The organism is Arthrobacter humicola, assembly GCF_022803015.1.
Classification (GTDB): domain Bacteria; phylum Actinomycetota; class Actinomycetes; order Actinomycetales; family Micrococcaceae; genus Arthrobacter; species Arthrobacter humicola_A.
On sequence record NZ_JAFKON010000005.1, the window covers coordinates 1 to 115343 of the forward strand.

Here is a 115343-nt window from a genome sequence, read left to right on the forward strand (position 1 = left end):
CGGAAGCTAAGACCCACAGCGCCGATGGTACTGCACCCGGGAGGGTGTGGGAGAGTAGGTCACCGCCGGAACACCATTAACGGTCGAGGACCCCCACCACCAGGTGGGGGTCCTCCCGCATTTAACCGGCCTTTCAGGACCAGGCCCGTGCCTTCGGCGGCCCGGCCCCGGGGGAACGGCCGCCCGCCGGCCCCGGCTACGTGCCCAGCCGAACCCGGGTCACGGCCTGCCAGAACACAGGTCCCAGGGCCCCCACGAGCGCCCCACGTCCCCCGGGCAGCCGGCAGGGCATCCAAGACGGGTGCCGGCGTCGCCCCCGCCAAGGCCCCCCTCACGGCCCGCCAGGACCATGGGACCGGTGCCCAGCGGGCAGCGCCCGGGCTGGCTTCCTGGCTGCGGAAAGTCCGCCGGCGGGGACGGCGGCGGAACTGGGTGAAACGGCGCCGACGAGGGGGCTTCCGCTCTCGGCGCAATTTGACGGCGATCGGCGCCCGATTCCAGTGATTTTCCCCAAAAAAGGCCGAAAACACGCGGAATTTGCCACCTCTGAGGCGCCAAGCTGGTAAGTTTTCGAACAGTGGTTTGTACGCATGCCGTGTGCAGGCTCCAAAAATCGTGACCGTCCAGGAGGACATAAATGGCTAAGAACCGTAGTGAACTTGTTGCAGAGGTAGCAGGCAAGGCCGGCACCAGCCAGGCAGCAGTCAACTCCGTGCTCGACGCACTGTTCGAGGTCTTCGAGACCTCTGTCGCCGCGGGCGAGAAGATCACCATCCCGGGCTGGCTCGCCGTAGAGCGCACCGACCGTGCAGCTCGCACCGGCCGCAACCCGCAGACCGGCGAGACCATCCAGATTGCCGCTGGCCACAGCGTCAAGCTGACCGCCGGCTCCAAGCTGAAGGCTGCAGTCGCCAAGAAGAAGTAGTCTTCTTCGCAGGCTTGAAAGGAGCGGCAACCCTCGGGTTGCCGCTCCTTTTGCGTCCCCGGCCAGTCCCCGGCCAGCGGCCGGCCGGTCCCTAACCGGTCCCTAACCGGTCTTAGGCCGGCCGGGCTGCCTTCCCGACCAATCCGCAGCCCTTTGAAGGCCGCGCAGGCTGGACGGATCCCCGGAGGCCCAGCCGGGGCCGATTCGCTGAGCAAGGCGGCGTAGCGGACAATGGAGGTGTGCCTTCCGCAGTAAATCCCACGCCCACAACCGCAGCGCCCGTTCCCCCCGGGGACGCACGCGGCCCTGGCTCCGGTCCCGCCGGGATTGCCCGGCCTTGGCTGATCGCAGGCCTTGGCGCGTTGTTTATTGGCCTGGTAGCGGCACTGATCTTCTCCGGCGCAGCAGCCGCCCGCGAGGTCTCAGATCCAGGTGCGCTGGTGCGCTGGGGGCTTCCGGTGAGCAAAGCGATCCACAACGTCGCTGTCGCCACCGTGATCGGCGGCCTTATCTTCGCCGTCGGCATCCTGCCGCGAAACAGGAACAGCTCCCGGTCCAAGGAGCAGGACGCCCCGGAACATCCGGCCTTCACCCGGGCGCTGGCCGTGGCAGCGGCCGCCGGCGCCGTCTGGACGCTGTCCGCGATCACCGTACTGGTCCTGGGCTACGCGGACATTGCGGGGCAGGGCATCTCCGGGGACCCGGAATTCACCCGCTCCCTCGTGTACTTCATGACGGACATCGAAACCGGACGCGCGTGGCTGGCTGTCGTCATCATCGCCGCCGTCGTTACCACCGCCCTGTTCGGAGTGCGGTCCCGCGGCGGCCTGGCACTGACGCTGGTCCTCTCGCTGATCGGTCTGGTTCCCGCTGCCCTGATCGGACACTCCTCCAGCTCCAGCGACCACGAGGGTGCCATCAACTCGCTCGGCCTGCACCTGATCGGCGTATCGGCATGGGTGGGCGGCATCATCATGCTCGCAGTCCTCTCCGGCGTCCTGGAAGGCACGGGCGCCGGCGGCCGCGCCTCCGGGGCAGGCTCGGGGACAGCAGACATCACCGAGCCAACCCTGCGCCGGTTCTCATCCCTGGCCGGCTTTGCCTTCGCCCTGGTCTTCGCCTCAGGCGTGATCAACGCCAGTATCCGCCTCACCACATGGGCAGACCTCTTCGGCTCGGCCTACGGGCAACTGATCCTGGCCAAGACGGCAGCGGTCCTGGTGTTGGGCGGCATCGGGCTCATGCACCGCCGCTGGGTCATCCCGCAGCTGGGCAACCGCGCCATGGGCAGGTCCGCGCGCCGGGTGTTGTGGCAGTTGGTGATCGTGGAGCTGATCATCATGGGGGCGACGTCCGGGATCGCCGTCGCGCTGGGGCGTTCCGCCCCGCCGCAGCCCACCACTTTCGCCCCCGACGCTTCGCCGGCCTTCATCCTCTCGGGCTACGAGTTGCCGCCGGAACTGACCCCGGACCGATGGCTCACGGAGTGGCGGCTCGACTGGCTCTGGATCGCCGTCGTCGTGTTTGGCTTGGTGTCCTACCTCCTTGGCGTACGAAGGGTGCTGAAACGGGGCGACTCGTGGCCCTGGTTCAGGACGGTCAACTGGGTGCTCGGACTCATGGTCCTCACCTACGTGACCTCGGGGCCGCCGTCGGTCTATGGCAGGGTGCTGTTTTCGGCGCACATGGTGGACCACATGGCCCTGACCATGGTGGCTCCCATCTTCCTGGTCCTCGGCGCCCCCGTCACGCTGGCACTGCGGGCGCTCACCCCCCGGCGCGACAGCTCCCGCGGCCCGCGCGAGTGGCTCATGATCTTCATCCACTCCAAGTTCTCGCAACTGGTGACCCACCCGCTGTTCGCGGCCGCCAACTTCGCCGGCTCGATCGTGCTTTTCTACTACTCGGACGCCTTCGGTTACGCGATGCGGGACCACGTGGGCCACGAACTCATGAACCTGCACTTCGCCCTCACCGGCTACATCTTCGTGCTCACCATGATCGGCACCGATCCGTTGCCGCGCCGCGCACCGTACCCCATGCGGCTGCTGCTCCTGTTGGCCACTATGGGCTTCCACGCGTTCTTCGGCGTCGCCATCATGGGCGGCACCGGACTGCTGGCCGCCGACTACTTCGGCAACCTCGGGCGGACCTGGGGCCCCGCTGCCCTGCTGGACCAACAGATGGGCGGTGCCGTGGCGTGGGGGATCGGCGAAGTTCCAACCCTGCTGGTAGCGATCGGTGTCGCCGTGATGTGGTCCCGCTCCGACGCGCGCGAGTCCAAACGCACCGACCGGGCGGCGGACAGGAATAACGACGCCGATCTCACCGCTTACAACGATATGTTTGCCAAGCTGGCCGAGCGCGACGCCAGGCTTGCCGAACGCAATTCAAAGCTGGAAGGACGCTCATGACCGAAACCGTACGCACCCACCTCCGGGTCCGGGCCTCCGAACTGGTGGGCCGCAACTGGCTTAACACCGGTGGCAAGTCCCTGGACCTTGAATCCCTGCGCGGCAAGATCGTGCTGCTGGACTTCTGGACGTTCTGCTGCATCAACTGCCTGCACGTCCTGGACGAACTCCGCCCGCTCGAGCAGCAGTACTCGGATGTCCTCGTGACGGTCGGCGTGCATTCGCCCAAGTTCGAGCACGAGGCCGATCCCGTGGCGCTGGCGGCCGCCGTCGAACGCTACGAGATCCGCCACCCTGTCCTCGACGACCCCGAGCTGGACACCTGGAAGGCCTATACGGCCCGGGCCTGGCCGACCCTGGTGGTCATCGATCCCGAGGGCTACATCGTCGCGCACCTCTCCGGCGAGGGCCACGCGGACGGCCTCGCCGTCCTGATCCCCGAGCTGATCGCCGAACACGAAGCCAGGGGCACCCTGCACCGGGGCGACGGCCCCTACGTGGCGCCGGAACCGACGTCGGGAACGCTGCGCTTCCCGGGCAAGGCCCTGTTCCTGCCCGCCGGCCGCGGCGTCGGAAGTGCCGGCGACGGTTCGTGGCTGGTGACCGACACCGGCCATCACCGGCTCGTGGAACTCTCTACCGACTTTCAGACCGTGCTGGCCACTTACGGCTCGGGCGAAAAGGGCCACGCCGACGGCAACGCCGCCACCGCCCGGTTCAACGAACCGCAGGGCCTGGTGCTGCTGCCCGAGGATGTCGCCGCGGCCGCCGGTTACGACGTCGTCATTGCCGACTCCGTGAATCACCGGCTCCGCGGGCTGTCCCTCGCGGACGGCACCGTCCGGACGCTGGCCGGCAACGGCGTACAGCGGCTGCTGGAAACCGGCCCGGCCCGCGTGGACGAGGAAGGCGCCGCCTACGGTACCCGGCTCGAGGCGGACCCGCTCGCGGTGTCCCTGAGCTCGCCGTGGGACGTCGTCTGGTCCACCAAGCTCAACGCCGTGGTGGTGGCGATGGCGGGAGTGCACCAGATCTTCAGCTTCGACCCGACCTCCGGCGCCGTAAAGATCATCGCCGGCAACGGCCTCGAAGGGCTCCTGGACGGCCCGGCCGCTGAAGCCTGGTTCGCCCAGTCCTCCGGCCTTGCCGAAGACGCGGACGGCAACATCTGGGTGGCTGACTCCGAAACCTCCGCCCTGCGCAAACTCGTGATTGATGACGCCGGCAGCATCACCGTCGAATCGGCGGTGGGCAAGGGCCTGTTCGACTTCGGCTTCCGCGACGGCCCCGCCGCGGAGGCGCGGCTGCAGCACCCGCTCGGCGTCACGGTGCTCCCTGACGGTTCGGTGGCCATCGCGGACACGTACAACGGCGCAGTCCGCCGCTACGACCCCGCAACGGGCACGGTCTCCACACTGGCCCGCGGACTGTCCGAGCCCTCGGACGTGATTGTGGACCACACCCAGGTCGCCGGATCCGAGCCGTTGCTGGTGGTGGTCGAGGCCAACAAGCACCAGCTCGTGTACGTGCCCATCCCGAAGGAAGCCCAGCAGGTGGACGAGGGCGCGGCACAGACCCACCGGCCCAAGAGCCCTGTGGCGCCTGGCCCGCTCGAACTGGCGGTCCGCTTCACGGCGCCCACCGGTCAGAAGCTGGACGACCGCTGGGGCGATCCCACCCAGTTGAAGATCTCGTCCACACCCCCCGAACTGCTGGTCTCCGGCGGCGGGACGTCCGTGGGGCTCCTGCGCACCCTGGAGCTTTCCTCCGACGTCCCCGAGGGCGTCCTGCACATCACCGCCCGCGCGGCGGCCTGTGACGGGTCCGAAGACGCCGACGGCGAGATCCCGGACCATGCGGCCTGCCACCTCTACCAGCAGGACTGGGGAATCCCCGTGCTCCTGCAGGCCGACGGAGACACCGAGCTGGTCCTGGACCTGCGCGGAATGGACTGAGCCGCTGCGCCAAGGCTGACCAAAAGGCTGCTGTCCGTGACCCTGCGTCACGGACAGCAGCCTTTAGGCTTTCTTCGGGCCTCCGGCCGGGGAGTCCCGGCGGGTACTAGTAGTCCAGCTGCGGCGTGAGTTTGACGGTGTCGCCGTCGATGTCCAGACGGGTCGTGAAGCTGAAATCGTGGACGGAGTCGATCTCAGACACGGCGCCCGAGAACAGATCCTGTTGGCGGGCCTTGATCCGGGCCTTGCCGTCGAGGGGCGCCACCACCCAGCGGCCGCCGAACGGCTCGATGCTGACGCTCGGGTAGTCCGTGATGCTCCAGTCGATGGTTCCGTCCATCACGCGGTTGTTGGTGGCGTGGTAGAACGGGCAGTTGGGCTGCAGCTTCTGCTGCTTGTCGGCCTCGTCCGCGCAGGAGTCCAGGAACTCCTTGACCTTGCCGCTCACGGCCTCCTTCAGGGCGCCCGTGGCCTCGGTCAGCAGGTTCAGCGATGCCGGAGGCGCGTCCGCGGCCGACACTGTGGCGCGGGTGGCCGGGGCGGAGAAGTACTGGCCGTTCAGGGTCGCCTCGTACTCGCCCGGGTAGAAGACTGCGAAGGAGTTGCGGCCGTTGGGCATGTTCACCGGCACCCCGTTGAGGGTGGCCTCGCTGGAGTTGACCACGGTGACGTCCAGGACGGGCAGTTCAGAGGGGACGAAAGACCATTTGTGGAAGAACAGCCACTCGGTGCCGGAGCGCTCCAACAGGAATTCGGTCCGCAGCTTGTTGCCGTCGACGGTGTACTCCATGGGTACCATGACCTGATTGGCACCACGCTCTTCCGCGGCGCCAAGCTTGACGTCGGAGATGCGTGCCGCGGCGGTTTGCAGGGCCGTGCCGTCGAGCATCGCCGGGTTGCTTTGTGGCACGGAGGCGCGCAACAGGCCCAGCGCCTTTTCGCCATCGCCCTTTTGCAGGGCACTCAAATATTCGCGGACTGGCTGCTGGGGCCCTGCAATGGAGTCGTTCACCAGATTGATCGACACGATGGCGCCGGCGACGGCAAGCATCAGTCCCAGCAGCCACACTGCTGCGATTTTGACCAACGCCTGACTCATCTGCACCATTCTTACGTTACCTGTACCCCACAGGAATCCCGGTGTCACGGTCCGCATCTGTGACGCGGAGCATGGCTGAAGGCCGCCCGGCCCGCGGGCCGGGGACGTTCGGTTGGATGCCGCCGCCGTGATCCCTAGCGGCGGCGGCGTTTGGAGGAAGTGCCGAAGACGCCGCGGAGCAGTTCCCTGCCAAGCTGGGTCCCCAGCGAGCGGGCCATGCTCTGGAGGCCACCGCCCAGGGCCCCGGCGAGTTCGCCGCCGATGCCCCCGCCACCCCCGGCCGGCGGCTGCGCCGGCCGGGGGGCGCGCCGCTCGGCCACGTTGTCATCGTCGGGCGTCCTGGGCGCCGGCGCGGGGCGGCTGCTGGGGCGGCCAAGGATTTCCTCCTCGATCCGCCGGGCTTCGGCGTCGATGGCGCCGGGGTCCAAACCGCCGTCCTGGGCGGATTGCTGGCTGCCGCCGTCCCGGGCGCCGCCGTGGTGTGCGGTCCCGGCCGCCGGCCCGGTGGGGGCGGCGCCTGTGCGGTCGCCGCCTGCGGCGGCGATCTTCTCGTACGCCGAGATGTTGTCGACGGCGGTGCCGTACTTGGGCAGCAGGGCGGAGGCGGCGACGGTCCTGGAGATCAGCTCGTCGGTGCTGGGACCCATCACGGACTCCGGGGCGCGGAGCAGGGTCAGCGCCACCGGGGTCGGCGCGCCCTTCTCATTCAGGACTGTGATGACGGCCTCGCCGATGCCGGCGGTAGTGAGGGTCTCCTCGAGGTCGTAGTCGCTGGTCGGGAAGGTGGAGACGGTGGCCCTGAGGGCCTTGGCGTCCTCCGGGGTATAGGCGCGGAGGGCGTGCTGCACGCGGTTTGCCAGCTGGCCGAGGACGTCGGCGGGGACGTCCTTGGGGGTCTGCGTCACGAAGAAAATTCCGACGCCTTTGGACCTGATGAGCCGGACGGTGGTGGTGATCGCGTCAAGGAAGGCTTTCGAGGCGCCGTTGAACAGCAAGTGGGCCTCATCGAGGAAGAACACGAGCTTGGGCTTGTCGAGGTCCCCGGCCTCGGGCAGGTCCTCGAAGAGGTCGGCCAGCAGCCACATGAGGAACGTCGAGAAGAGCATGGGCTTGGTCTGCAGCGTCGGAAGCTCCAGACAGCTCACCACACCGCGGCCGTCCGGCGCGGTACGCAGCAGTTCCGCGGTGTCGAACTCGGGTTCGCCGAAGAACTTCTCCATACCCTGCGCCTCGAGCGTGATCAGTTCGCGCAGGATCACGCCGGCGGTTGCCTTGGAGAGGCCGCCTAGTTCCTCAAGCTCGTCCTTGCCCTCGGCCGACGTCAGGAATTGGATCACGGCCCGCAGGTCCTTGAGGTCGATCAGCTCCAGGTCTTTCTTGTCCGCGAAATGGAAGACGAGCTGCAGGCTGGATTCCTGGGTCTCGTTCAGGTCCATGATGCGGGAGAGCAGGATGGGGCCGAAGGAGGTGATGGTGGCGCGGACCGGTATGCCCTTGCCGTCGCCGCCGAGGGCCAGGAACTCCACCGGAAAAGTCTTGCCGGACCAGGCCTGGCCGATGCTCTCCGTGCGGGCCAGGAGTTTTTCTGTGCCCGTGGCGGCGGTGGCCAGACCCGAGAGGTCGCCCTTGATGTCGGCCAGGAACACCGGCACACCCGCGGTGGAAAGCTGTTCGGCCATCATGTGCAGCGTGACGGTCTTGCCCGTGCCTGTCGCACCGGCCACGAGGCCGTGCCGGTTCATCATCGCGAGCGGCAGCCGGACGGAGGCTTCCTTGTGGAGTTCGCCGTCGACGATCGCCGCGCCGAGCTCGATCGTCGGGCTGTCCAGGGTGTAGCCCTGGACGATCGTGGCGACTTTGTCTGCAGTGGATTTGATGGCCATGCGGTTAGCTTAGCCGGGTCCGGGGTTCCCGGACCCGGCTAAGCGTGGCTTATTCGGCGAGGGCCTTGAGGACCTCCTTGGCCACGTCCTCGCTGGACTGCGGGTTCTGCCCGGTGATGAGGTTTCCGTCCCGCACAACATGAGACGTCCAGGCCGCGCCGTTCTCCACTACCGCGCCCTTCTCCTCCAGGACGTCCTCCACGAACCACGGTGTATTGGGTCCCGTGCCGCCACCCAGCTCCTCCTCATTGGTGAAAACGGTGAGGCGGCGTCCGGCGAAGGTGAACGCGCCGTCGTCGTCCGTGGCGCTCAACAGCCCGGCCGGGCCGTGGCAGAACGGCGCGATGATCTTGCCGGCCGTGTTGACGGCCGTCAGCAGACGGCCAAGATCTGCATCCTGGTAGAGGTCGGCCATGGGCCCGTGTCCGCCCGGCATCACGACGGCGTCGTAGGCGGAGGCGTCGACGTCGGCCAGCACCAGCGGGTTGGACAGTTCGGCGTCGAGGGAATCGATGTAGCGGCGGAAGCTATCCGCACGGTCCTGCCCGCCGGCGGACTCAGCCGCGAGGCTCACCTCATCCACCGTCGGCTTCTTGCCGCCCGGAGTGGCGATGTGCACGGTGTGGCCCGCGTCGAGAAGGGTCCGGTGGGAGACGACGAGCTCCTCGGCCCAGTACCCGGTGGGGTGGTCGCTGCCGTCGCGCATTGTCAGGGAATCTGCTGCCGAGACAACCATCAGAATATTTTTAGCCATGGTGTTGCTCCTGTTCTGCCGGCAGGGCCGGCGGACGGTGGATGAGGTGAATATGGGAAGCGGCGCGGTTCAGCGGGTCGCTTTGAGTTCCGCATAGGTGGCGTCGTCGAGGACGACGCCGGCGGCGGCCAGGTTCTCTTCAAGGTGCTTGACGGAGCCGGTGCCGGGGATCGGCATCATGACGGGGGACCGGCGCAGAAGCCAGGCCAGGGCCACCTGGGAAGTCGTGGCGCCCAGCCGCTTCGCAGCCTCGTCGAGCGGTCCGCCCGGCCGGGCCAGCTCGCCGGCGGAGATCGGCGCCCACGGAATGAAGCCGATGCCGTTCTCCTCGGCGTACTCGAGGACGTCCTCGGAGCTGCGGTCGGTGAGGTTGTAGCGGTTCTGCACCGTAGAGACCGTGAAGTACCTCCCGGCTTCCTCCAGTTCCTCCACGCTGACCTGGGAGAGGCCGAGGGCCTTGACCTTGCCTTCCTTTTGCAGATCGCGCAGCACGGCGAACTGCTCCTCGCGGTCCACCTTGGGGTCGATCCGGTGCAGCTGCAGGAGGTCGAGGGCGTCGACCTTGAGCTTGCGCAGGCTCAGTTCCGTCTGCTGGCGCAGGTATTCGGGCCGGCCGACCGGAACCCAGGCGTTGGGTCCGGTGCGGGTGAACCCCACCTTCGTCGCAATCTTGACGCCGTCCCGGTAGGGGTGCAACGCCTCGGCGAGGATTTCCTCGCTGATGTTGGGGCCGTACGAGTCGGCGGTGTCAATGAAGTCGACGCCAAGCTCCACGGCGCGGCGTACCACGGCGACCGCCGCGGCGCGGTCTGCCGGCTCGCCCCAGACGCCGTCGCCGACGATCCGCATGGCGCCAAAGCCCAGCCGGCGGACGGTTGCCAGGTCCTTCAGGGCGATCGTGGCGGATTTTTCCGGATGCTGTGCTTTGTCATGGCTCATAGGGAAGAGAACATCCTCAGCCTGCTGACTATTCCAAGGTTTCCTAACGGGGCGTCCCCGCGCCGGCGATGCGGGGCCGTGAGCAGCGGCCGTCCGGTCCGAGGATATGCGCCCTTCGGATTTACGCTAACGATTGGAAATTATGCCTTAGACTGTGGCATGCCCAACTCGCTCCCGCGCATCGTGCTGGCCTTTGTCGTGACCCTCGGCCTTGTCCTGCTGGGCGGAAGCCCCGCATCGGCCGCTACGGCCAGTACCTCGGGACCCGGAATCGATGTGTCCTGGCCGCAATGCGGGAAGACCCTCCCAAAGCAGCCGGCCTTCGCGATCGTCGGCGTCAACCATGGCCTGGCCAACAACACGAACCCGTGCCTGGCAAGCCAGCTGGCCTGGGCCAAGACCGCAAAGTCCCCGGCAGCCACGGCGCAGCCGAGGGTGGCGTTGTACGTCAACACGGCCAACCCCGCCCGGCAGGGGTCCTGGTGGCCGATGTTGAACACCTACAACGGGGTGAAGGTCACAAACCCCTACGGCAACTGCGCCTTGGGGTCGCTCAAAGCCTGCTCCTATATGTATGGGTGGGCCAAGGCGTCCGACGACGCCAAGCGCCGCGGGGTCAGCAACCCGCAGTCCTACCTCTGGTGGCTGGATGTGGAAACGGAAAACACTTGGCAGGAAGACAAAGCCGCCAACGTCGCCGTCCTGGAAGGCATGGCCGCCTACTTCAAGAAGATCGGCGCCCGCGTGGGCCTCTACTCCACCGCCTACCAGTGGGGGGAGATCGCCGGAAGCGTGAAGTTCACCAGCCCGCTGGCAGGACTGCCGAGCTGGCTCGCTGGAGCGGGATCGGCGGCCGGGGCCAAGGCGAACTGCGCCCGCCCCGGACTCACCTCGAACAGCCGCGTCTCGATGACGCAGTACATCTCGGGGGGCCTTGACTACAACTACTCGTGCCCCTGAGCCGCCCGCAGAAATATCCCGGGGGCCGCCGTCGTTGACCCCAGTGTGCCCGCGCCGGAAACCCGGTGCCACCCAGGACCGCAGTCCAAACTCCGGCCCGCACACTGCTCCGCTACGAAAGGCCGGCTTTTCCGTGACTGTTCCGCTTTCCATTCTTGATCTCGCTACCATCGGCCCGGGCCAGACGGCGGCGGATAGCTTCGCCGGCAGCGTGGCCATGGCGCAGCTCGCCGAGGACCGGGGTTACCGGCGGATCTGGTACGCCGAGCACCACAACATGTCCGCGATCGCCTCGTCCGCCACGAGTGTGCTGATCGCCCACGTCGCGGCCCACACTTCCAGCATCCGGCTCGGCGCCGGCGGCGTGATGCTGCCCAACCACTCCCCTTTGACCATCGCGGAACAGTTCGGCACGCTTGAGACCCTGCACCCGGGCAGGATCGACCTCGGCCTGGGCCGGGCGCCGGGCAGCGACCAGAACACCATGCGCGCCCTGCGCCGCGATCCGATGTCGGCGGACAGCTTCCCGCAGGACGTCCTGGAGCTCCAGGGCTACCTGAGCGGCCCCACCCGCATCCAGGGCGTCGAGGCCACCCCGGGCAAGGGCACCAACGTGCCGCTGTACATCCTGGGTTCCTCCCTGTTCGGCGCCAGGCTGGCCGCCCAGCTGGGCCTGCCCTATGCGTTCGCCTCGCACTTCGCGCCCAACGCGCTGCAGGATGCGGTGGCGGTCTACCGCCGCGAATTCCGGCCCTCCGCGCAGCTCGAGGCGCCGCACGTGATCGCCGGAGTCAATGTCATTGCCGCCGATTCCGCCGCTGAGGCGCAGGCGATGTTCCAGGCCACCAAGCGGGCCAGGGTTTCCTTGTTCTTCGGCAATGGCCGCGTGTTTAGCGACGACGAGGCGGACATGATCCTGGACTCGCCCCAGGGCCAGCAGATGGCGCAGATGATGAAGTACTCCGCGGTGGGCACCCCCGAGGCCGTTCTTGCGTACCTCGAGGAGTTCACGGCGCACGCCGACGCCGACGAACTGATCGTGGCGCACCAGAGCACCGGGACCGAACCCCGGCTCCGTTCCGTGGAACTTCTGGCCGACGCCGCCCGCCTCGTGCGGGCATAACGACCTGGGGGCCTTCCGGGCTACAGTTCCCGGCGGGCGCCCTCGGAGGCGGTGACGGTGAAGATGTGCGGGGCCGCGTACCCGGCCCGGGCGAAGTCGCGGGTAACTCCCGCGGCCACCGTTGCGGCGCCGTCGTTGCGGACCAGAGCGATGGCTGCGCCACCGAAACCGCCGCCGGTCATCCGCGCGCCGATGGCGCCCAATCCCTGCGCGCTGGCCACGGCGAGGTCGAGCTCAGGGGTGGAGATCTCGAAGTCGTCGCGCATGGACTCGTGCGATTCGTTGAGGAACGGCCCGATCGCGGCGGGGCCGGAGGTCCGCAGTGCCGTCACGGTGTCGAGCACCCGCTGGTTTTCCGTGATGATGTGGCGGACCCGGCGGTAGGTCTGTCCGTCGAGCTGTGCTGCGGCGCGGGGTAGATCGGCCGGGCCCAGCGCCCGCAGGCTGCCGACGCCCAGGCGTCGGGCGCCGTCCTCGCAGGAACGGCGGCGGCTGGCGTAGCCGCCGTCGGCATGGGAATGGCTGGTGCGGGTGTCGATCACGAGCAGACCCACCCCGGCACCGGCGAAGCCGAGGGCAACCGCCTCGGTCGACAGGTTCTGGCAATCGAGCAGGATGCCATGATCGGGCTCACCCAGGAGCGAGGCCGACTGGTCCATGATGCCGGTGGGCGCGCCGACCACCCGGTTCTCGGCCAGCTGGCCGATCCGTGCCAGTTCGGGCCTGCCCAGCCCCAAGCCCCAGAGATCGTTCAGGGCCAGGGCCACCGCGCATTCGATGGCGGCGGAGGAGGACAGCCCGGCGCCGGCCGGGACATCCGAGGTCAGCGCCAGGTCCAGGCCGGACATCCCGGACGGGACGCCGGAACCGGCTGCGGAACCGGACGCGACGTCGGAACCGGCGCCGCCGGCTGCCGCCCGGGACATCGCCCAGGCCACGCCGAGGGGGTACGCGGCCCAGCCGGTGAGGCTATCCGGCTCCAGGCGGTCGAGGCTTACCTCTATGACGCCGGGGAAAGAGCTGCTGGTGACCCGGAGCAGACGGTCTGCGCGGACGCGGGCCGCCACCGTGGTGCGCTTGTCGATCGCGATCGGAAACGCGAAGCCCTCGTTGTAATCCGTGTGCTCACCGATCAGGTTGACCCGCCCGGGCGCCGACCACAAGCCGTCCGGCGCGCCCCCAAACTCACTGGAAAAGTACCCACTTTCCCGTTCAAGGACCTCGTTCATGGCTGGGCTGCTTCCTGTTCTGTTGCCGGGAGTTCTGTACGGAATGGCTCGAGCCCTGCTGTACGCGGTGGCCGCGATGCTGCCTCCATGGCGTCGCGGAGCCGGGCGGCGGCCGTTTCCGGCGGGATGTCCGCGATGAATGCCCCCATCGCGGCTTCCGACCCTGCCAGGTACTTGAGCTTGTCCTCCTCCCGGCGGGGCGAGGTCAGTTGCAGCATGAGCCGGATGTCGTCCCGGTGGGCGTGGACGGGAGCCTGGTGCCACGCCGAAATGTACGGCGTGGGGCTGTCGTAGAGGGCATCGACGCCACGCAGGAGCTGGCGGTACAGCAGGGAGAACTCATCGCGTTCCTCGTCGGTCGTGGCGGCGAGGTCCGGGACGTGCCGGTGCGGGAGGATATGCACTTCCAGCGGCCAGCGCGCCGCAAACGGGACAAACGCCGTCCAGTGCTCGCCCTGGATCAGCACCCGCTCGGATTTCTGCTCGAAGCTGAGGATGTCCTCGAACAGCGAGCCGCCGTAACTTTCGATCGTGCGGACCAACTGGGCCGTGCGCGGCGTGATGTACGGGTAGGCGTAGATCTGTCCGTGCGGGTGGTGCAGCGTCACGCCGATCGCTTCGCCGCGGTTCTCGAACGGAAAGACCTGTTCGACGCCGGGCAGCGCGGACAGCGCGGCCGTCCGGTCCGCCCAGGCTTCCACCACTGTGCGCATCCGGGACAGGGGCAGGCCCGCCAGGGAGCCGGTGTGTTCCGGGGAGAAGCACACCACTTCGCACCGGCCCACGGACTGCCGGCTGCGCCCCAGCCCTACCCGGGCGAGGTCATCCAGGCCTTCCGGCGCGGCGGCCCCCGCCAGGTCCGGCCCGAAGGAGGGAGACTTGTTTTCGAAGACGGCGACGTCGTAGAGGCTCGGAATCTCCGAGGGATTCTCCGGCGACGCCGGGGCCAGTGGGTCCAGGTGCGAGGGCGGCAGGACCACCCGGTTCTGCCGGGCGGCCGCGATCGAGATCCACTCCCCGGTCAGGACGTCCTGGCGCATGGTGGCCGTGGGCGGCCGGACCGCCGGCGCGCGGAGATCCTCGCCCCGGTGCGGGGGCAGGACGGTATCGGCATCATCGAAGTAGATGATGTCCCGGCCGTCGGAGAGCTTGTGGGAGCGTTTCGTAATCTGGCCCATGCTAGGGGTTCCTCACGGGGTGTGCGCTGTTTGCGGCTGGATCGGCGGCCGGAGCGCCGGCGGTGGTACGGCGGACTGCCAGGAGCAGCCCGTGTTCCGGGTTCAGGACCGGCATTGGGAGCCCGGATTCGGCCAGGAAGCGTCCCGACGCCTCGACGCCGCCCGCAAGCCACGCCGGTGGCGCCGCCTGCAGGAACGCCCGCCGGTCCTCGGCCGCCGGGTAGACCGCTTCCACCCGGTACGCGGTGTCCGGGAGCAGCCCGGGCAGGCAGACCTTCCCCGGGACTTCGGCGAACGGGGTGGCCACCGAGACCAGGGCGTAGAGGGCCTCCCCACCGTCGTGGGACACGACGCCGTGCAGCCGGAGGGCCGGATCGGGCTCGTCGGCCCGCACCATGCGCCCGCTGTGGAGGAGCGGCCGGTACTGCTTGAACAGCGCGATGGCTCGGGCAAGCTCGGTACGTTCGGCATCGTCGAGGCGCCGGACATCCCATTCGAGGCCGAAGTGGCCGAACATCGCGGTGATCGCCCGGAACGAGAGATCGTGCGTTCGCGCCGTGGTGTGGCTCGTGGTGGGGCCAACGTGCGATCCGACGAGCTCCGGCGGCACCACCACGCCGGTCCAGCGCTGGATGGTCTGCCGTTCCAGGGCATCGTTGCAGTCCGAGGCCCAGATCCGGTCGGTGCGCTCCAGGATGCCGAGATCCACGCGGGCCCCGCCGGAGGAGCAGCTTTCAATCTCGACGCCGGGGTGGGCCTTGCGGAGCTCGTCCAGGAGCCGGTAGACGGCCTGAGTCTGGGCGTGCACGGACGGGCGGCCAGCGTGGCCCATCTCGGCCAGGTCCCGGTTCTGGTCCCATTTGAGGTAACTGATCCGGTATTCGCTCAACAGGGCATCGAGCCTGTCGAAGATGTATTGCCAGGCCGCCGGATTGACCAGGTCAAGGACCTGCTGGTGCCGCCATTGCATGGGCAGCCGGCCAGTCAGCCGGCCGGCCGGGCCGCCGTCGTCGGGCGGGTTGCCCCCGGCGGACTGGTTCCCCCCGGGGCTCCGGGGTGCGGGGCCGGCGATCCAGTCCGGATGGGCGCGGGCCAGGTCCGAGTCCAGGTTGACCATTTCGGGTTCGACCCAGAGCCCGAATTCCATGCCGTGGCCTGTGACCGCGTCGATCAGCGGCGTGAGGCCCTCGGGCCACAGGTCCTCGTCGACGTACCAGTCGCCAAGGCCGGCGTGATCGTCGCGGCGGCCGCGGAACCAGCCGTCGTCGAGGACGAAGCGTTCCACGCCGAGCCCGGCGGCCGCTTCGGCGAGTTCGAGCAGGGGCTCGAGGCGGTGGTCGAAGTACACCGCTTCCCAGACGTTGAGCACCACGGGACGGGCCTTGCCGGACCGCACGCCGGGATGGTGCGGGCGCCCGCGGAACCAGCTGTAGAAGGCATCGCTGATGCCGTCCAGGCCCGCGGCGGAGTAGGCAGCGTACAGCCACGGGGTCTCGTAGCTGGCGTTCGCTGCCACGCTGATCTCGCCGGTGCCGAGCAGTTCCGAGGCGCCCAGGACGGTCCGGCCGTCCGCGGCGGCGTCAACGAAGCTCTCGTGGTTGCCGCTCCAGCCCAGATGCACGGCCCAGACCTGCCCGTGGCGGTTCCCGAATCCGGGGGTGCCGGCCGCCAGCAGGAGCGAGGCGTCGTGGCCGGTCCGGCCGTGCCGGCCCGAGCGGACCCATGTGCCTTGGCGCAGCGGCAGGCGCTGGGGGTGGGACTCCCGGCACCAGCGGCCGGTCAGGTCCAGGATTTCTGTGGCGGCGCGGCCCACGGGCAGCACGGCTGCGAGTTCGTCGAGGCTGTACGGGCCGGCGCCGTCGTTGTCGAGCCGGTGCCGGAGCTGGAGCAGGCCGCCGTCGTTGATCCTGATCTCCGTGCGGACGCTGACACCGGCCTCGGGGTCGGCCTGGGTGATGACGGCCGAGCAGTCCGCCCCGCGGGACCGCCCGGCGCTGGACAGCTCAGCACTGGATCGTTCAACACTGACAACACGCAGACGGGCCGAGAACGCCTGGCCGTTCCGGTGGCCGCGAAGGCCGGGGCGCCCGCGCCAGCCGGAGGACGCCTGCGGGATCACGCCCAGCGTCACCGGGACGTCGAGGGCCGAGTGCGGCACGGCCTGGCCCAGCAGCGAAAGATCCGGCAGGGCCGGGCCGAGGTCGGCGCCGAAGTGCAGCATGGCGGCCTCGCCCGTGCTGAAGTCGATCAGCAGGGACGTTCCGGAGCGGCGCAGGTACAACGGCTCCAGATTCTGCGGCGACAGGTCCGGGACGCCCACGGGGGAGCGGGTCTCGGCGGCAAGGGTGAGGTCCGGGTTGTTCACGGCAGCTCCAGGCGTAGTGGTTTGGGTGGGCGGGGGCCGGGCGGTCAGCCTGTGGCTGCTGCGGGGCTGGCTGCGCTGATGCTCCGGGCGTCGCCGGTATGGGCCAGGCGGAGCCGGCCGACGCGCTCGCCGAGGATGCGCCGGGCCTCGCTGCCCAGAAGGTCATCGCTGATGAGTTCGTCAGCGTCCTCCAGGCCGGCGATCGTGCTGATGCCGAGGGTGCCCCACTTGGTGTGGTCCGCCAGCACCACCACCCGCCGGGCCGCGGTGACGAAGGCCCTGTCGGTTTCGGCCTCGAGCACGTTGGGGGTGGTGAACCCGGCATCGGCGTCGACACCGTGGACGCCGAGGAACAATACGTCCAGATGCAGCTGTTTGAGCGAGGAAGTGGCCAAAGGCCCGACGAGGGCGTCCGAGGGTGTGCGCTCGCCGCCGGTCAGGATCACGGTGGACGGGGAGGCGCTCTGGTGGAAGACATCCGCGATCCGCACGGAGTTGGTGACCACCGTGATCCGCGGGCCGGCGGACAGCAGCTGGGCCAGCGCCCACGTGGTGGTGCCGGCGCTGAGCCCCACCGCCATGCCCTCGCGCACCTGTGCGGCCGCCTCCTGCGCAATCGCCATCTTCTCGTCCTTGAGCTGGGTCACCTTCAGCTCGAAGCCTGGCTCGTGGGTGCCGGCGCCGCCGGGCAACTTGGCCCCGCCGTGGATCTTCTCCACGGCGCCCGCCGCGTCGAGGGCCTCGATGTCCCGCCGCACGGTCATCAGCGAGACGCCGAGCATCTTGGCGAGGTCCGCGACACGGACGATCCGCTCACGCTGGACCTCCGCGAGGATGGCGGAATGGCGGGCTGCGGCTAGCATGTGGAGTCCTTACAGGTTTGAGTGGCTTGAGTGGTTTGAGTGGCTGGCGGAGGTGCCGACCAATCGGGCGGCAGCCGAACGGACGACGGCGACACTGCCGGCCGCGAGGCCGAGTCCGCCGTCGAGTTCGGCGCCGGTGAGCAGGTCCACGCCTTCCAGCGGCAGCCGGACGTCGTGGGCGCCGTGGTTGATGCAGAACGTCCAGTCCGTCCCGTCCTTGCTGCGCCGGACCACTTCGACGTCGGCCGGCAGGTCCGGGACGAGCGGCTGCACCCTGGCATCGGCGCAGACGACGGCGAGCAGTTCGCCCAGGCCTTCCGGCGCGAGTGACGTGGCGACATAGTAGGAGCGGCCGCTTCCGGCACGGTTACGGGTCACGGCGGGAGAACCGGCGGCCGGTCCCTCTTCCACGGCCGCGAGGACCTCGGCGGTGGTGGCATGCCCCAATTCGTTCCAGCAGGTACCCGCCCCGAAGCTGCTGAGCCGGATACTTTCGCCGCCGCGCAGCGGGAAAAACTCTTCCATCTTCACGCCCAGCAGTCCGCTGAACGCGCCGGGATAGCTGCCAAGCCTGATGTGGTCATTTTCGTCCACGATACCGGAGAAATAGGTCACCACGAGGTGGCCGCCGGAGCGCACGTACGCGTCAAGTTTCGTGGCCCCGGCGTCGCTCACGAGGTATTGCATCGGCGCGACGACGAGCCGGTAGCCGGACAGGTCATCGGTACTTTGGCGGAAGTCGGTGGGGATGCCGGAGCGGTAGAAGGCATCGTGCCAGCGCCTGGTTTCGGCGATGTTGGAGGCGTCCACGCTCGGGTGCGAGTCCAGTTCCGAGGCCCAGCGGGCGTCAGTGTCGTGGAGGATCGCGACGTCCACCCGGCCGGACGCGCCCGTAACTACCGAGCCGCTGACTTCGGCCAGGCTGCGCAGCGCCTGGCCCAGCTGCACCACTTCGCGCCAAACCTTGGTGTCCGTGCCGGCGTGCGGCAGCAGCCCGGAATGGAACTTTTCGGCGCCGGCCCGCGAGGCCCGCCACTGGAAGAAGAGCGCGCCGTCGGCGCCGCGGGCTACATGCTGCAGGGAATTGCGCAGCATCTCGCCGGGCGCTTTGGCGATGTTGCGCGGCTGCCAGTTCACGGCCGAGGTCGAATGCTCCATGAGCAGCCACGGCTTGCCCTTGGCCCAGCCGCGGGTGAGGTCCGCGGTTGCCGCCAGTTCCTGGAAGTTCCGCGGATCCTCGGCAATCAGGTAGTGGTCGTTGGAGACCACATCCATCTCTTCGGACCAGCGCCAGTAGTCCACGGGCTGGTGCAGGCCCATGTTGAAACCCATGAAGTTGGTGGTCACGGGATGTCCCGAGTGCGTGCGGATGATCGCGGCCTCGGCCTTGTAGCATTCGAGCAGCTCATCGGAGGAGTAGCGGGCGAAGTCCAGCTGCTGGGTCGGGTTCACCCAGGTCCCGGAGGTGCGCGGCGGCAGGATCTGCTCCCAGGCCGAGTAGCGCTGGGACCAGAAGGCGGTGCCCCACGCGGCATTGAGGGCCTCCAGGCTGCCGTACCGGCGTTCGAGCCAGCGCCGGAAACCTGCGGCGGCACCGTCCGAGAAATCAGGCTGGTTGTGGCAGCCGTACTCGTTGTGGACATGCCACATCACGACGGCGGGGTGGTCCTTGTACCGGGTGGCGATCTGCTCGGTCAGGGCCGCGGCGGCCCGGCGGTATTCGGCACTCGAGGCCGCGAAGGCCTGCCGGGAACCGTAGCTGTGCCGCACGCCGTCGGCCGTCACGGGCAGGGACTCGGGGTACTTGTGGCTGAACCAGGGCGGCGGCGACGCCGTGGCGTTCGCCAGGTCCACCCGGATGCCGTTGGCGTGCAGCAGGTCCAGGACCCGGTCCAGCCAGCCGAACTCGTAGACGCCCTCGGACGGCTCAAGCAGGGACCAGCTGAAGATGCCCACGCTGACCAGGTTGACGCCGGCCTCGCGCATCAGCCGGACGTCCTCGTCCCAGGTCTCCTCGGGCCACTGCTCCGGGTTGTAGTCTCCGCCGAATGCCAGCATCGGGGAGCCTTCGGAGCCGAGGCGGGCGGTGATGTAGTCCATGGCGTTGTTCTGGTTGGAGCTGTTGTCCACGTTTATCCTTTGCTGGAGCCGAGGGTCAGGCCCGCCACGAAGTGGCGCTGCAGGAGCAGGTAGATGATCAGGGCCGGAACAGCCGTGATCATGGCGCCGGCGGCGATCAGGTTGTAGTTGGAGAGGAACTGGCCCTGGAGGTTGTTGATCGCGGTGGTGACCGGAAGCCGGTCTCCGCTTTGGATGAAGAGCAGGGGCCAGAAGAAGTCGTTGTAAATGAAGATCACCTCGAGCGTGCCCATGGCGGCCAGGGCCGGGCGGCACAGCGGCAGGATGATGTCCCAGTACTGGCGCCAGACGCCGGCACCGTCAACCAGGGCCGCCTCGGTCAGCTCGGGGGACAGGGCCTTCATGTAGTTCGAGAGGACGAACGTCACGAAGCCGATCTGGAAGGCGGTGTCCACGGCGATCACGCTGATGTAGGTGTTGAGCAGGTTCCCTGAATCGCTGACGGCGTAGGGAAGCTCGAAGTGCTTGAACATTTCAAAGAGCGGCGCCGCGAGCACCTGCGGCGGCAACAGGTTTCCGGCGGTGAACATGATCAGCAAGGTGATGTTGAACTTCCAGCTCACCCGGCTCACGGCGAACGCCATCATGGAGGCGAAGAAGAGGATCAGGAACACCGAGGGGACCGTGATGAGCACGGAGTTCCAGAACAGCTGGGAAAAGCCGCCCTGTGTCCAGGCCTGGGCGAAGTTGTCGAAGTTGAAGGCGCCGCCGGTGCTGAAGTAGCCGTATTTGTCGGTGTCAGCTTTGGGCCGCAGGGCAGTGAAAATGGCCCAGGCCAGGGGTACGAGCCAGATCGCCGCCATGACGATGAGGAAGACGTGGGTGCCGTAGTGCTTCTTGCCCTGCTTGTTGTTGGCCGGGCGGCCGGGGCGGGGGCCGGTCCTTCCTGGGCCGGAGCTGCGCTGCCGGGCGTCTGCCGGGCTGCCGGCCGCGGCGGCATCGGTTGGATGGGCGATGCTCATGCCTCTTTGTCCTTTCCGAATGCGCGGGAGAGATAAAACGTGATGGGGATCAGCGAGATGACGAGCAGGATGACGGCCAGCGCCGAGCCGATGCCGATCACCTGCCCTTCGCCCACCAGGTTCTGGATGACCAGGGCGCTGATCAGTTCCAGCCCGTTGGTGCCGCGGTTGATCACGTAGACGATGTCGAACGCCCGGAGGGATTCGATGACGGTGATGACGATGATGATGACGTTCACCGGGCGCATGGCCGGGAAGACCACCTGGAAGAAGGTCTGGACCGCGTTGGCGCCGTCGATCTGGGCCGCCTCGCGCAGGGTCGGATCCACGCCCTTGAGCCCGGCCAGGTACAGGATCATGACGTAGCCGGCGTGCCGCCAGGTGGCGGCGAAGAGGGCTGCCCAGATGTTGACGCTGGAATCCCCGAACCAGTCGACGGCCTGGGGCGTGCCGGCGGTGCCAAGCAGGAAGTTCAGGAGGCCGCTGTCCCGGTTGTAGAACAGCTGCCAGATGATCCCGATCAGGGCAAGGGAGAGCATTACCGGGGCGAAGAAGATGCTCTGGTAGATCCGCGTGCCGCGGATGTTCTGGTCCAGGAGCACGGCCAGGAGCAGCCCCAGCGGGGTGGCGACGAGTGCCAGGAACGCCAGCCACAGCACGTTGTGCTGCATGGCCGGCCAAAACGGCGGGTAATCCTGGGCGATGAACTGGTAGTTCTCGACGCCGGCGGGCTTGATGTCGGTCAGCTCCAGCCCGTTCCAGCGGGTGAAGGACAGTCCGACCGACATGAGGGTGGGGATCCAGACCAGTACGAGCTGGATCAGCGTGGGGATGCCCACCATCAAGCCGAGCACCACTTTGTCGCGGCCGGACAGCCGCCGAACCCGCCGCGCGGGGGCTGCGGCTGCTTTGCGCCCCCGCGCCGACGGGTTGGTAGAGACACTCATGGAGATTCCTTGCCTTGTGAAATGCAGAGTGAAATGCAGAGGAAAAGAGCCGTGCTGACCGCGCGGTCACCCGCGCGGTCAGCACGCCGCTACTGGGCGGCGTACAGGGACTTGGCCTGGGCTTCCAGGTTCTTCACATCGACGTTGCCGTCCTTGATGAACGACTGAAGCGCCGGGATCATCACGTTGTTGGCCATGGCGGGAAGGGCATCGCGGTCGAAGAACTGGCTGATGTTCTTGGCGCCGCTGATGGCTTCGGCCAGCTTCTTGTTCAGCGGAGTGAACTTGGAGGTATCGGCGCCCTTGGCGGTGGCGATGTTGGACGAGTCGACCGAGGCGTACACATCCTGTCCTTCCGGGGTGCCGACGTAGGCCAGGAAGTCCCGGGCGGCCTGGTTCTGGCCGCCCTTCTTGGAGAGCAGCAGGCCGTCGATGGGTGCCTCGATGGCGTCCTGGCCTTCCACCGCGACCTCGGGGAACGGGAAGAAGTCGATGTCGTCGGCGATTGCCTTGTCCGTGTACTGCTGGGTGAGGAAGGAGCCGAGCAGGTACATGCCGGATTTCTTGTCCGCGAGGGACTTCGCCGAGTCCTGCCACGTCATGCCCAGGGCGTTCGGGTTCTGGAACGGGAGCAGGGCCTTCCAGGTGTCGAAGACGTCGCTGACCTTCTTCTGGTCCCAGCTTTCCCGGTGCGCGGTGAGGTCCATGTGGAACTGGTAGCCGTTCAGGCGCATGTTCAGGTAGTCGAATGTGCCCATGGCGGGCCAGCCGTCCTTGTCCGCGAATTCAATCGGAATCAGGCCGTCGGCCTTCATCTTGGTGGCGAGGGCCTTCAGCTCATCGAACGTCGTGGGGACGGTGTACCCCTTTTCCGTCCAGAGGCTCTTGCGGTAGAAGAAGCCCCAGGGGTAGTTGTAGTTCGGGATCAGGTACATCTTGCCGTCGGCTCCGGTCGAGGCCTTTTTCAGGGCATCGGAGTAGTTCCCGCCGACCTTTTCCCAGACGTCATCGATCGGGGCGAGCAGCCCCTTGCCGGCGTAGTACTGCATGCGGTACCCGGCGAACCAGGTGAACGAATCGTCGGGGCTGCCCTGGAGGTAGGTGTTGATCTTGTTCTGGAAGTCGTTGTGCGCCACCACGTTGGTGGTGACCGCGATGCCGGACTTCTTCTGGAAAGCGTCGGTCACGGCCTTGTAGGCAGCCTTGGGGACCTCGTCGGAGGACCCGGAACCGAACGTGGCCGTCTTGGCGCCGCCGCTGGCAGGTGCGCTGCCGCCCGTGCAGGCCGAGAGCAGGGGGATGCCGGCCATCGCGACTGCTCCGGCGCCGAAGGTCTTCAGCAGCGTCCTCCGGTCCCACCCGCCTCGGCTGGAGGCCCGTAGCAGTGCGTCTTCATGCATGGTCATAATTTCTCCTTTGAAATAACGCGGGTGGAGTGAAGCAGCTCACATCATTAGCTATCATAATCGCACAATAAGGAACGTCAAGTAGCAAAAAAGAACATTTTGATGCGCGTGGCCGGACTTGTCCGTTGACTTAGGGCGGGGCCGCTCTTAGCGTTAAGCCCCTCAGGGTGCCGATGTGGTCCGCCGGCTGGCGGTGGCGCCCGGAACCGCGGATACATGGCGAAAACCCAGGTGCACCCATGAAGATCAAGTCCACAGCCGCCGCCACGCTGCTCGTCCTGCTGTTCCTGGGAGGATTGCTCGGCGGCCCGTCCGCGTCCGCGCCGGCGTCGTCCGAGGGCGCCACGTATTACGTGAGCGCCGACGGCAGTGACGCCAACGACGGGACGTCGCCGCAATCGGCCTGGGCGACGCTCGACAAGGTCAATGCCACTGCGCTGCGGCCCGGGGACTCGGTCAGCTTTCGCCGCGGAGACATCTTCTCCGGCGGCCTCGTGGTCGGCCAGAGCGGCACCAGCCGGCTCAAGGTCACGCTGAATGCCTACGGAAGCGGCGATCCGCCCGCCGTTACGGGCGGACTGGCAGGTACGTGCGTCAGGCTCGACGGCGACTACATCGCCGTTGACGGCCTGCGGGCGGAGTCGTGCGGCTATGCGGGCTTCAGCATCAACGGCGACCACGGCTCCGTGCGGAACTCCGCCGCCAGGAACAATGCTGCGGGCATCAAAGTGAGCGAGGGCTCCGACTTCGGCACCTACACCAACAACACGCTTGCCGACAACAACATCATGAACGTCAATACGCCGGGGGAGCTGTGCGGCACCGCCACGTCCCTGAAGTGCGATGACGACTCGGGCGCCTTTGGCTTCCTGATCAACGGCAGCGACAACGAGTTCGCCGGCAACACCGTCACCGGCTCCACCGCGGTGTCCTACGATTTTGGCCACGACGGCAGCGCGTTCGAAATATTCAACGGCAACCGGAACAGGATCCACCACAACGTGGCCGTGGATAACAACGTCTTCTCCGAACTGGGGCGCGGGAAGGGCGGAACTGCCGACGGCAACACGTACAGCTACAACCTGGTCCGGTCCACCTGCGGCCCCAACTGCTCCCAGGCCATGGGGCTGATCGCGCGCGGCAGGACGTCCTCCTTCGGCCCGACCAACGGCACCACGTTCGAATACAACACCGTGTGGCTGGACGGCGCGGACTCCCAGGCTCTGGTCTGCCACGCGTCGTGCCCGGCCTCCACCGTCGTCAGGGGAAACATCCTGGTGGCCGCCCGCAATGCGCTGTGGATGGACGGCGCCGGCTGGACCGAGCGGGAAAACGTCCTCAACGGCCCCACGAACATCATTCCCGATGCCACCTCCACTACTGAACCGGCCGACTTTGTCAACGCACCCGCCGATCTCCACCTCTCCGGCGCGAGCCCGGCCATTGACCGGGCCGGGGTCAGCCCCTTCCCCTTGGATCTGGACGGGCGGCCGGCCAACCAGAAGGGCGACTGCCAGGGCGGCGGCGCGGCCGATGCCGGGACCTACGAATACAGGCCAGCCGGCTGCTGAAACGCAACGGCATGGCGGCGCAGCAAGGAACCAGCACCTGGTGCCATCGCTGGTCCCAAGGTGTCCGGGCGGCCCGGCGGATGTTACATAGTTGCAACTGCAGGGACACCCATGCGAAATCGTCCCGGGATGATACTTGAAGTGCGTCCTCCCGGGGACGCTTCGCATGCAGGCATTGGGGACTACTCGAAGGACCGCGCCGATGCCCACACCGCTCAACCAGGCCCTGGCCGACTCTGCGCTTCTCACCAAATCCCTCCCGCTGGGCCTGCTCCGCGCTTTCGTGCAGACCAACGCGGCGGACGACGGGCTCACGCCGCAACTGCTGGCTGAGCTCAAGATCCTGGCCCGCACTCCCGGGCTGCTCGTGGCCTGCAACTACGGCGGCACGCTGTGCGCGGCAGAAGGCATTTCCACCGAGACCCTGCCGCTGGGCAGCGCGGCGATCGCGCTGAGGGCGCTGGCAGCCCTCCCGAACACCCACGCGGCCGTCATCTCCGGGCGGTCACTGCGGGATCTGGCCGCCGTCTCACGGCTCCCGGCGGAGGTGCACCTGGTCGGCTCGCACGGCGCGGAGTTCGACATGGGCTACGCCCACGGGCTGTCCCTCGCCACCGAATCAGTGCTGCAGCAGGCCAGCCAGGCACTCGCCGAAACCGTGGGCGCCTACCGGGGCATCAGCATTGAGCGCAAGCCGGTCGCCGTGTCGGTGCACACCCGCCCGGCCGCCCCCGACGTCGTCGCACTGGCCACCACGAAGGCGGAGGAGATCGCCCGGGAGCACGGGTTGCACTTCATTGTGGACGGCTCGGTGCTGGATCTCTCCGTGGTGGAACCGTCCAAGGCCTCCGCGTTGGAGCACCTGCGCTCCATGCTCGGCGTGAGCGCCGCCCTTTACGCCGGCGACGCCTTCAGCGATGAGCTGGCCATGGCGACGCTGCGCGGGCCGGACATGGCGCTGCGCGTGGGGGAGGGGCCCAGCGTGGCGGCCCACACGCTCCGGGACCCGGAGTCGTTCGCCCGCGTCCTGGCGATCCTGTTCGAACTGCGGCGGGCGTGGCTGTTCGGCGAGGACGCCGTGGGGCTTGAGCGGCACTCCATGATCGGCAACGGCTCGTCCACCGCCCTGATCACCCCGGACGCGAAGATCTGCTGGATGAGCCACCCGCTGCCGGACAGCGGGTCGCTGTTTGCCCATCTGCTCGGCGGCGATGCGGCGGGGCACTTCTCCGTGGAACCGGCGAAGTCCTCGCAGGTCCTGGGCCAGCGCTACGTGGACAGCACCATGATCGTTGAAACCCGCTGGGCCGACGTCACCGTGACGGACTACCTGGAGCCGGCCCCGGACGGCATCACCAGCCTGGTCCGGGTGCTGTCCGGCACCGGCACGGCGAGAATCGTCTTCGCTCCGCGGCCGGACTACGCGAATGCGCCGTTCAGCATGGAGGCGCGCGGAACGGAACTGCACGTCGTGGGAACCGCGGACCCCATCATACTTCGGGCGCCCGGAGTGGCCTTTTCCATCACCTCGGACGGCCGGCACGGCACCGCCACCGGCGAGGTCGACTTGCGGGACGGGCCGGTGGTCCTCAACCTGCGCTGCGGCGACACGGAACCGCAGCCCGCGGTGCCCGGGGACGAGACTGATGATGAGGCCCGGCGCCGCGCCGCCGTCGCCCATCACTCCCGGCGCTGGGTCCACGAACTGCAGCTGCCCGGCGTGAAGCCGTCGCTGGTCCGCCGGTCCGCGCTGGTGCTCCGGGCGCTGGTCCATGAACCCACCGGCGCTGTGCTGGCCGCACCCACCACCTCACTGCCGGAGGGAATCGGCGGCACCCGCAACTGGGACTACCGGTACTGCTGGCTGCGGGACGGGTCCATGACCGTCAACGCGCTCGTGGACCTGGGCTCCACGGCCGAGGCCGAGGGCTTCCTGGCCTGGCTGGGCCGGATCCTGGCCCACGCCCCGGGTCCGGAGTGGCTCCATCCGCTCTACTCCGTGACCGGGGCGCCGCTGTCCACCGAGGCCATCATCGAGAGCCTGCCCGGCTACGCGGGATCCCGCCCGGTGCGGATCGGGAACGCCGCCGACCACCAGGTGCAGCTGGACGTGTTCGGCCCGATCGCCGAGCTGATCCACGCCCTCAGCGCCCGCCAGGGCATGCTCTCCGACGGGCACTGGGACCTGCTGGTCCAGATGGCCGCAGCCGTGCTGGCCCGCTGGCAGGAGGCCGACCATGGAATCTGGGAGGCCAGGCGGGCGCCGCGGCACCATGTCTACACGAAGGTGATGTGCTGGGTGGCGCTCGACCGGGCGCTGCGCACGGCCGTCCGGCATGGCCGGGAACCGCTGCCGGCCTGGGAGCCCACGGCGGCGAAGATCCGGGAGGAAGTCCTGCGCGAGGGCTGGGACGAGTCGGCGTCCTCCTACACCGTGGCGTACGACAGTCCGGACCTGGACGCAGCCGTGCTGCACATCGGTCTGTCCGGCCTGCTGGACGTCAACGACCCCCGGTTCCTGGCCACCGTCACGGCGGTGGAGCGGGAACTGCGGGTGGGGCCCACGGTTTTCCGCTACAGGTACGACGACGGCCTGCCGGGCCTGGAGGGCGGGTTCCACATCTGCACCACCTGGCTGATCGAGGCCTATATCGCCGTCGGCCGGATCGAGGAGGCCTGGGACCTCTTTGACCAGCTGGTGAACCTGTTCGGTCCCACGGGGCTGCTGCCCGAGGAATACGACCCCGGCACGGAAACCCACCTGGGCAACCATCCCCAGGCGTATTCGCACCTGGGCTTCATCCGCTGCGCCCGGCTCCTGCATGAGCACCAGAAGAACTGACCACCCGGCCCGCGGACAGGCCGGCCGCCGTTACTCGCAGCCGACGCCGTCCCCGTCCCGGTCCAGCCTGCGGCTGTACCCGGGCTGGCCGACGCGGATGGGCGCCGCGCCGGCCGCACGGACCGCGGCGCAGTTCGCGTACGCCACCGCCGCCGCCGGTGCTGGCACGGGGGCCGGTGCTGGCGCAGGAGCGGGTGCAGGCGCAGGAGCGCGCGCGGGTGCCGGCGCGGCTTGGGCTGGAGCGGCGGCCGGCTGGGTGGCGGGGGCCAGGGCGTCGGGGCAGTTCGACAGGACCCGGGCCATGGCGTCGTGCTCGGCCTGGGTCACCCAGAGCCCATAGCTGGATTTCGCCGAAATCTGCCGGGCGACGTAGTTGCAGCGGTAGGACTTGTTCGGCGGCAGCCAGGTGGCGGCGTCGCCGTCGCTCTTGCTTTGGTTGGCCGGGCCGTCCACCGCCAGCAGGTTCAGGGGATCGTTGGCGAAGGCCAGCCGCCGTGCCGGGCTCAGCTGCTGCGCGCCCTTCTGCCAGGCATCGCTGAGGGCCACGACGTGGTCGATCTGGACGGCGGTGCTGGTGGCATTGCCGCGCAGGAAGTGGATGGCGGCGGCCGTGTAGGGGTCGGCCAGGACGCCGGAGAGCACCACGCAGTCCCGCGTCCCGGGCCGGAGCGCGACGGAGGTGAGGTCGCGGCGGAGCACGTCGTTGCGGGTATCGCAGCCGTTGTGGTCGACGTCGGACCAGGCCGGGCCGAACTGGTCGCGGGAATAGCCCGTCTTGGGGGCGCGGCCCTTGACGGGCAGCGTGGCCAGTACCGCGAGGGCTTTGCCCGCCAGGGCCGGCTGCCGGGGCGCGGCGGCCGCACCATCGGCGCCGGCAACTTCGATGCCTGAAACTTCGGCGCCGGGAACTTCGACGCCGGGGGTGGCGTCCGGATCCAGCGGAGCGCTGTCCGTGCCGGCTGACGCAGTGGCGGGGGCAGCCGTGACGGGGCGGACGCCGGTTCCGGCGGCCGGGGGAACAGTACCCGGGCCGGCGCACGCTGTCGTGGCCACCAGCAGCAGGCCCGCCGCCCCGCGCACGATCCAGTCGACCGCACCGATCCTCGGGCTACGGGCACCCATTGCTTGGGCGCTGCTGGACTGGATGTCGCTGGACTGGATGCTGCCTGACCGCATGCTGAGCAATTTTCCCCCACCTCATGCTGGCGCGCCAGGTATCCGCGGGCGCTTAAGACCGGCCCCAGCCTACCGGCCCACACAGCGTTGCTCCGACGGAGTCAGCGGACCCCGGGGCGGGAGGCCGAGAAGATGGCCGGCGCTCGGCGCTCGCCCGTCGCGAGGTCGGCCAGGATCCTGCCCACGACCGGTGTGAACTTGAAGCCGTGCCCGGAGAAGCCGGCGCCGATGACAACCGGCCCGATCCGGTCCAGGACAAAGTCTTCATCCACGGTGGTCGTGTAGGTGCAGCTGATGTCGGTGAGGGAGTCGGCGTCCACCCCGGGCAGCCAGTCCCGGGCGTAGCGCTGCAGGGCCGCCCGCTGCTCGGGCTCCGGCGCGAAGCTCCGCCGGTCCGGGTCCACCACCGGGCCCACCCCGTGCCATCCGGCCTTGATCCCCTCGCCCGGTGTTTGCATGCCGTACACCGGCGAACGCCAGTACGCGTACGCGTCGCCGCGGCCGGGCATGTGGTTGAACCCCGGCCACTGGGCGCCCTCATCGGTGATGGCGAAGTGTGCGGGCTGTTCCTGGGTGACCGTCAGCCGGGGCAGGGGCGCCACCCCGGCGAGCAGTTTCGTGGTCCAGCCGCCGGCGGTGACCACTGCCTGCCTGGCGTCGAGGACCTCGGTGCGGCCGCCGGCCTCGAGAGTGAGCCGGACGCCGTCGTCGAGGACTTTCAACTCGAGGACCTTCACATGATGGCGGATCTCGGCGCCGAGTCCGGCGGCGAGCCGCTGCAGCGCCGGCAGTGCGGCGTCGGGGTTCAACTGGCCGCCATCCGCCATGTGCAGCACGCGCGTATCGAAACGGATGCCCCGCCAACGCTCGGCGGCTTCCCCGGCGGAGAGGAACTCCGCCCGGAGCCCGGCCGCAAGCAGCGCGTTCCGGACCTCGGGCAACCGCGGATCGGGGCCGTGGTTTACGACGCCGGTGCGCGCCAGCAGGCGCTCGCCGGCGTCCGTTTCGAGCTCGCTCCACAGCCTGGCCGCCTCTGCCAGCATGGCGACGTAGTCCGGATCCGCGTAGCCGGGGTTGAAGTTCCGGGTTGTGCCGTGGGAGGCGCCGTTGCGGTGGCCGGGACCGAACTGCTCGAGCAGGGTCACCTCCCGGCCGCGCCGGGCCAGCGCCCACGCGGCGGCCGAGCCCATCGCGCCGCCGCCGATGACCACAGTGTCCTGGGTTGTTTTCAAGGGTCCTCCTCCGGGTTTGGTGCCGGTCCGCCGATCCCGTTCAGCCGGGCCCGGCTGCCCGGCGAGGTCAGGCCAGCAGCAGGGCCACGCCGATCATGGCGGGCACAGCTACCACCGTAGTGATCAGCACGGTGTCCCGGGCTACCGTTACGCCGGTGCGGTAACGGCTGGCCGCAACAAACACGTTCTGGGCGGTGGGCAGGGCGGCCGTGACGACGGCGGCAAAGAGCGCCTGTTCCTGCATGCCGAGGACAAAATGGGCAAACAGGTAGGCCACCAGCGGGTGGACAACGAGCTTGAAGAAGCTCGCCAGCAGGGCGTCCAGCCGGCGTCCGGCGGCCGCCTGCAGCGGCTTGGAACCGTTCAGGCTCATGCCGAAGGCGATCAGCATGGCCGGGATGGCGGCCCCGCCGATCAAATGGATGGGCTCCAGGATCAGCGGCGGCACCGTCCAGCCGGTGGCGGCCACCAGGAGCCCGAGTCCGGTGCCCACGATCATCGGGTTGCGCAGGATCATGAGCACGAAACTAAGGGGCGTGGTGCGGTGCGAGCTGGTGGTGGCGTCCAGCGCCATGAGGAACAAGGGGGTGAAGAAAGCCAGCTGGAAGATGAGCAGGGGTGCCACATAGCTGGCATCGCCGAGCACGAAGACGGCGATGGGAATGCCGAGGTTGGCCGAGTTGGCCAGCGACGAGCTCATGGAGGAGATGAGGGCTTCCGGCAGGGACCGCTTGAGCGCGAAGCGCACGATGCCAAAGAACAGGACCGCTGTGGTAACCGCCCCGACTGCCGTCACGAGCAGCGGTGCGGCAAAGACGTCGTGGAGTTTCGCCTTGCTGAGGGTCTCGAACAGCAGGGCGGGACTGGCCACAAAAAACGTCAGGGCGCTCAGGACGGGGCGGGCGTTCTCGCCCAGGATATTGCGCCGGCCCACGAACATGCCGACCAGGATGATGGCCCAGACGACGAAGAATCCCGCCAGTACCCCTAGCACGCGGCTCTCCGCAGCGGGGCGGGTCGGCGGAGGCTGAGGGTCACCAGTCCAGAGTAATCAGCTTTATTCCGCGGGCTGTCCTATTACGCCCGACGGCGCGCTGCCGCTAGTTGAGCGTGGCGTTGTTCAGCGAGTGCGGCGGACGCATGAGCCCGGGCGTCATGCCCTCCGCGGGGTCGTTGCCGATCTGGACAATCTTGTTGTCCAGGTCAACGTGGACCACCTTGGGGTTGTACGCCTTGGCCTCTTCCGTGGTCATCTGGGCGTAGGTGATGAGGATGACGATGTCGTTCTCGTGCATCAGGTGGGCGGCGGCGCCGTTGATGCCGATCACGCCGGAACCGCGTTCGCCGGCAATCGTGTAGGTCTCGAGCCGGGCGCCGTTCGTGACGTCGACAATCGCCACGAGCTCCCCGGGCAGGATGTCGGCCGCCTCCAGCAGATCCAGGTCCACGGTGACGGATCCGACATAGTGAAGGTCCGCGTGCGTGACCGTCGCGCGGTGGATCTTGGATTTGAATATTGTGCGATTCATAACGACATCAGTCTAACGCGGGGCCACCGCCCGCGCTGTGGCCCACTGCACATGCCGGGAGCCGTTACGCGCCGTTCCACACCACACATGCCGGAAGTCACGCGGGCCGGTCCACGGGGGCCGGACCGAGGACGCCCGCGGCCGCCGCCGGCACGATGGATGCCGCCGTCACCACCAGGATTTCCCGGGCCGCCAGCAGCGCGGGCCGCCCGGCGCTCGAGCGCCGCACCGAGGTGAACACCGTACGGTGCGGATCCCCGGGCAGGTCCAGGAGTTGCGCGCTGGTGCCGCGGCCGGTCCACACGAGGTCGGGCATCAGGGCCACTGCATTTCCGGATTCGATCAGCCGGATCTGGGCCTGCAGGTCGGCGGTCTCAAAGCGGACGTCGGGCTCAAACCCGGCGCTCCGGCAGGCCTGCTCGGCCCAGTGCCGGGAGGCCGCTCCGCGGGGTTCCATCACCCAGGCCAGCCCCGCGGTATCGGCCAGCGTCCTAATGGGGTCGCGGTCGGGCGAGGGCGGCGGAACGGCGAGTCGGATGGCGTCGCGGGTCAGGGCCACGCGGTCCAGTTCGGCGTAGTGCGGGGCGGCGTGGCCCGGGTACTGCTCGGCGATCACGAGGTCGAAGTCGCGTGCCCACGTCTCGTGAAGGGCCGTCTCCGGTTCCCGCTGGGTCATTTCGACCCTGACTTCCGGGTAGCTGGCGGTCATTCTGGTCAGGGTGTCCGGCATGAGCGCCAGCGCGGCAGACTGGAACACCGCAATCCGCACGGTGCCGGTGACCGTGGTCAGCGACGCGGCCAGGTCCGCCTCCGCCTGCTCGAGGGTCTCCAGTAGCTGGGAGGTGTGGGCCACCAGGACTTCGGCCTGCGGGGTCAGCTGCACCCGGCGCCCGGTCTTGCGGAGGAGCTCCACCCCGGCCTCCTTCTCAAGGAGGGCCAGTTGCTGCGAAACTGACGACGGGCTGTACTGAAGCGCTTCGGCCACTTCGGCCAAAGTGCCCCGGATCTTCAGTTCGCGCAACAGTCGCAAACGCCGGACGTCGAGCATCGCTATTCCTTTGTGAATCCTGACGGTTATTCATTAAGAGAATTCACTTTATCTAATGCAACCGGGCTTGCATACTGTTCTCACTCGATATGCCCCATCACAGGGTGGAGTGATGGGCACCGCACCTAAGCAGGAGGCCCTCATGGCTACACGGGATTTGTCACAGTCGATCATGCGGCGCAAGCCCATCGACGACATCGAGGAAGAAAACAAACACAGCGGTCTGCACAGGAGCCTGGGGCTCTGGCAGTTGACGGCCATCGGCGTCGGCGGCATTATCGGCGTCGGCATCTTCTCCCTGGCGGGCCTTGTGGCCCACGGCAGCGAGTCCGAGCCCGGAGTCGGGCCGGCCGTGCTCGTCTCCTTCCTGATCGCCGGCCTGGCATCCGCCGCCGCGGCGCTGTCCTACGCGGAGTTCGCAGGAATGATCCCGCGGGCAGGCTCGGCCTACACCTACGGCTACGTCGCCCTCGGCGAGATCATCGGCTGGTTCATCGGGTGGGACCTGCTGCTGGAGTACATCGCCATCGTCGCCGTGGTGGCCATCGGCATCTCGGGCTACTTCGACGCGTTCCTCTCCGGTATCGGCATCCATATGCCCGCCTGGATGACCGCGACGCCGGATGAAGGCACCGGCGGCATCATCAACCTTCCCGCGATCCTCGTCTGCCTGCTCGTGACCTGGATCCTCTCCCGCGGCACCAAGACCTTCGGCCGCTTCGAACTGATCGCCGTCGGCATCAAGGTGCTGCTGATCCTGTTCATCATCGGCTTGGGCATTTTCTACGTGAACACCAACAACTACAACCCGTTCTTCCCCAGCGGTTTCGGGCCCGTGGTGGCCGGCTCCGCTACGGTGTTCTTCGCGGTGTTCGGCTACGACGCCATGAGTACCGCGGCGGAGGAAGCCACCGACGGCAAGAAGCACATGCCCAAGGCGATCATCCTCTCGCTGGTCATCGCCATGCTGCTCTATGTCGCCGCCACCCTGGTGCTCACCGGCATGCAGAACTTCACGGAGATCGACCCCAAGGCCGGCTTCGCCTCCGCCTTCAACAGCGTTGGCCTTCCGGTGATCGCGACGATCATCTCCGTGTTCGCCGTCCTGTCCATCCTTACCGTGATGCTGACCTTCCTCCTCGGCGTCACCCGCGTCTGGTTCTCGATGAGCCGCGACGGCCTGCTGCCCGGCTGGTTCTCAAAGACGGACCGGCACGGCACGCCCCAGCGCGTGACCTGGATCGCCGGCGTCGGGGCCGCAATCCTGGCCGGCGTCCTCCCGATCAAGGCCGTCGCGGACCTGACCAACATCGGCATCCTGGCCGCGTTCGTCGTCGTCTGTGTGTCGGTGATCGTGTTCCGCTACAAGAAGCCGGACGCCCCGCGGACGTTCCGCCTGCCGCTGATGCCCCTGGTTCCGGCGTTCGGCGTGTTTGCCTCGCTCTTCCTGATGTTCCAGCTGCACTGGGAGACCTGGCTGCGGTTCGTCGTCTGGCTCATCGTCGGCCTGATCATCTACTTCACGTACGGCCGCAGGCACTCGCTGATGAACCCGGACAGCCCGCGGCACGAGGAGATCGTGGAGATGCACCGCCCCCTGACCTAGCCGCCCCACCCACCCAACGCTCCCTCACTTCCCGCAAAAAATATTCGGACGCTCACTCAGGTCCGGTGCAATATCGGCGAACCCTCTCTCACCTCTTGGGAGAGGGTTCGCCGGTTCGGTGCGGGAAGTGCGGGAGCGTCGCTTGAATAAGTGCCAGAAGTGCGGGAGGGTCGGGGCGGTTGCCGAACGTTCGGACGGGGACCGGAAGCATCGGTTTTTCTAACCGGTATTGCTCAGAAAACTTCGCTTTATCTTATGAAAATCCGGTCGCATACTGTTTCGTAAGAGGTCCACATTTTGAGAAAGAACGTGTTTCAGCCATGACCAACATCTCCACGGAGCCCGGCGCCACCACCGGAAACGCCGCAGGCAACGACGACTCGCACGCCGCCGTTTCGGAAGGCTCCACGGTCCTTGAGGCCGCAGCCCTCGCCGAGGACACCATCGCGCTGGTGCGCCACTGGCTCACCGAGGCCGCAAAGGTGCCCGTCGACGCCTCGGCCGAGCAGCTCGCCGGGGTCCTGAAGGACCCCAACGGCCTGGACTTCACGGTCGGGTTCGTCGACGGCGTCGTCCGTCCCGAAGACCTGCAGGTCGCCGCCCGCAACCTCGCCGCGCTGGCCCCCAAGGTCCCGGCCTTCCTGCCCTGGTACATGCGCAGCGCGGTCCGCCTCGGCGGCACCATGGCCCCGGTCCTGCCCCAGGTGGTCATCCCGGTCGCCCGCCGGGTGCTGCGTGAAATGGTCGGCCACCTCATTGTCGACGCCACCGACGCCAAGCTCGGCCCGGCCATCGCCAAGATCCGCAAAGACGGCATCAAGCTCAACGTCAACCTCCTCGGCGAGGCCGTGCTCGGCGAACACGAGGCCACCCGCCGGCTCGAGGGCACGCACACCCTGCTGTCCCGGCCCGACGTCGACTACGTCTCGATCAAAGTCTCCTCCACGGTGGCCCCGCACTCCGCCTGGGCCTTCGACGAGGCCGTGGAGCATGTCGTGGAGAAGCTCACCCCGCTCTTCGCCCGTGCCGCCTCCTATGCGTCCACTGGCCAGAAGGCCAAGTTCATCAACCTGGACATGGAGGAATACAAGGACCTGGACATGACCATCGCGGTCTTCACCCGGATCCTGGACAAGCCCGAGTTCAAGAACCTGGAGGCCGGCATCGTGCTCCAGGCCTACCTCCCGGATGCCCTGTCCGCCATGATCCGCCTGCAGGACTGGGCCGCCGCCCGCCGCGCCGAAGGCGGCGCCGCCATCAAGGTCCGCGTCGTCAAGGGCGCCAACCTGCCGATGGAGCAGGTCGAGGCTTCCCTGCATGACTGGCCGCTCGCCACCTGGGGCACCAAGCAGGACTCGGACACCAACTACAAGCGGGTCATCAACTACTCGCTGCACCCGGACCGAATCCGCAACATCCGGATCGGCGTCGCCGGCCACAACCTCTTCGACATCGCCTTCGCCTGGCTCCTGGCCAAGCAGCGCGGCATCGCGGATAGCGCACAGCAGAGTATCGAATTCGAGATGCTGCTCGGCATGGCACAGGGCCAGGCCGAAGCCGTCAGACAAGATGTCGGCTCCCTCCTGCTCTACACGCCCGTGGTCCACCCTGCCGAGTTCGACGTCGCGATCGCCTACCTGATCCGCCGCCTCGAAGAGGGCGCCAGCCAGGACAACTTCATGTCCGCCGTGTTCGAACTCAGTGAAAACGAAACGTTGTTTGAGCGCGAGAAGCAGCGCTTCCTCGCCTCGCTCGCCAAGCTCGACGACGAGGTCCCGGGCCCGAACCGGCTGCAGAACCGTGCCCTTCCGGCCACGCCGCTGCCGCACGATTCGTTCGAGAACACTGCCGACACGGATCCGTCGCTGCCCGCGAACCGCGACTGGGGCCGCGCCATCCTGGGCCGCGTGACGACGTCGACACTGGGCAACGCCTCCGTCGAGGCCGCCACGATCAACGATGCCGCGACCCTGAATGCCGTGATCGATACCGCCGTCGAGAAGGGCAAGGCCTGGGGTGCACTCTCCGGCGCCGAGCGCGCCGAAATCCTGCACCGCGCCGGCGACGTCCTCGAGGCCCGCCGCGCGGACCTTCTTGAGGTTATGGCCTCCGAGACCGGCAAGACGATCGACCAGGGCGATCCGGAGATCAGCGAGGCGGTCGACTTCGCGCACTACTACGCAGAGTCCGCCCGCAAGCTCGACGACGTCGACGGCGCCACCTTCGTCCCGGCCAGGCTCACCGTCGTGACGCCGCCGTGGAACTTCCCGGTCGCCATCCCGGCCGGCTCCACCCTTGCGGCCCTCGCCGCCGGCTCCGCCGTCGTGGTCAAGCCCGCCAAGCAGGCCCGCCGCAGCGGCGCCGTCATGATCGAGGCCCTCTGGGAGGCCGGCGTTCCGCGCGACGTGCTCACCATGGTCCAGTTGGGCGAGCGGGAACTCGGCCAGCAGCTCATTTCCCACCCGGCCGTGGACCGCGTCATCCTGACCGGCGGCTACGAGACCGCCGAGCTGTTCCGCTCGTTCCGCAAGGACCTGCCCCTGCTGGCCGAGACGAGCGGCAAGAACGCCATCATCGTCACCCCGAGCGCGGACCTGGACCTCGCGGCCAAGGACGTCGCGTACTCCGCGTTCGGCCACGCCGGCCAGAAGTGCTCCGCCGCCTCGCTGGTGATCCTCGTCGGTTCCGTGGCGAAGTCGAAGCGCTTCCACAACCAGCTGATCGACGCCGTCACCTCGCTCAAAGTCGGCTACCCCCAGGACCCGGCGAGCCAGATGGGCCCGATCATCGAGCCCGCCAACGGCAAGCTCCTGAACGCCCTCACCACCCTCGGCGAGGGCGAGACCTGGGCCGTCGAGCCGCGGAAGCTCGATGATTCGGGCAAGCTCTGGAGCCCCGGCGTGCGCTCCGGTGTCCGCCGCGGATCCTACTTCCACCTCACCGAGTTCTTCGGCCCGGTCCTGGGCGTTATGACTGCAGAGACCCTCGAGGAGGCTATCGCGATCCAGAACCAGATCGAATACGGCCTCACCGCGGGCCTGCACTCGCTGAACAGCGAGGAGCTGGGGATCTGGCTGGACACCATCCAGGCCGGCAACCTCTACGTCAACCGCGGCATCACCGGCGCGATTGTCCAGCGCCAGCCCTTCGGCGGCTGGAAGAAATCCGCCGTCGGCGCCGGCACCAAGGCCGGCGGCCCGAACTACCTCGTCGGCCTCGGCGAATGGGTCAGCAAGCCCAGCACCGCCGCCGGCACCCCGGGCGCTGCTCCCGCCCACGCCGGCGTCCGCCGGATCGAGGATGCCGCAAAGGGCTTCCTGACCGCCGACGAACTCGCGCCGCTGCAGCGCGCGCTCGCCTCCGACGCCCGCGCCTGGGCCGAAGAGTTCGGCACCGCGAGGGACGTCTCCGGCCTGAGTGCGGAACGCAACGTCTTCCGCTACCGTGCTCTGCCCGTCACTGTCCGCCTCGCGGAAGGCGAGCCGCTTGCCGGCCTCGTCCGGACCGTCGCCGCCGGCGTCCTGGCCGGGTCGGCCCTGACGGTCTCCACCGCCGTCGAACTGCCCGCCCAGCTGCGCGCCGTCCTGTCCGGGATTGGCATCGCCGCGACTGTTGAGAACGACGCCGAATGGCTCGCTTCCGCCGGCACCCTCGCGGCGGCGGGCAAGCTTTCCGGCGCCCGGATCCGGCTGATTGGCGGGGACGCCAAGGCGCTGGCCGAGGCCACGGGCGGACGCCCGGACCTGGCGGTGTATGTCCACCCCGTCACGGAGGCCGGACGCGTGGAACTGCTGCCGTTCCTGCACGAGCAGGCCATCAGCATCACGGCGCACCGCTTTGGCACGCCCAACCACATCTCGGACGCCCTGATCTAGCCCGGGGCTGCTAAAACCCCGGCTCGGGCGTGCTGGAACCCTGAAACCCAAAAAACGCCGCCGCCGTGCAGGCACCATATGGTGCGGCACGGCGGCGGCGTTTAACGGCGAAGGCGCTAAGCGGAGTCGGGGCTAGCCGAAGTACCAGCCCGGCGGGACCCAGGAAGCGGGGACCGCGTGGGCGGAGAAATCGTCGCAGCCCGAGCAGAAGTAGGTGACCTCGCCGAGCTTGCTGACCGAGCCGTCCCTGCGGTGCGTGGCCGGGACGAAGGTCTCAAGGTAAATGAACTCGTCCGTGCCGCAGCGTTCGCAGTACGGGCTGGCCACATAATCGGACTCTGCGAGGGTAGTCGGGCGGATTCCCCGTTGGCCCGGGGTGGCCGCGTGCTGGACCGCGGCCGAGTGCTGCATTCCGGCGGTCGAGTGGTGCATGGCCGCTGCGGGGTGGGCCGGCGCGGTTACCTGACGGGAGGATTTTGTCGCGTGGGCGGCGGGGGCGGGCAATCGGGGGTGATTAATGGCTGGCATCAATGGCGGCCTATCCCGAACGCTCCGACGCCAGCCACAGGGCGTCAGCGACGGACAGCGTTCGTTATTCGAATCGTTGTCGTGGGCCACTGCTTGACCTCGAACGGTGAATCTTAAGTAGTGTCAGGATAGATGAAGTACGTGCACCGTTCAATGGTCAAGTAAGTACTGCCCGGGTCCGGGTAGTCCGCCCCGTAGGTACCGTGGCAGGATCAGCGCTGGCTGCGGGACCGCCCGCGCGTCAGGACGGTCGCTTCAGGGTCCGGCCCACGATCGCCTGCGTGAGGGCATCGATCACCTCGGTATTGGCCAGCGGATTGCGGATGAGCGTGAAATCGACGTCGCCCACCTGCGGCAGATCGAAGCGGCGGGTGATGATTTTCAGGTCCTCCGGCACCAGGGAGGAAGGCATCACCGCCACACCGATGCCGGCCCGGACGGCGGCCAGTACGCCGCTGATTTGGCGTGTGGTGCAGGTGATCCGCCAGGTGCGCCCGGTGGCCTCCAGGGCGTCGATCGCAAGCTTCCGGCTCAGGCTGGGGGAGGGGTAGGCGATCAGCGGGACAGGATCAGCCGGTTCCAGCACGGTCTGCTCCAGACCGACCCAGGCGAAGGCGTCCTGCTGGACCACGGTCCCGTCCTTGGCGCCGGCCACCCATTTCACAAAGACCAGATCCAGCTGCCCGGCATTCAGGCGCTTGTAGAGCTGGTCGCTCTGCCCCACCGTCAGCTCGAGGTTGATCTGGGGATAGATCTGCCGGAACTCCCGGAGGATGCGTGGCAGCCCGGTGATGGCGAGATCATCGGCCGTGCCGAAGCGCAGGCGGCCGCGCATGGCGGAGCCGGAGAAATAGCGGGCGGCGGAGTCGTGCGCGGCGAGGATGCTGCGGGCGAACCCGGCCATGGCATCGCCGTTGTCGGTCAGGCGTACATCCCGGGTATCCCGGGCAATCAGCACCCGCTTGGCGGCGGTCTCCAGCTTGCGGACGTGCTGGCTGACGGTGGGTTGGGCCAGGCCGAGGCGCTCGGCGGCCTTGGTGAAACTCAAGGTTTCGGCCACGGCCAGGAACGAGCGGAGCTGGGCGGGTTCGAACATGGCGGTCTCCGGATCGGTGCCGCATACCCTGCATTGCGTTTTGTAATGCGAGTTATGCGTGGAATAGGCTTCCATAATCTCTTGGGGCCAGCCTAGCGTTAAGTCCATCCCACTCACCCGCTCTTTTGAGGACTTTTCCGTGGCACCCCCTCCGCCGCTAGAGGCGAACTCAGCTTCCCTGCCGGACACCATCACCCAACCACTCGCCGTCGTCAACGAGCCTCTGCCTTGGCGCCACACTTTCATTTCGCTCAAGGTCCGCAACTTCCGCGTCTTCGCGATCGGGCACTTCGTCGCCGTCATCGCGCTCTGGATGCAGCGGATCGCCCAGGACTGGCTGGTGCTCCAGCTCTCCGGTTCCGTCACCGCCGTCGGCATCACCGTGGCCCTGCAGTTCCTGCCGTCCCTGTTCCTCGGCCCGTGGGCCGGCATGATGGCGGACCGCTTCGCGAAGCGGAAGATCCTCATGCTGTGCCAGTCGGTGGCCGCCGCGTTGGCCGCGGTCCTTGCCGTCCTGGCGCTCAGCCACCGGATTGAGGTGGGGCACGTCTACGCGATCGCGCTGGTTCTGGGCCTCGTGACCGTGCTGGACCAGCCGGCCCGCCAGGTGTTCGTCAACGAGCTCGTGGGCCCCGGCTATCTGCGAAACGCGATCAGCGTGAACTCCACGATTTTCCAGCTGGGCGGGCTGATCGGTCCTGCGATCGCCGGGATCCTGCTGACCGCCGTGGGGGCCGGCTGGGCCTTTGCCGCCAATGCGGTGGCGTGCTGCTTCACGGTGGCCATGCTCCTGAGCCTGCGCAAGGACCAGCTGCATGTCAGCACCCCGGCCGCCAAGCGCCCGGGCATGCTGCGGGAAGGGCTGGACTATGCGCTCAGCAAGCCCACCATCTACTGGCCCTGGCTGATGGCCGGGTTCATCGCGGTGTTCGCGATGAGTCTGCCGGTGCTGCTGGCCGCGTTCGCGGACCACGTGTACGACGCCGGTGCCGGCGGCTATGGGCTGCTCAACACGCTCGTGGCCCTCGGCGCCCTGGCCGGCGCGATCACCTCGGCCCGGCGGCGCGCCCTGCGGTTGCGCTCCGTGGTGCTGGGCGCCGGGATGTACGGGCTCATGCTGTGCCTGGCTTCCCTGGCGCCGTCCATGGCCTGGTTCGGCGTCGCCATGGTGCTGGCCGGATTCTGGTGCCTCATGTTCCTGACCGCCGCGAACCAGCTGGTCCAGGTCAGCGCGAACCTGGCCATCCGCGGGCGGGTCATGAGCCTGTACATCATGGTGCTGATCGGCGGCCAGGCGATCGGCGGCCCGATGATGGGCTGGCTGGCCGAGCACGCGGACCCGCACACCGCCGTCCTCGTCTCCGGCGGCGTCCCGGTGCTGGCTGCCGCGACCGTCGCCGTCGTCCTCGCCCGGCGCGGGCAGCTCATGCTCAAAGTGGACCTGAAGGACCGGCGCCGGCTGCTGCGGATCGTCCGGACCGATTTTCGCACCGAAAAAGGACAGCCGCTACGTGGATCCACGCAGCGGCTGTCCTAATTCGTCGCGGAAACCCCTAGAGCTCCAAGGGGCGGTGCGGGAACTCTGCCTCCCGCTGCTGGAACTGCAGCACATCCGGGTTCAGGACTACGCCGTCGCGGATTTCGATCGCGCGGCGGATGGTCTCGTTTCCCGCCCAGGCGTCGGGGCCGGACACCACGGTCTCGAGGAACGGCAGCAGCGCCTCGCTGATTTCCCAGCTGGCGGAATTCCACAGATAGGACGGGCTGTGGTCCACGGCGTAGTAGTCGATGTGGTCACCCACTTTGAACATCGGCTCGGCGAAGGTGGTGGTTTTCGCCCAGCTGAAGCCCATGCCCTCGTCGCAGGAAACGTCCACGATCAGGCTGCCGGGCCGGAAGGCGGCCAGGTCCCCGGTGCGCAGGTAGGTCAGCGGCGCGTTGGGGTCCTGCAGCGTGCAGTTGACCACGATGTCGCTCGCGGCCAGGAACGGCGCCAGCGGCACGCGCCCGCGCTCGGTGATGACCTCGCTCAGGAACGGCGCCTCGCTGTCATGGTCGAACTGCGCGATGCGGACCGAGTGGATGGGAGAGCCAACGGCGGCAACACCGCGGTTGGTCAGCACCTGCACGTCATGGACACCGTGGGCATTCAGCGCCGTCACGGCGCCGCGGGCGGTGGCCCCGAAGCCGATCACGACGGCGCTCAGCCGGCGGCCGTAGTCTCCGGTGGAACCGGTCAGCGCCAGGGCATGCAGCACGGAACAGTAGCCGGCGAGCTCGTTGTTCTTGTGGAAGACATGCAGGCCGAAGCCGCCGTCGCTGGCCCAGTGGTTCATGGCCTCGAAGGCGATCAGGGTGAGTTTCTTGTCGATCGCCAGCTGGGTGATGGCCCGGTCCTGGACGCAGTGCGGCCAGCCCCACAGGACCTGCCCGTCCCGGAGTTCGGCCAGGTCCTCGGGCTGCGGCTTGGGCAGGAGGACGACGTCGGCTTCCGCCAGCAGTTGCTGTCGGGGCGCGATGCGCCCCACGAGGGGTGCGAGCTCGGCGTCGGACCGGCCGAAGCGCTCGCCGTAGCCTTCCTCGAGGATCAACCGGTCCCGGATCTCCGGCGCGATGCGGTCCAGGTGCAGGGGGTGGATCGGGAGGCGCCGCTCGTCCGGTTTGCGTGTGCCGGCGAGGATGCCGAGCGTGAGGTAATTCGGTGAACGGGTCACTTCTTTTTGGGGCTCGCCGTCTTTGCGGCGGTCACTTTATCGAGGGAGCTGGCCGGCGCTGAAGCGGCCCTCTTGTCAGCGCGCTTTTCCTTAATGGATTTGCCGGATTTTTTGGATGCTGCTTGACGGGGGGATTTGTCAGCCATGATTGCTCCTGTAGCGGAACCGAAGAGGTTCCTGACTTCCGACGATACAGGTAGCAACCTAATAAGAGCCCGGGATCCTGTCGGGGCATGTGGAGCGGCTGACGGGAATCGAACCCGCGTATCAAGCTTGGGAAGCTAGCGCTCTACCATTGAGCTACAGCCGCAGAGGGGCCGGCCACAGTTGTGGACATTGCCCCGATGAAACAACGAGATTTACATTACCCCAGTCTGGCGCGCCAGCCGAATACACCAGTCCTGGCTGCGCTCAGAAACCGGAGGTATCCGGCGTGCCCGGCATCCTGTGGCACCGTGCACTGACATCGCAGCTGGTCTTTGTCCCGCGACGGCGGGGTGTTGGCATTCAGGCAAAGCAGGATAGGTAATTTTGCCCCCGATGCGGGTAAAGGGACGCACCGTAACGGCTGACTCCACGTGCTTCCTTCGAGTGGTCCGCCCATCCAACAGGGTAGTTGTCACTCGTGTGCACTGGAGGGCAATCCAATCTACTAGGAAGACCACAGCCGACCGAGTTGCTAGGAGGCATCAATATGTTTTGTCGTCGTCCATGGGGTCTTTCCTGCCGCCCCAGAGCGGGGCGGTCCAGGTTCGACCCCCGGACGTGCCTCGTTTCTTCAACTGCAAATGCCTCTACCGGTGCCACATCAGGAGGAAAGTCATGAGTATCGTCGAGGTATTCGGGAAGAATCCCGCGCGGCCGTGCGGGGACGAGGGGCACCTACCGCGCTCAACGAGGCAGGCGTTGTCGACGCACTCCGTCCTGCGCGCCACCCAAGGGGTGGTTGTCGGGGCTGTGGCTGTCGCCATGATGCTCGCGCTCGCGTTGTTGCCGGGTCCCGGTGCCTTGGCCGACACCGCGCCGTCAGATCCCGCCAACCCGGCCACGCCACCCACGGTCTCTGCGGACGGGTTGCCGACAGTGCAGATAGATGGTGTGGCGTGGCAGCAACTCGTCGTGGGCAACACTGTTTATGTGGTGGGTAGTTTCACGACCGCGCGACCGGCCGGTTCGGCTCCCGGGACCAACACAGTGGTTCGGAACAACATTCTGGCTTATGACATAACGACAGGAAATCTCAATACGACGTTCGCGCCGAGCCTGAATGCCCAGGCAAAGGCCATCACCGCAGCCCCCGATGGTTCCCGGATCTATGTCGCCGGCGCTTTCACCCAGGTCAACGGCGTGTCGCAGCCCTACGTGGCGGCGCTGAATCCGGCCACGGGAGCCCTGATCACGAGTTTTGCCCCGAAAGTGAATTCGCGCGTGTACGCCCTGGCAGCCACGAACACTTCCGTCTTCATGGGCGGCTGGTTCAGCGGCGTCGGTTCTGTCAGCCGGTCCCGCCTAGCTGCGGTCCGCGCCTCAGATGCTGCGCTGCTGAGCTGGAATCCTGTGGTCGCGGGTGGAGACGTCAACAACATGGTGATCTCTCCAGATGGCACAAAGTTGGTCGCGGGCGGGAGCTTCACAAGTGTGAACGGATCGAGCAACCCGGGTTACGGCATGGCGGCCCTGAACACTTTGACGGGGGACCTATTGCCGTGGGCCGTCAACGGCGTGGCCCGCAACGGTGGGGTCAACGCCTCAATCTATAGCCTTGCCACGGACGGAACGAGCGTTTACGGCACCGGCTATGTGTTCGGCTCGGGGGGCAACCTCGAAGGTGCATTCTCCGCCACCTGGAACGGAGGGGTGGTCAACTGGGTGGAAGACTGCCACGGAGACTCTTATGGTGTTTACCCCTCGGACACAGCGGTCTACGTCGTGGGCCACCCCCATTACTGCGGCAATATCGGAGGCTTCCCCGAGACCTCCCCTCGAACCCATCACCGCGCCCTTTCCTTCAGTAAGGCCCGAACAGGCACCATAACGACTGAACCGAGCACCAGCTACTTTAACTTTGCTGGCACCCCCCGGCCATCCCTCCTGCCCTGGTTCCCGGACATTGACGCCGGAACATTTACCGGCGCCAGCCAGGGCGCTTGGACTGTGACTGGAAATTCGCAGTACGTCATTTTGGGCGGAGAGTTTCCCAAGGTCAACGGAATCCCTCAGCAGGGACTGGTCAGGTTCGCGGTCAAGAGCCTTGCCCCGAACAAACGAGGGCCCGTACTGACCGGCAGTGCCATGAACCCGACCCTGCTCTCTACGAAACCCGGAACCGCTCGTGTGGGTTGGCGGGCCGACTGGGACCAGGACAACGAGAACCTGAAGTATGAAGTCATCCGCGACGGCAATGAGGCCACGCCCATCTACACCAAAACCCAAGCGTCGACCTTCTGGAATCGGCCGGCAATGGGGGTCGTGGACTCGGGCCTCGTGCCAGGATCCACCCACAACTACCGCATCAAGATCACGGACCCGCTAGGCAACGTGACCAGGTCAGACAATGTCAACGTGACTGTGGCCTCGGCAAGTCTGAGCGCGTATGCCCAAGGCGTACTCACGGATGGTGCCGGGAGTTTCTGGAGGCTCGGAGAGGCAAGCGGTAACACTTTCGCCGACTGGGCCGGATGGGCAGACGCCGTCGTCGGCCCAGGCGTTACCAGGGGCACGCCGGGCGCAATTGTGGGGGATGCGAACACTGCGACGACGTTTAGCGGAATCGCAAGCGGATTCGCATCCACGCAGACGTCAATCCCCGGGCCCAGCGTGTTCAGCGCGGAAACCTGGATCAAGACGACCACCACGGCCGGCGGCAAGATTCTAGGCTTTGGCGACAGATCAACGGGAACATCCATTAAATATGACAGGCACGTCTACATGGACAATTCGGGCAAAATCTACTTTGGCGTAAACAACGGCGTGCGCAGGACGCTGAGTACCGCAAGAAGCTATAACGACGGCAACTGGCATCAGATCGTGGCAAGCCTGGGATCGAGCGGGATGGCCCTCTACATCGACGGCGTACGGGTCGTTCAGCGGACTGATGTGACACGCGGGCAGGACTTTGCAGGCTACTGGAGAATAGGCGGGGACAGCACCGCTAATTGGCCCGGCGTCCGGTCGAGCAACTTCTTCCAGGGTGTCATTGACGAAGTCTCGATTTACCCCGGCGTATTGAGCCCGGCGCAGGTCCAGAAACACTACGTCGATTCCGGTCGCACTCCAGTCACTCCATGAGTGCAAGGGAACACCTAGCCTCTACAGGGCTTTGAACGACCTCCCGAATAACTGCCGCGTCCCACGGGCCCCTTAGGGCTCCCGTGGGACGCCGCTGCGTCTGCGCCGTCGCGTCTGCGTCCGAGACCAACAGTCGCAGGCACCTGCCCGGTTCGGGATCTTGCCGACTGCACGCAGCTGATCCACACTCGTCCCCGCAGTTCCGGCCAAGCCCATGAGGAACGGCCCTAACCGGGCCGAATCGACCGCTTGCGTCCCTGCGACGTACGGGTATTTCACTATCGCTTGTGGGTATTCGGTGCAGGTACTCAGCCAATCTAAATAAATCCTACAAGTGGTTACCCGGATGAATAGGGGTAGACCCCACTCGTGTGCAGGGCAGGTCCATCCCCTTGACTAGGGGGACCAAAGCCGACCGAGTCATTAGAAGGTCTCAGCATGTATGACCAACAGCTTCAGTGGGTCCCCCCCGGTTTGTTCCTAATGGATGAGCCTCACCGGCAGAGCGCACGGGAAATGACGCTCTCGCACCGGCAGACGCCAGCCGCCGCCCTCCTGACCCGGCGCCACACTTTGCCCCCGTTCGCAGCGCTCACTGCTGCGAATAGTTGCGGGTCGTCTAATCGGCTCAAGGAAATCGGCGGCGGGCATGAGTGACGTCAAGCACCGCCGGCTACTCCATGCGGGGGTACGCCCCACGAACACTATCCGAACCCAGGCCCCGGCAAAAATTTCAACGAGGCCTCAGCATTCGGTATGGGATGACGAATCCCCTGCCGATATCGCCGTTCCCCGGAGTGCAGCCACCCGCCGGTGGAAAAAATTCTCCAATCATCTCCGAATCACTGATGCGACAGCGATTTTCATTTCGGTCGCCTCGGCTTACCTTTTCCGCTTCGGCGCCGAGGTGCCGGCGGCGGCCGAGTGGGACTTTGAAACCAGCTACATCGTGGTATCAATGCTGATCCTGGTCACCTGGATTGCAGTTCTGGAGATTTACTCCACCCGAGATAGCCGGACGTTTGGTGCAGGCGCAACTGAATACAAGAGGGTAGTTCAAGCCACGCTCAAGCTATTCGGTGTCCTGGCAATAGCAATGGTCTTTGTCCGTTTCGATGTCGCACGGGGCTACTTTGCGATTGCCCTGCCCCTAGGGCTTGTGCTGCTCACCGGAAGCCGGTGGCTTTGGCGGAAGTGGCTGAACCAGCAGCGGAGCCGGGGCGAGTACCTCTCCCGAGTCATCGTGATCGGAGATACGCCGGACGTCGAGTACGTGATCAACCAGATCGAACTGAATCCGGCCGCCGGTTATCAGATTTCCGGTGTGGCTTTGTCCACCCTGGATAAGTCCCTGGAGCTGCGGCCTCCCTGGTACCGCATTCCGGTTCTCTCGACACTGGCTGAGATTTCACGGATGGTCAAAGTCGCAGGCGCGGATGCCGTCATCGTTGCGGGCCCGCTCCCTGGAGGCAGCAAGTACATCCGGGAACTGGGATGGAAGCTCGAGGCTACCGGAACGGAACTCGTCCTGGCGTCACGCCTCACAAACGTTGCCGGTCCGCGAATCCACTGGCGCCCTGTAGACGGATTGCCGCTGGTGCATGTGGAGCTCCCTCAGTATGCCGGCGGCAAGCACGTACTGAAACGCGTAGTAGATGTCGTGGCTGCCTCAGCGGCGCTGGTGGTTTTGTCGCCCCTAATGCTGATCCTGGCCGTCATCGTCAAGCGCGACAGCGCGGGTCCAGTCATCTTCCGCCAGGTACGTGCGGGCAAGAACGGCGTTCCCTTCCACATGTTGAAGTTCCGGACGATGGTTCAGGCCGCTGAAACCGACATCGACTCCCTGCGAGACCTGAACGAGGGTGCCGGCCCGCTCTTCAAGATCCGAAATGATCCACGAATTACAGAATGCGGGCAATGGATGCGTAAGTTCTCCCTCGATGAGCTGCCCCAGTTCTGGAATGTGCTGACCGGCGAAATGAGCCTGGTCGGTCCCCGGCCCCCGCTGCCTCTCGAAGTCCAGAGCTATGAGAAATTCACCCACCGCCGGCTGCTGATTAAGCCCGGGATAACTGGGTTGTGGCAGATCAACGGCCGTTCCACCCTCCCCTGGGAGGAGAGCGTCCGACTGGATCTCTATTACGTGGAGAATTGGTCGCTCACGGGCGACCTCGTCATCCTGTGGAGAACCTTTAGAGCCATGCGCAGTCCCGTCGGTGCGTACTGAAGGAGATGCTATGACCCCCCGAATCGGCTATGCAGCGGGCGCCTTTGATCTATTTCATGTAGGCCACCTGAATTTGCTGCGGCAGGCCAAAGCGGAATGCGACTTCCTGGTTGCCGGCGTTGTCACCGATGAGCTCCTGGTCAAGACCAAGGGCCAGCCGCCGATAATTCCGCTGGCAGAACGTTTGGAAATCGTTCGCAATATCCGATTTGTAGATGATGCGATTTCTGAACACCTCCCGCGCAAGATCGACACCTGGCGTTCCAATCCCTTCGACGTTCTTTTCAAAGGGGACGACTGGAGGGGCACGCCCAAGGGCTTGGAGCTTGAACGAGATTTCGCGGCAGTGGGCGTGGACGTTGTCTATTTTCCCTACACCGTGCACACGTCGAGCACAGCCATTCGCCGGACCCTTGAGCTCCTAAACTCCGACGCTCAGGGGTGGGTGCCCCTGCAAGGCATCCCCTAATTCAAAACGTTCGGGCCCCACGGGGCCAGCCAGCAGGTCTCTCTAAAACCACAAAGTCCCCGGGGGGGAAAAATGAAACATAAAGCTGTTCGGCGTGCCGGATTACGTATTGCACTGGTCGGGACACGGGGTGTGCCCGCACATTACGGCGGCTTCGAAACCTGTGTCGAGGAAGTGGGGCGCAGGCTAGCTGAGCGGGGCCATCTGGTAACGGTCTACTGCCGCTCCGGAAACGGCATAGACACCCGCGTCAAGGAATACGAGGGGATGCAGCTTGTGCATCTGCCGGCACTCCGCCGACGCTCACTCGAGACTTTGAGCCACACCGGATTGTCGGTGGCTCATCTGCTGTTCCGCAGGGCTGACGCCACAATCGTTTTCAACGCAGCGAACGCTCCTTGGCTTCCCCTTCTCCGGTTGGCGCGCATTCCAGTGGCCACCCACATGGACGGCCTGGAATGGAAGCGGGCCAAGTGGGGGACCCTCGGGAAACGGTACTACCGCTGGGCAGAGAGATTTTCCGTCCGGTTTTCCAATGCCCTTATTGCAGATGCAGCCGGGATTCGTGACTACTACCGCGCCACCTTCAATGCCGCCACCCAGCTGATTTCGTACGGCGCACCCTTACTTGCGCCCCGGGAGCCGGAACGTCTCGCGGGCATTGGCCTGTCCTCCGGGCAGTACCATCTCGTGGTGGCCCGGCTGGAGCCGGAAAACCACGTTCATATGATCGTTGAAGGCTATGTCCGGAGCGCCGCCAAGCTCCCCTTAGTCGTCGTGGGAACCACGCCTTACGGCCAGGAGTACAGCCAAAAGGTACAGGATTCCGCAGACTCGAGAGTGCGATTCCTCGGCGGGGTTTGGGACCAGGAGTTGCTGGATGAGCTGTACGCCAACGCCTTGGTCTACTGGCACGGCCATTCTGTCGGGGGCACCAATCCTTCCCTGCTCCGGGCGATCGGTGCGGGTACGGCGACCAACGCTTTTGACGTCAACTTCAACCGCGAGGTGCTGGAGTCAGCCGGCGAATACTTCCGCGACCCGGCCGACGTCGCACGGTTGGCCGAGGACTCTGAGGCGCGTCTCGCCGGAACCAGATCGAGAGGGAGCCAAGCCCGGGAAATTGCGGCGAAGTACGACTGGGACCTGGTGGCAGATCTTTACGAAACGCTGTGCTACGGGCTGGACTCCGGTGCCCTGACCCACGCTCAAAACAGCGAACCCCCTGCCGCCGGACGGGCGCAGGACGAAAGCCGGGTGGCATCGTGAGCAGGGTAGGAGCACAGCATGCTCGGACGTCACCGCCGCGGACCGGCTTCAAGGGAACGCTCGCAGCGCTGGGATCCGCCCAGAAACCAGTAGCGGCCGGGGCCCCGCCATATTCCATACTCGTCAACCGGCGGGCCGGCAGATTCGTCGCGGCAGCAGCGTATCGCGCCGGCATGTCCCCTAACCAGGTCACCGCGGTCAGTGCAACCTTCACCTTTGGCGGGATAATCCTGCTGGCCACGACCGCCCCGGCTGGGTGGGTCGGGGCACTCGTCTGGGCAGCGCTGGCGCTGGGATACATCTTTGACTCCGCAGACGGGCAGTTGGCGCGGCTCCAAGGGAGTGGCTCCGTGGCCGGAGAATGGCTGGACCACGTCGTGGACAGTACGAAGATCGTCAGCCTGCACCTTGCCGTTCTCATCGCGGCCTTCCGCCATTTCCAGCTTCCCTCGGATGGATGGCTCCTGGTTCCGATTGGCTACGCCATCGTCGGAACCGTGTCGTTCTTTGCGATGATCTTGAACGATCAGCTCAAGGCAGTGGTGCTGCTGAAGTCCGGCCGCGCTGCCATCCCCAGGAAGTCGTCAGCGCTCAAATCTGCGCTTTTAGTCCCCACTGACTACGGAGTGCTGTGTTTGGTGTTCCTGCTGCTGGGGGCCCCGCTTGCCTTCTTCACGGTTTACAGCTTGTTCTTCGCGCTCAACGCAATGCATCTGGCAGTGGCTTCGACCCGGTGGTTTGGCGATATGAGAAGCCTCTCAACATCCAAATTGGTCTCAACTCGGAGCGAATCATGAATAACAGCACGAATACTGCAGAGGGCCGTCCCCTGGACAGCCGGCGGAGAGTCCAGTTCCTGGTGATCGGATTTATCCTGACCGTGTTCCTGATAGGAGCCATCATCTGGGGGACCAGCCAGTCCTCCAACCACCGTCCCGCGGGTCTAGCTGGCTCCTCAACCGGGGTTGTTGCGACGCCGACACCGACAGCGACGCCGACGGAGACGGCAATGCAATCCTTGCCGGGCGGCACAACTGCCCCGGCCTCGCCGGCTTCCGCGCCGGCCCCGGAGCCGACGGCGGCCAGCCCGGCTCCTGCGCCCGCGACCGGCAGCGACGCGCAGCTTGCCAACGTGGACCAGCCTGTCGCGCCGCCGGTCCCGCTGGATCAACCAGCATCCATACGGGAAGGCATCACCGCCGAGATCACCGAGTTTGAGAGCGTCCAGGGACAGGCTCAAAAAGCCGGTGAGGTCGCTGGCCCATCCCTCCGGTTCACCGTCACTCTCCACAACAGCACGGACCGCCCCCTTACGACGGCGGACGTCGTAGTGAACGTCAGCGCAGGTGCGGAGGATCTGCCTTCCATCACGCTCAGCGGGCCTGATGTGTCCGAATTTCCCCCCACGATCGCCCCCGGGGAGTCCGGCTCGGCCACGTATGTTTTCCTGGTTCCCGTAGACCAACGGGACAAGGTTCGAGTTCTCGTGAATTTTCAGGTTGATTCGCCTATTGCGGCATTCGAAGGTGCCGCACCGACAGAAGGTAAGCCATGATCGAACCGTCCAGTCCCCAACCCGTTCCAACAAACCGCTCTCGACGCTGGCCCGGTAACGGGCCTAGGAAGCTTGGCGCCGTCCTGCTCGCTTCCGCGGTTGCTATGTCGATGGCCCTGGTCGCGGCTCCTCCCGTTACGGCCGACACCGCTCCTCTTGATCCCGCCAACCCCGCCACACCCGTCACCGTCTCGGCGGATGCTTTGCCCACGGTGCAGATCGATGGAATCGTCTGGCAGCAGGTCATCATCGGCAACGTGGCCTACGCGGTAGGACAATTCAACACGGCCAGGCCGGCCGGCGCCGCACCGGGAACAAACACCGTCGCCCGGAACAATATCCTGGCCTACGACGTCACAACCGGAAATCTGATTACGACATTTACCGCCAGCCTGAACGGCATGGCGAAAACCATTGCGGCTTCACCAGACGGATCCAAGCTCTTCGTCGGGGGCGCCTTTTCGCAGGTGAACGGCGTAGCACGGCCCTATGTAGCTGCGCTGAACCCCACGACTGGTGCGCTGATCACGTCCTGGGCGCCGAAAGTTAACTCGCGTGTGGTGGCTCTCACGGCATCCAACAACGCCGTCTACATGGGCGGGTGGTTCAGCGGCGTCGGATCGGTCAGCCGCCCCAAGCTGGCCGCAGTGTCGACGTCAAACGCTACCCTGCTGAATTGGAACCCGGTCCCGGCCGGCGGCGACGTCAACACGCTGCTCGTTTCACCGGATGACTCCAAGGTTGTAGTGGGGGGCGGCTTCACCACACTCAACGGTTCGAGCAACCCCGGCTACGGGCTGGGGGCAGTCGATACTAACACCGGCGGGCTGTTGCCGTGGGCCGCGAACGGCTTGGTGAGAAACGGCGGGCCACAAGCAGCCATCCTCAGCCTCGCCAGCGACGGAACAAGAGTTTACGGAACGGGCTACGTGTTTGGCAACGGCGGGAACCTGGAGGGAACATTCTCCGCTGACTGGTCCGACGGTGCCATCAAGTGGGTCGAGGACTGCCACGGCGACACCTATGGCGTCTACGCATCCGATACAGCCGTCTACACCGTAAGTCATGCCCATTACTGCGGAAACATCGGCGGTTTTCCCCAGACGTCGCCAAAGTGGACATTCAATCATGCACTGGCGTTCAGCAAGGCAGCGACGGGCACTCTGACCGATGATCCCTATGGATACTTCAATTTTGCCGGGAATCCCTCGCCGTCTCTCCTTCAGTGGTACCCCGAATTCGCCGTCGGCACGTTCAGCGGCGCATCCCAGGCCGCCTGGAACATCACCGGCAACAACCAATACATCGTCGCCGGCGGCGAGTTCCCAAGCGTAAACGGAAAAGCCCAGCAGGGCCTGGTCCGGTTTGCAGTCAAGGGCATTGCGCCAAACAAGCAGGGCCCGGTGGTCACAGGCGCCGCCTTCAACCCGTCCGTTATCAGCACCGCCACCGGAACGGCGAGGGTCAGCTGGCAGGCGAACTGGGATAAGGACAATCAAAACCTGAGCTACCAGCTCATCCGTGACGGAAAGACTGCCACGCCGATCTACACCAAAACACAGGAGTCCGACTTCTGGCGTCGGCCGGGCATGGGATACATCGACACGGGACTGGCGGCCGGATCCACCCACACATATCAGATCATCGCCACCGATGCCTTCGGCAACACCGCGAAATCGAACGCCGTCAGCGTCACCACCGCCACGGCCGGGAGCGTCAGTGACTATGCCCGTGGCGTTCTCGACGACGGTGCGGCTGACTACTGGCGGTTGGGCGAAGGCAGCGGAGGGACCGCCGTAGACTGGGCCGGCTGGAGCGATATCAGCCTAGGGACCGGCGCAACACGCGGAACCGCCGGCGCCATCACCGGGGACACGAACGCTGCAACCACCTTCGACGGAACGAATACCGGGTTCGGGGCTACCCAGACCCGGATCCAAGGCCCGGACACGTTCACGGCCGAAGCGTGGTTCAAGACCACAAGCACTTCAGGAGGCAAGATACTCGGCTTTGGAAATAGCCCGACAGGAGAGTCCGGCAGCTATGACCGCCACGTCTATATGGACAACGCAGGACGGATCATCTACGGCGTCTACACCGGAAATACGGAAACCCTGCAAAGCTCCGCCGGTTTCAATGACGGGCAGTGGCACCAAGTCACCGTCAGCCTTGGTTCTAACGGAATGGTGCTATATGTCGACGGAAAGCGAATTGCGAAGCGCGCGGACGTGACCAGCGGACAGCCCTACACCGGGGTCTGGCGAATCGGTGGCGACAACCTCAACGGCTGGCCGTCGCAGCCCGCAAGTAGCTACTTCCAGGGAAGCATCGATGAAGTAAGCATCTACCCGACCGTTCTGGGGCTGTCCCAGGTCCAGAACCACTTCCAGGCCTCCGGCCGCACCCTTAACCTGCCCACTGCGCCTGTAGACAACTACGGCAAGGCAGTGTTCCAGCTCAACCCGGACCTGTACTGGAGGGTGGGCGAAACTACGGGAACGACGGCAGCCGACAGCGGTGCGGTAGGCAATACAGGTACCTTCGTCAGCGGAACGAGTCTGGGACGCCCAGGGGCGCTCGCAGGAGTGACTAATACAGCCGTCGAATTCGACGGCTCATCGGGCTTGCTCTCGTCCGACGCCCAGTTCTCCAACCCCACGGTTTACACGGAGGAGCTGTGGTTCAACACAACCACCACCAATGGCGGCAAGCTGATCGGTTTCGGTGGTTCCCAGACCGGACTCTCGGGCAACTACGACCGGCACGTCTACATGGAGAACAGCGGACAATTGACGTTCGGCGTTTGGACGGGTCAAGCCAACACCATTACGACTCCACAGCCGTACAACGACGGGTCGTGGCACCATATGGTGGCAACCCAGTCGTCGGACGGGATGAAGCTGTATGTGGATGGCCAGGAGGTCGGTTCCAATCCGCAGGCCGGGTCCCAAGCCTACAACGGCTACTGGCGTGTGGGTGCAGATACGACGTGGGGACCGCAGCCATACTTCGCGGGAGCCATCGATGAGGTGGCCGTGTACTCCACGGCGCTGAGTTCCTCCGACGTTTCGGCTCACTACGCCCTGGGTGCGGGCACCACGCCTGCCAACCAGTCTCCGGTGGCTGCCTTTAGCTCGGCTGTGGCGGATCTGACCGCGACGCTGGACGGGTCGGCGTCGGCAGATCCGGACGGCACGGTTGCCAGCTACGCCTGGGACTTCGGCGATTCGTCGCCGGCCGGGACAGGGCGGACTCCGTCGCACACATATGCAGCGGCGGGAACCTATCAGGTCAAGCTGACGGTGACGGATGACAAGGGAGCGACAGGGCAAGTGACGCAAGCAGTAACGGTCACCGCGGCCAACCAGTCTCCGGTGGCTGCCTTTAGCTCGGCTGTGGCGGATCTGACCGCGACGCTGGACGGGTCGGCGTCGGCAGATCCGGACGGCACGGTTGCCAGCTACGCCTGGGACTTCGGCGATTCGTCGCCGGCCGGGACAGGGCGGACTCCGTCGCACACATATGCAGCGGCGGGAACCTATCAGGTCAAGCTGACGGTGACGGATGACAAGGGAGCGACAGGGCAAGTGACGCAAGCAGTAACGGTCACCGCGGCCAACCAGTCTCCGGTGGCTGCCTTTAGCTCGGCTGTGGCGGATCTGACCGCGACGCTGGACGGGTCGGCGTCGGCAGATCCGGACGGCACGGTTGCCAGCTACGCCTGGGACTTCGGCGATTCGTCGCCGGCCGGGACAGGGCGGACACCGTCGCACACATATGCAGCGGCGGGAACCTATCAGGTCAAGCTGACGGTGACGGATGACAAGGGAGCGACAGGGCAAGTGACGCAAGCAGTAACGGTCACCGCGGCCAACCAGTCTCCGGTGGCTGCCTTTAGCTCGGCTGTGGCGGATCTGACCGCGACGCTGGACGGGTCGGCGTCGGCAGATCCGGACGGCACGGTTGCCAGCTACGCCTGGGACTTCGGCGATTCGTCGCCAGCCGGGACAGGGCGGACACCGTCGCACACATATGCAGCGGCGGGAACCTATCAGGTCAAGCTGACGGTGACGGATGACAAGGGAGCGACAGGTACCGTCAGCAAGTCCATCACGGTAACGGCTCCTGCCGACCAGCCCCTGGCAAAGGACGACTTCGGTCGGACAGTTGCCGGCGGCTTCGGGCAGGCGGATGTCGGAGGCAACTGGACGACCCCGTCCGGTGCGAGCAACTATTCGGTCGCCAATGGAAATGCAACGATCAACAACGCTGCGGGAGCTACTCGAAGCGCATTCCTGAATGCGGTTTCTGCGGACTCGGCCGTGACGCAGTTCGATGTATCCCTCGACAAGATCGGAGACGGTGGCGGGACCTTTGTCTCGGTCATAGGCCGTAACGCCGGCAGCTCCAACGACTATCGAGCCAAGCTGTGGATTTCCAGGACCGGAGCCTTGACTCTGTACCTGACCAAAACGGTTGCAGGGGCGGAAACCATCCTTTCGACCAGGACCCTCGGGCTGACGTACAACGTGGGAGATTCCGTGCGGATCAAAATGGCCGTGACCGGAACGTCGCCCAGTACTTTGAGCGCTAAGGCCTGGAAAACCAGCACCGCTGAGCCGGCAGCATGGAGCCTGACCGCGACCGACTCGACGTCGGCGCTCCAGGTCCCTGGCTCCGTCGGCATACTCAGCTACGTGTCGGGGTCGAACCTCAACGGCCCGGTGAAGGTGACCCTGCGTAACTGGCTTACCACCAGGGAGCCCTAACCCCCGGCGCGACACGGCCGGGAACGCCGGCGGAGAGCCCCCTTGGGTGTGGTATTAATCACACTCAAGGGGGCTCTCCGCCGTCGAGGCGGGACTCGCGGGTGGTCGGCGTCACCCGCGTCAGGACTCGCGTCTGGCCGGGGGGACCCCAAAGGGAGCACACTAGAGGTGGCCCGACACGCCGCGCCTCAAGGGGGAACAAACTCGTGGTGCTGGTTTGACACGCCGTCGCGCCTTCCCCGATGCTGTAACGGCAAAAGTTATCCAGTCGTTACGTTGCGGTAGAGCGCAAGCTTGGGCGGCCCCTCAGATCTAAGGAACAAATAATGGAAGCGACTCATCTTTCCCGTAGGAGCGCCCTGGGATTAGGGGCCGCGGCGGCCCTCGGGCTGGCGGCAGGCCAGCTCGGTAACGCCACACCGTCCGCAGCGGCCATCGCTCGTCCGACGGGCACCGGCTACGTCCGCTATGAGGACCTGTACAGCTCCGGCAACGACCTGCAGACGGTCATCAACAAAGTTACCGGTAATCGGGTGCTGACCTTCCCCGAAGGCGTGTTCACCATTCCGTCCAATTTCCGCTACGGGTACAAAGACGGCGTGCGGTTGGGGAATCGTTCCGGTGGTGCCGGCTGTCGCGGCCTGGTGGGGTCCGGACGCAACACTATTTTTAGGATGGCCTCCTCGAGCCAGCCGAGGTGGACCGGTGGAGCTTCGCCCTACATGCTCATTCACGCGATCGCTTCCAGCGCAGATCCGATGATCACAGTCGAACTGCGCAACTTCCAAATCCAGGGAACCAGCCTGGGCCATGAGTACAACGGTCTTCGGCTGAGCCGGGCAAACGGCGTCGTCGATAACGTCTATATCAATGGCATCACCGGCTACGACTCCGTCCCGCCGGGCGAAACCGGGGGCATCAGCATATTCCAGTGCACTTCGGTGCGGGTAACCAACACCGAAGTGGATGGCCGCCGCGCAGGTGTGCGGGTTAGTTCCAGCCCCGTAATGGTGAACAACAGCTCGGGGATCACATTCCAGGACTGCTACTTCCACCATTCTCTTACTGGTGGCGGCGGCATTGCCTGGTTCGAGTCGCGTGATTCAACTGTGACCCGGGTGCGTTCGGAATACATTGGCTCCGGGACAGGCAAGCTTGCAGGGTACTGCTTCAACCACGAACAGTCCACGCGTATCACGTACAACGATCCCGTGATGATCTGTGACCGGAAGACCACCGGCGGTACTTTGCACATGTCCTTGAACTCCGATGCAGCCCGCGGCGGAACAGACTGTGTGCTCACGGTGAAAAACCCCAAGTGGGACGGGACGAGTGTGGGCTCCGGAAAATTCGTTGTCGAGACTTGGACCATGGGGAACCAGGCCCAAAAGTCCGCCCCCCGCGTTTATGGCCCGACGGGGGCCGCGCTGCCGTTCACCTGGCTGCATCCAGCCTAAAGCCTGTTCTCCTCACCACCCCGGCCTGCGACCAAAGTGAGACTCATCAGCAGGAAGTTCATAGCTTGGCCGTGTTGCTTTCATGGGGCGACAAGTTGGCCCCGGCGCCCTGCCCCTGCCGGCGCCGGGCCAAGTCGCGCGTCACGTAGCAGAGATTAGGGATCAGCTGGCAGGCTGCAACCGAGATGGCGGAGCCGATGATCGGACCGGCCGCGCCCAGCAGCGAAATCAGCCACCACGATATGGCAATGTTCAGCGGGACAAGCATGAGTATGGGCAGGACCTGAAACCGCAGGCCTGCGCTGTCGGTCATGTACATGCCCGTTGGGTATTTAGCTGCCTGGAGGGCGACGAAAACCGCGAACCCGGAAACGAGCCACGCATCCAGAATAATTCTGCCATCGGAAACAAAGGCAACGAGAAATGGCGTGGCGATGGCCAGTAGTCCGCCTAGGAATAGGCCGCCCGCGGCAAACCAAATTGTCGGAACGAGCGGCGATTCGATGCGCGACGCCGATCTCGCCTTGGCATAAATGGGCCACAGAACTATTCCTGCCGCGGCAATAACTTGCAGAATCATGCCAAAAAGTTGCGAGGCAAGGTTGTACTGCGCCAGCTCCTCTCCATGGGTCAAATGGCTGAGCAGCAGCCGGTCGCTCTGCATAGCTATTGGAAGGGCGACCATCTGGAGGAGCATGGGCCAGGCAAGATGGAAGGCTTTGATGCCGGGCTCGCGTTTTATGTGCGGAACGGATCTGAGAGCTGAGGTCAGCTGAGGACTGATCAGACGGCTGGCAATGATGAGGCAGATGATGGAGTTGACGGCAGCAGCGGCGTAGGAAAACACTGCCAAATAGCTGCCAACCGGCGCCGCAAGCCCAATCGATAGTAGAACAGCCAGCAATATGAGCGGGGCAACGACTATTTGGCTCTTAACCTGTGTGGCTGTCCGCTCAAGCCCGACCAGGATCCGTTGTCCCACCGCGAGGGGAAGGGTGATCCCGAATACGGCCATGCACAAAAAGGCCGCCCAAGCTCCGCCATCCGGTAGAAGGCCGTTGCCTAGCAACACAGGCCAAAGCCCCAGGACGGAAACCAGGGCGGACGTTGCCATGATTACGGTGCCGGAAACGAGGAGGATCCTCAAGGCAGTCAGCAGGGACCGACGAACGTGCTCGTCGCTCCTGGGATTCTTGGCCTCGGCGATCGAATTTATGACGACGGCGGCAATGCCTAAGTCCGCAAAGGGAAGAAGGCTCGGCAGAGAGGCAAGCAGGCCGTATTGCGCATAGGCTTCCGTACCGAAGTGAGAAAGTATCATTCGGCTGGTCACGATGGCGCACAGGCCTGAAAGACCTAGGACAATCATTTTTGTGCCCGCGGTTTTCCCCAGCTTGGACCACATGCTTGACCGATACGCTTCTGTGCCTACAGCCTGGGGATTCCTGCGAAGCGTCACCGTGTCACGTCCGGTGAGGCCTCGAACAGCCACTCGTCGGCGGCCAACCGTCCGTCAGAGTCAGGAAGACTTGCCGTCACGTCGTTGCCGAAGGGACCCGAGGCTATGGCCTTGCAGATGACATCCGCAAGCTCCTGCGCTGTTGCGTGCGGCGACACCACCGCATGGCCGTTGTCGGCAAGCCAGTCGCTCAGGCCCGTTTCGGTGGTCGTGACGATGGAACAGCCGTGTGCGAGCCCTTCTACAATCGGAAGCCCGACCTGTTCCCGCCATGTAGCTGTGGACTGCGATGGCAGAACCAGCACCTGGGCCTGCCGTAAGACCCGATGGATCTCATCGCGGCTTGGATCGATGTGGACCTCAACACTGCTGTTTGAGGTCCCAGCGCTTTCTGCTTCTGCCACCATGGCGCCCTTGCCCAGGATGACAAGTGCCGCTCCCGGATCTTGCTGAACAACGCGGGACCAGGCCGCCAGTACCAACGGGAATCCCTTCCGTCGGGACAGATCACCAAGGTATACGACGCGTGCTGGGACCTTCGGATAGTTCGGATTGCACTCGCACGGGGCCGGCAAGGCGGGAACTAGACATTCTTCCTGTCCCTCCTGCAGGCGCGGGAGCACGTCGCGGTAAACCTCCTGCGCGGCCAGCGTTCCGAAGGCAACCCGGTCCACATGACGCCAGACGTAGAGGGCGAGGCGCCGTTCCACCATTTTCCGCGTCCGGGACTTCCAGCCCTGACCGCCAGGTCCTGCAAAGGGATCGGCGTTGCCGATCGCATACGTCACGATCCGGGTGCGGTGACCTCGTACCGCCCCCGCCAGGCGGACTGCAACAAGAGCCAAGAACGTCGCGGGGAGACTGGAGAGCATGAGGGGTTCATTAATCTCCAGCTGACGGACCCGGGAGCGGCCGAGGAGAAAGGCTGCTTTCAGCCGGTTGGCATGGACCAGGTGCAGTCCCTGCGTCAGCTGTTCATCAAAGTCGTACCTTTTCTGGCGGTAGAGGATAACAGCCGGCTCCAGTTGCCGGGCACGTTCGAGGTGTGCCGTCCTTAATGATTCATAGAGCCGGGCACGGGTGGAGTTCAGTTTAGGCAAAAACACTCAGTCTCTCTCCTTCGAACAGTGACACATGCCCGGCTCGCGTGCTTCTCAGATCGGTCAGGGAGGCCCCGCCAAAGGAAATCGGATCACGGCACGCGGCAGATTAACGTACCGGTTCCCGGTCCGGTCCTGCCTCGTATTTGCTGGACCTCTTCAATGCGGCAGTCTCCTTAATCTCGCGGTTAACGCGGCTTCGATAGGCAGATGGACGATGCCGCTCTTCGGCTACCACGGAGTCCTCAATTGCCCGACGGCGGTAGTCCGGCCAGGCCCGGTGCAGTAGCTCAATGGCATCCGCTATGGCGTCGGGGTCATCGGCTGGTACGAATAGGGGCACGGCATAGTTTCCTGCAGCCTCCCGAAGGCCCGACGTATCGCTGACAATCAGCAACCGTGCGGCGAGAAGCGCCTCTACCGCCGTGTTTCCAAAGGGCTCGTCAAGCCTTGACGGAACAATGGCGACATCAGCGCGCGCCAGGTTGGGCCAAACATCGGTGCAAAAACCAAGAAAACGGACGTGCCCTTCCAAGCGCAGGCTGGTCACCAGGCTTCGCAGTTCCGCCTCGTACCATTCGTAGCCTGGGTACACCGCGCCGACGAGCTCCAAGCTCACGTCAATCCCGCGCCGGCGAGCCCCGGCCACCCCGGCGACGGCAACGTCGACGCCTTTACGTGGAGACAGCCGGCCCACATAGACCATGCGCAGGGGCCCTACGACGGCTTCCCTGGGGGCGGTCACGGCATCCGGGCCGACCACTCCGTTGTACACAACCCGCACCCTCTTCGCGAGTGCCGGAAGAGTGTCAGTGAGGGTTTCTGCACTGTATCGACTGTTGGCGATAATTCGATCCGCCAGAATCAAAGGGGCAACAATCCCCAAGCGGACTGGCCACTTGGCCGACTTCTCCGCTTCATGGACGTGCGTCAGGACGGGGAGCCGGTTTAGCCGGGCCAACAAAAGCCACAGAGGAATGGTCAGAGTACTCACGTAAATCACGTCAGGGCCAGTCCTCCGGATGAGCCTCAGCCCGTGTATTGAGGCTTTTGCTGCCTCGACTGCCAGCTTGAGCAAACCGAGCGGATTGGCTGAGCTTTTGCGCAATACCGGCGACGGACACAAGCTGACGGTGGCGCCGCGCGCCTCAAGTTCTGCCACAAGCGGTCCCGTTTGAGGTACCGTCACAACGACCCTTGAGCCCTGTTCAACCAGTCCCTCTACTGTTTCGAGCATCACCCGGTCGGCGCCGTAGAGTTCAGAACTCGGGTGGGCCATTAGCACCGCTGGTGACGTGACGCATGCATGCATAGGGTCCTCTACTCCAGTCCAATCTGGGCGGCAACCTCCGCTTTTCGCTGTCAGACACCGCGCCGCCGTCTGGGTCTGACGACGGTACTTTCTGGACAGTAAGCTATATGGTGCTCACATGGCAATGAATCCGAAGCGCAAATTGGCGATTATCGTCGTGAACTACGGCTCGCATGAATTGTTGGAGACGAATATTGCGCCCGTGGCCGGCCACACACCGGATGTTTCTGTAGTAGTGGTCGACAACTACACGAATAGAACAGAACGGGACGCCGTTGCGAGCCTCGTTGCCCGGCGAGGCTGGACCTTGGTGGCGCCGGAGACCAACTTGGGATTCGGGGCCGGGATGAACCTAGGCGTCGAAGCTGCTGCCCAAGCCGGCGCACGAGCATTCCTGCTGATCAACCCCGATGCGACACTGGGCATGTCCAGCCTTCAGTTGCTGAGGGACGCCGTCGAACACAACCCGATGGCCGTCGTGGCTCCCCGTATCGTCCGGTCGGACGGAAGTATCTGGTTCACCGGGGCCACAGTTCGTATGGAGGACGGAGAAACCAGGGGGAGACGCCATGCATCCGCTGCGCTGCCGCCCGGTGAGCGCCGTTGGCTAACAGGAGCATGCCTACTGATAAGCCTCGAAATGTGGCAAGCCGCAGGCGGTTTCGATGACCGGTACTTCTTGTACTGGGAGGATGTGGACTTCTCCTTCCGCGTTGAGGCAGCCGGTGGAGCCCTAGAGGTGGTGGAGGAGGCCACTGCCACTCATGATGAAGGTGGCACCCAGGGCAGCGGACCGGGTTCCAGGGCCAAATCGCCCGTCTATTACTACTACAACATCCGCAACCGGCTGCTCTTCGCAGCGATCCACCTAAATCCGGATGACAGACGGCGATGGAAGGGCTCGGCCATTCCGGCCGCTTGGCGCATCCTGCTTCGCGGCGGACGCCGGCAGTTCCTGCGGCCCGTCAGGCCAGTATGGGCCGCTGTCCGCGGAACCTGGGACGGTCTCACCCTTCTTCGGCGTTGGTCATAAGGTTCATCAATAGCCGCCTAAGGCGCTGAGGCCGAGATGTATCTTCCCCACGGCTTGGCGCACCTGATTCAGGGCCGCTTTATGGTGCAGTGGGCCCTGAAGGTGCCCATCCGCAATATCCAGGCGCCGCTGGGCGCTTGGACCGCCCCGACTGAGCAGCGCCGGCAGCGCCATCGGCGAGCCTTCCGGGATAGCGACGGTACCGCGAAGACAGTTCATCGCTTCCACGATCTGGAACAGGGAGGCATCGCCGACCGGCACCCCGCCTGCGTGCCTCCCCCGAGATGCCAGTTCACCGAGGTAGGCAGCGGCTTCCCTGAGGGTGAACGTTCGGCGTCGTGCAGCTGCGTCCAGATAAGCAATTTCAGAGCGATGCTCGAGCGATGCGACTAGAATTAGTTCCGCGCGGCGCACGAGACCAAGTTCCAGTTTCCTTGAGCGGTGCTCCTTTGAGGCACCACTTTCAACGCCACCCTTGCGCAAAAGGGCGGAGGCGCCGCGACAGAGGCTCTGACCGTTCGCCGCATGCGTCCCGGCGCTCTGGATCTTAACGCCGGACCGGCCGGCTCGCGCTGCGTAGTCGGTCAGTAACGCTTCCGCGTACGGCGACCGGCAGACGTTAGCGGTGCAGACTACCAGGATCGATGCCAAGACTGTGTCCTCATGTCCGCCATCCCATGACCGCAGTGTAGCCCGTCATCTGTAAAACGGGTGATAATTTCGGACCATATTCCGGTCAGCAGGCGGTAGGGTTGGCCGAAACGCTGTAAGGGGGATCTTGGATGGAGCTTGCCGAATACCTAGGGACGCTGCGCCGTCGGTGGCTGTTCATAACCGCACTGGCACTTTTGGGTGCGGGTATCGGCTTCGTCCTGGGGCTCAACTCACCAAAAATGTACAAGGCTTCAAGCAGCGTGTTCGTGTCGACTCAGCGCGGGAGTACAACCACGGAGCTCGTGCAGGGGTCAACGTTCACGCAGAACTTGATCCAGTCGTATGCGAAGCTTGCAAAAATGCCGTCTGTCCTCGATCCGGTCATCACGAAGCTGAATCTGCAAACCACGCCGGAGCGGTTGGCCGATGCGGTTTCCGCGGATACTCCGCTGAATACGGTCTTGATCGAGATCGCGGTGACCGATGAATCGCCCACCCAGGCTGCCCGCATTGCAAATGCGGTGTCCTCTTCGCTAGCAACCACTGCGCAGGCACTGTCTCCTAAAGCTGACAATGGAACTCCTGCTATCACGATGCAGCAGGTCGAGCAGGCCCAGGCGCCCAACAACCCGTTTGCCCCTGATAAGCGATTCATGGCTTTAACCGGTTTTGCCCTGGGCCTGGCCGTGGCATCGGCTTATGCCCTGGGCCGACAGGTTATCGACACGCGGCTACGAACAGAGCAGGACGTTCAGCGGGCTACTGAGATTCCGGTCCTGGGGACCATTCCCGGTCTGCGCAGAAAGGGCGGGGCCGAGGTGGCCGACTTCCGGACGCAAAAGACCGGTGTGACCGCCGAGTCGTTCCGGAAACTCGCCGCTAATTTAGAGTTTCTTGATCCAGATGCGCGTGTCCGGTCCGTGGTTGTCACGTCAGCAGTTGCCGGGGAGGGAAAAAGTTCTACGGCAATCAACCTGGCGTTAGCCCTGGCAGAACGATCTGACCGGGTAATCCTGGTCGATGCGGATTTGCGCCGGCCCCGGATAGCGGAGTACTGCGGCATCGATGGAACGCTCGGACTCACCACCGTTCTTACCGGCAGGGCCAAACTAGGGGACGTCATCGAACCTTGGGGTCCCATCCGGGTCCTCCCGTCCGGTGCGGTACCCCCGAATCCGAACCAGCTTGTAACGTCAGCCATGATGGCGGCCACGGTGGAAGCCCTGGTCCAGCAATTTGACATTGTCATTTTTGATTCCGCACCACTCTTGCCCGTGGCCGACTCGCTCGCCCTATCCCGGCTGACCGACGGGGCGCTTCTCGTGGCGCGGGCCAATTCCACCCGCCGGGGCCAGTTGAAGGCGGCCGCGGACGCGGTCGAAAACGTCAAGGGTCGGGTCCTCGGCGTCATCCTGAACCGGATCAAACTCGGGCGGGACATCCCGAAGAGCTACGGCGACGCTGCCCTGCCGGCGGCAAAACATGCCATGGCGCCCGAGCACGAGTGGGAGCTGGGCGGAAAAGCCGATGACCTCTCCATCGATGGCGACGCCCTGAGGAAACTTGTGTGAGCCAGAGTGCGTTGCGACGGCCGGATCGACCACTAGCTAGCATTGACGCCGCACGGTGGCAGCACGCGACTGTCGGGGTGGCGTTCATCGTCCTGGTCCTTCTGGGCGCCCGCCTGCAATTGAGCCACACAATCACCGTAGGTTATGTGGCTGCGCTGGTCATCGCGCCCCTTTGGCTGGGGGCTCTCGGAAAGTTCCGAGGAGCGGCCAGCCTTTTTGTGCTGGGAATAGCCTGTTGCCTATCCGGTTTCTGGCTGTTGGCACTCAATGCCCCTGATCACCAGGTGGATTCGAGCACTGCCATAAATAACGTGACACTGCTCGTGGGTCTTCTGCTCACCGTTGGCACGGTCCTATGGGCAAAGCAAGTAATGCCCGAATGGTTGATCGGGTTAAGTTACGGGCTCGGTATGCTCTTGGGCGTATCGCGGTCGGGAGCCGCAGCGGAGAACGCCTGGAAATTCGGATACTCCGTTCCCGTCATTGTCATCAGCTTATCCATTGCGTATGGCGTTGGCCGCTGGGGCAGGCGCCGGCAAGGATTAGTGGAGGCCCTCACACTGACGTTGTTGGCTGTCCTGTGCCAGCTAAACGACTCGCGATCTATGTTTGGAATGCTGGGAATGGTCATGATTCTCGTACTCTGGCAGCTGGTGCCTCGAGGCAAGAGCGGGCGAAGGTCAGTGATGAAGACCATGCTCGCGCTCGCGTGCATGGCGGTGGCAGTGTACGACGTCCTTACAAGTCTGCTCGTGGAGGGTTACCTCGGCGCTGCTGCACAAGACCGCTCCGTGACACAAATCAACATGACAGGATCCCTCATCCTGGGAGGCCGGCCGGAAATGGCCGCAACGCTGGGACTGTTCGCCCAAAACCCGCTGGGATTTGGCCTCGGTATCATTCCCTCGCCGACGGACGTCACCGTAGCGAAAACGGGCATGGCCTCCATCAACTATGAACCCAACAACGGTTACGTAGAAAAATACATGTTCGGGTCACAATTCGAGGTCCACTCCGTGGTGGGGGACCTGTGGGCACTGTTTGGCATTCCTGCACTCGCGCTAGCGTCGGTTATAGCCGTTTGGGCGCTTCGCGCCATAGTCGTTGGAATCACGCACGGACGGGGAAGCGCGTTGCCTCTTTTCCTGGCTGTCATCACGCTGTGGAATATCTTTTTCAGTCCCCTGCTGACTTCCGTCGCCACGATGGGACTTGGCCTGGGACTAATGCTGCCAAAGAAGAACCAACAGCGCGAGACGAGTGCTGCTGGGTCACTACAAGATGCCAATTAAAGGACGACCGAGACGGATGGCTATGAATGTAATTCACCAACTATTCCTCAACTCCCTGACGGCAAGTTCCAACTACGTTGCACGGCAGCCGTCTGACCCAGTCCGTAAGGTCCGGTCCCATGGGTAGGACTGGCAGACAATCACCAGAACATGTATCGAGGAGGACCTTCCTCATCGCATCGTCGTCCGGCCTGGTGCTCGCATCCTGTTCAGCGAATGATGCCGTGCCCGAGCGAGCGCCGATCCATACGGTGGACAGCCTTACCGGAACGACACCGTTCTATATCGCCCACAGGGGCTCCGGAGACAACTGGACCGAACACACGAAAGTCGCCTACGACTCCTCTAGGGCCGCGGGGGCGCGGGCTATAGAGGTCTCGGTCCACTCAACGTCCGACGGCGTCCTGGTCTGTCATCATGACGCTAATCTTTCGCGCCTAACAGGCGTCGACAAGGACATCGAGAACATGACGTACGCGGAACTCGCAGAGTTCCGCGTCGACGCGCGGCAATGGCTGGGGCCGTCAGCGGCCCCCCAGCCGATACCCAAATTGTCGGACGTCCTGGACGCTTGCGCCGCCACACACGTTGTCTTCCTGGAGGACAAGCAGGGCACCAACACCAAAGTGCTCCTGGACCTCATGGATACCTATCCGGACTCGACCGGCCATTTCGTCTGGAAGCAGGACGCGGGCGTCAAAACGTTCGAAGACGCACAGGCCCGCGGCTATAAAACCTGGGGCTACTTTGTGGACGGAGCGGACAAGAAATTTGAAAAGTACGCCGCCCGTCATGACTTCGTAGGCATTTATCATCTGGCGGCTGACGCGGATATACAGCGGCTCGTCGGTTTCGGACGGCCCACGATCTGTTGGGAGGTTCATACACGTTCGAGAAGGGACAGCCTTCTTGGGCTGGGAGTCCGGGGCATGATGTGTCCCAACATTCCCTACGTGATGACCGACGTTCCGGCGGCCACCGCTGACACTTTCGCCACGGGGCTCCGCGCCGCAGGGGACCTTCCGTCGACCCTCGGTTGGGCCTTCCAGCCCCTTATTTCACCCCGGGAAGCAACCGTCACACTTGCCGACGACGTGGACCAAAGCTATTCACTTGGTTCCATGTGCCCCATCGCCGGCGATGAATATTCCATCGAATTCCAGATGTGCTGGCCCACGAGGGTGCCTTCTTCGGTGCAGGCCGGACTAGCATTCGGCCTCACCAGCGACAGCCCTTATCAACCGCTCGAACCTGGTCCAGCCGGTTACCATCTCTTGTTGGATGACAAAGGCGAGCTTCGGCTTTACGCCAGGCGCGAGTCCGGCGCCTCCGAAAGTTTGGGCGTGTTGAGGACAGCTCCTCCGGTGCCCGGATCATGGATCAGTTTGAGGATCTCAGTGGAAAGCTCCCGCATAACGTTTTCCCGGCCCGACGCCGAAGAGGCGAAGGTATCGGTAACAACCGCGGAACACCGCGGCGGCTACTTCACCCTCTGTAAGGCTTATAAGGGAAAAGTCCCCATATCCTTCCGCGGGATCAAAGTCGACAGTGCATAGTTCTGGGCCCAGTCACTTCGGCTGCCAAATGGCCAACTATGTTCCAGCCTGGCTTCCTTCCCAAGGGCCGTGAGGGCAGGCTGCCACGGATGCGCACGGCGGGAGAACCTGTGGAAATTTACCGACAAAAAAATCCCGCACGCAAACCCCCACGGAGCCGGCAGATGCACTAGGGTCGGAGCAATTCCGTGTTTCCGCTCCTGGTGTTTGTTTGTGAGGACGAAGAGGTAACGAATGCGACTCATCGGATTTTCAAGTCTCGGCTCGCCGAAAGACCAACATAAATCGGCCGCCCAGCGGACGGACTTGCCGCAGGCCAAACCCGGTAAGTACCAGGGTATTCAGGCCCTTCGCTTCATCGCCGCACTACTGGTAGTGGTCACACACTCGACCTTTTATGCTCACGAAAGACTGTCCTCATCGGTCCCCGTCTGGAATGACGGCGTGGTTGGCGTCCGGGTGTTTTTCGTGATCAGCGGTTTTGTCATGGTTGCCTCGACGACTTCTCTCGCCGGTACTCGGGACGGCTGGAAGTACTTTTCAATGCGGAGAATAATCCGCATTGTTCCGATGTACTGGATGGCCACCACGGTCAAATTACTAACGATGTTGGTACTGCCTGCGGCGGTTCTTCATTCAGCGCTTGATCCCGGCAAGGTTGTCCTTTCATACTTGTTCCTGCCCTCACGTAACGCGGACGGAGCCGTGGAACCACTCTTGGGTGTTGGCTGGACTTTGGTGTTCGAGATGTTCTTTTACGCAGTCTTTGCCCTTACGCTGCTCGTCAGGGCGAACGTCATCTACCTGACTGGGGGCGTGCTAGTCCTTGTTGCTTGCGGATCTCTGTTCCGCGGAGCCAACTGGCCTGCCTGGGCCGTCTACTTTGATCCGATCGTTCTCTATTTCCTTGTGGGCATGCTCATTGCGAAGTTGACTCTCAACCCCCGAACGCGCCGCCGCTTGGCGCCGGCGGTCCTTGCGGTACTTGTACTCGGGATTTTATACATGGTGATCCACCCCGATATAGATGGTTCGTTGAACAATCGTGTCTTCGAAATGCTCGCGGTAAGCGCAATCGTCTTGGCAGTGGCCTGGCTTGAGCCGCTCATTGGACGAGGGATCCCAAAGTTCGCGACGTTTCTGGGAGCCGCGTCCTACTCCCTGTACCTGTTTCATCCGTTAATTGCGCCAGCAATACCCGAAGTGCTGGTTCGGCTGGGAGTCACGAACGGCGTCGTTTCTGTCCTGCTGTCGATCGCGGCGGCACTGATTGCAACCACGCTAATTTATCGGTTTGTGGAACTGCCAGTGACGGCCTGGCTGCAGACTCGTGTTCCATATGTCAACCGACAGCCCAAAGCGGCTGGTTCGCTCGAAACAGCGGACTCTGGAAAGTAATAGGCAGCCGAAAAGTAGTTGGCCGACTCTTCGCATTACCGTCGGTTCGATATGCCCCGAGGCAAACCCTGCGGGTCTGTTGCGCCCTGATGGAGCATGCATTGCTCAAGGCAGATGCAAGTACAAATGCGAGTAGGGCCGACGAAACGGCGAAAAAGTCGAGTACCGCATACTCGGGGACCCGAAGGGGGGTCAGCTTACCGTTCAACCCAGCACACAAGTGGTGTGCTGGGTTGAGCGGAATGTATCGCTGAAGTGCCGGCCCAGCACATCACCAGCGATGCCGTTCGAAGCAAATTCATGAGGGGGCAGCATGAGCGTTGAAAACAGCGGTTCATCAACGGAGTGTGCACCGTCGCCGCCCCAGCCGCCCGATGCCAACCATGGCCATCACAGCGGGCCTCCGCAGCCGATGACGGGTAAGAAGTGGGTCCCTGTTCGGAACCGGCGCACGGATAAGCGTGCCGCGAGCGCAACGAAGAGGCGATTAACGCTCCGTGTCGCCACGTTTTGGCATCTCGTCACGGTGTCGGTTACGAGCGCTGCCCTTGTCTTCGCCGGATCAGTGGCCTGGAGTCCCGCGATGGCCCAACTGCTGCCCGGGAGAACGGAGGCTGCCGAAGCCGCCGTCGTCCCCGCCGTTCCGGGGGAACTTCGCGTCACAGCGGCGGGCGATTATTCCACTTCAGCCGCCGCTGCCGGTGTCCTCTCCCGAGTCGGACAGCTCAAACCGGACCTGCACCTGGCCCTGGGTGACCTTTCCTACGGTGCCACCGGAGCAGAGCAGTCCTGGTGCGATTTCGTCACAGCCCGCACAGGCGCGGGCTTCCCGGTCGAGCTGGTGTCGGGCAACCACGAAAGCAACGGACAGAACGGAAACATTAATGATTTTTCTGCTTGCTTGCCCAACCAGCTTCCCGGGGCGGTGGGGACCTACGGCCGGCAATACTACGTCGATGTCCCGCAGCAGAATCCATTGGCACGTTTTGTATTTATCACTCCGGGAATACCTTTTACGGGCGGAACCCCTGACTACTCCGTCGGCAGCCCTCGTTATAACTGGACAGCAGCAGCAATCGACGGAGCCCGGTCCGCGTCCATACCCTGGGTCGTGGTGGCCATGCACACACCTTGCATCTCGATCGGCATATACGACTGCGTTGCAGGCACCGACATTACTAACCTGCTTCTCAGCAAGAAAGTGGACGTCGTCCTGAACGGCCATGAACATCACTATCAGCGCAGCAAGCAGCTTTCAGTAGCAGCCGGATGCGCGGGGCTCCAGCCTGGCGTCTACAACCCATCCTGCGTGCGTGACGGGGACAATTCCCTGGCCAAGGGAGCCGGCTCCGTCTTTACAACCGTCGGGACGGGTGGCGTGGGCCTGCGCGATGTCAATACCGCCGATCCAGAAGCACCGTACTTCGCCGCCTATTCCGGCCTCAACCTGAACCCCAGTCACGGCCTGCTGGACATGAAGTTCACCGCCACCACCTTGGACGCCCGATTTGTCGCCACCGACGGCGCGTTCACGGATGCCTTCAGCGTCGCTTCGTCGGGGAGCAATGTGCCTCCAACGGCGTCCTTCAGCTCGTCCTGCTCCAATCTCACCTGTGCATTCGACGCGTCGGCATCCACAGATCCGGACGGCACCATAGCAAGCTATGCCTGGGACTTCGGCGACGGCACCAGCGGCACCGGCCCTTCGCCGTCGCACCCCTACGCCACCCCCAGCAGCTACAACGTCACCCTGACGGTCACTGACAACGGCGGTGCCACGGGCGCGGCAACCCAGACAGTCACAACAACAGCTGGCACAGCACCGTTTGCCCAAGACGCATTCAACCGGGCGGTCACTAATGGTCTCGGCACCGCGGAAACTGGTGGCCCCTGGTCCGTGACGGGTAGCACGAGCGATTACTCCGTGGCCAGCGGGACAGGACGCCTGCGCATCGCCTCTGCGGGCGTCGCCAACTACGCCTATCTGGGTTCTGTCAGTTCCTCGGCCACCGACCTCTACCTCGAGCTTGCGACCGACAAACCCGCCTCGGGTTCAGGCCTGTATTTCTCGGCAGTCGGACGAAGGATTGCGGGATCCGGAGAATACCGGGCTAAGGCCCAAGTGACATCCACGGGCGCTGTGAACCTGTCATTGATAAGGACATCGGCCAGCGGCACCGAAACCACGATCCAGAGTGGCCTCACGATCGGTGGCCTGAACTATGCCGTCGGCGATCGATTGGCAATGCGCCTGCAGGTCACGGGCACGGGGACCACCACCATCCGCGCCAAAGTCTGGAAAGTGGGGACGGCCGAACCGGTCAGCTGGCAGCGCTCCGTGACTGACACGACGGCGGCTCTGCAGGCGGCGGGCGGCATCGGGTTATTCACGTATCTTTCCAGCAGTGCTAACAATGCGCCGATCACTGTGCTGCTGGACAATGTGACGGCGGCGGCCCCGTAGCCGGTTCACGAGCCCTGGGCGCTGTTATCCGACCGGCGCCCAGGGTGTAATACAGGCCTCCGGCCAGGCGGACCGTAGTGAGTGCGGTATTTTTGAACCTGTGCTGATCTCTGACCGCGACATTCGAACCGAAATTGACTCCCAGCGGATTGTCCTCGAACCCTTCGACCCCGACATGGTCCAGCCGTCCTCGGTGGACGTCAGGATCGACAAGTTCTTCCGGCTGTTCGACAACCACAAATACGCCCACATTGACCCGGCCGAGGAGCAGCCCGAGCTGACCCGGCTGGTGGAAGTTGAGTCCGGCGAGCCGTTCATCCTGCACCCGGGGGAGTTCGTCCTTGGCTCCACGTACGAGACCGTGACGCTGCCGGATGACATCGCGGCCCGCCTCGAGGGCAAGTCCTCGCTCGGCCGGCTCGGCCTGCTGACGCACTCGACGGCGGGTTTCATCGATCCCGGATTCTCCGGCCACGTCACCCTGGAACTGTCCAACATGGCCACGCTGCCCATCAAGCTCTGGCCCGGCATGAAGATCGGCCAGCTGTGCTTCTTCCGGCTGTCCTCGGCCGCGGAGCACCCGTACGGTTCGGGTGAATATGGCAACCGCTACCAGGGCCAGCGCGGGCCCACGGCCAGCCGCAGCCACCTGAATTTCCACCTCACCAACATCTAGGCGGGACGGCTGCCATCCAGGCCGGACGGCCTCGCCAGGCAGCCAAGCCAGCCTCCCGGCCGCGCAACAAGCGCCGTGTCGCAGGGCGGCAGCGTTACGCCGGGCCCGAGGTCCGGAACGCGGGCCGCCGTGCGGGACGGCGCAGGAGCCGGACCAGCGGCTCCACAAAGCGGGCGGCCAGCGGCCCCACGATCGCCATGATCAGAACGTAGGCGGTGGCGAGGGCTGCCAGATCGGCGGGCACCACGCCGGAGGCAACGGCCAGGCCGGCGATGACAATCGAGAACTCGCCGCGTGCGATCAGGGCCGCGCCCGCGCGGTAGCGGCCGGGAATGCCAATCCCGGCCCGCTTGGCCGCCCAGTACCCGGTGACCACCTTGGTGGCTGCCGTCACCAGGGCCAGCAGCAGGGCCCAGCCCAGGACCGGGGGGATGGACCGGGGGTCGGTGTTGAGGCCAAAAACCACAAAGAAGATGGCCGCGAAGAGGTCACGGAGCGGTTCCAGGACGCGGGTGGCGCTGTGGGCCGTGGCGCCGGAAATCGCGATGCCGAGCATGAAGGCGCCCACCGCCGCGGAAACCTGCATGGCGGCCGCGAGCCCCGCGACCAGAAGTGCCGCGCCCAGCAGGTTGAGCAGGAAAACCTCGGAGTTTTCGCTGTGCACGGCCTTGGACACGTGGTGTCCGTGCCGCAGGGCCACCACCAGGACCAGGCTGACGACGGCCAGGGAGATCCCCACCGTCTGCAGCCCCAGCAGGATGCTGACGCCGGCCAGCGTGGCGGTCAGGACCGGCAGGTACACGGCCATGGCGAGGTCCTCGAACACCAGGATGGACAGGACAACCGGGGTTTCCCGGTTGCCGATCCGGCCAAGATCCGTGATGACCTTGGCGGCGATCCCGGAGGATGAAATGTAGGTGACGCCGCCCATCACCATGGCCCCCACGACGCCCCATCCCAGCATCACCGCGAGCCCGGCACCGGGCAGGAAATTGAGCAGCAGGTCCAGGACGCCTGCCTGCCAGGACCGCCGCAGGCCGGTGACGAGCTCGGACGCCGTATATTCCAGCCCAAGCATAAGCAGCAGGAGAATCACGCCGATCTCGCCGGACAGGTGCGCGAACTCGTGCATGCCTTCGAGCTTGACCAGGCCCCCGGCCCCGAAGAACAGCCCGCCCACCAGATAGAGCGGGATGGGGGACATGCCGATCCGCCCGGCCAATCTGGCCAGCAGGCCGAGGCAGAAGACGACGGCCCCCAGCTCGATCAGGGTCAGCGCGAGCGGATCCATCCGGCTTATCCGTTGCGCAGGATGCCGGCCGCCGTGTCCAGGCCTTCTTGCGTACCCACCGCAACGAGGAGGTCACCGGGGTGAAGGACGACGTCGGGTCCCGGGGAGGGCAGGACCTCGCCTTCGCGCATGATGGCCACGATCGAGACCCCGCTGCGGGTCCGGATGCACGCCTTCCCCATCGGCTGGTTCTGGAAGGGTGACTCAGCGCTGATCGAAAACTGGCGCGTGACAATACCCGGGATTTCCCGGTGCGCTTCCGAGAGCTGCATGGCGATGCGCTGGCCGCCCAGGAGGTTGCCCAGGGCGGCGGCCTCATCCGCAGTCAGCGGGACAGAGGCCTGGCAGGTATCAGGATCGTCCCAGGTCGAGACGATGAGTTCCGTCTGGCCCTCGCGGTATTCGACAACGCCGATCCGGCGTCCGGAGGCAGTCATGAAGTCCTTGCGCCGGCCGAGGCCGGGGAGGTCCGTCTCATCCACGTTCATACCCTCAGCCTAGTGCGCGAACCGGTGATTCGGCCGCCTCAGGACTCGGGGACCACCGCGATTTCGGTCTGGTCGGGGGCCTTGACCGGCAGGAGCACGAGCAGGCCCACGAGCAGCACCACCATGATGCCGAGGATGCCCCAGCGCTGGGCCTGGCCCTCCGCTACGAAGGGTGCGGCGACGGCGATGCACAGCGTGAAGAGCGCGGGGGCGAGGAAGCTGACGGCCCGGCCCGTGGTGGCGTAGAGGCCGAAGAGCTCGCCGGATTCGCCGTGCGGGGCGAGCCTGGCGAGGTAGGCGCGGGAGGACGACTGGGCCGGCCCCACGAAGAGGCACAGCAGCAGGCCGAAGACCCAGAACGTGGTGGTCCCGGCCCAGGCCATGCCAAAGAACGTGTAACTGCCGTTGCCGAGGACCAGGATCGCGGTACCCGCGACCAGCAGGCCGGCGAGGGACGCGATAATCACGGTCTTCGGCCCGATCCTGTCATCCAGGAAGCCGCCGAGGATGGCGCCGGCGGCCGCCACGACATTTCCGAAGATCGCGAAGAAGATGACGTCCTTGAGCTCGAAGCCAAAGGTGCCGGCCGCGATCACCCCGCCGAAGGTGAAGACAGCTGCCAGCCCGTCCCGGAAGATGGCGCTCGCGAGGAGGAAGTAGATAGTGTGCGGACTGGTCCGGTAGATCGCCTTGATGCGCCGGACGAGCAGGCCGTAGGAGGCGAGGAACCCCAGTCCGGCGCCCCGGTCAGAGCGCGGCAGCTCCGGGACTGCGAACAGCACGGGCAGGGCAAAGACGAGGAACCACAGGGCGGAAAACACCGCCACCAGCCGTATGTTGAGGCTGTCCGCGGTGGAGGCGCCAAACCAGTGCACGCTGGGCTGGACAAAAAGCTGGAGCACAATCAGCAGCGCCACGATGCCGCCGAGATACCCCATGCCCCAGCCGAAGCCGCTAACTTTGCCGATGTTCCGCGGGGTGGAGATCTGGGTGAGCATGGCGTTGTAGTTGACACCGGCAAACTCGAAGAAGACGTTGCCCAGCGCTATGAGCGTGACGCCCAGGATCAGGAAGTCCGGCCGCGGGAAGACAAAGAAGCACAGCCCGGTCAGGACGACGACGGCGGCCGTGTTGACCCCCAGCCACAGCTTCCGCCGGCCGCCCGTGTCCGAGCGCTGCCCGGTGACCGGGGCCAGGAGGGCAACGGCCACGCCGGCGACGGCCAGCGCGGCGCCCAGGACTGCCGAGGCCTGGTCCTCCCCGCCGAATGCCCTGGAGGTCAGGTAGACGGTGAAAACGAATGTTGTCATGACGGCGTTGAAGGCTGACGAACCCCAGTCCCACGAGGCCCACGCGAGGATCCGGCCCCGGTGCGGGACGGGACTTCCCGATTCCAGTTCCGAGGGGCGCATGGCCTCTGGGGCGGCGGCAGTGTTCATAGCCAGAATCGTAGCCGCCCAGGGCGTCCTCCGAGGGGGAGCGGGAGGGGGTTTTGCCAGCCGGGGTTTAACCCCGGCTTCACATTTGCGTCGAATTGTTCAGCGGCCGGTGTCCCGGCCAAAAGAATTTGTACACGCTTGGTAAACTGACGGCACCGAACCTAACAAATGACCCGCCTGCTCCAACTTGCTGACAATCGACTTTCTGACGTTGCGGAGATACCAGTGATCACAGTCCTTGCCGTGCACTTTGCGGTGGCTGCTGTGGCCCCGCTGCTGTTCCGAAAGTTTGGCAGGAATTCGTTCTTTGCCCTGGCCGCGGTCCCCGCGGCCTCCTTTATCTGGCTGCTGCTGCAGCACGACGAAGTCTATTCAGGCACAGTCTATTCAGGTTCTGACGGGGCGATTACCGAAGTCATCCCCTGGATTCCCGGCTTGCAGCTCGAACTCGCGTTCCGGATGGATGCCCTGGCCTGGATCATGTCCCTGCTGGTGCTGGGGGTGGGTGCGCTGGTGCTGGTCTATTGCGCCCGCTACTTCAAGGACAAGGACGACTACCTCGGCGGTTTCGGCGCCCAGCTCCTGGCCTTTGCCGGGGCGATGTTCGGCCTCGTTACCGCTGATGACCTTCTGCTGCTGTTCATCTTCTGGGAACTGACCACGGTGCTGTCCTACCTGCTGATCGGCTACGCCCGCACCCGGCTGTCCGCGCGGCGCTCGGCGTTGCAGGCACTCGTGGTGACCACCGCCGGCGGCCTGGCCATGCTCGTGGGGCTCATCATGCTCGGTTCGACGGCCGGAACCTACCGGATCCAGGCCATCATGGACCTGGCTCCCGCCCTGGTCGCCGGCCCCGCAGGCGGGGTCGTGAACGCCGCCGTCGTCCTCATCCTGATCGGTGCGATCACCAAATCCGCCCTGGTGCCGTTCCACTTCTGGCTCCCCGGCGCAATGGCTGCCCCCACCCCCGTGAGCGCCTACCTGCACGCCGCGGCCATGGTGAAGGCCGGGATCTACCTTGTGGCCCGGCTGGCCCCCGGATTCGCGGACACCGCGGCGTGGCTGCCGATCGTGCTCGGCCTGGGCCTGGCCACCATGCTGGTGGGCGGCTACCGGGCCCTCCGGCAGACAGACATCAAGCTCATCCTCGCCTACGGCACCGTGAGCCAGCTGGGCTTCATGACCATGGTGGTGGGCCTCGGCACTCCCGACGCGGCACTCGCCGGAATAGCCCTGCTCCTGGCGCACGGGCTGTTCAAGGCCACACTCTTCCTGGTGGTGGGCATCATCGACCACCAGTCCGGGACCCGGGACATCCGCGAGCTCTCCGGCGTCTACGGATCGGCCAGGGCACTGGCGGTCGTCGCGGCGATCGGCGCGGCCTCGATGGCTGGCGTGCCCCCGCTGGCCGGCTTCGTCGCCAAGGAATCGGTGTTCGAGGCCTTCCTCCAGTACAAGTCGGAGACCGGGACCGGACCCTGGCTCCTGGCCGGTGTGGTCCTGGGCTCCATCCTGACCTTCGCCTACAGCGCCCGGTTCATGTGGGGAGCCTTCGCCCTCAAACCCGGCGTGGAGCCCACGGCCTTCAAGCCGGTCAAACCGGCGTTCCTCGCCGCACCGGCGATCCTGAGCCTCCTCACAATCCTTTACGGGCTGTGGCCTGCCCCCGTTGACGCCTGGATCCAGCCCTACGCGGAGCTTTTTGTGCACGGCTCCGAGGCCCCGCCCGGGCACCTGGCGCTGTGGCACGGCATCACCCCGGCCCTGGGCCTGACCGCAGTGACGTTCGTCCTGGGCCTGGCGATGTTCTACGGCCGCAACGCCGTGGCCCGGCTGCAGGCGCTGGTGCCGGGCTGGATCGACAGCGACCGTGCCTACCAGCAGACGATCGGCGCCCTGGACGACACCGCGGTATGGATCACCGGCCGGACCCAGCGAGGTTCGCTCTTCTTCTACCTGTCCGTCATCCTGACCGTGGCGTTCGTCCTGCCGCTGACGGCGCTGCTGCTGGCCAACAAACCGCTGCCGCCCGGTCTCTATGTCATCGATCCCGGCTCGCCGCTGCAGTTGGTGGCCGGCGCCGGAATCGTGATCGGGGCGCTGGCCGCGGTGCGCGCCAACAAACGGTTCCTGGCCGTCCTGATGGTGTCCGTTACCGGCTACGGGATTGCCATGATGTTCGCCCTGCAGGGAGCCCCGGACCTCGCCCTGACCCAGATGCTGGTCGAAACCATGATCCTGGTGGCGTTCGTGCTGGCCATGCGGAGCCTTCCGCCGGGGCTGCGTGACCGCACCGGCGGCAAGTACCGGGTCATCCGCGTGGTGATCGGCCTGGCATTCGGCGTCACCATGATTTTCGTGGCCATCCACGCCCTCGGCGCCCGGGTGGCGCCGCCGGTCTCCCTGCAGTTCCCGCAACTGGCCTATGAGGGCGGCGGCGGCCTCAACGTCGTCAACGTGACCCTGGTGGACATCCGGGCCTGGGACACCTTTGGCGAGATCTCTGTCCTGGCCCTGGCCGCCACCGGCGTGGCAAGCCTCATCTTCGTTCGCGGCCGCGGCGACCGCATCCGGACATCCGCGAGCGTCGCGGAAGGGACCGTGGGCCGGCGGACCGGGGCCAGGGGCAGCACCAGGGAAGACGCCGCCCTGGCGATGAACCGGCGGTTCGCTGCCGCCACTCGCGACGCCTGGCTGGTGGCCGGCCGGACCCTGGCACCCGAACGCCGCTCGATCATTTTCGAGGTGGTCACGCGCCTCATCTTCCACTCGATGATCGTGTTCTCCATCTATCTGCTCCTCGCCGGCCACAACCTGCCCGGCGGCGGCTTCGCCGGCGGCCTCACGGCCGGCCTCGCCCTGACCATCCGCTACCTGGCCGGCGGCCGCTTCGAACTGCGCGAAGCGACACCCGTCGGCGCCGGCACCCTGCTGGGGATCGGACTGGCCACGGCGGCTGCCGCCGGAATGACGCCGCTGCTGCTGGGCGGCGAAGTGTTCCAGAGCGCCATCGTGGAGCTGTGGCTGCCCGTCTTCGGCGACATCAAGTTCGTCACCTCGACCATTTTCGACATCGGTGTCTACGTCGTTGTCGTCGGACTGGCCCTGGATGTGCTGCGCAGCCTCGGCGCGGAGATCGACGAGCACTTCGAAGAGCAACCCGAGACGACCGAAGAGGGGGCCGCCGAAGACCAGGACAGCGGAGGATTCCCGGGCGGGGTCCCCGCCGGGTCCGCCGCCGGGTCCGCCGACGCGGAAACCACTGCCAAGGGGAGAACATGAGCGTCAACCTGACCCTGCTGACGGTCATGGGCGCCCTCTACGCCTGTGGCATCTACCTGCTCCTTGAACGCAGCCTCACCCGGGTCCTGCTGGGCCTCATGCTGCTGGCCAACGCCACGAACCTGCTGATCCTCGCCACCGGCGGCTACGCCGGGCTGGCGCCGCTCTTCGACAAGGACACCGCGGCGGGGGACTACAACGACCCCCTGCCGCAGGCCCTGATCCTGACCTCGATCGTGATCTCCTTCGCCGTCACGGCGTTCATGCTGGGCATCATCTACCGCACCTGGGTCCTGGCCCGCCAGGATGAAATCCAGGACGACGCCGAGGACCGCCGCGTCGCGGAAACGCCGAGCTTCGATGCCGAGGATGACTCCGTGATCCCGGTCGAGACGTCGGAGTTCCCGCTGGCCACGGTCATGTCCGGTGACCGCGCCGTGCGGGCCGACAAGGCCGCCTCTGAAGAACAGCCCGGCTCCCTCAACGTTGACCCCAGCCCGGAAGGAGGCGGAGAGTGAACATCACCAGCCTTGCCCCGCTCGCCGTCGTACTCCCCATCCTGGGCGCCGCCCTGACCTTCCTGCTCATCCATCACCCCCGGGTCCAGCGCGCGGTCAGCATCGCCGTGCTGACGCTGACACTGCTGCTGGAATGCTGGCTGCTGGCCTCCGTCTGGGATGGCGGGACGGCCGCGGTGAACATCGGCGGCTGGCTGCCGCCCTGGGGCGTCGTGCTGGTGGTGGACCAGTTCTCCTCCCTCATGCTCGTGGTGTCCTCGGCCGTGAGCCTTGCGGTGCTGATCTACGCAACGGGACAGGGCATGGCCGACGGCGACCGCGACGCGCCGGTCTCGATCTTCCACCCGACCTACCTGATCCTCGTGGCCGGGGTGTCCAACGCCTTCCTCACCGGAGACCTCTTCAACCTCTACGTCGGCTTCGAGATCCTGCTGACGGCCAGCTACGTGCTCATCACCCTCGGCGGGACAGGCCCGCGCATCCGGGCCGGCGTGACCTACGTGGTGGTCTCCGTCGTGTCCTCAGTGCTGTTCCTGATCGCGATCGCCATGATCTACGGCGCCACCGGAACTATCAACATGGCGGACCTCGCCATCAAGCTCGGCGACCTCGACCAGGGCACCCGGACGCTGCTGCACGTCATGCTGCTGGTGGCCTTCGGCATCAAGGCCGCCGTCTTCCCGCTGTCCTTCTGGCTCCCTGACTCCTACCCCACCGCCCCGGCCCCGGTCACCGCGGTGTTTGCCGGGCTGCTGACCAAGGTGGGCGTCTATGCGATGGTCCGCACGGAAACGCTGCTTTTCCCGGGGGATGCGCTCAACGCCCCGCTCATGGTCGCGGCGCTGCTGACCATGGTGGTGGGCATCCTCGGCGCCCTGGCCCAAAGTGACATCAAGAGGCTCCTGTCCTTCACCCTGGTCAGCCATATTGGCTACATGGTGTTCGGCCTGGCCATGTCCACCGTGGCCGGCCTGGGCGCCGCGGTGTTCTATGTGGCCCACCACATCACTGTCCAGACCAGCCTGTTCCTGGTGACCGGCCTGATTGAACGCCGTGGCGGCAGCTCGTCCATGGACCGTGTGGCGGGACTGGCCAAGCTCTCCCCGGTCTTGGGGGTCCTGTTCTTCATTCCCGCCATGAACCTCGCCGGAATCCCGCCGTTCTCGGGTTTCCTGGGCAAGTTGGGGCTGCTTCAGGCAGGCGTGGAACTGGGGACGCCGCTGGCCTACGCCCTGGTGATCGGCGGCGTGCTGACGAGCCTGCTGACCCTGTTGGCGATCGCGAGGGTCTGGAACCGGGCGTTCTGGCGCAAGCCCGGGGACGCCGAACACCCGGATCCGGTGCTCCTGGCAGCGCCGGCCGACTCCGCCACGGGTGACCGGGCCGGCAAGACGAATGTGACCCTGCTGCCCCGCACCATGGTGGGCTCCACCCTGGGCCTGGTGGTCTTTGGCGTGGCCCTGACGGTCTTTGCCGGGCCGCTGTTCAGGGTGGCCGACCAGTCCGCCCAGGAGATGCTGGACCGGACCTCCTATATCCAGGCCGTGCTCGGCCCGGACGCGCCCGTGCCGCCGGTGCCTCCGTCGCTCCATCCGGCGCAGGTCCGGGAGGGCGGCGGGAAATGAACCGGAAAAGGATCTCGCTGCGCCAGGAACTGCCGCTGCTGGTCTGGCTCGTCTTTGTCTGGGGCGCGCTCTGGCAGAACTTCAGCCCGGGCAATCTTCTCTTCGGCGCCCTCATCGCGGTGCTCGTGGCGCGCATTTTCTATCTGCCCCCGGTGGAACTCGGCGGCCGCTTCAACGTGCTCCGCGCCGTGCCGTTCGCCCTCATCTTCCTCGGAAAAGTCGTCGCGGCAAGCTTCCAGGTCCTGTACCTGGCCGTGGTCCGCGGCCCCAACGTGGTCAGCGCGGTCGTAGCCGTGCCGCTCCGCAGCCATTCGGACCTCCTGGTCACGGCCACGGGGCACGTGATCTCGCTGATTCCCGGGTCCCTCGTGGTGGAGGTGGACAGGTCGACGTCCACGCTCTACATCCACGGCATCAACGTCCGCAATGCCGAGGACGCGGCCAAGCTGCGCAAAGAGGTCCGGGACACCGAGGCCGGGCTGATCCGGATCATGGGGACCAAAGCCGAACTTTCCGCCCTGACACTGGAGACCGCCGCATGATGCAGACCGTCCTGACGGTGACCGCCGTCGTACTGTCCCTGGCCGCCGCGGGGGCGATCGTCCGGATCGCGCGGGGGCCCTCGCTGCTGGACCGGGTTCTGGCCGCCGACGTGCTGCTGGCCATCTTCGGCGCGGCCCTGTGCATCGACATGGCCGCCAACCGGCACCTGAACAACCTGATGCTGCTCGTTGCGATTTCCCTGATCGGCTTCGTCGGCTCGGTCACCGTCGCCCGGTTCGTGGCCGACAGGCGGGAGGGCGTCCGTGAATCCTGACACAGTGATCGACGCCGTTTCCGCCGTGTTCATGGTGACCGGAGCCCTGATGTCCCTCGCGGCCGCCATCGGGCTGCTGCGCTTTCCGGACCTCATGAGCAGGATGCACGCGGCCACCAAACCGCAGGTCCTCGGCCTGTTCCTGCTGCTGGCGGCCCTCGGCCTGCAGATGCGGACCTGGTCGGTGTGGCCCGTCCTGCTGGTGGCCTGGCTCTTCCAGCTGCTCACCGTCCCCGTGTCCGCCCATATGGTGGGCCGGGCCGGCTACCGGACCAAGCACCTGCACCCGGAGCTGCTGAGCTCCGACGAGCTCGAGGCGGTAGTCCAGAAGGCCGCCCAGCAGGCGGCCACGCACGGGGCGGACGACGACGACCGCTGAGCCCCCGACCGGGCCCGGCGGACCCGGCCGGCACGTCGACGGACGCGGCCGGGGCCTTCGACTGCCGCAGCGGGCGCCGCGGCTGGTCGGGTCAGGTCAGACGACGTCCTGGGTCTTGGCGAAGCGGGTGATCGCGCGCTGGGTGCCGCGGTTGGCGAGCACCTGGATGATGGCGCTGACCGATGCGGAGATCAGGGCGAACGTCAGGGCCGAACGCAGGGTGGTGGGGACGTCGTCCTCCTGGCCCTTGGGCGGCTTGTTGCCCGTGGACTTTTCCCACAAGGTGTCCACCAGCTTGGTGCCGGCAAAGCCGGCCAGGAGGCTGACGCCGGTGCCGAGCAGCTTGATGAGGATGTTCATTCTTCGGTCTCCTTGGGACGGGAACGGTTTTCCCCTAGCCTAGCGTTCCGGGGTGAGGACCATCCGCAGGGCCTCGACCACGAGTTCGTGATCCGCCTTCTGGGGCAGGCCGGAGACGGTGACGACGGCGACGGCGCCCGTGCCGCGCACGTAAATGGGGAACGCCCCGCCGTGGGCGGCGAACTCCGACTGATCCCACCAGGCGTTGTCCTCGATCCTTCCGCCGGCGGCGCGGGCCCGGAGGCCGACCAGCAGGGACGGGACCTCGTACCGCATGGCGGTGCGCTTCTTGGCGTTGATCCAGCGCTCATTGTCCGGTGTGGCGCCGTCCAGTGCGGCGTGGAAGAGCACCTGCTGGCCTTTGGTGATGTCGACGGCGATGGGCAGCGAGCGTTGCCTGCCCAGCTCGACAAGGAGGAGCCCGAGGTCCAGGGCGTCATCCTTGCTGAACGACGCGAACTGGAGCGCCTCTATCTCGGCCAGCACGCGGCCGATGAGCGCCGCCAGGGAACCCTGCGGCTGCGGCTCGCTGGAGTCGGGATCGTATTCCCCGGAGGGATCTTGGGTGACAGGTGTGTGCGACAAAATATTCCAGCTTTCCGGTGGGTGACGAGGCCGCCCGCTGGCGGGTCCGGGGGTCCGGCACGACGACTCTACCAAGAGGGTTTTCCGGGCCGCCGGGACTGCCGCCGTCCGCTCCGCGATTGTGACGGCACACCACTGAAAACCCGGCCGTCCGGGTGTAAACTGAGCCAGCCCACAAGGGCGAAAATAATTACGACAGGGGAGCGCCGCCGTCGGGCATCGCCGGAACAATCCGGGGAAACCTTTGGTGGGCGCTGAGAGTGCGGACAGCCGCAGACCCTCGAACCTGATCCGGTTAGTACCGGCGCAAGGGAGTCGAGTTCTCAGGGTGCGCGGAGGGCGGCGGAAGCCGAGACCGGCCGGCGCACCCTCCCCTCCTGTTCCTCAGGAGGACGACATGACAGATATTTCAGCACAGCATGGTTCCGCCAGCCGTTCATCCGCCCGGCGCAACTACAGCTGGCGTGTGGTGGACATTGTGGTGGCCGCGTTGATCGCTGTTGCCGGCGGCGTCATTTTCTGGGCCTGGTCCCAGGGCGCGAACCTGATCTCGACTCCGGTCAACGCGGTCTACCCGCCGTTGAGCGGACTCTACGCCGGCGGCTGGATGATCCCGGCGGTGCTGGGCATGCTCATCATCCGCAAGCCGGGCGCCGCGCTCTTCTGCGAAACCGTCGCGGCCACCGGCGAGCTCATCATGGGTTCGCAGTACGGCACCACGGTGCTGATCTCCGGCATCCTGCAGGGCCTCGGCGCCGAACTGGTCTTCGCGGCCTTCCTCTACAAGAAGTTCAACCTGCCCGTCTCCGTGCTGGCCGGCGCCGGCGCGGGCCTCTTCTGCGGCCTGAACGATTCCTTCCTGCCGTGGGGCTGGAACATCGCCTACGAAGCCGGCGACAAGCTCGCCTACATCGTCTTCACCACGATCTCCGGCGCAGTGATTGCCGGCGGACTGGCCTGGCTCGCCACCCGCGGCCTGGCGAAGACCGGAGTGCTGGGCTCCTTTGCCTCCCGCAAGGCCGCCACGGAGCCCGTCTTTTCCTGAGCCCCGTCGCTGAATCCTGCAGAGAATCATGAGATCTTCACCGGGCGTCCGGCCGGCCGCCGTCACGGCCCGCGGCTGGGGCTGGCGGCATGCCGGACGGACCAGGCCCGCGGTCAGCGGCCTTGACCTGGACATCCGGCCGGGGGAGCGCGTGCTCCTGCTGGGGCCCTCCGGCGCCGGCAAGTCGACGCTGCTCCACGCCCTGGCCGGCGTGCTGGGCGACGGCGCCTCCGGCGACCCCGGCGGCTCCGGCGCCTCCGGCGAAGCCGAAGATGCAGACGAGACCGGCAGCCTCCTGATCGACGGCGCCGCGCCACGGGCGCAGCGCGGCCGCGCCGGGCTGGTGCAGCAGGACCCGGAAACGCAGGTGGTGCTCTCCCGCCTCGGCGACGACGTCGCCTTCGGGGCGGAGAACCTCGCCGTCCCGGCGGCGGAGATCTGGCCGCGCGTGCGCGAGGCCCTCGACGACGTCGGGCTGGGACGGCTGCCGCTGGACCACCCGACGGCGGCCCTCTCCGGCGGACAAAAGCAACGGCTCGCGCTCGCCGGGATCCTCGCGATGCGGCCAGGGCTGCTGCTGCTCGACGAGCCGACCGCCAACCTCGACCCCGCGGGCGTCCTGGAGGTCCGCGACGCCGTGGGCCGCTGCCTGGACAAGACGGGCGCCACTCTGGTGGTTGTGGAGCACCGGGTGGGGGTCTGGAAAGACCTGGTGGATAGGATCGTGGTGCTGCAGCCAGGGTCCGCCACGGACTCGGCGGTCTTGATTGACGGACCGCCGGACCGGGTCCTGGCCGAGGCGCGGGACATGCTCATCGGTGCCGGCGTCTGGGTGCCGGGCTACGTCCCGGCGACGCGGATGCGGACACCGGCGCGGGGCGCGGGACAGACTCTGCTCACGGCCGACGCGCTCGCGGTGTCCCGCGAACGGCCGCGGCGGGCCGGGCTGCGCGACGGCTTCCGCACCATCGCGCCGCGTCCGGTCCAGTCCGGGCTCTCCGTCCGGGTCCGCGCCGGCGAGGCGCTGACCATCACCGGCCAGAACGGCACGGGAAAGTCCACCCTGGCGCTGACACTGGCCGGTCTCCTGCGGCCCGTCGCGGGAACAGTCTCGGCCACGGCGGAGCTGAGCAGTCCCGCCACCGGTCACTCCAGTGGTCGCTCCAGTGGCCGCGTACGCGACAGCGCCGGACCCGATCCCTACCGGTGGAAGGCCCAGCAGCTGATCGCCAGGATCGGAACCGTCTTCCAAGAACCCGAGCACCAGTTCGTCACCGGCAAGGTCCTCGACGAGCTCATGTTCGGGCCGCGCCACCTCGGCTACGGCGAAGACCGCGTGGACGAACTGCTGGAGCGGCTGCGGCTGACGGAGCTTGTGGACGCCAACCCCTACACGCTCTCCGGCGGCGAGAAGCGGCGCCTTTCGGTAGCCACTGTGCTGGCGGCGCACCCCCAGGTGCTGGTCCTGGACGAGCCCACCTTCGGCCAGGATGCCAATACCTGGGCCGAACTCGCCTCGTTCCTCTCCGAGCTCCTCGACGCCGGCACCGCCGTCGTGTCCGTGACGCACGACGCCGAATTCAGCGCCGTCCTCGGTGGCGCCGAACTCCGCCTCCGGCCAAGGGAAAACGGAGCCGCGGACGCTCCCGGCCCGGATCTTCAGCTGCCGGAGGGGGCCTCGCCATGAGGGACGCACTGAGCCTGCGCGGCAACCATGCGCTGCTGACCCGAGCCAACCCGCTCGCCAAGTTCACGGCGGTCACCCTGATCACCCTGGTCCTGGCGCTCTCCATTGACTGGGTGTCGGCGTCGGTGGCGCTGGCGTTCGAACTGCTGCTCCTGCCGCTGGCGGGCCTGACTGTGGCCTTGCTGTGGCAGCGCGGCTGGCCGCTGATCCTCGCCGCGGCGCTGGGCGGCTGGAGCACGGCCATCCTGGCGCCCGATTCCGGACCCGTCCTGCTCGATGCGGGGATCTGGCCCATCAGCGCCGGTTCCCTGCAGCTGGGGATCGGCTTCATGCTCCGCGGGCTCGCGATCGCCTTGCCCGCGGTGCTGCTGATGAGCTGCACCGACCCCACGGACCTGGCCGACGCCCTGGCCCAGAACGCGAAACTGCCGCACCGGTTCGTCCTGGGCACCCTGGCCGCGATGCGGCTCGTCGGAATCATGGCCGAGCAATGGCAGACCATCGGCATGGCCCGGCGGGCCCGCGGCGTGGGCTCGAGCGGCAACCCCTATCAGCGGTTCCGAGCCACGCTGGGCCAGAGTTTCGGCCTGCTGGTGCAGGCGATCCGGAGCGCCTCGCGGCTCGCGGTGACCATGGAGGCCCGCGGGTTCGGCGGTGCCGCCCGGACCTGGGCCCGGCCCTCCACGTTCAGCGGACTCGATGCCTGGGTGCTGCTGGGCGGGCTCGGCATCGCGGCCGCCGCCGTCGCCGCGGCCCTCGGCGCGGGCACCTGGAACCTCGTCTTCCTCACCCGCCAGTAGACCGGCGCCGCCGGTTATCGCATGGGGTGGGTATCCGTGTGAGATTGACGCCATTCCGGCCGGAATTGCCGTGGTTTATAAATCATGCGTGATATTTTCGGGAGCATGACTCAACCGACTGCTGAACACGTAGGCATCCTGCTCCGCGAGGCGCGCGGCGCCAAGGGCTGGACCCAGGGGCAACTCGCCGCCGAGCTGGGCACCAGCCAGAGCGCCATCGCCCGGATGGAACAGGGCAAGCAGAACCTGAGCCTGAAGATGATCCAGCGTCTGGAGGCGATCGTCGGGCACAGCATCGTCAAGGTGGGCCGGCCCCAGATGACCCACCTGCGCGTCGAGGGCGGCCGCACCCTCGCCGGCGCGGTGGACGTCAACAGCAGCAAGAATGCCGGCGTCGCGCTGTTGTGCGCCAGCCTCATAAACCGCGGCACCACCACGCTGCGCAGGCTTGCCCGGATCGAGGAAGTCAACCGGATCGTGGAGGTGCTGACCAGCATCGGCGTCGAATGCACCTGGCTCAACGTGAACGACCTCCAGATCCGCCGCCCCGCCGTCCTGGACCTGGCCTCCATGGATGTGGAGGCGGCCCGCCGGACCCGCAGCGTCATCATGCTCCTGGGCCCGCTGCTGGACGAGGCCGACACCTACCGGCTGCCCTACGCCGGCGGTTGCGACCTCGGCACCCGCACCGTGCAGCCGCACATGCAGGCACTGCACCAGTTCGGCCTTAGCGTGGAGGCGAAGTCCGGGTTCTACGCGGTGCAGGCGCCGCCGTCGGACGGTCACGACCGCTCCTTCGTGCTCAGCGAACGCGGCGACACCGTCACCGAGAACGCCATCATGGCCGCAGCCCACCGCCGTGGCACCACCATCATCCGCAATGCCAGCCCGAACTACATGGTGCAGGACCTGTGCTTCTACTTGCAGATGCTCGGCGTGGACATCGCCGGGGTTGGCACCACCACGCTGAAGATCACCGGCCGGCCGTCGATCGACGCCGACATCGAATACTTCCCGTCCGAGGACCCCATCGAGGCGATGAGCCTCATCACCGCCGGCATCGTGACGAACTCGGAAGTCACCATCCGCCGCGTCCCGATCGAATTCATGGAAATCGAACTCGCCACGCTCGAGCAGATGGGCCAGCGGCTCGAGGTTTCCGGGGAGTACTTTGCCCGCAACGGCCGAACCCGCCTGGTGGACGTCACCACCAAGCCTTCGGAGCTGCGGGCGCCGGAGGACAAGATCCACCCCATGCCCTTCCCCGGGCTGAACATCGACAACCTGCCCTTCTTCGCGGTGATCGCCGCCAACGCCCACGGCCAGACCATGATCCATGACTGGGTCTACGAGAACCGGGCCATCTACCTGACCGAGCTCAACAAGCTCGGCGCCCAGGTCCAGCTGCTCGATCCGCACCGCATTTACGTCAACGGGCCCAGCAAGTGGCGGGCGGCCGAGGTGGGCTGCCCGCCTGCCCTCCGCCCCGCCGCCTGCCTGCTGCTGGCCATGCTGGCGGCCCGTGGCGTCTCGGAGCTGCGGAACATCTATGTCATTGAACGCGGCTATGAGGACCTGGCCGAACGGCTGAACACCATCGGGGCGAAGATCGAGTATTTCCAAGACTGAGCCCCGCGTTGGTGTGGGGCGTTTCGGCGGATCCTGACGCACAATAGATTCATGCGCACCTTCGGCGTGGAGGAAGAACTGCTGATAGTGGACCCCGAATCGGGGATGCTGCTTGCCCTCGCTGACCTCATGCTGCCGAGTCTGGTGCCGCCGCAGCAGGAAGCCGCCAGGGTTCTCCCGGCACAGAAACCGGTCCACGAAGGCGCCGACTTCAGCTACGAGCTCAAGCTCGAGCAGATCGAGACCCAGACGCATCCGTGCCTGGAATACACGGAACTGCTCCGGCAGCTCAGGCGTGGCCGGTCCCTTGCGGACCAGGCCGCCCGGGCGCACGGCGGGCGCGTCGCGGCCATCGCCACGTCGCCCCAAGGCTCAGCCACCCACCTGACCCCGAATCCGCGCTATATGACCATGCAGCAGCGCTTCGGGCTCACCGTCCGGAACCAGCTGACCTGCGGCCTCCACGTCCACACCTTTGTGGAGTCCCCGGAGGAGGGCGTGGCGGTAATGGACCGGATCCGCGACAAGCTGGCCGTGCTGATAGCACTCAGCGCGAATTCCCCGTACTGGAACGGGGCCGAGACCGGATTCGAAAGCTACCGCACCCAGGCCTGGAACCGCTGGCCGGGCTCGGGTCCCACGATGATCTTCGGCAGCCTGCCCGTCTACCGCCGCGTGGTCACCCGGCTGGTCGAAAGCGGCGTCCTGATGGATGAGGGGATGGTCTATTTCGACGCACGGCTGGCCCGGCAGCATCCCACCGTGGAGATCCGGGTCGCGGATGTCTGCCTGCGGGCCGAGGATGCGGCCCTGATTGCCGTGCTGGTGCGCGCCCTCGTGGAGTCGGCCGCGCGGGAATGGAACGACGGCGTCGATCCCGCCCCGGTGCCCACGCTGCTGCTGCGGATGGCCGCCTGGCAGGCCAGCAATTGCGGACTGCGCGGGGAGCTCCTGGACTTCGGAACCTTCACCCCGGCCCCGGCCGCGGACGTGGTCAGGGCGCTCGTGGACTTCGTGGCCCCGGTGCTTGAGGAGCAGGGCGAGCTGGAACTGGCGCGCGAGGGCGTCGAACGGATTCTTGCAGAGGGCACCGGTTCCCAGCTGCAGCGCGGCCCGTTCCGGGCCGGCGGCCTGCCCGCCGTCGTCGAGCGGGCCATCGAACTGACCACCCAGGGGCCCGTCACCGAGGGGCCGGCAGACAATCGTTCGGTCCTGGGCCGGTTGCGCCCGGCCTGACCGGGAGCCCGCAACAGCTGCGGGTGCCGGACGCCAAAAGAAAATACGGCCGAAGAGGCGCCGCATTTATTGCCGAATGCTGATAGGGAATCACGGTTGTTTAATGATTGCCGCCCAGCCCTTTTCAGTTAACCGTTCCCGGCAGGGCGGCACGCCCCCGTTCGCCTTGCGAAAGCCTGATCCGGGTAGTCGAAACAAGAAATATGAGTACTACCTGTGACCGCCATTAATTCCATTCACTGAGGTTCGGGTATTGCCTACTCGGGCGCCCTGATAGGCCACTCGCCTTTACTGGAAGAGCAAGTTCAAGGTTTTCCGAAGGTTTCCAGAAGGTCTCACAATGTCACGTAACACGCCGGGGGGCGGTTGTGCTGTGCCACATATGCGCTGGTCAACGTCCTGCAATGCTCGCACAGCCCGCAGTGGCTGCACCTTTCGCCGACGCGGCACCCTGCCAAGGGTGCCGCGAACCGATTCAGAAAATTGCCCCTCCCACTTCCCAAAGCCAGGTTCACTTATGCGCCCGGCCCTGAAGATCAAATCCGGCCCGGCACTGGGGTGCCGAACAACATAGGAATTGAATTCATATGGTCTCGATTTATGTCTTGCTCATCGTTTTCCTGATTACTTTTGTGGCCGCCGCCGCCCTTGGCCGGTCCTGGTTCCACCGCCGCCTGCGCCGTCCCGAACTGCTTCGCAGGATTTGCCTTCTTGCCGGCTCAACGCTGCTGGTGGCAAATCTGGCCAGCGTTTTCCTCGATGCGCCCGAGTTGTGGCGGACTGCCGACCTCACGTTTACCCTTGGCGGGCTCGCGTCCCTGGGCGTTGCTTTGACGGCCCTTCGCACCGGGGGGCCCCCGGCCCCCCAGCCGCGCAGAGTTCTGGCCATCGGCGCCCACCCCGACGACCTTGAACTTGCTTGCGGCGGTACCCTGGCGAAGTTCGTAGACTCCGGACACGAGGTGCAGGGGCTCGTCATGAGCGATGGCACCCGTGGAGGGGATCCCCTGGAACGCTCCCTCGACGCGCGGCGCGGCGCGGCGTTCATGGGCCTGACCGGAATGACCCACTACAACTTCACAGACACGGACCTGTTCCGGCACAGCCAGGAAATGGTGGGTGTCATTGAAGCCGCCATCGCCCGCTACAACCCGGACATCATCCTCACGCATTCCAACCACGACCAGCACCAGGACCATCAGGCCGTCCACATGGCGACGCTGCGGGCCGCCCGCCAGCACCACTCAATCCTCTGCTATGAAAGCCCGTCGGCAACGCGGGACTTCAGCCCGAGCGTCTTCATTGACATCGACGACTACCTTGACGCCAAGGTCCAGGCCGTGAGGATGCACAGCGACCAGCTCGCCAAGCCGTATATGACGCCCGAGCGGGTCCGCGGCATCGCCTCGTTCCGCGGCGGGCAGGCGAGGCGCCGGGTCGCCGAAGCCTACGAACCCGTCCGTCTCCTGAGCACGGAAATGGAAAAGCTGTGATGCCCCGCGTGCTGGTCACCGGCGCCGGAGGCCCCGCGGGCCGCGCCGTAGCGGCCCAGCTGAAGTCCCGTGGCGTTCCCGTCCTGGGCACGGACATCCGCGAACTGCCCGCCGGGGCGGGCCTTACCGTCGTCCCGGTGCCCCCAGCCTCGGACCCGGACATGGTCTCGGCTCTGCGCCGGCTTGTCGTCCAGGAGGGCATCAACCTGGTCATCCCCACGGTGAGTGAGGAACTCCCGCAGCTTGCGGGGTACCGTGCCGCCTTCGGGACCGACGTCCGGGTCATCATCGGCGATCCCGGTCCGGTGGCTCTCGCCAACGACAAGCTCTTCACGGCCTGGCAGCTGCAGACCGCCGGGGTCCCCGTGCCGAGATTCGGCGTGCCCAGGGACTTCGCCAATGCCGGTGCCGCCATGGCCGCGCTCGGCGGCCCCATAGTTCTCAAACCGCGGGTCTCCCGCGGCGGACGCGGCGTGATGGTCATCGACGGCAGCAAACAGGTGGACTGGCACGGCCTGCCGGAAGGCCTGATTGTCCAGGAGTTCATCCCGGGCACCGAATACGGCCCGATGGTCTTCGGCACCCCGGCGCGCAACGGGGCCGCGCCGTTCGTCGTCGTCGTGGAGAAGACCGAACTGGCGCAGGGCAGCGTGGGCAACGCCGTGAGCACCCGCCGCGCCGAAGCCGGCGAGGCCACGGACGTCGGAAATCTGGCGATGGCGGCCGTCCGCTCGCTGGGCCTCACGGGCCCGGTCGACGTCGATGTCCGCCGGCGTGCCGACGGGACCCCGGTGGTCCTTGAAGTGAACGCACGGTTCGGCGCGAACAGCGGGCGGGCCCCGGAACTGCTCGACGCCGTGCTGGCGTCGTTTGCCCTTCCCTCCTTCAACCCGGCCTCCTTCAGGCAAAGCACAGGAGCGTACGCCCATGTCCTGGTTTAGTTCCGCCTCCGCATCAGCCGTCCCCGGGGCCGAGTACCTCCTGCTCCTCATCGGCCTGCCGATTCTGGTGTTCGGGCTCGTGAAGCTGCTCGTGCTGCCGCTGTCCGTCTGGTTTGAACTCCGTGCGGGGCGCCGCCGCCGCCGCGCAACGCCCACCCTGCTGGATGAGCGGCCCAGCGTGTCGATCATTGTCCCGGCTTTCAACGAGGCGACCGTCATCGAAAACTGCGTCCGCTCCATTCAGCTCACCCTGTACGACCGGTACGAGGTGGTGCTCGTGGATGACGGCTCCACTGACAACACGGCCGGGCTGATGCGCGCGCTCGCCGCGACGGATCCCCGGATCACGGTCCTGACCCAGGCCAATGCCGGCAAGGGGGCCGCCCTGAACCTGGGCATCCGCCACGCCACGGGCGAGGTCCTCATGTTTGTCGACGCTGACGGGATCTTCTCCCAGAACACCGTCAAGGGGATGCTCCAGGGTTTCACTGACCAGCGCACCGGAGCCGTGTGCGGCGACGACAGGCCGGTAAACCTGGACCGGGTCCAGACCCGGATGCTGGCCTTCATCAGCCATGTCGGCACCGGGATGGTCAGGCGCGCCCTGACCATGATCGGCTGCCTCCCGATCGTCTCCGGCAACATTGGGGCGTTCCCCCGCCGGATCCTGGAGGAGATCGGGCCGTTCCGCGAAGACACGGTAGGCGAGGACCTGGAACTCACCTGGCGGGTGCACAAGGCAGGCTACCGGGTGGTCTTCGCCCCGCGGGCGCTGGTCTATGCCGAGTCGCCGTCAACGGTCCGGGCGCTCTGGCGCCAGCGCGTCCGCTGGGCCCGCGGGCTGCTGCAGACCATGGGTGTGCACAAGCGCATGATCGGCAACCTCCGGCACGGACAGTTCGGCGCGTACCTGCTGTTCAACACCATCACCATGGTGGTGCTCCCGGTGCTCCAGATCCTGGTACTCGTGGATCTGGTCTTCCTCACGGCGCTGGGCCGCAGTCCGTTCGGCGCGGACGTCTGGGCAATCCTTGGCTGGGTGGGGCTGTTCATCACGTTGCTGCTCACGGTGTTTGCCCTGGCCATGAACAGGGCGTGGAAGGACCTGCGGCACGCCTGGGCGCTCCCGCTCATCCCCCTCTATTCCGTGTTTACGAGCCTGACCATGGTGACCGCGCTGGTGCAGGAACTCCGCGGCAAGGAGGCGCACTGGAACAAGCTGACGCGGACCGGGGTGGTCAGCGTCACCGCCCCGGCGGTGCGCCCGGACGTCAGCGTTTGAAACGCGGACCGGCTGCCTTCCCTGCCCTTGCGCTCCTGTCGGTGCTGGCGCTTGCCGCCACTGGGTGCGGCGGCCCGCAGGGACCCACGGCGCCCGCCGCGGAGCGCACTGTCGGCGTCGGCTACGAAACTGTGGTCGACGCCGCCTCGACGCTGCCGGAACTGGCCAGACGGCTCGATGAGGTCAACGCCAACAGCGTCACCATCAGCGTGGGGCGGCTGGACTGGACGGCGTTCCCTTGGGACGCCCACCCCGAGGTGGAGGCCGTCCCGGGCCGTGACCACGTCGCCGAAGCGGTCAAGGCGCTGGGGACCGGCGGTGATGGCAGGAAACGCAGGATCACACTGACCATCGACCTGCTGATCCCCGGCTGGATCCGCACCAACCCGGGCCTGGCCGGCATCAACTTCGACGGCACCCGCTCCACGGAGTTCGCCAGCGTCAGCGCACTCACGACGGGACCCGTCGGGGAGCGGCTGGTCGCCTTCGTGGCCGAGGTGACCAGGCGGTACCAGCCGGACGCCGTGGCCTTGACGGAACTGATGTTCGATAACAACACCTACGGCGGCGACGACCGCGACTCCTACCGGCTGGCCAGCGGCGGGACGGACTGGCCGCGGCTCGCGAACGGGGCCATCGACGTCGAACACCCCGGCCTCGGGGCCTGGCGGTCGAAGGCGGTGGCAGCCATCGTGGCCAAGGCGGCGGCGGCCGCGCACGCGAACGGCGCCACGCTCGACATGGACGTCCGGGCGCCGTGGCACGATCCCGCCGCCGACCGGCCGGAGAGCGGCCATGACTACGGGCTGCTCGCCGCGGCCGCGGACCGGCTGGTCTTGTGGGACTACTTCGGGCTCAACGACGCCGCTCCGGCCTACTCCGCCGAGCTGGCCGCGGCCATGGCCAAGCGGTCCGGGAAGTTCGCCATCTCGGTCGGGATGTGGGCCCAGGACGGGCGCATCTCCGCCGCGGACCTGGCGGCCGGGCTGGAGGCGTCTGTCTCCGGCGGGGCGGCCGCCGTCGCCGTCACACCATCCAGCATGCTCGACGACGCCGCCTGGCGGGCGCTCAAGGCGGCCTGGGCCTGAGCGGCCATGGCCCCGGACCTGCTTGAGGGCCTGGACCTGCTTGAGGGCCTGGACCTGCTTGAGTGCCTAGACCTGCTTGAGCGCCTGGCCGAGGTCGCGGATCAGGTCCTCGACGTCCTCCAGCCCCACCGAAAGCCGGACCACGCCGTCGCTGAGCCCGATCGCCGCGCGGCCTTCCGGGCCCATCGCGCGGTGCGTGGTGGTGGCCGGGTGCGTGATAAGCGTCTTGGCATCGCCCAGGTTGTTGGAGATGTCGATGATCCGCAGCGCGTCCAGGAGTGCGAACGCGGCCTGCTTCGCCGTGCGCCCGGGGGAGGGCTGCAGTTCCAGGGTGAGCACGGTCCCGCCGGCCTTCATCTGCTGCACTGCGAGCGGGTACTGCGGGTGGGACGGCAGCAGCGGGTACTTTACCCAGCCGACCGCAGGCTGTCCCTCGAGCCATTCGGCCAGCCGCAGCGCGGAGGCCGAGGAATGGTTGACGCGCAGGGCCATGGTCTCCAGGCCCTTGGTGAGCACCCAGGCGTTGAACGCCGAAAGCGCCGGACCGGTGTGCCGCATGAGCTGCTTGACGGGCCCGTCGATGAATTCCTTGGTGCCCAGGATGGCTCCGCCCAGGACGCGGCCCTGGCCGTCGATGTGCTTGGTGCCGGAGTAGACCACCACGTCCGCGCCGAGGTCGCCGCAGCGCTGGAGCAGCGGGGTGGCGAAGACGTTGTCAACCACCACCGTGGCGCCGGCCGCGTGCGCCAGTTTGCTCACGGCGGCGATGTCCACGATTTCCTGCATCGGGTTCGACGGCGACTCGAAGAACACCGCGGTGGTCGGCACGGACAGCGCGGACTGCCACTGCTCCAGGTCCGGACCGTCTACGAAGACCGTCTCGACACCCCAGCGCGGCAGGATTTCGTTGAGGATCACGAAGCACGAGCCAAACAGCGAGCGGGCCGCGACCACCCGGTCGCCGGCCGCCAGCAGCGCGCCCAGGGCGGTGAAGACGGCGGACATGCCGGACGCCGTCGCGAAACACGCCTCCGTTCCCTCGAGCAGCCGCAGCCGCTCCTGGAAGGTGGCGACGGAGGGGTTGCCGTAGCGGGAGTAGACGAAGCGCTCGTCCTCCCCGGTGAAGGCGCGCTCGGCGGCGGCCGCGGACTCGTAGACGAATCCTGAGTTGAGGAAGATCGGCTCGGTGGTCTCCTGGAAGCCGGTGCGGTCAAGGCCGCCACGGACAGCCTGGGTGTCGGCCGCCCAGCCGGCGGCGTCGGGATTGAAAGTCACTTAGATCTTTCCGAGGTTGGTGGGCAGGCCGCGGTTCTTCCAGCCATTGACGGTGCGTTCGCCAAAGCGGTCGGTCTCGCCTTCGAAGCCCTCAAGGACGTTGTACGAGGTGTAGCCGGCGGCCGTCGCGGCCGTCGCGGCGCCGATCGACCGGGCACCGGAACGGCAAAGGAACACCAGTTCGACGGCGGTGTCCGCCGGCGCCTGCTGCCTTAGCTGTTCCACGAAGTGCGGGTTCGGCGTGCCGCCGGCAAGGTTCCACTGGATGAAGAGCGGATCGTTGCGGCTCTCGCCCGCGGCCGCGGTGTCCGGGATGCCGATGTGGGCCCATTCGCCTTCGGTCCGGACATCCACCAGGATGGCTCCGGCCTCCAGCTTGGCCCACGCCTCCTGCGGGCTGAGGTCTCCGGCGTAGCTCATGCGTGGCCCGCGAAGGCTCCGTCGGCGCCAAATTCGTCGGCGTCGAGCTCATCAACCGCATTGGCCACGGCGGCGTCCGCACTGGCAATCGCGGCCGGCAGGACCAGCGCCTGCGCCACGATCACGGTGCTTCCGTTGAAGCTGGCGGCGGGGCTTCCATGCAGCACGTAGCCCTCGGCCAGGGCGGCTGACACCCGCTCGCAAAAGGCGCGGTCATCCGCGCCGGTGAACAGGCGGTAAGCCAGCCTCTCCGCGCCGGGTGCTGAACCGGGTGTGGCTGTTGTGGGTATTGACGTCTCGGGCACGACGGATCTCCTCTTTCACGCTTGCAGCTCGAATTCTCGAATGCCGAGTATTCACCTGAGGCACCCCGCCGCGAAAGGGAGGGTTGCCGACCGGCCAGTCAGGGCTTGGCACCGGTTCTCATTACTCCCCAAAAACGTAACACCTGCGACGCCGGCCCGCACCGCCGCCGTCGTCATGTTCCGTAACCGGACCGCGGCCCGGGCGAGTAGTGGCGGGCTCCAGTTTCGGGTACAGCCCACTCGTGTCTGCCGGGACGTTTCGCCGTCTACTGGGGGGATTAGGTCCGACGAGTCGGCCGGAGCTGCAGGTGATTCGAGCAATGTGTGAATCGAGCAGTCCCGGAATCGACTCGCCTGTCCATCAACAAGCTGTCTGGGAATCGGTGGCTGGAACGGTCGGAGCCGCAGCCGCGGTCCGGCCGGTGACGGCGGAATGGAGCAATCGTGGGCCCGCGCATACTCGTTACCGGGATTACAAGCGCCGCCGGACGGGCCGTCGCGGCCCAGCTCGAAGCCCGGGGCCTCCCGTACCTCGGCTCCGACGCCCGCGCCGACACCCGCCAGGCCGGGGAGGCTCCCGCCGCCGCGGTCAGGCTCCTGCCGGCGACGAACCCGGACATGGTCCTGGACCTGCGCCGGGTGGTGGACCGCGAAGCCATCAACGTCATCATTCCGACCCTCACCGTGGAGCTCCCGGTCCTGGCCGCGGCCCGCGCCGGATTCGCCCAGGACGTGCGGATCATCGTGGCCGACCCCGCCGCGGTGGCCCTCGCCAACGACCACCTGTTCACCACCTGGGCGCTGCAAGCCGCCGGCATCCCGGTGCCCCGGTTCGCGGTTCCGGGCGACCTCGCCGCCGCGCCGGCATCCCTCGCCGGCCTCAGCGGCCCCGTGGTGGTCAAGCCTCGGGTCTTCAAAGGCTCCCATGGTGTCCACCTGCTGGCCGGAACCGGCTCCGTTAGCTGGAAGAACATGCCGGCGGGGCAACTGGTCCAGGAATTTATCCCGGGTGCCGACTATGTGTGCCTGGTGTTCGGCACCCCGGCACGCAACGCGATGGCGCCGGTGGCGGTGGTCCTCGAGAAGACCAGGACTCCGTATGGACGCGCCGGCAGCGACGAGGTCAGCCGCAGGGTGCCGGCGAACCAGGCCGGGGATGTGCGCAAGCTGGGCCTGGCCGCCGTCCGCACGCTCAGGCTGGCCGGGCCGGTCCAGGTCCAGATCCGCCGCCGCACCGACGGAACGCCCGTGGTGCTGGGTGTCTGCGCGACCCTGGGGGAGAACAGCACCTGGGCCCCGGAAATGCTCGACGCCGTGCTCGCAACATTCATGCTCCCGGCGTTCAACCCGGCCTCGTTCCGCCGGTGCCCGGCAGTGCCCGCGGACGCCCTGGGGTGAGCGTTCCTATTCGATGGTCGCGAAGAGGGCGTTGAGTTCGGCAGTGAGCTGGCGCCGGAGTTCCGGGGTGCCGATTTCCTGCCCGTCGATGTGGTTCACCGGGGCCAGGAGCCGGATGCTGGAGATCAGCCAGACCGCGTCGGCGTCCAGCAGGTCCTTCGGCTCCAGCGGGCCGTAGCCCAGCTCCCAGCCGGCGGCCTTGGCGGCGGTGAACAGGGCGCCCTGTGACGTGCCGGGCAGGATGCCGCTGTCCAGCTGGGGCGTGATGAGCCGCCGGACGGTGCGGACTCCGCCGGCGCCGTCGTCCGAGGTTTCCAGGTGGGCCAGCAGAACGGTCGACGTCGGACCCTCCAGCACCCTGCCGTCCGCGGACGTGAAGATGACGTCGTCGGCGCCCTGCCGGTGGGCGTAGCGCAGCGCCGCCATGTTCACGGCGTAGGAAAGGGTCTTGGCGCCGAGCAGGAGCCACGGGGCGCGCTCGCCGACTTCACTGTCGTAGCCGCGGTCGAGCAGGATGACGTCGATCCCGGTCTCGCGCTGCCGCCGTCCCGCGGCGGCCGGGGCGGAGGCCTGGACCCAGCACGTGGGGGCAGCCGCGCCCTCCGGCCCGCGGGTGACAATCAGCTTCACCACCACCTCGTCCTGCGCCGCGCCGCCCGGTGCAGCCGCGGCGGGTTCCTGCCCGCGGAACTCGCGGATGGCGGTTTCCACCGCCCGTCGCCATGCATCCTCGGCGGGGATGTCCAGCTCCAGAAGCCGGGCCGAGCCAGCCAGCCGGGTCAGGTGCGCCTGGATCTTGCGGGGCCGGCCGCCGACGGCCAGGAGGGATTCGAAAACGCCGTCGCCCCGGGTGGCGCCCAGGTCCGTGGCCATCAGCTGGGGCTGCGACGCGTCGGCAACGCGGCCGCCGTCGAACGCCGGGTCGAGGAAGACCAGAACGGTCGCGGGCGCAGGAACAGGGGCAGGAGTGGTCATGGCTAAAGCTTAGTCTCGGTGGTCCCGGGATAGGATTTGGGCACTGCCCGTTCGGAACTGTTCCGCGTGGCTTGTACGTTGAGGGGTTCGCCTGTGCTGTGGCCATTTCCGCTGGCGGAGACTTTACCGTCCTGGGCGATTCTGATTTTGACGGTGATCGACTTCGCCATCCGGGTGCTGGCACTGGGCATCATCCCCGGAAACCGGCGGCCCACCACCGCGATGGCGTGGCTGCTGGGCATCTTCATCGTGCCGACCATCGGCCTGCTCCTGTTCCTGCTGTTCGGCAACTTCCGGCTCTCCCGCAAGCGCCGCGCGCAGCAGGACGCGGTCAATACCCGAGTGCGCGCCGGGACCTCGGAACTGGCGATGCTGGAAAGCCGCTACGCCGGACCCGAATGGGTGGCTTCCGCCGCGGAACTGAACAAGACGCTGGGCTCGCTGCCGATGGTGGACGGTAACCAAGTGGAGCTGCTGCCCGGCTACCCCGACTCCATCAAGGCGATGGCCGCGGCGGTCCGCGGCGCAAAGTCCTTCGTCAACGCCGAGTTCTACATCATGAGCTCGGACCACGTCACGGACGATCTGCTGACCGCGCTGGAAGAGGCCGCCGAGCGCGGCGTCGAGGTCCGTGTCCTGTTCGATCACCTTGGCACGCTTCGCATCAAGGGCTATCGCAAGCTGATCGCCCGGCTCAAGGCCAGCAAGATCCGCTGGCGGCCCATGCTGCCGCTCAGCCCGCTGCAGGGGCAGTGGCGCCGACCGGACCTGCGCAACCACCGCAAGATCATGGTGATCGACGGCGAGATCGCCTTCACCGGATCGCAGAACCTGATCGAGCCCTCCTACAACAACCCCAAGCACCGCAAGATCGGCCGCGAATGGGTCGAGCTGATGGCCTGCCTGCGTGGACCGATCGTCACCACGCTCAACGTCGTCTTCGCCACGGACTGGCTCAGCGAGACCGACGAATCCATTGAGGAACAGCTCGCGCACCGGCCCGAACTGCACGCCGGCAACATCACCGCCCAGGTGGTGCCCAGCGGCCCCGGCTTCATCACCGAAAACAATCTGCGGCTCTTCAACACGCTGATTTACTCGGCTCAGCGCAAGATCTCGATCTGCAGCCCGTACTTCGTCCCGGATGACTCGCTGCTGTATGCGGTGACGACGGCGGCGCAGCGCGGCGTCGACGTCGAACTCTTCGTCTCGGAAAAGGGCGACCAGTTCCTGGTCCACCACGCCCAGCAGTCCTACTATGAGGCGCTGCTTGAAGCCGGGGTGCGGATCTACCTCTACAAGGCCCCCTTCGTGCTGCACGCCAAGCACTTCACGATCGACGACGACGTTGCCGTGCTGGGTTCCAGCAACATGGACATGCGCTCCTTCTCGCTGAACCTGGAGGTCTCGGTGATGCTCCTGGGGGAGGACATCGTGCGGCGGATCAGCGCCGTGGAGGACACCTACCGGGGCATTTCGCGCGAACTTACGCTCGAGGACTGGATGAAACGTCCGATGGGCGTCAAATACGTGGACAACGTCGCGCGGCTGACGGCCACCCTGCAGTAGCCGGGGGCGGCGGGACAGCCGACTCAGCCCGTGGGAAACCCGGCGCCGAGCGCCGAGAGGACACCGAACGCTTTGGTCCGGATTTCCTCGTACTCCTCCTGCGGGGTCGAATCGGCGGTGACAGCGCCGCCGACGCCGAGACTCAGTTCCGCGGCACCCTCGCCGAGGGCGCTGACCACGAGGGTCCGGATTGCCACGGCGAGGTCGGCGGCCCCGTTCAGGGAGAAGTAGCCGATCGCCCCGGAGTACACGCCGCGCGGCGCGGCCTCCAGCCGGTCCAGGATGGCCATGGTGCTGACCTTCGGGGCGCCGGTCATCGAACCCGCGGGGAAACAGGCCGCGACTGCCTCGGCCCGCGGCATCCCGGGCCGCAGCCGGGCATCGATGGTGCTCACCATTTGGTGCACGGTGGCGTAGCTCTCGATCGCGCACAGCCGGCTGACGGCCACCGAACCCGGGACGGCAAAATGGCTCAAGTCGTTGCGCAACAGGTCCACGATCATGATGTTTTCCGCCCGGTCCTTGGCCGAAGATTCCAGTTCCTCGCGCAGCGCGGCATCCGTGCCTGGGTCCGTGTCCCGGCGGCGCGTGCCCTTGATCGGCTCGGCCCGCATCCTGCCGTCCGCGGCAATCTGCAGGAACCGCTCCGGCGACGTGCTCGCCACGGCGAGCCCGCCGAACCGCAGGAAGCTGGCGAACGGGGCCGGGTTCCGGCGCCGCAGGTCCAGGTAGGCCGGCCACGGATCCACGCCCTGAGACCCCGCGGGCGAGGCAGCCGTGAGCACCGTGGTCAGGCAAACCTCGTAGGTGTTTCCTTCCGCGATCTCACGCTGGGCCTCGGTGACCTTCGCCTTGTAGCCGGCTTCCGTGTCCCGGGCGGCGAAGCGCGGGGCGGTGGGTTGCGGGGCGGTGGTTTGCGGGGCACTGGCGCGCTGGGCCGGGGAGGCATGCGCGGCCACTTGCGCCGACGCGGCCGCGGTGACGGCCGTGCGCGCCGTCTCAAGCCAGTCCCCGGCGTCGGGTGCGTCCAGGGTCAGCAGCCAGGCTGTGCCCTCGGCATGGTCAAGGACCACGGCACGGCCGGCGAAGATCAGGCAGGCGTCCGGGGTGGCGGCGGTGACGTCGCTCCCGCCGGTTTCGCGCTTGAGCTCGTAGCCGAGGTACCCGAGCCAGCCCAGGGTGAACTCGCACGGGTAGGCCTCGGGTGCGCGGAGCGCGCGGCGGCCCCACACGCCGTCGAGCCAGCGGAAGAACGGGCCATCGGTGGTCACGGTGGCCTGGCCCGTGCTGACGCGGGTCCGTCCGGAACTGTGCCGGACGGCCTGGCCGAAGCGGCCGCCGTCGTCGGCCAGAATGCTGAAGCGGCTCCGCTCCGCGGCCTCCGGGGCCAGTCCTGCCGGGTCCAGGGAGGAGTCGAGCCACACGGCGTCGGGTGAACCGCCAAAGAGCGACGCAAACAGCTGCCCGGCCTCGGGCCGGGCCTCGACCCGTTCTGCCAGCAACTGCAGCCCGCGCCGGGCGGCGAGTTCGGGCAGCAGGGCGGGGGCGACGGCGGGAAGGTACTGAAGGGCCTGCAGGACGTCGTCCGGGGCGGTGCCGTCCGCCAGGTTGAGCACGTGCACATCCGCGCGGGCCGGGACGTCATCGGCCGCCAGCCACTCCGCTTCCTGCGCAGCCCACTGGTCCCAAAACGGTTCGTAGGTGTCGCCGTCCCGGGCCAGCGCCCGGGCCCGGCGGTCCGCGTCGGAGGAGTCCGCCCAGATCACGGCGTCCAGCAGGGGCACTGCGGCCGCCGCGGCGGCACCGACGCCCTCCACCAGGACGATTTCGGCCGGGCGTGTGGTGCGGGTCTCGCCGTCGTAGTGCCGTGCCCAGTCCCAGCTGACCCATTCCGCGTTCTCCCCGCGCCGCAAGGGCGAAAGCACGGTGGTGACGTAGCGTTCGATCCCCGCCGCCAGCCCGTTCCAGCCGGGATAGATGTCCTCGAGGTGGAAGAGCGAGACCTTGTGGTGCTCCCTCAACCGCGCCGCCAGTTCGATGGCCAGGGTGGTCTTGCCGGAGCCGGAGCGCCCGTCGATTGCGATGATGACGGGTGCGGGGCTCATGAAATAGAGCGTACCGGCTGCTGTGCATTGGGTTGATCACTGCCGTGATGTTGCCCGTCCTGCCGCTCAAGCTCGATGCGTACGTGCTGCACAATCCCCGGAAGGGAGGGCCGGATGAGGTTCCAGGTGGTGTCGAAGTCGGTGTGGCCGCCGTACCACGGGTCCTCGATGCCCTGCTCCAGCGGGTCCTCGTCCGCCACGGCGGGGTCGAAGCTGCGGAGCATGCGGATCTTGGCCAGAGAGTCCCGGTCCGGTGCTGCCTGCCGGAGCCAGCCGTAGTGGTCGACGTCGAGGGCCAGGATCAGATCCCGGCTCGCGAACCATTCGGGCCGCCATTCGCGCGCCACGTGGCGGTCCGAAGCGATGTTCTGCGCCGTGAGTTTGCGCGCTGCCCGGGGATCGATGGGCCGGCCCGCCTCATACGCGGTGGTGCCGGCGGAATCGACCACGGCCCCCGTGAGGCGCTCGGCCCGGAATGCCTCCGCCAGCATAAGTTCCGCCATCGGGGACCGGCAGATGTTTCCGGTGCAGACCGCGATGATCCGGTACTGGCTCGACATTGAGGTCATAGCTAAGCATGAACGATCCCGGGCCTCTTGGCTAGCTGGCCCCCGCGAAGTATTACAAAAGATGTCAACTGACTTTTACTTATTGTCATGCCCGGGCGCGGGTTCGGCCGGGTCGAGTCCAAGGTGCCGGACCAGCGCGTCGAGGACCGGCAGCTGGCCCTTGACCAGCCTGGACCGGGCTGCGGGCTCGGCGGTCCATTCCGCGCGGTCGATCTCGGGGAAGCTTCCGATTGTGCCCGATCCCCTCGGCCACTCCAGCTCGAAGGTGTTGCTCACGATGCGTTCGGGCTGGAAGTCCGCTTCCGCCGTGAAGACCGTGATGATCTTGCCGGAGGGCTGGCGGAAGTCGCCGAGCCGATGGTACTCGGCGGCGGGTGCCGGTGTGCCGATTTCCTCCGCGAACTCGCGGTGCGCGGCCGCCAGGGGGTCCTCGTCGGCGAGGTATTCTCCCTTGGGGATGGACCAGCCGCGGGCGTCCTTGCGGGCCCAGAACGGGCCGCCCATGTGGGCTATCCAGAGCTCGAGCTGCGGTGCGCTGCCGGATGGCGGCGCCCCGCCGGGCGGGGACGCACTCCTTAGCCGGTACAGCAGAAGGCCTGCGCTGCGAACGGTCATGGCTCCCTCCTGCCCCAAGGGTATTCCCTCAGTGCTTGAGCGGCCGCGATCAGGCTGCCGGCCCCCACAGTGCCTTGCGGAGCAACCCCTTGAGTGTCGCGATCTCCGGGGCGCTGAGGCCGGCCAGGGCGGCGGATTCTGCGTCCCGCGCCGCGGCCTCGGCCCGCCGGAAGAGGGCTTCCCCCTCCGGGGTCGAGGAAACAATCTTGGCGCGCCGGTCCAGCTTCCCGGGCGCCCGGATCACCAGCCCGCGCTTCTCCAGCTCGTCGATCAGGGCGACAATCTGGCTCGGGTCCAGGCTGAGGAACTCGGCCATCTCCCGCTGGGTTGGTTCCAGCCCGCTGTTGGCCAGGGCGAGCACCGAGTAGGAGCGCTCCTTGAGGTCGAACGCGGCCAGGGCGCGGTTGTTCAGGACCGACCCGCCGGCATGCAGCTTGGCCAGCAGGAAGCCCGCGTCCAGGCTGATGGTTGCCGCCGTGAGCTTCTCCGCAGGCTCGGTGCCCGGCCCGTCGTCAACTTCGGTCGCCATGCCCAACTCCAATAGTCCAAAAAATAAATCGTTGACTTTTTCAACTATCCATATTTTCATGGATACAGAACAGCATCCCACGCCGCGGGGCCGGATGCACAAGGCAGCTAGCAAAGGAGCGGCAATGAGCCTGTCAGGAAAAGTAGCAATCGTCACCGGAAGCGGACGGGGCCTCGGCCTGGCCTACGCCCGGGAACTGGCCCGCCAGGGCGCCGCGGTCGTCGTCAACGATGTGGACGCCGAGGTCGCCGCCGACGCTGTCCGGACGATTCAGTCCGACGGCGGCCGCGCAGCCGCCGTCGTCGCCCCGGTGGGCAGCTCCGACGTCGCCAAGAGGCTCGTGCAGGCAGCCGTCACCGAGTTCGGCCGGCTGGACATCCTGGTCACCAACGCCGGCATCCTGCGGGACAAGAGCCTGCTGAAGATGACGGACGAGGACTTCGACGCCGTGATCAACGTCCACCTGCGCGGCACCTTCACCTGCGCCCGGGAGGCCTTCGGCTACTTCAAGGAGCACGGCATTCCCGGCCGCATCATCACCATCGGCTCCCCGACGGGCCAGCGCGGCAACTTCGGACAGACCAACTATGCCGCCGCGAAGGCCGGAATCGTGGGCATGGTCCGCACCTGGGCGCTGGAAATGAAGAAGGCCGGCGTCACCGCCAACGCCGTCATTCCCGTGGCCGCCACCGCCATGACCAAGACCGTCCCGTACTTCCAGAAGGCCGTCGAGGCCGACGAACGCGGCGAGGCGATGCCGGCCTTCTTCCGCCACGACCTCGGGTTTGGCACGGCCGGCGACGTCGCCGGGCTGGTGGCCTTCCTGGCCTCCGACGCTGCCGCCGGCGTCACCGGCCAGGCAATCGGAGCGGGCGGTGACCGGCTGCAACTCTGGACCCACCCCGACGCCGCCGCCACCGAATACCGCGAGGGCGGCTGGGGCTACCAGGATCTCGTGGAAAACTTCGGCGCGCTCTTCGGGGACAAGCTGCAAAGCGTGGGCGAGGACTTCCTGCCGCTGCCGGCGGAACTGCAGCCCGAACCGGCCGAGGTCCGCTGAGATGGCTGCCCGGCGCTACGAACCCGGCATCGACGCCGCCTCACTCGATGCGATCGACATGCACGTCCACCTCGAAGTGGACGGCCACGGCCACGAGTCCCTTCCGGCGGCCCTGACCGAGGCCTCCGCCAAGTACTTCAAGGCCGAGGACCGCAGCCCTTCGCTGGACCGGATCGCCGAGGTCTACCGCGAACTGAACATGGCCGCCGTCGTCTTCACCGTCGACGCCCGGACCCAGCTCAAGCACGAGCCCAACAGCATCCCGGACCTCATTGCCGGGGCGGCGCGGAACAACGACGTCCTGATCCCCTTCGGGAGCGTGGACCCCCGCACCGGCGCCGAGGCGATCCAGGGCGCCAAGCACCAGGCAATCGACCTCGGCGCGCGCGGGTTCAAGTTCCACCCGAGCCTGCAGGGCTTCGACCCCTCCAACGAGCAGTTCTACCCGCTCTGGGAAACCCTCCAGGAACTGGGCCTGCCGGGCATCTTCCACACGGGACAGAACGGCATGGGGGCCGGGCTCCCGGGCGGATACGGCATCAAACTGGCCTACTCCAACCCGCTCCTGCTCGACGCCGTGGCCGCGGACTTCCCGGAGCTGCAAATCATCATGGCCCACCCCTCGGTGCCGTGGCAGGACGAGGCCAACTCGATCGCCACGCACAAGGCCAACGTGTTCATCGACCTCTCCGGCTGGTCCCCGAAGTACTTCCCGGAGTCCCTGGTCCGGATGGCCAACTCGGTCCTGCAGGACAAGGTCCTGTTCGGCACCGACTTCCCGCTCATCACCCCGCAGAAATGGCTGGGCGCCTTCGCGGACCTGCCGCTGAAGGACGAGGTCCGGCCCAAGATCCTCAAGCACAACGCCGTCCGCCTGCTCGGGCTCGGTGGCTGAGATGCCCGTCGAAACCGCGCCCCAGACAACAGCCCAGGAGCGCCTCTACAGCGTCTGCGACTACTACGACGCCGAATCCCTCCTCACCGACGGGGAGCGGAAAGTGCTGGGGCGGCTGCGGGAGTTCCTGGACACCCAGGCCCGCCCGCTCCTGGCCGACTACTGGGAGCGCGGCGAGTTCCCGGACCAGCTCGCCCGGCCGCTGATCGATCTGGACCTCATGGAACCGGCGGAACTGACCGGCGTCCCGGGTGCGGGTCAGACGCCTGCCCGGGGCATCTACCAGGGCTTCCGGATCTTCGAACTCGCCCGCACGGACGCCTCGCTGGCCACCTGGTACACGGCCCAGGCCGGGCTGTTCCGGACCGCCATCCGGGTCGGCGCCTCCGCGGAACAGCAGGCCGACTGGATGCCCAGGGTCATCGACTTCTCGCTCAAGGGCGTCTTCTCGCTGACCGAGCCGGAATCCGGCTCCGACATCGCCGGCGGACTCGCGACGACGGCCCGCAGGGAAAAGGGGTGTGAGGCTGGCCCGGACGGCGACACCTGGGTCCTGGACGGCGCCAAGCGCTGGATCGGCGGCGCGGCAACGGCCGACGTCCTGGCCGTCTTCGCCCGCGACGTCGCCGACGGCCAGGTCAAGGCTTTCCTCGTGGACCGTGAGGCGGCCGGAGTGACCCTGGAGAAGATCCACGGCAAGACTGCGCTGCGGATGATGCAGAACGCCCACATCACCCTCGACGGCGTCCGCGTCCCCGAGGCCAGGCGGCTCCACAACGTGAACTCGTTCCGGGACGTGGCGGCGATGCTGCGGGCCATGCGCTCGGACGTCGCCTGGATCGCAGCCGGCATCGCGGCAGGAGCTTTCGAAGCCGCGCTGCGCTACGTCTCCGGGCGCCGGCAGTTCGGCCGCCCGCTCGCGTCCTTCCAGCTCGTCCAGGAAAAGCTCGCCCGGATGCTCGGCAACGTCACCTCGGCGCTGTCCCTGGTGGTCCGGCTGACTGAACAGCAGGAGAAGGGCATCTACCGGGACCAGGACTCGGCCCTGGCCAAGATGCAGACCTCCCTGCTGATGCGCGAGACCGTGGCGCTGGCCCGCGAAGTGGTGGGCGGCAACGGCATCATGCTCGCGGCCGACGTCGCACGGTTCCATGCCGATGCCGAAGCCGTCTACTCCTACGAGGGGACCCACGAGATCAACGCCCTGATCGTCGGCCGGGCCCTCACCGGCCACAGCGCCTTCACCCACTGACGCTCTTCACCCACTGACGCTCTTCACCCGCTGACGGCGTTCCGCCGTCGTCGGACACCCAAACCCAACCGCTCCAGGAGCCAAGATGCCCAACCTCGTCGTCGACTTCGACAAACTCCTCACCCTCGCCGGCACCGACCTCGGCGCCACCGACTACCGCGAAATCACCCAGGAACAAATCAACAAATTCGCCGACGCCACGGGCGACGACCAGTGGATCCACGTGGACCCGGAACGCGCCAAGGACGGCCCCTTCGGAGCCCCGATCGCCCACGGCTTCCTCACCCTCTCGCTCATCATCCCGTTCTGGGGCGAGCTGTTCGACGTCGACGGCGTCACCACCAAGGTCAACTACGGCCTCGACAAGGTCCGCTTCACCTCCCCCGTCAAGGTGGGTTCACGCATCCGCATGCGGGCCACCATCGCGGAAGTCACCGAGGTCAAGGGCGGCGCCCAGATCAAGGTCGCCAACACGATCGAGATCGAAGGTCAGGAACGCCCGGCCGTCGTGGCCGAGTTCCTCGCCCGCTTCTACAAGTAAACCGCCACACCCCTTCACCATCCCCCTCTGCCATAAGGAACAACGATGTCCCAAATTTCGCAGTTGCAGGCCATGGACGCGGGTACGCGTCGCCGTGAAGCACGGACCGTCATCGCCTCCAGCTATCTCGGCAGCACCATCGAGTATTACGACTTCCTGCTCTATGCCACGGCCGCCGCGGTGGTCTTTCCCAAGGTGTTCTTCTCCGGCGCGGATGAATGGGTGGGGGTGGTGGCCGCGTACGGGACGTTCGCCGCCGGCTACGTGGCGCGGCCCCTCGGCGGCATCATCTTCGGCCACTTCGGCGACCGGCTGGGACGCAAGAACATGCTGATTGTCTCGATGCTGGTCATGGGCATCGCCTCCACCCTGATCGGACTGGTGCCCGGGGCCGCGGTAGCCGGAGCCTGGGGTGCCGTGATGCTCGTCATCCTTCGGGTCTGCCAGGGCATCGCCGTCGGAGGGGAGTGGGGCGGCGCCGCCCTCATGGCGCTGGAGCATTCGGAATCGGGCAAGCGCGGCTTCGCGGCCTCGTTCGTCAACGCCGGCGCCCCCACCGGCGCGGTGCTGGGCACCCTGGTCATGGGCGCGTTCGCGGCCCTGCCCAACGAACAGTTCCTGGCCTGGGGCTGGCGCGTGCCGTTCCTGCTGTCCTTCGTCCTGCTGGGCATCGGCATGTTCGTCCGGCTCAAGGTCTCCGAAAGCCCCATCTTCAAGGCGGCACTGGAACAAGAGAAAGCCGAACGGGAACATGCCGAACGGGACAACACCCAGCCGACGGTGCCGGGCAGCGCGTCGGCGCGCCGGGAGATTCCGCTCCTGCAGGTCCTGCGCCGGCCCAAGACTCTGATCTTCACCATGCTGGCCGGCGCGGCCGGGTTTGCCCTCCAGGTGGTGCTGGCCACGTTCTCCGTGACCTACGCCGTGTCCAAGGGCGCGGACCGGCAGGGCGTGCTCTACGCCTTCGCGGCCGCCTCCTTCGTGTCCATCGCCTTCGTGATCATGGGCGGCCGGCTCTCCGACAAGCTGGGCCGGCGGCCCGTCATGGTCGGCGGCCTGGTGCTCTTCATCCTTTACCTCACACCGATGTTCCAGCTCCTGTCCTCCAACAACATCGGGCTGATCTTCGTGGCCTTCGCCGTGGGCCTCATGATCCATTCCACCCTGTTCGGCCCGCTCGCAGCGTTCGTGTCCGAGCAGTTCGGCACCACCTCGCGCTACACCGGCGCCTCGCTGGGCTACCAGCTCGCCACGCTCCTCGGCGCGGGATTCACGCCGGGCATCGTGGCGCAGATCTTCAAGGACTCCGGACAGGACACCGCCGCCGTGGTCTGGTACCTGGCCATCATGTCCGTCGTGTCGATCGTCTTCATCCTGCTGACGCGAGAGCCCAAGAACAACGATCTGCAGGCTGTCCGGTCCTAAGCCGGCCCGCTGGCGCTACCGTCTAACTAGAAAGGATTTTCCGTGGAGAATTTTGGCATCGGCTCGTGGCTGCAACGGCGCCGCCCGAAGTCGGGCACCAAGACCGCAATCATCGCCGGGGAACGCAGTCTCAGCTACATCGAGCTCGCGGACCGTTCCGCCCGGCTCGCGAACGCCTTCCGGGACCGCGGCGTAGTCAAGGGCGACAGGGTGGCCTACCTGGGCGAAAACGATCCCTCCTTCCTGGAGACCCTCTTCGCCGCCGGCCTGGCCGGGGCGGTCTTCGTCCCGCTGAACACCCGGCTTGCCCCGCCCGAGATCCAGTTCCAGCTCCGGGACAGCGGCGCTGTCCTGCTGGTCCATTCGGCGGCGCTCGCGGTGCTTGCGGAACGCGGCTCGGCGGAGACCGCTGTGGGTTCGCGGATCGTCGTCGACGAGTCGACAGTGCCAGCCAAAACAGTTCCCGATTCAATGCTGCCCGATTCAACGGTTCCCGACGGCGGGGCCAACGGCGGTGCTGGCCGGGGAACCGCCGTGGAGGCGTATGAGGCCGTCATTGCGTCCGGTGCGGCGCTGGCGCCGGACGAGCCCGTGGGCCTGGACGACGCCGCCATGATCCTCTACACCTCCGGAACCACCGGAAACCCCAAAGGCGCGCTCCTGACCCACGGCAACATCACGTGGAACTGCGTCAACGTTCTGGTCGATTTCGACTTTGCCTCCACCGACGTGGCCCTCATGATCTCCCCGATGTTCCACGTCGCCTCCCTGGACATGGGCGTCCTGCCCACGCTCCTCAAAGGCGGCACCGTGATATTGGAGGCCAAGTTCGATCCCCGCCGGACGCTCGAGCTGGTCCAGCAGCACCACGCAACCACCATCAGCGGGGTGCCCACGACGTACCAGATGCTGTGCGAGCACCCGGACTGGGACGCCACGGACCTCAGCTCGTTGAACAAACTGACCTGCGGCGGGTCCGCGGTGCCGATGCGGGTCCTGGAAGCCTACGAGCGGAGGGGGTTGCGCTTCTCCAACGGCTACGGCATGACCGAGACGGCCCCGGGCGCCACCACGCTGCCGGCGGCGAGGTCCCGGGACAAGGCCGGGTCCTCCGGACTGCCGCATTTCTTCACCGATGTCCGGGTGGCCGATCCCCTCGACCCGGCGTCCGGGCCCGCTGCGCCCGCAACGGTGGGGGAGCTCCAGATCAAGGGTCCCAACGTCATCCACCAGTACTGGAACCGGCCCGGGGCCTCCGCGGATTCCTACACAGCGGACGGCTGGTTCAAATCCGGTGACATGGGCTACAAGGACCCGGACGGTTTCGTGTTCATCTCCGACCGGCTCAAGGACATGATCATTTCCGGCGGGGAGAACATCTACCCGGCCGAGGTGGAGCAGGCCATCGCCGAGCTCGACGCCGTCGGAAGCGTCGCGGTGATAGGGATGCCGGACGAGAAATGGGGCGAGGTGCCGCGGGCCGTGGTGCTGCTGCGGGAGGGCGCCCGGCTCACGGAAGAACAGCTGCGCTCCCACCTGGAGGGCCGGCTGGCGAGGTACAAGATCCCCAAGTCCGTCGTCTTCGTGGACGAGATGCCCCGGACAGCGAGCGGCAAGATCCGGAAGGCGGACCTTCGGAAGCTGGCGCCCGGCCCCGTCTGACAGGGGAGCGGGGACGCTTTTGGCACGAGCGTAGGAAGCACACGGAAAGACCGGGGCTGCGGTGAAGCAGCCCCGGTCCTGCCTGTGCCCGGCCGGCCGGGCGGCCGCTAATCGACCGTGAAGATCCTGATGACCACCCGGCCGGGCCGCCGTTCGCCCGACCCGAGCATGAGGCGGGTGTTCAGCCAGTCCAGGGCGGGGGAGGCAGTGGTGAGCCGTGGCCAGCAGCGGAAGTAGATCTTTGAAGGGTCGACGGCGGAGCCGGAGTTCAACAGCTCGATGTCCCGGGCCGAGCCGTGCCGGAGAGCGGTGTTGTGCACGAAGATCCGCTCGCCGTCGTCGGTTTCCAGGACGTACCGGGCGTCCAGCTCCGTCAGCGTGGCGCTCCGGAGGAGCTGGTAGTCCGCGCCGCCCGGGAGGACCCGCCCGTTCAGGACCGGCCCGCTGACCGTTCCGCCGGTGATCGGGATGACGCGCCGGTGGCCTTCCGGTGTTGGCCCGACGTCGATCGGCTCGGCGACGGTGACGGAGAGTTCCGCAAGGAAGGTCAGCCCGGGTGCTTCCGGGGCTCCAGGCGAGGGCGCCGTCACAGGATTCCAGCCGTCAGCCGGCTGGGGTGGCCCTCGCCGAACAGGATGGACTGCCGGGCAACGAGTGTCTCGGCGGAGTCATAGGCCAGCTTGCCCGTGTTGAGGTTCCGGTCCCAGCGCGGGTGGCAGCTGGAGGTGACCTGGACGCGGAGCCGCTCGCCGGGGGCAAAGGTGCAGGCCGTCTGCCAGAGACTGACCGTGTATTCGTACGGCCGGCCGGGTTCGATCGGGGAGGGCTCGTGGCCGGCTTCCCACAGCCCTGTGCCCGCATAGCTGTCCCGCCAGGACGCGCGGACTATGCCGTCGGCAATGCCCAGGGATGTCCCATCTGGAGTGACCCGGCAGAGCCGCACCACGAAGTCTGTGTCCACGGCGGTGGAGGCCGCGAAGAACGTGGCGCTGACCTCGCCGAACAGGGTGACCGGCTCCTCGAACGCCTCTGCCGTAAAGGTCAGGACGTCGGCGCGGGCCTCCACGGCGTGCTGCGCGGCCGGGCCTGCGGGGTACACCCCGTGGATCATGGTGGCGCCGCCCGCGGCGGGGACCGGGTCCAGGGGGTCGGAGTCGTAGCCGCCGGAACCGCCGGATCCCGGCGTGTCCTGCAGCGTCCCGTCCGCGCCGAGGAACCAGGCGCGGTGGCTGCGCGGCGAAGGCAGCTCCTCAAAACCGCGCCACTGGTTTTCGCCCATGAAGTACAGCAGGACCGGCGGCACCTGCCGCAGCCGCTCCGGCTCGCCCTTGAGGACGGAATCGAACCAGGCCGTCTGGAGCCCGGAAAGATCCCCCAGGCCGTTCATCATGCCCCCGGCAGCGTTCACCCCGAAGTGCACATCCGGGTAGCCGGCGGAGAAGTTCGTGTGGGTCCAGGGGCCCACGATAAGCCGGGGCGCGGGCGCGGCCCCCGTTTTGCTGTGTTCGAGCTGCATCGAGTACTGGGAGAGGGTGCTGGGGCAGAAGATATCGAACCAGCCGCCGATGTGCAGCGTCGGCAACGGCACCGGCTTGCTGGATGCTTCGTCCCACAGGCGCGTGAAGCTGTTGCCCGGCGACTCCCCGGCCGAGGGGAGGACATGGCGGTTCATGAATGTGCCAAGCTGTGCCGAGAGATCCCGCAGCGGCAGGGTGTCGAAGGCGCTGCCGTCGGAAAATGAGCGGTCCAGATCCAGCCACGCCTGTAATTCCTTGCCCTGCCGTTCCGGGTCGTCCGCATATTCGCGGAGGAGCTCGCTGGCCGAGACAGAGGCATGGCCCCAGCTCAGCCGGCTGCCGAGCTCGTAGGCCCCGCCGCGGTACAGGGAACCGTTGTTGGCGTTGGCTCCGGCGGAAATGCCGGGGGAGAGGGCAGCGAGCCCCTTCGGGGCGAGGGACGCCGCCCGCCACTGGGTCTCCGCGAAGTACGATCGGCCCCACATCCCCACGGCACCATTGGAGTACGGCAGCAGTGCGGCCCACTCGACGGTCGCGGCGCCGTCGGACGCTTCATTGGCGGACGGGTCGAAAACCCCGTCGGAGCCGAAGCGCCCGCGGCAGTCCTGCATGATGACCACGTAGCCCGCCGCCGCGACGGTTACGGGGTTGAAGTAGGCGGAGTTGACGGAGAGGTCACGGCCGTAGGGCGTCCTGGTCAGCAGCACCGGGCACGGTTCCCCGTCCGCTGGCCGGTACACCGTGGATCGCAGGATGGTGCCATCCGGCATCCGGGTTTCGATGTCTTGTTCAATCAGCACAGGCTTTAGCGCGGGGCTCGGTGTCACGGAAGGTTTCCTCACTGGCGTGTTCAGGGCGTGTGGGTGTTCGAGGGCTGTGGGTTGTTCACGACGGGAGGGGAACGGCCGAGAATCACCCGGCCGTTCCCCTCCGCTTTTGTCCTGGGATCAGGATTTAAGCGTTCGCGGATTCCCTGGTCCCCAGCGCCTCGGTGGGGACGTTGTAGGTTTCCTTGACCCAGATTGCGGTGACGGCTGCCGAGGCAAGGCAGCAGGCCGCGGTGAAGGCGGCCACGGGAATCCATCCGGTGGGGCCGGGCTGTACGATGGCCGCGGCGATGGCCGGCGCGAAACCGGTGACGACGAGCCCCAGCTGCGAGGCCGTGGCGGCGCCGGAGTAGCGGATCTTCGTGGGGAACATTTCGGCCGTCATGGCCGGGCCCAGCGGGTTGACCATCCCGTAGCCCACGGTCATGAACAGGATGCCGCTGGCGAAGATCAGCGGGATGGACGCGGTGCTGATGGACCAGAAGTAGGCGAAGGCGGCCGCGGCGCAAATGATGTTGCCGGTGATGAAGACCGGCTTGCGGCCGATCCGGTCCGCGAGGATGCCGGCGTAGGGCTGGGCGATGATGCCCAGGGCGGCCGTGGCGATGGTGACCCCGAGCATGGCGGCGGACGGGATCCCGAATTTTCCGGTGGCGTAGGCCAGCCCGAAGGCCGCGAAGACCGACGACACCACGCTCCAGAGCCCAAAGAAGATGACTTTGACGATAGTGCGCCAGTGGTCGCGGAGAACCACCTTGATGGGCAGTTCCTCCTCGGTTTCCGCTTCCTTCGCGGCTTCGAACACCTCGGATTCGGGCAACCGGAGGCGGATCCAGAGCCCGACGGCGACCACCAGGATGCTGGCGAGGAACGGCAGCCGCCATCCCCAGCTGAGCAGGTCCTCCTGCGGCAGGAGGGACACAGCCAGGAAGGCCAGGGAGGCGAGCATGATCCCGGCCACGGCGCCGGTGTTGACCCAGCTGCTGTAGAAGGCCCGCTTATTGCTGGGCGCATGTTCCATGGTCATGGTGACGGCGCCGACTGATTCGCCGGCCGCGGAGGCGCCCTGAAGCGCGCGCAGGACGACCAGGAGGACCGGGGCGGCCGCGCCGATGACGGAGGCCGGCGGCAGGCAGCCGATGAGGAAGGTGGCCACGCCCATCACCACGAGCGTCAGGACCAGCATCTGGCGCCGTCCCATGCGGTCGCCAAAATGGCCGATCACGCTGGCCGCGAGGGGGCGGATGACGTAGCCGATGCCGATGGTGGCCATGGACAGGATGGTGCCGAGAGCGGGATCGATGCCGGGGAAAAAGATCTTGTTGAAAATCAGGGCGGATGCCGAACCGTAGATGAAGAAGTCGTAGTACTCCAGGGTGCTGCCGATGAAGCTGGCGGTGGCGGCGCGGCGGGCATGTTTGGTTCCCTCGGCGGAAACGGGGCGGGCCTGGTCCGCGGGCGGCGTCAACGGCGTCGGCGGAACGATGGGACCAGCGGTCATTGCGGATCTCCTAGGTGGGCAGGGATATGGCGCGAAAGGTGGGGCTGGGGGAAGATCTTGGGCTCGCATGCTGAGCAGGGCGGGCGGGGTCGGCTGTGGCCTCCGTCACTCTGGTGCAATAGTATGCACTTAAACTGGCGTCCGTCAATCTAAGTGCAAAATAAAATGATGGCGGATGTGACTGGCATGATGGAGGCGTGATGAGCGAGCGGCCGGCCTCCCTGCCCGGCATGGACCCGGACCTGGCCATCGACTTTCCGCGGCCTTTGAAGGGGCCGTCCACCCAGCACCAGCTGCTCACCCTGCTGGTTGACTACTGGTTCAAGAGCGAGGCATGGCTGCCGTCCCGGCTCATCGCCGCCCTGGCCGCGGGCCTGGGAATCACGGCCTCGGCGTCGGCGACGGCGTTGAGCCGCCTGGCGTCCCGGGGCGTACTCGAACAGTCCAGTGCAGGGCGAACGTCGCGCTACCGGATCACCCCGGGGGCGCGCAACCGGCTCCGCCACGGCCTCGAGCAGGTCTCCGTCTTCGGCGAACAGTCCCGCCAATGGGACGGCCACTGGACCGTCATCGCGTTTTCGATTCCGGAGACGTCGCGGGATGTCCGCGAAATGTTCCGCTCACGCCTGCGTTGGCGCGGATTCGCGCCGCTGTTCGGGGCGCTGTGGGTGTCTCCGCGGGACCACGCCGAGGAACTCGAAGAAACCTGCAAGGGCTACGGCGTGGACGACTACGTCATCTTCCGCACCGCTGAATCGAGCCTCCGCGGCAAGCGGCTCGTCGAGGCCTGGTCACCGCAGGAGTTCAGGGAACAATACCGGCCGTTTACCGAAAAATTCACGCCCTGGGCCGAACGCCTCGACGCCGGAACGGTCAGCCCGGCGGAGGCCTTCAGGGCCAGGACCGAGCTGATGGACGCCTGGCGGGCGTTCCCGTGGAGCGACCCTGATCTTCCCGCCGAGCTCCTGCCGGAAGCCTGGCCGCGGACCGAGGCCAGGGAACTCCTTGTCC

Annotated in this window: 90 protein-coding genes, 1 tRNA gene, 1 rRNA gene and 2 riboswitches (1 of these 94 running past the window's edge); of the genes, 50 read left to right on the plus strand and 42 right to left on the minus strand. The window is 66.4% G+C overall.

Annotated elements, in window-relative coordinates; all coding sequences use genetic code 11:
- The 4 genes from rrf to ARTB_RS11315 all read left to right on the plus strand — a co-directional run.
- Positions 1–71: ribosomal RNA gene (gene rrf / locus ARTB_RS21965) — 5S ribosomal RNA — on the plus strand; the annotation flags it as partial.
- Between the two features lie 566 nt (positions 72–637).
- Entirely contained in the window at positions 638–925 is a 288-nt protein-coding gene (locus ARTB_RS11305; protein ID WP_011776355.1) for an HU family DNA-binding protein, read from the plus strand.
- Positions 926–1164: 239 nt separating this feature from the next.
- On the plus strand, positions 1165–3339 hold the full coding sequence (locus ARTB_RS11310) for a cytochrome c oxidase assembly protein (RefSeq protein ID WP_439954120.1): 2175 nt from the start codon (positions 1165–1167) through the stop codon (positions 3337–3339).
- Positions 3336–5294 carry an NHL domain-containing thioredoxin family protein gene (locus tag ARTB_RS11315; RefSeq protein WP_243180430.1) on the plus strand — a complete coding sequence of 653 codons (1959 nt, stop codon included), beginning with the start codon at positions 3336–3338 and terminating at the stop codon, positions 5292–5294. The genes ARTB_RS11310 and ARTB_RS11315 overlap by 4 nt, the downstream gene beginning before the upstream one ends.
- A 106-nt stretch (positions 5295–5400) precedes the next feature.
- Here the strand turns inward: ARTB_RS11315 and ARTB_RS11320 are convergent, their stop codons facing one another.
- From ARTB_RS11320 to ARTB_RS11335, 4 genes are all read right to left on the minus strand, one after another.
- A complete protein-coding gene (locus ARTB_RS11320) occupies positions 5401–6393 on the minus strand; it encodes a hypothetical protein (RefSeq protein WP_243180440.1) in 993 nt (330 codons plus the stop codon).
- A gap of 134 nt (positions 6394–6527) precedes the next feature.
- Positions 6528–8276 (minus strand): helicase HerA-like domain-containing protein, encoded by a 1749-nt coding sequence (locus ARTB_RS11325; protein ID WP_243180442.1) that lies wholly within the window; start codon positions 8274–8276, stop codon positions 6528–6530.
- Between the two features lie 49 nt (positions 8277–8325).
- Positions 8326–9030 (minus strand): type 1 glutamine amidotransferase domain-containing protein, encoded by a 705-nt coding sequence (locus ARTB_RS11330; protein WP_243180451.1) that lies wholly within the window; start codon positions 9028–9030, stop codon positions 8326–8328.
- A gap of 69 nt (positions 9031–9099) precedes the next feature.
- Positions 9100–9969 (minus strand): aldo/keto reductase, encoded by an 870-nt coding sequence (locus ARTB_RS11335; RefSeq protein WP_243180453.1) that lies wholly within the window; start codon positions 9967–9969, stop codon positions 9100–9102.
- A gap of 159 nt (positions 9970–10128) precedes the next feature.
- Here ARTB_RS11335 and ARTB_RS11340 point away from each other — a divergent pair, with 159 nt between their 5' ends.
- Together ARTB_RS11340 and ARTB_RS11345 are read left to right on the plus strand one after the other, a co-directional pair.
- The gene (locus ARTB_RS11340) at positions 10129–10929 is read left to right on the plus strand and encodes a hypothetical protein (RefSeq protein ID WP_243180461.1); all 801 of its coding nucleotides are present in this window, start codon (positions 10129–10131) and stop codon (positions 10927–10929) included.
- A gap of 133 nt (positions 10930–11062) precedes the next feature.
- Positions 11063–12052, plus strand: a complete 990-nt coding sequence (locus ARTB_RS11345) for an LLM class flavin-dependent oxidoreductase (protein ID WP_243180463.1) — start codon at positions 11063–11065, stop codon at positions 12050–12052.
- 20 nt (positions 12053–12072) lie between these two features.
- Here ARTB_RS11345 and galK read toward each other — a convergent pair whose 3' ends face one another.
- The 8 genes from galK to ARTB_RS11385 form a co-directional block, all read right to left on the minus strand.
- Positions 12073–13281: a galactokinase gene (gene galK / locus ARTB_RS11350; protein WP_243180464.1), complete on the minus strand. Its 1209-nt coding sequence runs from the start codon at positions 13279–13281 to the stop codon at positions 12073–12075.
- Positions 13278–14459 carry a galactose-1-phosphate uridylyltransferase gene (gene galT, locus ARTB_RS11355; RefSeq protein WP_243180467.1) on the minus strand — a complete coding sequence of 394 codons (1182 nt, stop codon included), beginning with the start codon at positions 14457–14459 and terminating at the stop codon, positions 13278–13280. Before galT ends, galK begins: the two co-directional genes overlap by 4 nt.
- 1 nt (position 14460) lies before the next feature.
- Positions 14461–16749 carry an alpha-galactosidase gene (locus tag ARTB_RS11360; protein ID WP_243180894.1) on the minus strand — a complete coding sequence of 763 codons (2289 nt, stop codon included), beginning with the start codon at positions 16747–16749 and terminating at the stop codon, positions 14461–14463.
- A gap of 119 nt (positions 16750–16868) precedes the next feature.
- Entirely contained in the window at positions 16869–17687 is an 819-nt protein-coding gene (locus ARTB_RS11365; RefSeq protein ID WP_079550600.1) for a DeoR/GlpR family DNA-binding transcription regulator, read from the minus strand.
- 9 nt (positions 17688–17696) lie between these two features.
- Positions 17697–19817: a beta-galactosidase gene (locus tag ARTB_RS11370; RefSeq protein ID WP_243180469.1), complete on the minus strand. Its 2121-nt coding sequence runs from the start codon at positions 19815–19817 to the stop codon at positions 17697–17699.
- Positions 19818–19819: 2 nt separating this feature from the next.
- A complete protein-coding gene (locus tag ARTB_RS11375; RefSeq protein WP_243180492.1) occupies positions 19820–20788 on the minus strand; it encodes a carbohydrate ABC transporter permease in 969 nt (322 codons plus the stop codon).
- Positions 20785–21735 carry a carbohydrate ABC transporter permease gene (locus ARTB_RS11380; RefSeq protein ID WP_028278192.1) on the minus strand — a complete coding sequence of 317 codons (951 nt, stop codon included), beginning with the start codon at positions 21733–21735 and terminating at the stop codon, positions 20785–20787. The genes ARTB_RS11375 and ARTB_RS11380 overlap by 4 nt, the downstream gene beginning before the upstream one ends.
- An 89-nt stretch (positions 21736–21824) precedes the next feature.
- Complete coding sequence (locus tag ARTB_RS11385) at positions 21825–23141, minus strand: ABC transporter substrate-binding protein (RefSeq protein WP_243180493.1); 1317 nt, start codon at positions 23139–23141, stop codon at positions 21825–21827.
- A 239-nt stretch (positions 23142–23380) separates the two neighbouring features.
- Here ARTB_RS11385 and ARTB_RS11390 point away from each other — a divergent pair, with 239 nt between their 5' ends.
- Positions 23381–24712, plus strand: coding sequence for a hypothetical protein (locus ARTB_RS11390; protein ID WP_243180495.1), 1332 nt, complete (start codon positions 23381–23383; stop codon positions 24710–24712).
- 202 nt (positions 24713–24914) lie between these two features.
- Positions 24915–27554: a trehalase-like domain-containing protein gene (locus ARTB_RS11395; protein ID WP_243180496.1), complete on the plus strand. Its 2640-nt coding sequence runs from the start codon at positions 24915–24917 to the stop codon at positions 27552–27554.
- A 30-nt stretch (positions 27555–27584) separates the two neighbouring features.
- Here ARTB_RS11395 and ARTB_RS11400 read toward each other — a convergent pair whose 3' ends face one another.
- The 5 genes from ARTB_RS11400 to ARTB_RS11420 all read right to left on the minus strand — a co-directional run bounded on the left by ARTB_RS11400 (position 27585) and on the right by ARTB_RS11420 (position 32539).
- On the minus strand, positions 27585–28739 hold the full coding sequence (locus ARTB_RS11400; protein ID WP_243180498.1) for a GmrSD restriction endonuclease domain-containing protein: 1155 nt from the start codon (positions 28737–28739) through the stop codon (positions 27585–27587).
- Between the two features lie 92 nt (positions 28740–28831).
- A complete protein-coding gene (locus tag ARTB_RS11405; protein ID WP_243180500.1) occupies positions 28832–29962 on the minus strand; it encodes an FAD-dependent oxidoreductase in 1131 nt (376 codons plus the stop codon).
- Positions 29963–30029: 67 nt separating this feature from the next.
- The gene (locus ARTB_RS11410; RefSeq protein ID WP_018774009.1) at positions 30030–30956 is read right to left on the minus strand and encodes an AEC family transporter; all 927 of its coding nucleotides are present in this window, start codon (positions 30954–30956) and stop codon (positions 30030–30032) included.
- A 106-nt stretch (positions 30957–31062) separates the two neighbouring features.
- On the minus strand, positions 31063–31491 hold the full coding sequence (gene panD / locus ARTB_RS11415; RefSeq protein WP_243180501.1) for an aspartate 1-decarboxylase: 429 nt from the start codon (positions 31489–31491) through the stop codon (positions 31063–31065).
- Positions 31492–31588: 97 nt separating this feature from the next.
- The gene (locus tag ARTB_RS11420) at positions 31589–32539 is read right to left on the minus strand and encodes a LysR family transcriptional regulator (protein ID WP_243180510.1); all 951 of its coding nucleotides are present in this window, start codon (positions 32537–32539) and stop codon (positions 31589–31591) included.
- A 142-nt stretch (positions 32540–32681) separates the two neighbouring features.
- Here ARTB_RS11420 and ARTB_RS11425 point away from each other — a divergent pair, with 142 nt between their 5' ends.
- A complete protein-coding gene (locus ARTB_RS11425; protein ID WP_028275368.1) occupies positions 32682–34145 on the plus strand; it encodes an amino acid permease in 1464 nt (487 codons plus the stop codon).
- A gap of 320 nt (positions 34146–34465) precedes the next feature.
- Entirely contained in the window at positions 34466–38020 is a 3555-nt protein-coding gene (locus ARTB_RS11430; RefSeq protein ID WP_243180519.1) for a bifunctional proline dehydrogenase/L-glutamate gamma-semialdehyde dehydrogenase, read from the plus strand.
- Positions 38021–38152: 132 nt separating this feature from the next.
- On the opposite strand, the gene ARTB_RS11435 is transcribed toward ARTB_RS11430, so the two are convergent.
- Together ARTB_RS11435 and ARTB_RS11440 are read right to left on the minus strand one after the other, a co-directional pair.
- Entirely contained in the window at positions 38153–38548 is a 396-nt protein-coding gene (locus tag ARTB_RS11435; RefSeq protein WP_243180521.1) for a hypothetical protein, read from the minus strand.
- Positions 38549–38789: 241 nt separating this feature from the next.
- The gene (locus ARTB_RS11440) at positions 38790–39644 is read right to left on the minus strand and encodes a LysR substrate-binding domain-containing protein (RefSeq protein ID WP_243180531.1); all 855 of its coding nucleotides are present in this window, start codon (positions 39642–39644) and stop codon (positions 38790–38792) included.
- Between the two features lie 139 nt (positions 39645–39783).
- Between ARTB_RS11440 and ARTB_RS11445 the strand changes: the two genes are divergently transcribed.
- On the plus strand, positions 39784–41181 hold the full coding sequence (locus ARTB_RS11445) for an MFS transporter (RefSeq protein WP_243180533.1): 1398 nt from the start codon (positions 39784–39786) through the stop codon (positions 41179–41181).
- Between the two features lie 16 nt (positions 41182–41197).
- On the opposite strand, the gene ARTB_RS11450 is transcribed toward ARTB_RS11445, so the two are convergent.
- From ARTB_RS11450 to ARTB_RS11460, 3 genes are all read right to left on the minus strand, one after another.
- A complete protein-coding gene (locus ARTB_RS11450; protein WP_243180535.1) occupies positions 41198–42358 on the minus strand; it encodes a N(5)-(carboxyethyl)ornithine synthase in 1161 nt (386 codons plus the stop codon).
- Entirely contained in the window at positions 42355–42504 is a 150-nt protein-coding gene (locus tag ARTB_RS11455) for a hypothetical protein (protein ID WP_018774018.1), read from the minus strand. The genes ARTB_RS11450 and ARTB_RS11455 overlap by 4 nt, the downstream gene beginning before the upstream one ends.
- Before the next feature lie 90 nt (positions 42505–42594).
- Positions 42595–42668 (minus strand) — tRNA-Gly (locus ARTB_RS11460).
- 512 nt (positions 42669–43180) lie between these two features.
- Between ARTB_RS11460 and ARTB_RS11465 the strand changes: the two genes are divergently transcribed.
- The 8 genes from ARTB_RS11465 to ARTB_RS11500 all read left to right on the plus strand — a co-directional run bounded on the left by ARTB_RS11465 (position 43181) and on the right by ARTB_RS11500 (position 57392).
- A complete protein-coding gene (locus ARTB_RS11465) occupies positions 43181–45646 on the plus strand; it encodes a LamG-like jellyroll fold domain-containing protein (RefSeq protein WP_243180543.1) in 2466 nt (821 codons plus the stop codon).
- Positions 45647–46295: 649 nt separating this feature from the next.
- Positions 46296–47873 carry a sugar transferase gene (locus ARTB_RS11470; RefSeq protein ID WP_243180545.1) on the plus strand — a complete coding sequence of 526 codons (1578 nt, stop codon included), beginning with the start codon at positions 46296–46298 and terminating at the stop codon, positions 47871–47873.
- A gap of 10 nt (positions 47874–47883) precedes the next feature.
- Positions 47884–48342, plus strand: coding sequence for an adenylyltransferase/cytidyltransferase family protein (locus tag ARTB_RS11475; protein WP_243180547.1), 459 nt, complete (start codon positions 47884–47886; stop codon positions 48340–48342).
- A 72-nt stretch (positions 48343–48414) separates the two neighbouring features.
- The gene (locus ARTB_RS11480; protein WP_243180549.1) at positions 48415–49611 is read left to right on the plus strand and encodes a DUF1972 domain-containing protein; all 1197 of its coding nucleotides are present in this window, start codon (positions 48415–48417) and stop codon (positions 49609–49611) included.
- Between the two features lie 173 nt (positions 49612–49784).
- The gene (locus ARTB_RS11485; RefSeq protein ID WP_308197238.1) at positions 49785–50408 is read left to right on the plus strand and encodes a CDP-alcohol phosphatidyltransferase family protein; all 624 of its coding nucleotides are present in this window, start codon (positions 49785–49787) and stop codon (positions 50406–50408) included.
- A complete protein-coding gene (locus ARTB_RS11490; RefSeq protein WP_243180552.1) occupies positions 50405–51166 on the plus strand; it encodes a hypothetical protein in 762 nt (253 codons plus the stop codon). Before ARTB_RS11485 ends, ARTB_RS11490 begins: the two co-directional genes overlap by 4 nt.
- A gap of 104 nt (positions 51167–51270) precedes the next feature.
- Positions 51271–55935 carry a LamG domain-containing protein gene (locus tag ARTB_RS11495; RefSeq protein ID WP_243180553.1) on the plus strand — a complete coding sequence of 1555 codons (4665 nt, stop codon included), beginning with the start codon at positions 51271–51273 and terminating at the stop codon, positions 55933–55935.
- Positions 55936–56261: 326 nt separating this feature from the next.
- Positions 56262–57392: a hypothetical protein gene (locus ARTB_RS11500; protein ID WP_243180554.1), complete on the plus strand. Its 1131-nt coding sequence runs from the start codon at positions 56262–56264 to the stop codon at positions 57390–57392.
- 58 nt (positions 57393–57450) lie between these two features.
- On the opposite strand, the gene ARTB_RS11505 is transcribed toward ARTB_RS11500, so the two are convergent.
- From ARTB_RS11505 to ARTB_RS11515, 3 genes are all read right to left on the minus strand, one after another.
- A complete protein-coding gene (locus tag ARTB_RS11505) occupies positions 57451–58797 on the minus strand; it encodes a lipopolysaccharide biosynthesis protein (protein ID WP_243180555.1) in 1347 nt (448 codons plus the stop codon).
- A gap of 50 nt (positions 58798–58847) precedes the next feature.
- Complete coding sequence (locus ARTB_RS11510) at positions 58848–59957, minus strand: glycosyltransferase family 4 protein (RefSeq protein ID WP_243180556.1); 1110 nt, start codon at positions 59955–59957, stop codon at positions 58848–58850.
- Between the two features lie 103 nt (positions 59958–60060).
- Complete coding sequence (locus tag ARTB_RS11515) at positions 60061–61230, minus strand: glycosyltransferase (protein ID WP_243180557.1); 1170 nt, start codon at positions 61228–61230, stop codon at positions 60061–60063.
- A gap of 151 nt (positions 61231–61381) precedes the next feature.
- On the opposite strand from ARTB_RS11515, the gene ARTB_RS11520 reads away from it, so the two are divergent.
- Complete coding sequence (locus tag ARTB_RS11520) at positions 61382–62296, plus strand: glycosyltransferase (RefSeq protein WP_243180558.1); 915 nt, start codon at positions 61382–61384, stop codon at positions 62294–62296.
- A gap of 6 nt (positions 62297–62302) precedes the next feature.
- Here the strand turns inward: ARTB_RS11520 and ARTB_RS11525 are convergent, their stop codons facing one another.
- Positions 62303–62947 carry an arsenate reductase/protein-tyrosine-phosphatase family protein gene (locus ARTB_RS11525; RefSeq protein ID WP_243180559.1) on the minus strand — a complete coding sequence of 215 codons (645 nt, stop codon included), beginning with the start codon at positions 62945–62947 and terminating at the stop codon, positions 62303–62305.
- A 131-nt stretch (positions 62948–63078) separates the two neighbouring features.
- Between ARTB_RS11525 and ARTB_RS11530 the strand changes: the two genes are divergently transcribed.
- The 6 genes from ARTB_RS11530 to dcd all read left to right on the plus strand — a co-directional run bounded on the left by ARTB_RS11530 (position 63079) and on the right by dcd (position 71907).
- Entirely contained in the window at positions 63079–64521 is a 1443-nt protein-coding gene (locus tag ARTB_RS11530) for a polysaccharide biosynthesis tyrosine autokinase (protein ID WP_243180560.1), read from the plus strand.
- A gap of 77 nt (positions 64522–64598) precedes the next feature.
- Complete coding sequence (locus tag ARTB_RS11535; RefSeq protein WP_243180561.1) at positions 64599–65813, plus strand: hypothetical protein; 1215 nt, start codon at positions 64599–64601, stop codon at positions 65811–65813.
- Positions 65814–66037: 224 nt separating this feature from the next.
- A complete protein-coding gene (locus tag ARTB_RS11540) occupies positions 66038–67369 on the plus strand; it encodes a glycerophosphodiester phosphodiesterase (RefSeq protein ID WP_243180562.1) in 1332 nt (443 codons plus the stop codon).
- Positions 67370–67603: 234 nt separating this feature from the next.
- On the plus strand, positions 67604–68767 hold the full coding sequence (locus ARTB_RS11545; RefSeq protein WP_243180563.1) for an acyltransferase family protein: 1164 nt from the start codon (positions 67604–67606) through the stop codon (positions 68765–68767).
- A 526-nt stretch (positions 68768–69293) separates the two neighbouring features.
- On the plus strand, positions 69294–71231 hold the full coding sequence (locus ARTB_RS11550; RefSeq protein WP_243180564.1) for a PKD domain-containing protein: 1938 nt from the start codon (positions 69294–69296) through the stop codon (positions 71229–71231).
- Positions 71232–71331: 100 nt separating this feature from the next.
- Entirely contained in the window at positions 71332–71907 is a 576-nt protein-coding gene (gene dcd / locus ARTB_RS11555; protein WP_026538211.1) for a dCTP deaminase, read from the plus strand.
- Between the two features lie 94 nt (positions 71908–72001).
- Here the strand turns inward: dcd and ARTB_RS11560 are convergent, their stop codons facing one another.
- From ARTB_RS11560 to ARTB_RS11570, 3 genes are read right to left on the minus strand one after another with little or no spacing between them, the layout of a single operon-like run.
- Positions 72002–73198 carry a cation:proton antiporter gene (locus ARTB_RS11560; protein WP_028275381.1) on the minus strand — a complete coding sequence of 399 codons (1197 nt, stop codon included), beginning with the start codon at positions 73196–73198 and terminating at the stop codon, positions 72002–72004.
- A 5-nt stretch (positions 73199–73203) separates the two neighbouring features.
- The gene (locus tag ARTB_RS11565) at positions 73204–73686 is read right to left on the minus strand and encodes a cation:proton antiporter regulatory subunit (protein WP_018774037.1); all 483 of its coding nucleotides are present in this window, start codon (positions 73684–73686) and stop codon (positions 73204–73206) included.
- A 38-nt stretch (positions 73687–73724) separates the two neighbouring features.
- On the minus strand, positions 73725–75125 hold the full coding sequence (locus tag ARTB_RS11570; protein ID WP_243180565.1) for an MFS transporter: 1401 nt from the start codon (positions 75123–75125) through the stop codon (positions 73725–73727).
- Positions 75126–75350: 225 nt separating this feature from the next.
- Here ARTB_RS11570 and ARTB_RS11575 point away from each other — a divergent pair, with 225 nt between their 5' ends.
- From ARTB_RS11575 to mnhG, 6 genes are read left to right on the plus strand one after another with little or no spacing between them, the layout of a single operon-like run.
- The gene (locus ARTB_RS11575) at positions 75351–78407 is read left to right on the plus strand and encodes a Na+/H+ antiporter subunit A (RefSeq protein WP_243180566.1); all 3057 of its coding nucleotides are present in this window, start codon (positions 75351–75353) and stop codon (positions 78405–78407) included.
- Positions 78404–78925: a Na(+)/H(+) antiporter subunit C gene (locus ARTB_RS11580; protein ID WP_028275385.1), complete on the plus strand. Its 522-nt coding sequence runs from the start codon at positions 78404–78406 to the stop codon at positions 78923–78925. The genes ARTB_RS11575 and ARTB_RS11580 overlap by 4 nt, the downstream gene beginning before the upstream one ends.
- On the plus strand, positions 78922–80550 hold the full coding sequence (locus ARTB_RS11585; RefSeq protein ID WP_028275386.1) for a Na+/H+ antiporter subunit D: 1629 nt from the start codon (positions 78922–78924) through the stop codon (positions 80548–80550). The genes ARTB_RS11580 and ARTB_RS11585 overlap by 4 nt, the downstream gene beginning before the upstream one ends.
- Positions 80547–81092, plus strand: coding sequence for a Na+/H+ antiporter subunit E (locus ARTB_RS11590; RefSeq protein ID WP_243180567.1), 546 nt, complete (start codon positions 80547–80549; stop codon positions 81090–81092). Before ARTB_RS11585 ends, ARTB_RS11590 begins: the two co-directional genes overlap by 4 nt.
- Positions 81089–81367 (plus strand): monovalent cation/H+ antiporter complex subunit F, encoded by a 279-nt coding sequence (locus tag ARTB_RS11595; RefSeq protein ID WP_018774043.1) that lies wholly within the window; start codon positions 81089–81091, stop codon positions 81365–81367. Before ARTB_RS11590 ends, ARTB_RS11595 begins: the two co-directional genes overlap by 4 nt.
- A complete protein-coding gene (mnhG, locus tag ARTB_RS11600) occupies positions 81357–81746 on the plus strand; it encodes a monovalent cation/H(+) antiporter subunit G (protein ID WP_275450871.1) in 390 nt (129 codons plus the stop codon). Before ARTB_RS11595 ends, mnhG begins: the two co-directional genes overlap by 11 nt.
- A gap of 96 nt (positions 81747–81842) precedes the next feature.
- On the opposite strand, the gene ARTB_RS11605 is transcribed toward mnhG, so the two are convergent.
- Positions 81843–82106, minus strand: coding sequence for a DUF4235 domain-containing protein (locus ARTB_RS11605; RefSeq protein WP_028275389.1), 264 nt, complete (start codon positions 82104–82106; stop codon positions 81843–81845).
- 39 nt (positions 82107–82145) lie between these two features.
- Positions 82146–82691 (minus strand): heme-degrading domain-containing protein, encoded by a 546-nt coding sequence (locus tag ARTB_RS11610; RefSeq protein ID WP_028275390.1) that lies wholly within the window; start codon positions 82689–82691, stop codon positions 82146–82148.
- 187 nt (positions 82692–82878) lie between these two features.
- Positions 82879–83022, plus strand: a riboswitch (TPP riboswitch).
- A 66-nt stretch (positions 83023–83088) separates the two neighbouring features.
- Between ARTB_RS11610 and ARTB_RS11615 the strand changes: the two genes are divergently transcribed.
- From ARTB_RS11615 to ARTB_RS11655, 9 genes are all read left to right on the plus strand, one after another.
- Positions 83089–83736 (plus strand): ECF transporter S component, encoded by a 648-nt coding sequence (locus ARTB_RS11615; RefSeq protein ID WP_028275391.1) that lies wholly within the window; start codon positions 83089–83091, stop codon positions 83734–83736.
- A gap of 28 nt (positions 83737–83764) precedes the next feature.
- On the plus strand, positions 83765–85423 hold the full coding sequence (locus ARTB_RS11620) for an ABC transporter ATP-binding protein (RefSeq protein WP_243180568.1): 1659 nt from the start codon (positions 83765–83767) through the stop codon (positions 85421–85423).
- Positions 85420–86223 (plus strand): energy-coupling factor transporter transmembrane component T family protein, encoded by an 804-nt coding sequence (locus tag ARTB_RS11625; protein WP_243180569.1) that lies wholly within the window; start codon positions 85420–85422, stop codon positions 86221–86223. Before ARTB_RS11620 ends, ARTB_RS11625 begins: the two co-directional genes overlap by 4 nt.
- A 105-nt stretch (positions 86224–86328) precedes the next feature.
- A complete protein-coding gene (locus ARTB_RS11630; protein WP_243180570.1) occupies positions 86329–87852 on the plus strand; it encodes a UDP-N-acetylglucosamine 1-carboxyvinyltransferase in 1524 nt (507 codons plus the stop codon).
- A gap of 51 nt (positions 87853–87903) precedes the next feature.
- On the plus strand, positions 87904–89088 hold the full coding sequence (locus ARTB_RS11635) for a glutamate--cysteine ligase 2 (protein ID WP_243180571.1): 1185 nt from the start codon (positions 87904–87906) through the stop codon (positions 89086–89088).
- A 587-nt stretch (positions 89089–89675) separates the two neighbouring features.
- Positions 89676–90581 carry a PIG-L deacetylase family protein gene (locus tag ARTB_RS11640; protein WP_243180572.1) on the plus strand — a complete coding sequence of 302 codons (906 nt, stop codon included), beginning with the start codon at positions 89676–89678 and terminating at the stop codon, positions 90579–90581.
- Complete coding sequence (locus ARTB_RS11645) at positions 90581–91522, plus strand: ATP-grasp domain-containing protein (RefSeq protein WP_243180897.1); 942 nt, start codon at positions 90581–90583, stop codon at positions 91520–91522. The genes ARTB_RS11640 and ARTB_RS11645 overlap by 1 nt, the downstream gene beginning before the upstream one ends.
- The gene (locus ARTB_RS11650) at positions 91509–92804 is read left to right on the plus strand and encodes a glycosyltransferase (protein WP_243180573.1); all 1296 of its coding nucleotides are present in this window, start codon (positions 91509–91511) and stop codon (positions 92802–92804) included. The genes ARTB_RS11645 and ARTB_RS11650 overlap by 14 nt, the downstream gene beginning before the upstream one ends.
- A complete protein-coding gene (locus tag ARTB_RS11655; protein ID WP_243180574.1) occupies positions 92801–93892 on the plus strand; it encodes a hypothetical protein in 1092 nt (363 codons plus the stop codon). Before ARTB_RS11650 ends, ARTB_RS11655 begins: the two co-directional genes overlap by 4 nt.
- A 66-nt stretch (positions 93893–93958) precedes the next feature.
- Here the strand turns inward: ARTB_RS11655 and ARTB_RS11660 are convergent, their stop codons facing one another.
- From ARTB_RS11660 to ARTB_RS11670, 3 genes are read right to left on the minus strand one after another with little or no spacing between them, the layout of a single operon-like run.
- Positions 93959–95167, minus strand: a complete 1209-nt coding sequence (locus tag ARTB_RS11660) for an O-succinylhomoserine sulfhydrylase (protein WP_028275399.1) — start codon at positions 95165–95167, stop codon at positions 93959–93961.
- Positions 95168–95587 carry a rhodanese-like domain-containing protein gene (locus tag ARTB_RS11665; protein ID WP_243180575.1) on the minus strand — a complete coding sequence of 140 codons (420 nt, stop codon included), beginning with the start codon at positions 95585–95587 and terminating at the stop codon, positions 95168–95170. It lies immediately after the preceding gene.
- Positions 95584–95892 (minus strand): DUF1737 domain-containing protein, encoded by a 309-nt coding sequence (locus ARTB_RS11670; RefSeq protein WP_243180576.1) that lies wholly within the window; start codon positions 95890–95892, stop codon positions 95584–95586. The genes ARTB_RS11665 and ARTB_RS11670 overlap by 4 nt, the downstream gene beginning before the upstream one ends.
- A gap of 12 nt (positions 95893–95904) precedes the next feature.
- Positions 95905–96018, minus strand: a riboswitch (SAM riboswitch).
- A gap of 318 nt (positions 96019–96336) precedes the next feature.
- On the opposite strand from ARTB_RS11670, the gene ARTB_RS11675 reads away from it, so the two are divergent.
- Positions 96337–97290, plus strand: a complete 954-nt coding sequence (locus ARTB_RS11675) for a hypothetical protein (protein ID WP_243180577.1) — start codon at positions 96337–96339, stop codon at positions 97288–97290.
- A gap of 6 nt (positions 97291–97296) precedes the next feature.
- Here ARTB_RS11675 and ARTB_RS11680 read toward each other — a convergent pair whose 3' ends face one another.
- Positions 97297–98265, minus strand: a complete 969-nt coding sequence (locus ARTB_RS11680) for an aminodeoxychorismate lyase (RefSeq protein WP_243180578.1) — start codon at positions 98263–98265, stop codon at positions 97297–97299.
- Between the two features lie 93 nt (positions 98266–98358).
- Between ARTB_RS11680 and cls the strand changes: the two genes are divergently transcribed.
- Positions 98359–99834 (plus strand): cardiolipin synthase, encoded by a 1476-nt coding sequence (gene cls / locus ARTB_RS11685; RefSeq protein WP_028275402.1) that lies wholly within the window; start codon positions 98359–98361, stop codon positions 99832–99834.
- Between the two features lie 23 nt (positions 99835–99857).
- Here the strand turns inward: cls and pabB are convergent, their stop codons facing one another.
- From pabB to ARTB_RS11705, 4 genes are all read right to left on the minus strand, one after another.
- A complete protein-coding gene (gene pabB, locus ARTB_RS11690) occupies positions 99858–101939 on the minus strand; it encodes an aminodeoxychorismate synthase component I (RefSeq protein WP_243180579.1) in 2082 nt (693 codons plus the stop codon).
- Positions 101936–102508 carry a low molecular weight protein-tyrosine-phosphatase gene (locus tag ARTB_RS11695; protein ID WP_243180580.1) on the minus strand — a complete coding sequence of 191 codons (573 nt, stop codon included), beginning with the start codon at positions 102506–102508 and terminating at the stop codon, positions 101936–101938. Before ARTB_RS11695 ends, pabB begins: the two co-directional genes overlap by 4 nt.
- A 75-nt stretch (positions 102509–102583) precedes the next feature.
- Positions 102584–103123: an NUDIX domain-containing protein gene (locus ARTB_RS11700; protein WP_243180581.1), complete on the minus strand. Its 540-nt coding sequence runs from the start codon at positions 103121–103123 to the stop codon at positions 102584–102586.
- Between the two features lie 49 nt (positions 103124–103172).
- Positions 103173–103652 (minus strand): MarR family winged helix-turn-helix transcriptional regulator, encoded by a 480-nt coding sequence (locus ARTB_RS11705; RefSeq protein WP_028275406.1) that lies wholly within the window; start codon positions 103650–103652, stop codon positions 103173–103175.
- A 124-nt stretch (positions 103653–103776) separates the two neighbouring features.
- On the opposite strand from ARTB_RS11705, the gene ARTB_RS11710 reads away from it, so the two are divergent.
- The 6 genes from ARTB_RS11710 to ARTB_RS11735 all read left to right on the plus strand — a co-directional run bounded on the left by ARTB_RS11710 (position 103777) and on the right by ARTB_RS11735 (position 110487).
- The gene (locus ARTB_RS11710; RefSeq protein WP_243180582.1) at positions 103777–104712 is read left to right on the plus strand and encodes an SDR family NAD(P)-dependent oxidoreductase; all 936 of its coding nucleotides are present in this window, start codon (positions 103777–103779) and stop codon (positions 104710–104712) included.
- A 1-nt stretch (position 104713) separates the two neighbouring features.
- Positions 104714–105607, plus strand: a complete 894-nt coding sequence (locus tag ARTB_RS11715; protein WP_243180583.1) for an amidohydrolase family protein — start codon at positions 104714–104716, stop codon at positions 105605–105607.
- Position 105608: 1 nt separating this feature from the next.
- Positions 105609–106859 (plus strand): acyl-CoA dehydrogenase family protein, encoded by a 1251-nt coding sequence (locus tag ARTB_RS11720; RefSeq protein ID WP_243180584.1) that lies wholly within the window; start codon positions 105609–105611, stop codon positions 106857–106859.
- 85 nt (positions 106860–106944) lie between these two features.
- Positions 106945–107400, plus strand: coding sequence for a MaoC family dehydratase (locus tag ARTB_RS11725; protein WP_090952699.1), 456 nt, complete (start codon positions 106945–106947; stop codon positions 107398–107400).
- Positions 107401–107445: 45 nt separating this feature from the next.
- Positions 107446–108825 (plus strand): MFS transporter, encoded by a 1380-nt coding sequence (locus tag ARTB_RS11730; protein WP_243180585.1) that lies wholly within the window; start codon positions 107446–107448, stop codon positions 108823–108825.
- A 42-nt stretch (positions 108826–108867) separates the two neighbouring features.
- A complete protein-coding gene (locus ARTB_RS11735) occupies positions 108868–110487 on the plus strand; it encodes an acyl-CoA synthetase (RefSeq protein WP_243180586.1) in 1620 nt (539 codons plus the stop codon).
- Between the two features lie 107 nt (positions 110488–110594).
- Here the strand turns inward: ARTB_RS11735 and ARTB_RS11740 are convergent, their stop codons facing one another.
- The 3 genes from ARTB_RS11740 to ARTB_RS11750 all read right to left on the minus strand — a co-directional run bounded on the left by ARTB_RS11740 (position 110595) and on the right by ARTB_RS11750 (position 114332).
- Positions 110595–111077 carry a DUF3237 domain-containing protein gene (locus ARTB_RS11740; protein ID WP_243180587.1) on the minus strand — a complete coding sequence of 161 codons (483 nt, stop codon included), beginning with the start codon at positions 111075–111077 and terminating at the stop codon, positions 110595–110597.
- Positions 111074–112831, minus strand: a complete 1758-nt coding sequence (locus ARTB_RS11745) for a CocE/NonD family hydrolase (protein WP_243180588.1) — start codon at positions 112829–112831, stop codon at positions 111074–111076. The genes ARTB_RS11740 and ARTB_RS11745 overlap by 4 nt, the downstream gene beginning before the upstream one ends.
- Before the next feature lie 127 nt (positions 112832–112958).
- Positions 112959–114332, minus strand: a complete 1374-nt coding sequence (locus ARTB_RS11750; protein WP_243180589.1) for an MFS transporter — start codon at positions 114330–114332, stop codon at positions 112959–112961.
- Positions 114333–114532: 200 nt separating this feature from the next.
- Between ARTB_RS11750 and ARTB_RS11755 the strand changes: the two genes are divergently transcribed.
- A protein-coding gene (locus ARTB_RS11755) for a PaaX family transcriptional regulator (RefSeq protein WP_028275415.1) crosses the window boundary here: on the plus strand, positions 114533–115343 show its 5' portion. The gene runs 116 nt beyond the window's last position; the window shows 811 of its 927 coding nt (coding positions 1–811); its start codon is at positions 114533–114535; its stop codon lies off the right edge, out of view.

Coding starts and splice junctions, on each gene's coding strand:
- ARTB_RS11580 (WP_028275385.1), top strand. CDS start 78,404: ATGAGCGTCAACCTGACCCTGCTGACGGTCATGGGCGCCCTCTACGCC.
- ARTB_RS11485 (WP_308197238.1), top strand. CDS start 49,785: ATGTCCCCTAACCAGGTCACCGCGGTCAGTGCAACCTTCACCTTTGGC.
- ARTB_RS11440 (WP_243180531.1), bottom strand. CDS start 39,644: ATGTTCGAACCCGCCCAGCTCCGCTCGTTCCTGGCCGTGGCCGAAACC.
- ARTB_RS11320 (WP_243180440.1), bottom strand. CDS start 6,393: ATGAGTCAGGCGTTGGTCAAAATCGCAGCAGTGTGGCTGCTGGGACTG.
- ARTB_RS11715 (WP_243180583.1), top strand. CDS start 104,714: ATGGCTGCCCGGCGCTACGAACCCGGCATCGACGCCGCCTCACTCGAT.
- ARTB_RS11710 (WP_243180582.1), top strand. CDS start 103,777: ATGAGCCTGTCAGGAAAAGTAGCAATCGTCACCGGAAGCGGACGGGGC.
- ARTB_RS11515 (WP_243180557.1), bottom strand. CDS start 61,230: ATGGCCCACCCGAGTTCTGAACTCTACGGCGCCGACCGGGTGATGCTC.
- ARTB_RS11605 (WP_028275389.1), bottom strand. CDS start 82,106: ATGAACATCCTCATCAAGCTGCTCGGCACCGGCGTCAGCCTCCTGGCC.
- ARTB_RS11315 (WP_243180430.1), top strand. CDS start 3,336: ATGACCGAAACCGTACGCACCCACCTCCGGGTCCGGGCCTCCGAACTG.
- ARTB_RS11505 (WP_243180555.1), bottom strand. CDS start 58,797: ATGTGGTCCAAGCTGGGGAAAACCGCGGGCACAAAAATGATTGTCCTA.
- ARTB_RS11700 (WP_243180581.1), bottom strand. CDS start 103,123: ATGACCGTTCGCAGCGCAGGCCTTCTGCTGTACCGGCTAAGGAGTGCG.
- ARTB_RS11375 (WP_243180492.1), bottom strand. CDS start 20,788: ATGAGCATCGCCCATCCAACCGATGCCGCCGCGGCCGGCAGCCCGGCA.
- ARTB_RS11730 (WP_243180585.1), top strand. CDS start 107,446: ATGTCCCAAATTTCGCAGTTGCAGGCCATGGACGCGGGTACGCGTCGC.
- pabB (WP_243180579.1), bottom strand. CDS start 101,939: ATGAGCCCCGCACCCGTCATCATCGCAATCGACGGGCGCTCCGGCTCC.
- ARTB_RS11620 (WP_243180568.1), top strand. CDS start 83,765: ATGAGATCTTCACCGGGCGTCCGGCCGGCCGCCGTCACGGCCCGCGGC.
- ARTB_RS11725 (WP_090952699.1), top strand. CDS start 106,945: ATGCCCAACCTCGTCGTCGACTTCGACAAACTCCTCACCCTCGCCGGC.
- ARTB_RS11665 (WP_243180575.1), bottom strand. CDS start 95,587: ATGAGCTACGCCGGAGACCTCAGCCCGCAGGAGGCGTGGGCCAAGCTG.
- ARTB_RS11695 (WP_243180580.1), bottom strand. CDS start 102,508: ATGACCTCAATGTCGAGCCAGTACCGGATCATCGCGGTCTGCACCGGA.
- ARTB_RS11500 (WP_243180554.1), top strand. CDS start 56,262: ATGGAAGCGACTCATCTTTCCCGTAGGAGCGCCCTGGGATTAGGGGCC.
- ARTB_RS11430 (WP_243180519.1), top strand. CDS start 34,466: ATGACCAACATCTCCACGGAGCCCGGCGCCACCACCGGAAACGCCGCA.
- ARTB_RS11475 (WP_243180547.1), top strand. CDS start 47,884: ATGACCCCCCGAATCGGCTATGCAGCGGGCGCCTTTGATCTATTTCAT.
- ARTB_RS11435 (WP_243180521.1), bottom strand. CDS start 38,548: ATGCCAGCCATTAATCACCCCCGATTGCCCGCCCCCGCCGCCCACGCG.
- ARTB_RS11645 (WP_243180897.1), top strand. CDS start 90,581: ATGCCCCGCGTGCTGGTCACCGGCGCCGGAGGCCCCGCGGGCCGCGCC.
- ARTB_RS11705 (WP_028275406.1), bottom strand. CDS start 103,652: ATGGCGACCGAAGTTGACGACGGGCCGGGCACCGAGCCTGCGGAGAAG.
- ARTB_RS11630 (WP_243180570.1), top strand. CDS start 86,329: ATGACTCAACCGACTGCTGAACACGTAGGCATCCTGCTCCGCGAGGCG.
- ARTB_RS11590 (WP_243180567.1), top strand. CDS start 80,547: ATGAACCGGAAAAGGATCTCGCTGCGCCAGGAACTGCCGCTGCTGGTC.
- ARTB_RS11340 (WP_243180461.1), top strand. CDS start 10,129: ATGCCCAACTCGCTCCCGCGCATCGTGCTGGCCTTTGTCGTGACCCTC.
- ARTB_RS11330 (WP_243180451.1), bottom strand. CDS start 9,030: ATGGCTAAAAATATTCTGATGGTTGTCTCGGCAGCAGATTCCCTGACA.
- ARTB_RS11530 (WP_243180560.1), top strand. CDS start 63,079: ATGGAGCTTGCCGAATACCTAGGGACGCTGCGCCGTCGGTGGCTGTTC.
- galT (WP_243180467.1), bottom strand. CDS start 14,459: ATGGGCCAGATTACGAAACGCTCCCACAAGCTCTCCGACGGCCGGGAC.
- ARTB_RS11635 (WP_243180571.1), top strand. CDS start 87,904: ATGCGCACCTTCGGCGTGGAGGAAGAACTGCTGATAGTGGACCCCGAA.
- ARTB_RS11390 (WP_243180495.1), top strand. CDS start 23,381: ATGAAGATCAAGTCCACAGCCGCCGCCACGCTGCTCGTCCTGCTGTTC.
- ARTB_RS11380 (WP_028278192.1), bottom strand. CDS start 21,735: ATGAGTGTCTCTACCAACCCGTCGGCGCGGGGGCGCAAAGCAGCCGCA.
- ARTB_RS11470 (WP_243180545.1), top strand. CDS start 46,296: ATGAGTGACGTCAAGCACCGCCGGCTACTCCATGCGGGGGTACGCCCC.
- ARTB_RS11595 (WP_018774043.1), top strand. CDS start 81,089: ATGATGCAGACCGTCCTGACGGTGACCGCCGTCGTACTGTCCCTGGCC.
- ARTB_RS11365 (WP_079550600.1), bottom strand. CDS start 17,687: ATGCTAGCCGCAGCCCGCCATTCCGCCATCCTCGCGGAGGTCCAGCGT.
- ARTB_RS11325 (WP_243180442.1), bottom strand. CDS start 8,276: ATGGCCATCAAATCCACTGCAGACAAAGTCGCCACGATCGTCCAGGGC.
- ARTB_RS11615 (WP_028275391.1), top strand. CDS start 83,089: ATGACAGATATTTCAGCACAGCATGGTTCCGCCAGCCGTTCATCCGCC.
- ARTB_RS11650 (WP_243180573.1), top strand. CDS start 91,509: ATGTCCTGGTTTAGTTCCGCCTCCGCATCAGCCGTCCCCGGGGCCGAG.
- panD (WP_243180501.1), bottom strand. CDS start 31,491: ATGAATCGCACAATATTCAAATCCAAGATCCACCGCGCGACGGTCACG.
- ARTB_RS11305 (WP_011776355.1), top strand. CDS start 638: ATGGCTAAGAACCGTAGTGAACTTGTTGCAGAGGTAGCAGGCAAGGCC.
- ARTB_RS11520 (WP_243180558.1), top strand. CDS start 61,382: ATGGCAATGAATCCGAAGCGCAAATTGGCGATTATCGTCGTGAACTAC.
- ARTB_RS11385 (WP_243180493.1), bottom strand. CDS start 23,141: ATGACCATGCATGAAGACGCACTGCTACGGGCCTCCAGCCGAGGCGGG.
- ARTB_RS11570 (WP_243180565.1), bottom strand. CDS start 75,125: ATGAACACTGCCGCCGCCCCAGAGGCCATGCGCCCCTCGGAACTGGAA.
- ARTB_RS11565 (WP_018774037.1), bottom strand. CDS start 73,686: ATGAACGTGGATGAGACGGACCTCCCCGGCCTCGGCCGGCGCAAGGAC.
- ARTB_RS11545 (WP_243180563.1), top strand. CDS start 67,604: ATGCGACTCATCGGATTTTCAAGTCTCGGCTCGCCGAAAGACCAACAT.
- ARTB_RS11455 (WP_018774018.1), bottom strand. CDS start 42,504: ATGGCTGACAAATCCCCCCGTCAAGCAGCATCCAAAAAATCCGGCAAA.
- ARTB_RS11720 (WP_243180584.1), top strand. CDS start 105,609: ATGCCCGTCGAAACCGCGCCCCAGACAACAGCCCAGGAGCGCCTCTAC.
- ARTB_RS11425 (WP_028275368.1), top strand. CDS start 32,682: ATGGCTACACGGGATTTGTCACAGTCGATCATGCGGCGCAAGCCCATC.
- ARTB_RS11480 (WP_243180549.1), top strand. CDS start 48,415: ATGAAACATAAAGCTGTTCGGCGTGCCGGATTACGTATTGCACTGGTC.
- ARTB_RS11640 (WP_243180572.1), top strand. CDS start 89,676: ATGGTCTCGATTTATGTCTTGCTCATCGTTTTCCTGATTACTTTTGTG.
- ARTB_RS11395 (WP_243180496.1), top strand. CDS start 24,915: ATGCCCACACCGCTCAACCAGGCCCTGGCCGACTCTGCGCTTCTCACC.
- ARTB_RS11335 (WP_243180453.1), bottom strand. CDS start 9,969: ATGAGCCATGACAAAGCACAGCATCCGGAAAAATCCGCCACGATCGCC.
- ARTB_RS11560 (WP_028275381.1), bottom strand. CDS start 73,198: ATGGATCCGCTCGCGCTGACCCTGATCGAGCTGGGGGCCGTCGTCTTC.
- galK (WP_243180464.1), bottom strand. CDS start 13,281: ATGAACGAGGTCCTTGAACGGGAAAGTGGGTACTTTTCCAGTGAGTTT.
- ARTB_RS11490 (WP_243180552.1), top strand. CDS start 50,405: ATGAATAACAGCACGAATACTGCAGAGGGCCGTCCCCTGGACAGCCGG.
- ARTB_RS11680 (WP_243180578.1), bottom strand. CDS start 98,265: ATGACCACTCCTGCCCCTGTTCCTGCGCCCGCGACCGTTCTGGTCTTC.
- ARTB_RS11465 (WP_243180543.1), top strand. CDS start 43,181: ATGAGTATCGTCGAGGTATTCGGGAAGAATCCCGCGCGGCCGTGCGGG.
- ARTB_RS11750 (WP_243180589.1), bottom strand. CDS start 114,332: ATGACCGCTGGTCCCATCGTTCCGCCGACGCCGTTGACGCCGCCCGCG.
- ARTB_RS11495 (WP_243180553.1), top strand. CDS start 51,271: ATGTCGATGGCCCTGGTCGCGGCTCCTCCCGTTACGGCCGACACCGCT.
- ARTB_RS11420 (WP_243180510.1), bottom strand. CDS start 32,539: ATGCTCGACGTCCGGCGTTTGCGACTGTTGCGCGAACTGAAGATCCGG.
- ARTB_RS11625 (WP_243180569.1), top strand. CDS start 85,420: ATGAGGGACGCACTGAGCCTGCGCGGCAACCATGCGCTGCTGACCCGA.